Source organism: Pseudomonas sp. TE31087, from assembly GCF_057284075.1.
Map to the genome: position 1 here is coordinate 2,653,210 of NZ_JBXVNN010000001.1, position 113,293 is coordinate 2,766,502.

Sequence of the window (113,293 nt, forward strand, 5' to 3'; positions counted from 1 at the left end):
GCCTTCACCGGCGTCGAACAGACGCTGGTTCTGCTGGAACTGCTGGCGGTAGGCCTGCTTGCTGGCCACGCTGATGGCAATCTGGTCCTGGGCGAACAACGCCTGGGTGTAGTTGGTCATCACCCGCACCAGCAACTGCTGGCTCTGGTCACGGAAGCTTTCGTCGGCGAACAACGCCTGGGCCACACCCTTGCGGTAGCTCGAATACGCCTCGTAGTCGAACAGCGGCTGCTGGAGGATGAAGGTCGAACCCATGCTGTTGTAGTTGCGGTCCTCCTTCTGCCGGCGCGAATCGCCGAGGTAGCGCACCTCGGAGTCGTTGCGCCCCTTGTTGTAGCTGTACGAGATGTTCGGCAGCAGGCCGGCGCGGCCGATGGCGCGGTATTCCTGGCCGGCCTCGCGGGCCTTGAACGCCGCGAGGTAGGTCGGGTCGCGGCGCAGGGCCTGCTCGTATACCTGGAACGGCCCCATGCCGGCCAGGGCGATGGTCGGCAGCCAGGCGCAAGCCAGCAGCAGCCCGGTCAGTGGGAACTTCTTCACTGGGCGGTCCTTATTGTTCGGTCAAGGCGGTGCCTGCACGGTCGAGCAGGGGTTTGAACAGGTAGTTGAGCAGCGAGCGCTCACCGGTACGCACGAACAGCTCGGCGGGCATGCCCGGACGGATTGCCAACCCCTCGAGACGCGCCAGCGCTTCTTCGCTGACGGTGCTGCGCAGCACGTAATACGGCTGGCCGCTGCGCTCGTCGATCAGCTGGTCGGCCGACACCAGCGCCACCTCCCCGGTCACCCGTGGCGTGCGGTTCTGGTTGAAGGCGGTGAACAGGATGTCCACCGGCAGTTGCGGCGCCACCTTGTCCACCAGGTTCACCGGCAGGCGCCCTTCCACTTCCAGCGCGGTGCCCTGGGGCACGATTTCCAGCAGGGTGTCGCCAGCTCGCACCACGGCGCCTTCGGTATGTACGCCGAGGTTGACCGCCACGCCGTCGGCTGGCGCCAGGATCTCGCTGTGCTGCAACTCGAAGTGCGCGGAGTTGAGCTGCTGTTCCAGGGTCGCGGCCTTGACCTGAGCGTCGGCCAGTTGCGTGCGCACCTCCTTCTGGTACTCCTCGCGGCGCTGTTGCAGGTTGAGCCGGGACTCGACGATCACCTGCTCCAGGCGTGCGCTCTCGCCGGCGTTCTGCGCCAGGTCGCGCTGCACCTGCGACAACTGGCGCTGGTACTCGAGCACGCGGTTGCGCGGGATGTAGCCGTCGCCGGCCAGCGGACGCAGGCTGTCGAGCTGCTCGCGCAGCGAATCGGCCTGGGCCTGCAGGTCGCTGCGCGCGCGGCGCATGCCGGTCAGCTGGGCCTGGGAGCCGTCGATGCTGGCGGCCAGGGCGCCCTGCTCGCGAGCCTGGGCCTGGCGGCGGCTGTCGAACAGCTGGCGCTGGCCTTCGACAATCAGTGCCAGGCGGGCGTCGGAATCTTCCAGCAGCTCTGCGGGAAACTGCACCTGCCCCAGGTTGTCGCGCTCGCTCTGCCAGCGCGCCAGGGCGGCGCGGGTCATGCGGTACTGGGCCTGCAGCGCATCGACATCGGCCTGCACCTGGGTACGGTCGAGGCGGAACAGCGGCTCGCCCTGGCGTACCTGCTGGCCTTCGCTGACCAGAATGCGGCTGACCACCCCGGCGGCCATCGACTGCACCGCCTTGCGCTTGCCCGATACCACCACGGTGCCCTGCACCGGCACGCCCTGGTCAAGTGGGGCGAGGCTGGCCCAGGCCATGAAACCACCAAAACCGACCAGGGTCAGCAACCAACCCAGGCGAACATGGAAACGTGCATCACGGGTGTGCTGGCTCATGCGCCACCTCCGGCTTGCAGCGGGCGTTGCGCCGGGGCCTGGCCCATGGCGTGGAGGATGTCGCGGGCCGGGCCGAAGCCCTGCATGCGCCCTTCGTTCATCACCAGCAGCTTGTCGGCCTGGGCCAGCGCCGCGCTGCGGTGGGTCACCAGCACCACGGTGCGGCCCTGGGCCTTGAGCTGGACGATGGCGTTGGCCAGCGCGGCCTCGCCGTGGCTGTCGAGGTTGGAGTTGGGTTCGTCGAGCACGATCAGCCGGGCATCGCCGTACAGGGCGCGGGCCAGGGCGATGCGCTGCTTCTGCCCGCCGGAGAGGTCGACGCCCTCCTCGCCCAGGCGCGTGTCGTAGCCCTGGGGCAGGCGCAGGATCAAATCATGCACGCCGGCCAGGCGGGCCGCCTCGACCACCTTGATGCCGTCCAGCTCGCCGAAGCGGGCGATGTTCTCGGCGATACTGCCGCGCAGCAGTTCGATGTTCTGCGGCAGGTAGCCGATGTGCGGGCCCAGGCCATCGCGATCCCACTGACTGAGCTCGGCGCCGTCGAGGCGCACATGGCCGCTCATCGTCGGCCACACGCCGACCAGCACCTTGGCCAAGGTCGACTTGCCCGAGCCCGAAGCGCCCAGCACGCCGAGCAGTTCACCCGGTGCCAGGGCGAAGTTCACCTGCTGCAGGGTGGCCAGGTTGCGCCCGGGCGGGCCGGCGCTGACCTGCTCCACCGCCAGTTGTCCGGTAGGCACCGGCAGCGGCATCGGCGTCGGCGGCTCAGGGTGCTCGCGCAGCAGGACGTCCAGGCGCTGGTAGGCCAGCTGCGCGCCGCTCCACTGCTTCCACACCGCGATCAGCTGGTCGATCGGGGCGAGTACCCGGCCCATCAGGATGGAGCCGGCGATCATCATGCCCGGGGTCATCTGCCCCTCGATCACCAGCAGCGCGCCCAGCCCCAGCACCAGCGATTGCAGGCACAGGCGCAGGCCCTTGCTGGTGGCGGTGATCACCGCCGACGTATCGCTGGCCTTGTTCTGCAGGTCGAGGAAGCGCCCGTGCAAGGTGTACCAGCGCTGGCGCAGGGCGCCGAGCATGCCCATGGCCTGGATGCTCTCGGCGCTTTGCAGCTGGCTGCCGGCCAACTGCGTCGATTGCAACTGGAAGCCACTGGCCTCGGCCAGGGTGGCGTGGGTGAGGCGTTCGTTGAGGATCGCCAGGGCGATCAGCAGCAGCGCGCCGACCGTGGCCATCACCCCCAGCCAGACGTTGAAGGCGAAGATCACCGCCAGGTAGATGGGGAACCAGGGCGCATCGAAGAAGGCGAACAGCGCGGGGCCGGTGATGAACTGGCGCAGCTGGGTCAGATCGCCCAGGGCCTGCCCGGCGGCGCCGTCGCGCTGGCGCAAGTTGCGCTCGAAGGCGGCGCGGTAGACCTTCAAGTTGAAACTTTTCTCCAACTGGTTGCCCACGCGGATGACAATGAAACTGCGGACTGCTTCAAGCCCGCCTATATAAACGAAGAAGCCGACCACCATCAGGGTAAGCACCCACAAAGTTGTGGTGCTCTGCGAACTCAGTACACGGTCGTACACTTGAAGCATATAAATCGACGGCACCAGCATGAGCAAGTTGATCAATGCCGTGAAACAGCCCACGCTGATCAAGGTTGACTTATGTTCGCCGAGTGCCGCCCACAAAGGCGCCCCGGGCTTTTGGCTCGGTAGTTTCATGTTTCGCCCTGGCTCGCCTGGAACTTTTTAGTTCCAGGTGGGAATTATTTGTCGAGGCGCTCGAGCACCAGTTGCTTGCCGTCCGGGGTGGTCCAGGCGTAGCGCTGGGCACCTTCGCGGCTGAAATGCACCACGCTGCTGCCGTCACCGCCCACCAGGCCTATGGTGTCGGGGGTCACCAGCCAGCTGCCGGGGCGCAGGCCTATCAGCCCCTTGGCGCATTCCAGGTCACCTTCGATTTCGCCTTCCGTGGCGCCAAGACGCAGGTCGCAGGCCTGCGTCTGCTGCTGTTCGGGGTAAAGCTGCCAACGGCCGGCCAGTTGCGCGGCGTTGGGGAGTAACAGGCTGCTCGCCATGACTACCTCGGTCATCGACACCATGGGGATCGCGGCCAGCGCGATCGTTTTCAGGTTTGCTTTCATTGGTTCGCCTCACCGGCAAAAGGGGCGACGCGCAAGCGCCGCCCCCTGTTGCATCAGACCACGATGTCGGTGACAGCGGCCTGGCCAACGGTGGTCACCAGGAAGTCAGCCGAGCTGTTTCCGGTGAAGTCGATGGACAGGCTGCCCAGGTTGGTGGCCTGGTCGTAGGTCAGCAGCGCCTCGCCGGCATGACCGGTAAAGGCGTTGACGAACTGCAGCGGCAGCTTGTTCACGGCGAACGCGGAGATGGCCGACAGGTCGATCTTGTCCACGCCCGAGGTGAAGTCCATGATGCGATCCGGCGCCGCCTTGGTCGAGTCGCTGACAGCCGCGAACACGAAGGTGTCCGAGCCGCTGCCGCCCCACAGTTGGTCGGCACCGCCGCCGCCGTAGATGATGTCGTTGCCGGCACCACCCTTGAGCACGTTGGCCAGCGCGTTGCCGATCAGCAGGTCGTTGCCCGAGCCACCGAAGGCGTTTTCAATGGTCACGCCCTTGGCGATGGAGACGTTGCCGACCATGCCGCCGACGTCGGAGAACGACGCTTCGTTGAGGTTGATCTTCTGGTTCTGGGTGAACCCGGAGAAGTCGAAGGTGTCGTTGCCGCCACCGTCCCACACCGAGAACACCAGCTTCGACGAGGCCGAGGTGGCCGAGTAGAAGTCGCGATCAGCGGTGGAGTTGAAGCCGTAGGTGGTGTCATTGGCACGGGTGGCGTAGTTGGCGCCGTAGAGCTTCTGGATCGCCAGGATGTCGTCCATCAGCGGGGCCGAGGCGTAGTACTGACCGCCACCCTTGATGAAGTTCTGGCCGTTGTTGCTCTCGCTCCAGTAGCTCATGATGCTGTAGCCACGGGTGTCCTGGGCGTAGTCGGCATCACGGTAGGTCGGGTTGCCCTCGCCGGCGTTGTAGTCGCCAGGGTGGGACAGGCCCAGTACGTGACCGATCTCGTGGGTCAGGGTCTGACGACCGTAGTTGCCGGTGCCAGGGTTGATGTTGACCTGGTAGCCGCTGTTGATCAGGTACCAGGATTCACCCTTGTGCGAGCCCGGGCCGTCGAACGGCAGGTAGGCGAATGCCGCGCCGCCGTTGCTGGCGCTGAAGTTGCCGTAGGTCATGTGGCCATCGCCACCCGATGCCGCCTCGGTGAAGGTGACCTTGGCCACGTCCGCCCAGGACTGCATGGACAGCTTGGCTTGTTGCTTCTGCAGGTCGCTGAACTGGCTGAAGGTGCCCAGTCCGCGGCTGTAGAAGTCCGCCGGTGCCTTGGTCAGGAAGGTGTAGGTGAGGCTGATCGTGCCGTCCTTGTTCAGGTCTTTCCAGGAAGCGCCGTCACGCAGGATGTGATCGGCGGCCTGGTCGGCCGTGAAGGACTTCTTGCCATTGATGTTCGCGCCGCCGCGGTCGTACTGGTGGGCAAAGCTGTCGATCAGGCCGAAGGAAGAACTTGGGCCCTTCGGTTGCAGTGCGGAAACGGCGGAAACAATGGCGTTTTCTTTGACTTTCGACATGCAGATTACTTCCTTGTGTACAAAAAAGCAGTTGATGTCCGACAGGGTTCTCCCACCGGGCGAGAACTTCCTGTCACTCGCCTTTATGAGGCGCAAAAAAACTGACACACATTGAAACTTGATGTCCAGCGTTTTTTGACGTCATTTTTTCGTTTTCGAAAATTAAACTGCGCCGTACTAATTTGCGCAAACTGCGATGGATCAACGGCGCCAGCGATAAGCATTAGTTACAGTCATGCCCCATGACAGTTATAGACAACGGTTCGAAGTTTACTTTCGAAAATGCGACTTTCACTTGTTGAGCGCCACCGCTCGCTCGTCTATGCGCTTTACTGCGCGACAACCCGCCACACGACCCTCCGTCGCCTGCTCGTTGACTTGCCGGCGTGGCAAGCGCTCAGTAGGCGTTGGTCAACGACCCCTTCCTGACAGGACGACGCAATGACAAGACTCACGGTGCAATCCGGCGATTTCTTGCAAGGTGAAGGCGAGTATCGCAATGGAGCGCTCACTCTCAAGACCCCGCGCAGCCCCTCGCCCGGCGAGCGCATTTCGCTGGCGCGGATCAAGGACCTGAAGCTGGCCAACCTCGAATCGACCCGCAGCCTCGGTGGCGCCCTGGGCTGGGGCGTGGCCGGTGCCCTGGTGGCCGGCCCGGTCGGCCTGCTGGCTGGCCTGCTGCTGGGCGGCAAGGAGGAGGAAGTCACCTTCCTCGCCACCTTCAAGGATGGCCGCAAGCTGCTGGCCATCACCGACGGCAAGACCTGGTCGAAGATCGACGACAACTGGCGCCGGCACCAGCGGCCGGCGGCGGCCTGAATCAACGGCCGCTTCGTTCGTTCTGACATTACAAGCCCGATTACCGGCAAGCCGGCTCCAACAGGGGCAGATGCATCTGTAGGAGATCACACAGCCTTCCGGGCTGCGCTGTCGCGCAGGGAACAAGGTTCCAGCGTGGGAGCGGCGGTGCGCCGATGCGACTTGCCCCGCGATCACCGGCGAAGCCGGTGCCAAACGCCGCATCGCGGGGCAAGCCCGCTCCCACGCTGCCCCAGTCAAATCAAAGAATTATGTTTTGTTCCATGAGAGCGGGCTTGCATCAGCCATACGAACGTTTCCCCTGAAACCTCGAATCCCTCCCCTGGCAGCCTGCTACCATGGCGCCCTTTTGCCTGCCCGACAGCTGCCGAGCGATAACGGCGCGTCCACTTTTCAAGGAGCCTTGCATGACCCCGCTTCGCCCCCGCCTGCCCCTTGGCCTGCTCGGCCTGGGCCTTGCCCTGCATACTGGCCAGGGCCTGGCCGAGGACAGCGTGACCCTGGCCCCGGTGCGCATCTCCGAGGTTCAGGACAACAGCGGCTACCAGGCACGCGAAGCCCAGGTCGGCGGCCTGCACAGCGCGCCGCTGCTCGACACCCCGGCCTCGGTCAGCGTGTTCAGCCGCCAGCTGCTGGACGACCGCCAGGTGCGCAAGCTGAGCGAGGTGCTGCAAAGCGATGCCTCGGTGGGCGAAAGCTACGCGCCGATCGGCTACTACGAGAACTTCAACGTGCGCGGCTTCGAGCTCAACGCCGCCAGCAGCTACCGGATCAACGGCCAGACCATCGCCGGCGAGCAGAACGTGGCGCTGGAGAACAAGCAGCAGGTGGAGCTGCTCAAGGGGCTGTCGGGGCTGCAGAGCGGCGTGTCGGAGCCCGGCGGGCTGGTCAACTATGTGACCAAGCGTGCCGAGGACGTACGCTCGGTCACGGTTTCGAGCAACGAGCAGGGCGAACGCTACCTGGCCACCGACCTGGGCGGCTGGTTCGGCGCCGAGCGCCAGTTCGGTCTGCGGGTCAACCTGGCCCACGAGGACATCCGCTCCTATGTCGACCACGCCGACGGCAAGCGGGATTTCGCCTCCCTGGCGCTCGACTGGCAGATCAACCCGAATGCCGTGCTGGAGCTGGACGCTGAATACCAGCACCGTGAGCAATATTCGGTACCAGGTTACCAACTGCTCGGCGGCAAGCAGTTGCCCCACAACGTCGACCCCAAGGATCACCTGGCCTGGCAGTCCTGGGCCAAGCCGGTGCAGAACGACTCGCTGAACCTGGGCGGGCGCTTCAAGTATCAGTTCAACGACAACTGGAACGGCACCTTGAGCGCTTCGCGCAGCAAGGTGGTGATCGACGACTACAGTGCCTTTGCCTGGGGTTCGAGCGAAGGTGCCTTCTTCGGCAGCAACGGCGACTACGACATCTACGATTTCCGCAGTCCCGACGACACCCGGCGGATCGACGAGGCACAGGCCACACTCGATGGACGCTTCGACGCCCTGGGCGTGAGCCATGAGCTGACCGTGGGTACCAGCGCGCAACGCCGCACGCTCGATCAGCGCCCGTACTACAACGAATGGATCGGCAGCGGCAATATCAACACCAATGCGCCAGCCTACGCACCTTCCGGCAAACCGATCGGCGCCAGCGAGCGCCGCCTCGACAGCCGCCAGTACGGCCTGTTCTTCAGCGACCGCATCACCTTCAACGAACACTGGCAGACGGTGATCGGTGCCCGGGAGGTCCGGCTGGACGAGAAGACCTGGAACGAGAATGGTGTCGCCGGACGGCATACCCAGCAGTACCAGTTGCTGCCCAATGCGGCACTGATCTACAAGCCGCAGTCCGATACCACGCTCTACGCCAGTTACTCGAAAGGCCTTTCCGCCGGCGGCACTGCGCCCTGGTTCGCCAGCAACGCCGCCGAAATCCTCGCCCCCACCCTGTCGCGCCAGCTCGAAGTCGGCATCAAGCGCGACTGGCAGGGCATGAGCTTCAGCGCGGCGCTGTTCCAGATCCGCCAGGCCTATCAATATGCCCGCCCCGACGGAACCCCAGCGCCGACCTACGTGCAGTCGGGCCAGCAGAAGAACACCGGCCTCGAACTCGGCGCCAGCGGCTGGGTGACCTCCAACCTGCAGATCCAGGCCAGCGCCGCAGCGATCCGCGCCCGCGTGCAGAACAGCGACACCGACGCCTACGAAGGTCACCAGGCAATCAACGTCCCGCGCCTGCGCGCGGCGCTGCAGGCCGACTACGCCCTGCCCGTGCCCGGCCTGGCCCTGCTCGGCGGCGCCCGCTACAGCGCCAGCAAGTACGCCAGCCACACGGGCGACGCCGAAGTTGGCGGCTATACCGTGTTCGATGTCGGCAGCCGCTACCGCACGACCATCGGCGGCTACGACACTGTGCTGCGCCTGACCGTGGACAACGTCTTCGACAAGCGCTACTGGCGCGACGTGGGCGACTACCTGGGCGACAACTACCTGTTCCAGGGGGCGCCGCGCACGGCACGCCTGTCGGCTTCCGTCAGTTTCTGACAGCGCCATCGCGGGGCAAGCCCGCTCTCATGGAAAAAACCGTAACTCATTGATTTAGCTAGGTCCTGTAGGAGCGGCTTTAGCCGCGAAGAATCCAACACGGTGCCTGGCACCGGCTCTGCCGGTGTTCGCGGCGGTGCGGCGGTCCGATAAACCCGCTCCCACAGGGAGCGCGGGCTACCCGCGAACTCCGCTCCCTGCGCGACAGCGCAGCCCCAAAGGGCTGGGCAATCTCTCATGGAACAAAACATAATTCTTTGATTTGACTGGGGCAGCGTGGGAGCGGGCTTGCCCCGTGATCAGGGCTTCAACAAAAACGCGAGACAAACAAAAAGCCCCCGAACCTTTCGATTCGGGGGCTTCTCGTAGAATGTGGCGGTGAAGAAGGGATTTGAACCCTTGATACGATTTCTCGTATACACACTTTCCAGGCGTGCTCCTTCGACCACTCGGACACTTCACCGTTTTCTCTTCAAGCTATTCAGCCTGTCGAGGCGCGCTAATTTAGTAGAAGCCTTTCCCTTTGGCAAGCATTTTTTTCAGAATTTTCATGCGCTTAAGCCAATCGACCGAAATACCGGGGCAATCAGGGCAATGCTGCCATTGTGCCCAGCGCTTTTCCCGCCCCTCGCGCCGCTGCCCCGATGGCACAAGGCACAAGCTCCCGCCGCTGACTGACCAGTCAGTCTTGGCGCTTTACCTGGCCGGTGCCGCTGGGTAACGTCACCGCCACGCCCTCCAAAGGACTCTGCCATGAGCGAGCTGATTACCTACCACGCCGAAGACGGCATCGCCACCCTGACCCTGAACAACGGCAAGGTCAACGCCATCTCCCCGGATGTCATCAAAGCCTTCAATGCCGCGCTCGACCGCGCCGTCGAGGACCGTGCGGTGGTGATCATCACCGGCCAGCCGGGCATCCTCTCCGGTGGCTACGACCTCAAGGTGATGACCGCTGGCCCCAAGGAGGCCGTCGGCCTGGTCACCGCCGGCTCCACCCTGGCCCGCCGCCTGCTGTCGCACCCGTTCCCGGTGATCGTCGCCTGCCCCGGCAATGCCGTGGCCAAGGGCGCCTTCCTGCTGCTGTCGGGTGACTACCGCATCGGGGTCGAAGGGCCCTTCAAGATTTGCCTGAACGAAGTGCAGATCGGCATGACCATGCACCATGCCGGTATCGAACTGGCCCGCGACCGCCTGGGCCGTGCGGCCTTCCAGCGCTCGGTGAACAATGCCGAGGTATTCGATCCGCAGGGCGCCCGTGAAGCCGGCTTCCTCGACAAGGTGGTGCCTGCCGAGCAGTTGCTGGAAACCGCCCTGGCCGCGGCCCGCGAAATGAAGAAACTGAACATGCTGGCGCACAAGAACACCAAGCTGAAGGTGCGCAAGGCGCTGCTGGAGGCGCTGGACGAGGCGATCCTGGCGGATCAGAACCACCTGGGCTGATTGCCGAGTCTACTTCTCTGTAGGAGCGGGCTTGTCCCGCGAACACCGGCGAAGCCGGTGGCACGCACCGCGTCGCTTGTGTTCGCGGGACAAGCCCGCTCCTACAAGGGCCTGCCTGACGCTTGTCGAGCATTTGCCCCTGACAGTGCACACCCGTACACTGCGCCGCGACTGTCCGGTGTGAGTCGTACCATGCTTTATATGCTTCGCATGCTCCTGTTGGCGCTGCACTTCCTGCTCGTGGGTGTCGTCGGTCTGGTGATCGGCCTGCTGCGTCCGTTCAACCCCGATAACAGCCGCCTGTTCGCCCGCCTGTACAGCGTGCCGGCCGCCTGGCTCATGCGCATCAAGGTCAAGGCCGAGGTCGGCCCGCTGTGGGACCAGCCCCCCGGCTGCGTGATCATCGCCAACCACCAATCCAACTACGACCTGTTCATCATCGGCCAGGTGGTGCCCCGCCGCACCGTGGCCATCGGCAAGAAGAGCCTGGGCTGGGTCCCGCTGTTCGGCCAGCTGTTCTGGCTGGGCGGCAATGTGCTGATCGACCGCAAGAACGCCTACCAGGCGCGCAAGGCCATGCAGACCACCACCCGGACCCTGCGCGACGACACCTCGATCTGGATCTTCCCCGAAGGCACGCGCAACCCCGGCGAGCAGTTGCTGGCGTTCAAGAAGGGCGCTTTCCACATGGCCATCGAGGCCGGCGTACCCATCGTGCCGGTGTGCGTCAGCCGCTACACCCAGCGCCTGGGCCTGAACAGCTGGCGCCAGCGCACCGTGGTCATTCGCTCGCTGGCCCCCATCGCCACCGCAGGCCTGACCCAGCAGGACCTGCCCGCGCTGATCGAGCAATGCCGCAGCCAGATGCAGCATTGCATCGACCATATGGAAAGCGAGCTCACCGCGCCCTGATCGGCGTGCGGACTTGCCCCGTGCCGCGACACAGCCCAAGCTGTGTAGCGTGTTCAATCGGATAAGCGGACAACCATGGGTCGAGTCGTCGCATCGGCGGTGTACAGCGCCGGCAGGAAGGTCACCAACATCAGCCTCGACGAGGGCGCCGAATGGGCGCGCAAGCCCGGGCACTTTGTCTGGATCGGCCTGGAAGAGCCCAACGCCGAGGAACTGGCCAACCTGCAGCGCCAGTTCGGCCTGCACGAGCTGGCCATCGAGGACGCCCTGGAGAAACACAGCCGGCCCAAGCTTGAGACCTTCGGCGACGCGCTGTTCATCGTCACCTACTCGCCGGTGCGCCACGAGGGAAAGCTCGAGTTCATCGAGACCCATATCTTCGCCGGCAACGGCTACATCATCACCTGCCGCAACGGTCACTCGAAGTCCTATGCCCTGGTGCGCCAGCGCTGCGAGGCGCGTCCGCTGCTGCTCGAGCACGGCGAGGACTTCGTGCTCTACGCCCTGCTGGATTTCGTCACCGAGAACTACCAGCCGGTGAGCGAGGCGATCCACGGCGAGATCGAGGAGCTGGAACAGAGCGTGCTGAGCAATTCGCTCAAGGAAGAGGACATCCAGCGCCTGCACAGCCTGCGCCGCGACATCCTGCGCCTGCGCCGCTACGTGGCGCCGATGGTGGAGATCAGCGAGGAACTGCAGCGCCTGAGCTTCCCGTTCATCGACAAGAACATGCGCCCGTACTTTCGCGACGTGCAAATCCATGTCACGCGGCAGATGGAAGACCTGGCCGGGATCCGCGACATCGCCAGCCAGACCATCGAGATCGGCATGCTGCTGGAGTCGTCACGGCAAAGCATCACCCAGCGCAAGTTCGCCGCCTGGGCGGCGATCCTGGCGTTTCCCACGGCGGTCGCCGGAATCTACGGGATGAACTTCGAGAACATGCCGGAGCTGGCATGGCGCTACGGTTACTTCGGCGTGCTGGGGGTGATCGCCCTGGGCTGTTCGGGGCTGTATTACAGCTTCAAGCGTTCGGGCTGGCTGTAACGCCAATCGCGGGCGAACCCGCGATTGAGGTCGATGCGGATCTCAGATCGCGCGGCTGCCGGACTGCTGGACGAAACGCAGCATCCACTCGCCCACCAGATCCCCCTGGTGCTCGGTGGCCAGGCTGGCCACCGCCTTCTCATAGACTTCATTACCCAGCGACGCCTGTCGCGCGTCGAGCAATGCCCGGGAGTAGTCATGGACGAACTCCGGGTGCCCCTGGAAGCACAGCACCTGGTCACGGATGTGGTAGGCGGCGTTCGGGCAGAAGTCACTGGAGGCGATCACCGTGGCCCCTTCGGGCAGCTCGGTGACCTGGTCCTGGTGGCTGATCAACAAGGTCAGCTCGGACACCTGCGGGTCCATCCACGGCGCATGGGCCGCCAGGCTGTAGCGGTGAACGCCCACGCCCCAGCCTTTGTCGGCGCGCTCGGCCTTGCCACCGAGGGTCAGTGCCAGTAGCTGGTGACCGAAACACACGCCCAACAGCTTCTCGCCACGTTCGTAGAGCTTGAGCAGGTAGGCCTTGAGCGTCTGGATCCACGGATCGTCGCCGAACGAGTCGGCCTTGCTGCCGGTCACCAGGTACGCATCGAAGCGTTCGCCGTCCGGGGGATAGTCGCCGTTCATCACGTTGTACACATCGAATTCGGCCGCGATCGGCTGACGCGAGAACAGCTGCTCGAACATCCTGCCGTAGCCCTGGTACTGCGCGATCAACTCCGCTCGCAGGACATCGGTCTCAAGGATGCAGATGCGTAACGACATAGGGGTAGTCCTGAACGACATGTGGGTGGGATTTGCTGTAGAGACTGACGCGAAAGGGCCGTACAAGCAAGTAGGATGTCCGGACGAACGGTAGGCCCTGTAACCCTTGGTAACCCCTGCCGCGCACTCGTCTAGCCTGAGCGTGCCAGCGGGGTGGCCAGTGGCCTTAATGCCATGAGGAATCGACATGAAAATTGTTAGAACAAAGGGTTCTGAAACAGGGATGACGCGGGCCCTACTGTTGGTTGTATATCCAGATATACGCGGCAAGCAGGAACGGCGTGCCATCACGCCGCTGCGATCGACCCGACGCTAGACAAGGAAGCCAAGGGTTATTCAGGAATAACAACAAGAAGGCGGTCCGCCATGTTCAGACAATCCAAGGTACGCCAAGCCGGCCTCATACTCTTCGCCACGACGCTGTTGCTGATCCTGCCGAACCTCACCCGGCTGTTCGGCTGAACGCGGCGGTGGCCTTTTCCGAGCACGCGTGGGTAATCTGCCGACCTTGATGGTTGGAGATCGTCCATGCGCCTGTGTCTTGCCCTGCTCTGCCTACTGCTCGCCCCGACATTGTCGGCGGCGCAGTTGAACCTCGAACTGGGCGGCGACAGCCGGCGCTGGAGCAGTGAACAGCTACTTGCCCATCCGCAGGCGCGAAACATCACCATCGAACAGGACGTGGCCTACAAGCGCACCTTGCATTACCGCGCCGTGCCCCTGGCGGTGCTGCTGCAGGGCGTGAACCCGAGCGATCACCTGCAGGCCGTGGCCCTCGATGGCTTCGCCGCCGAGATGCCCGCCGGGCCGCTGTTGCAGGCGGGCCCCGCGCAGGCCTGGCTGGCCATCGAAGACCCCAGCCACCCTTGGCCCGCGCTGAGCAAGGGCAAGCCAGGCGCCGGGCCGTTCTACCTGGTATGGACCCAACCCCAGGCCAGCGGTATTCGCCCGGAACAATGGCCGTATCAGATCGCCAGCATCCGCCGCCTGCCCCCGGTCGAGACGCGCTTCCCCGCCCTGCTGCCCGACCCGGCCGTGGCCGAGAACGACCCGGTGCGCCAGGGTTTTGCCCTGTTCCAGCAGAACTGCCTGGCCTGTCATCGCCTCAATGGCGCCGGCGACGCGCACCTGGGCCCGGACCTGAACCTGCCGCACAACCCCACCGAGTACTTTCAACCGGCCTACCTGCGCCAGTACATTCGCGACCCGCAGAGCCTGCGGCAGTGGCCGCAGGCGAAGATGCCCGGGTTTTCCACCCAGGTGCTGGATGAGCCGGCGCTCGATGCCGTGCTGGCGTACCTGAAGCATATGGCGGGGCGCAAAGCGCACTGATGCCCTTGCGGGCCTAGGCGATCGGCCTTTCCTGCTTGACGCCCCAACCCTCGACTTCGCCGCCGCAGGGCGAGACGACCTGTTCAAAGGCCTGTTCGAAGGCGCCGATACCGCCATGGGTGGCGTACATCACCTTGCTCAACTCCAGGTGCCAGGCGCCGTCGTCGCGCTCGCTCACCTGGGCGTTGAGCGATTCGCCACGAAACTGCCCCGCCGCCCGGCGGGCACCTGCCTCGCTGGGAAACACGGCGTAGAACTCGATGGGATGGATGCGGGTGAAATCGAAACCGCCAGCTTTCATCTGGCGCAGGACACTGCTGCTGATGTCGTCGTTCTGGCTGCTCATGAAACGTCCTCCTGCAAAGCAATGGATAGACTTTCCGTGCACAACGCACCTGCCTGGCACACAAGGAATGCCTGACAATACGAGCGGGATTGCAAGACGCGATGAAAACGGCGGCGGCCCGCAGAGAAGGCCGGCGCCTGACTTGAGCGTAGCGCCTGAGACAGCGCTACGCCAGAGACACCCGGTTCAGGGCGCTTCGCGAATGGTGGTGATGGTCACGCCGCTCTGTTCCTTGAGCCAGCGCGCCGTGGGGGAAAAGCTGCGGTCCTGGAAGTCGTTGAGGTCCAGTTCGTCCATGAGCGGGAACAGGCGCGAACGGATGGCGCGTGCGGCATCTTCCTCGCTGGGGCGCTGCTCGGCATTGAGCAACAGCGTTTGCGGCTCGCCTTTCTGGTCTGCAAAGCTGACTTCCCATGCTTTCATCGATCAGCCCTCGCTGGCGCAACGGTGAATGGAACGGCGTACTCACTTGACCATGGTGCAGGGATGAATGTTCAGCCGCATACATGAAACCGCATGAAAAAAGCCCGCCGGTTCAGGGCGGGCTTCATGGGGCAGGCGGCGGCCTTACTTCGGCGTGCCGTGGACGACACCAGCGGTGTTGTCCAGCAGGCTCTTGGTCGCGGTCTGGATATAGGCCTCGAGTTTCTTGAGCATTTCTGGTTGATCCGGGCTTTCGATCAGTTCGGCCTTGAACTCGCGGCCCAGCTGGTAGCGGTACATCCGCGGGGTCATGTCCTTGGACTCGATGAGAATGCGGTCGCCCTGCACCAGGCCGACGATCTGCTCGCTGCCCGACGGTTTGATCATGCCCACGCCCTGGTCGCCCTCAGGCAGGTTGAGCAAGTCGCGGCCCCAGCACTGGTGACGGGCCTGGCCCCCCAGGCGGCCCATGATGGTCGGCACGATGTCGACCTGGGTACCCACGGTGTGGTTGACCGCGCCGAACTTCTCCTGGATGCCCGGGGCGATCAGCAGCAGCGGCACGTTGAAGCGGCCCAGGTCGAGCTCGGTGACCTGCTGGTGGTTGCCGAAGCCATGGTCGCCGACGATGACGAACAGGGTGTCCTTGAAGTAAGGCTCCTTGCGGGCCTTCTCGAAGAACTGGCCCAGCGCCCAGTCGGAATAGCGCATGGCAGTCAGGTGCTCGTCCAGGCGGCCTTGCCCGGTGACCTTCTCCACCGGCAGGTCCTTGGGCAAGGCGTACGGCGTGTGGTTGGAGAGGGTCTGCAGCAGCGCGTAGATCGGCTTCTTGCCATCGTGCTTGGCCAGCTCTTCGTTGCCCCGGTTGAACATGTCCTGGTCGGACACGCCCCAGGTCGGGTCGGAGAACACCGGGTCGACGAAGTCGTTGCGGCCGATGAAGGTGGTCATGCCCTGGTTGCCGAAGAACCCGGACTGGTTGTCCCAGGCGAAGTCACCGTTGTAGACGTAGACATCGTCATAGTCGCGGGCACTGAGCAGCGCCGGCAGGCCGGACAGCTTGTGGCCGCCTTCCGGGGTCTGCATCAGGTACTCGAAGCCTGGCAGGTTGGGGAAGCAGGCCATGGTGGCGAACATGCCCTGGTGGGTATGGGTGCCGTTGGAGAAGAAGCGGTCGAACAGCAGACCCTCCTTGGCCAGCTTGTCGAAGTACGGGGTGATGTTGTTCGGGCTGCCCAGAGCGCCCACCGAGTGGCCGGCGAAGCTTTCCATGAGGATGACCACGACGTTCTTGACCGGCAGCGTGTTCGCCACCGGCGGCACGAAGTCGCGACGGATCGCGGCCTCGTCGGCATCGACCAGGGTGTCGTTGGCGGTCAGCAGCTGCTCGCGCACGGTCTGGGTGGCCAGCGGCTGCTCGAGTACCGGCTTCCAGATGTTGGCGCGGTCCTCGCCGAAGCGGCTCTTGGCGGCGTCGATCAGGGTCAGCGTGCCGTTCAGGCCCAGCTGGTTGACGAAGTTCGAGTCGGTGGTGAAGGCATCGCCCCAGCGCATCGGCGGGCCCTGGCGCAGGGTGCCGCGGGCGGCGACCACGGCCACCAGCAGTACGACCATGAACACTGCCAGGCGGCCATACCATGGCGCGAGCTTGCGGCTGCTGGCGGGCTGGACGCTTTGCTCGCCACGGGTCAGGCGATCGATGCCCTTGAACAGCAGGCTCAGCAGCCAGGTGCCGACCAACCAGGCCAGCAGGTAGCGAACCACCGGGAAGCCGTACCAGAGCATGCTCATGACGGTCTTGGGGTCTTCCTTGATGTACTGGAACACCAGGCCGTTCAGGCGCTGGTGGAACTCGCGGTAGAAGTCCATCTCCATCAGGCCGAGGAACATCACCACGCTCGAGGCGATGGTCAGCCAGAAGCGGAAGAAGCCACGGCGGGCCATCAGCCAGGGGCTGAGCAACGCCAGCAGCAACGGGATGCTGATGTACACCACCACCCGCAGGTCGAAGCGCAGGCCGTTGAGGAAGCCTTCGGCGACGGTCGAGTTCGGCGTGTCGCCGATCATGTCGCTGTTGTAGACCAGCAGCGCCAGGCGCACCAGGCTGAGCATCAGCATGATCACCAGGCCACTGAGCAATGTGTAGGCCAGGTGGGATTTCAGGGTCGGCGAGAACGAGCCTCGCACGCCCTGTTGCTTCAAGGCGTCCGTGTTAGCCATGAATGGAGAGGTCCTAGGATTGCGGTTTGCGGGAAGGCGAAGTCGCCGACAGCCTGGTGGTCGGGCCCTCGAAGGCGAGGTGAGACCAAGGCCGCATTGTGCGGCGCGGATTTTCAAAAATCGAGTGTGAAAATTTTGTCGAGAGCAACTATCGCTTACATAACCTGTAGGAGATTACACAGCCCTTACGGGCTGCGCTGTCGCGCAGGAAACAGAGTTCCAGCGTGGGAGCGGGCTTGCCCCGCGAACACCGGCGAAGCCGGTGCCATACACCGCATCGCGGGGCAAGCCCGCTCCCACGCTACCCAGTGAAATCAAAGAATTATGTTTTGTTCCATGAGAGCGGGCTTGCCCCGCGATCACCGGCGATGCCGGTGCCATAAACCGCATCGCGGGGCAAGCCCGCTCCCACGCCGTTCCGGTTGACTCAACTGAATCAACAAGCAAAGCCGGTGCCATGTCCCCATAGTCAGATCCGCACATTGCCCCGCGGCCCGGCGATTGCCCAGATGATCAGCCCCAGCACCGGCAGCAGCAGGATCAGCAGGATCCACAGCACCTTGCTGCCGACCTCGGCGCCGCTCTTGAGCACATTGAGAATGGCCCAGATATCCAGGGCCAGGATGATCAGACCGACCAGGCTGTTGAAGGTGGACCCCATGGCGCCGCTCCCGCACGGTAAATGTGTTCAAGAGCATAGCTGGCTATGGCCCCGATAGAAGGGAATCCTTGGCCGGGCGTACGGGTCAGTGGATAGACTGCTGTCATTCACTGCCCCGAGGTTCGCATGCCCCCTGCCCACACCCAAAGTGCCGTCCCCGACTCAATGCTCAGCGCCTGGCGGCAACAGGCCCTGGCCACGCCCTGGCTCAGCGCCGGCCTGGCCCTGAGCCTGCTGGCCGTCGCCGCGCTGTTGCTGGCGAGCCTGTGGAACGCGGTCAACGGTGACCACGCCGACAACCTGCACCTGGCCCTGCTCGGTGGGCTGTCGGGCTTCGGCGCCACCGCCCTGGGCGCGGTGCTGGCGGTGATCCTGCGCGACGTCAACGCCCGCACCCAGGATGTGATGCTGGGCTTTGCCGCCGGCATGATGCTCGCCGCCAGTTCGTTCTCGCTGATCCTGCCGGGCCTGGACGCCGCCCGCGAAATCACCGGCAACGGCCCGGCGGCGGCCTTCACCGTGGTCCTGGGCATGGGCCTCGGGGTGCTACTGATGCTCGGCCTGGACCGCTTCACCCCGCACGAGCATGAAAGCACCGGCCCTTGTGGCCCGCAGGCCGAGCGGGTCAGCCGGGTGTGGCTGTTCGTGCTGGCCATCACCCTGCACAACCTGCCCGAGGGCATGGCCATCGGTGTGAGCTTCGCCAACGGCGACATGAACATCGGCCTGCCGCTGACCAGCGCCATCGCCATCCAAGACATCCCCGAAGGCCTGGCCGTGGCCCTGGCCCTGCGCGCCACGGGGCTGTCGAACTTCAAGGCGATGATGGTGGCGATCGGTTCGGGCCTGATGGAGCCGCTGGGCGCGGTGATCGGCCTGGGCATTTCCACCGGCTTCGCCCTGGCCTACCCGATCAGCATGGGCCTGGCGGCGGGAGCGATGATCTTCGTGGTATCCCACGAGGTAATTCCGGAGACCCATCGCAATGGGCACCAGACCGCGGCGACGCTGGGGCTGATGGGCGGGTTCGCGGTGATGATGTTTCTCGATACCGCGCTGGGTTGAGGCACAAATCCTCAGGCCATCCGCAATCCCTGTGGGAGCGGCCTTGCGTCGCGATAGGGCTGCGCAGCAGCCCCCAGCAATTTTGATGGTGGCTCGGAATCTGGGGCCGCTTTGCGGCCCTTTCGCGACACAAGGCCGCTCCCACAGGGGATAATTCCCTGCGCGACAGCGTAGCCCGAAGGGCTGGGCGATCTCTTAAAGTGGAATCGTTGCTTAGACGTGCACCGCCACCTTCAGCGCCTCCAGCGCCGGCTCCACCTTGATGCCTACGGCCTCGCCCAACGCCAGCACACGGGCCAGGTCGTTCTGCCCCACCATCACCATCTGCAGCTCGTCATCGAGCAGTTGGCTGAAGTTCAACAGCACGTAACCCCCGGCCTCCTTGTTCAGCGCGCCCATCTGCACCTGGATGCGGTTGAGCGCGGTCAGCGCCTCGGTGCGCGCCAGCTGCTTGGACTTGAGGGTGAACGGCACGCTCTTGTCGAACGAGTCGCTGATCTGCTGGAACAGGTCCTGGTAGCTGTCGGCCTGGAACAGCACGGTATCGGGCAGGCTGCCGACCACCACCCATTCGCCCAGCGGGAACGGGAAGCTGTCGTCGTAGTTGATGTCCGGGTTGGCGGCGAGGAAGGCGGCGGGGTCGGCGTAGGCCTGGGCGGCCTCGGCGGCGATGCGCTCGATCTCCTCATCGCGCATGCAGCCGGCGCCGATGAGGCGGATGAGTTCGAGCAACTGGTCTTTCATGGGGGGCCCTGCGGGTTGACGTGAAAGGCGCCAAGGATAGCCGCAAACGCCCCCGAAGGGTTAGCCGGCCTTCGCCTCCAGGCGTGCGGCGGCATCCACCGCGCCCATGGTCCGCGCGGCCGCCAGCGCGGTGGCGCCGGCCGCGTCACGCCGTGCCGGATCGGCCCCCTGGGCCAGCAGGTAGTCGATGATCTCCAGGCGGTTGAACATCGCCGCCAGCATCAGCGCGGTGCGGCCGTCCGCGGCGGCGGCATCCACCGGCACGCCGTGCTCGAGCAGCAGGCGGATCATCGCCAGGTCGCCCTTGAAGGCAGCGCCGGCCATGGGCAACTGACCGTTGTCATTGGCGATCAGCGGATCGGCGCCATGGGCCAGCAGCACCCGCACGGCGTCGTGGTGGCCGTGGTAACTGGCCAGCATCAGCAAGGTGTCGCCCTTGTGGTTGCGCAGGTCGGCGGGCAGGCCACCATCGAGCAGTCGACCGAGCATGGTCGCGTCGCCGCGGCGGGCGCGCTCGAAGACCTCCTCGGCGAAGGCCGCGGTTTCTTCGGCGGTCATGGTGGCGGGCTGGTGATCGGACATCGGGAACCTCCTGGCATCTGGCAATGGGCCAAGTGTCCATCAGGCAGCGGCGAGCGGTCCAAGGTTCAGATTCTATCGGCGGCAGAGAGCCAGGCTATGACCGTGCAAAATGCACTGTGCAAAATGCACGGGCGTGCAGATTGCAATGCGAGACCTTATAAAATCAAATTCAAATAATTGAATTTAAAGGATTTTTTTAAAAGTAAAGGCTGGCACGGTCGCTGCAATCTTCAACTCAAGTCTGCCAGTACAACAGTCAGGAGTTGATATGGACCTCATCCAGGAAAAATTCGCCTCGGTCTTCGCCGCCTACCAGGTCACCACCCAGCCGCGTCCGGACGGTGGTGTCCTGCTGACCCTGCGCGCCAGCGACGGCGTGGTTACCCGCCGCGTGCTGACCTACGCGCAGCTGCACAGCGCCGAGCAACTGTCCTGGGCAATCAGCGCCATCCGCCGCGACCTGGCCGGGCAACCGAGCGAGCTGCCGGTGATCTCGATGCTGCAGAGCCAGCAACGCTTCGCCCTGCCGACCTACCGCTGATTGCGCAACCCTCTTCGCGGGGCACGCCTGCGCTCACCCACGGACGACGTGAGCAGAGGCGGCCCCGCGAGCCAATTCCCTTAGTATTCGTCGAGTCCGGCAAATTGCCGGGCCGTGGCATCGCCGGTGAACCGCGGCTGCACCGCCGAGTCACTGGCGAACAGACGCAGGGCCAGGCAGAACGGCGTGTCGCCCAGGTCCAGCCAGCGGCGCATGCCGGCCGGCACCACCAGCACATCGTCCTTCTCGCACAGCACGGCGTACACCGCATCCCCCAGGCGCAGGCTGACCTGGCCGCGCCCGCTGATCAGCGCGAACACTTCCTCGCCGTCATGCACGTGCTCGTCGCGCAGGTCAGCTTGGCTCGGGTCGACGCCATCGCGGCTGAGCACGCCGAACACCCGGCTGCCATGGGCGGTCATGAGTTGGTCGAGCGGCCCACGGCACGCAGCGACCACCTCATCCTGGCTGCTGCCCGGGCGCAGGCGCGCGCCGGACTGCCAGCGGCCGAAGCGCACGCCCTGCTCGGCCAGGGTCGCGGCGATGTCGTCGTGGTGGGTCAGCACCTTGTGCGGCAGTTCCGGGCTGGACGGGTCGAATACGCTGAGGATGCTCATCAGGGGTGGTTCCTGCTGTCTTTGAGTCGGAAGGCAATGATAACGGCTGCCGCGAGTGCCGCGACGCTGGCCATACCAAAGGTGAAGTGCGGGCCCAGCAGTTTCCAGCTGTAGCCCGAGTACAAGGCGCCCAGCGCGCCACCGGTGCCCGAGAGCGCCGCGTACAGCGCCTGGCCCTGGCCCTGCTGGCGGGCGCCGAAACTGGCCTGGACGAAGGCGATGGCTGCGGCGTGGAAACAGCCGAACGTGGCCGCGTGCAGCACCTGGGCGAACACCAGTACCGCCGGGATATCGGCCAGGTTGCCCAGCAACAGCCAGCGCACGGCGGCCAGCAGGAAGCTCGCCAGCAACACCTTGCGCACCGAGAACCGGGCGAAGATCCGGCTCATGGCCATGAACACCAGTACCTCGGCCACCACCCCGAGCGCCCACAGCAGGCCGATGGCGCCGCGGCTGTAGCCCAGGTGCTCCAGGTGCAGGGTGAGGAAGGTGTAGTACGGCCCGTGGCTGAGCTGCATGAGGGCCACGCACACGTAGAAGGCCAGCACGCCGGGCGCCCGTACCTGCGCGAGGAAGCCCCCTGCCCCGCGCCGTTCGGTCTGCTCCACGGGTTGCGCGTTGGGCACCCAGAGGCTGGCGGCGACGATCCCGCCCATGATCACCACCAGCGCCACCGGGTAGATATCCAGGCTCAGCCATTCGAACAGGCGCCCAAGGCCAACCACGGTGAGGATGAAACCGATCGAGCCCCACAGCCGCACCTGGCTGTAGCGCGCGGTCTGCCCGTGCAGGTGAGCCAGGGTGATCACCTCGAACTGCGGCAGCACCGCGTGCCAGAAGAACGCGTGCAGGGCCATGACCATCGCCAGCCAGGCATAGCTCTTGCCGAAGAAGATCAGCGAAAAGGTCGCCAGGGTCGACAGCGCGCCCAGGCGCACGATCAGCAGGCGCTGGCCGCTGCGGTCGCCCAGCCAGCCCCACAGGTTGGGAGCGACGCAGCGCATCAGCATGGGGATGGCCACCAGCTCGCCGATGCGCGCCGGGGAGAAGCCCAGGTGATCGAAGTACAGGGCCAGGAACGGCGCGGTGGAGCCGAGCAGGGCGAAGTAGAAGAGGTAGAAGCTGGAGAGGCGCCAGTAGGGGATCGGGGGCATGCGTCAACCCCGTGGGGGCGCTGCGCGCCCCTTTCGCGACACAAGGCCGCTCCCACAGGAATCGCATGTCCCCTGTGGGAGCGGCCTTGTGTCGCGATGGGCCGCAACGCGGCCCCAGGATGAGTCGATCAACGCAAGACCGGCGTATCTACCCGAACATCGGCATTCTGCGCGCGGTGGCGCAGCAGGTGATCCATCAAGGCGATGGCCATCATCGCCTCGGCGATCGGCGTGGCGCGGATGCCGACGCACGGGTCGTGACGGCCCTTGGTGATCACCTCGACCGGGTTGCCGTCGACGTCGATCGAACGGCCCGGGGTGGTGATGCTCGAGGTCGGCTTGAGCGCCAGGTGAGCGACGATCGGCTGGCCCGAAGAGATACCGCCGAGGATGCCGCCGGCATTGTTGCTGAGGAAGCCCTCGGGGGTCAGTTCGTCACGGTGCTCGGTGCCACGCTGGGCGACGCTGGCAAAGCCGGCGCCGATTTCCACGCCCTTGACCGCGTTGATGCTCATCAGCGCATGGGCAAGCTCGGCGTCGAGGCGGTCGAAGATCGGCTCGCCCAGGCCCGGCATCACGCCTTCGGCGACCACGGTGATCTTCGCCCCCACCGAGTCCTGGTCGCGGCGCAGCTGGTCCATGTAGGCCTCGAGCTCCGGCACCTTGTCCGGGTCGGGGCTGAAGAAGGCGTTGTGCTCGACCGAGTCCCAGGTCTTGAACGGGATCTCGATCGGGCCGAGCTGGCTCATGTAGCCGCGCACGCGGATGCCCTGGGTGGCCAGGTACTTCTTGGCGATGGCGCCGGCCGCCACGCGCATGGCGGTCTCGCGCGCCGAGCTGCGGCCACCGCCGCGGTAGTCGCGGATGCCGTACTTGTGGTGGTAGGTGTAGTCGGCGTGGGCCGGGCGGAACAGGTCCTTGATCGCCGAATAGTCCTTGGACTTCTGGTCGGTGTTGCGGATCAAGAGGCCGATCGAGCAGCCGGTGGTACGCCCTTCGAACACGCCGGAGAGGATCTCCACTTCATCCGGCTCCTGGCGCTGGGTGGTGTGCCGGCTGGTGCCGGGCTTGCGCCGATCGAGGTCGTGCTGCAGGTCGGCGAGGGAGATTTCCAGGCCTGGCGGGCAGCCGTCGACAATGGCGACCAACGCCGGGCCATGGCTCTCGCCAGCGGTGGTGACAGTGAACAGCTTGCCGTAGGTATTGCCGGACATGGACGCTCCGCGAATCTGCCTGAAGTGGTCGAAAGCGGCAGTATACGGAAAACAACAGGGATTTGGGGGCCGTGCGGGCCTTATCGCGGGGCAAGCCCGCTCCCACGAAACGGTTTTGCCGGGACCATGAGTTCGGCGAACCTTCGCGGTGACGTAAGGTCGAACGCTCAACTTCCCATGTAGTACCCCGTCCATGAAGTCGCGCCTCGCCGCCCTGCTCCTGCTGTTCTGCGCCAGCCTCGCCCAGGCCGCGCCCACCGTACTGCAACGCCCCATCGACCTGGACACCGGCCAGGGCGTGCTGCACGGCAGCCTGCTGCTGCCCCAGCAAACCACCCCGCCACCGGTGGTGCTGATCATCGCCGGCTCCGGCCCTACCGACCGCGATGGCAACAACCCTGCCTCCGGACGCATCGACAACCTCAAGCGCCTGGCCCTGCTGCTGGCCGGCGAGCACATCGCCAGCGTGCGCTTCGACAAGCGCGGCGTGGCCGCCAGCCAGCCGGCCACCCCCGACGAACGCGACCTCAGCGTCGAACGCTATGTCGCCGACGTGGTGGCCTGGGGGCGCGCGTTGCGCCAGGACCCGCGCTTCGGTCCGCTGATCCTGGTCGGCCACAGCGAAGGCGCGCTGATCGCCAGCCTGGCCGCCGAGCAGGCCGGCGCCAGCGCGGTGATCACCCTGGCCGGCAGCGGCCGGCCGGTGGCCGACGTGCTGCGTGAACAACTGGCCCAGCGCCTGCCTCCGGCGCAACTGGCCGGTGGCGTGGCACTGATCGACCGGTTGCAGGCCGGGCAGACCAGCCTCGACGTGCCCGCCCCGCTGCGCCAGGTATTTCGCCCCAGCGTGCAGCCGTATCTGATCACCCTGCTACACCAGGACCCGGCGGCCGCATTCGCCCGGCTCACGGTGCCCGCGCTGATCGTCCAGGGCCGCAACGACATCCAGGTGGAGGTGGCCGACGCCGAGCGCCTCAAGGCCGCCAAGCCCGACGCCCAGCTGGCGCTGATCGACGGCATGAACCACATGCTGCGCATCAGCCCCCGGGAGATGGGCCAGCAGCGTGACAGCTACCGCAATCCCGAACTACCGCTGGCCCGTGAGTTGGGGGAGCGCATCGTCCTGTTCATCCACGGGCTGCCGCAGGCCTGAAAGCGCCCTCAGGTATTGGCCCGGCCTGCCGATAACGCGGCTAAGAAGGCAGTGATCCGGGGGCATGCGCGCCCCGATCGCGGGCAAGCCCACATCTGCGATGTCCTTGCAGGTACCGGCACCCGGCCGCCGTGCACCTGAGGATTCCCTGATGACCGATGCCCCCGCCGCCGAGGCGACCGAAGAACAAGCCCCGGAAAGCGCCCCGCTGCCCTGGGCGGACCTTGCCGCCGAGCACTTCCAGTTGCTGCGCCTGGCGCCGCTGCCGACCGACCGCAACAGCGGCGCCCGCCCGCTGCGTTTCGTCCAGTTCGGCTACGCCGAGCGCCACGACAAGGCCCACAGCCTGCTGCGCATGGAAATCCGCCTGCCGGGGCAGAAGGTGCGCAAGGAACAGAACCAGCTGGACATCCGCGTCGACCACGAAGCGCGCACGGTACGTATCGGCGACGCGGCCGGCCTGCAGCTGGAGCCGCTGAACCGTGGCCTTGGCCGTTACCTGCTGGCGCAGGCGGTGCAGTGGCTGCAGCAGCGTTGCTCGCACTACCGGGTCGAGGGCATGAGCCTGCCGAACAAGGACGCCCTGAACGAAGACACCCGCCTGCGCCGCGACCATGTGCTGAGCAGCGTCGGCCTGGCGGTGGAGTACACCGACGGCCAGTTGCTCAAGGGGCGCGTGGTGGAAACCCCGGTGGGCCAGCTCAAGGGCGGCTGGAACACCGAGAAGGTGCAGCGCGTGGACAACCTCGAGGCCGCCGGCATGCTGCAGCAGGCCGAGCAGAACCTGATGGAGAAGGAAGCCCAGCTGCGCGAGCGTGACGAGCGGGTGGCCAAGTACCGCCGCGAGGACAGCGGCCTGCGCTTCACCATCACCTGCCTGGTGGCGTTCGCGGTGTTCCAGGCCGGGTTGCTGATCTGGATCGCCACCCGCTGACCTGCCCTACGCGATCCGTGTAGGAGCGGCCTCGTGCCGCGAAAGGGCCGCAAAGCGGCCCCGGCGATCTTTGCATCAACACTGATATCCTGGGGCCGCTACGCAGCCCTTTCCGGCCGGTCCGACGCCTCGGCAAGGCCGCTCCTACAGCAGGGGGCGGTGTGAATCCTTCAGACCCGCGCCTTGAACAGCTCCTGATGCTGCCGGCACTGCTCGGCGGTCAGCATGAACACCCCGTGGCCACCGCGCTCGAACTCCAGCCAGGCGAAGTCCACCTCGGGATAGAGCGACTCGACATGCACCTGGCTGTTGCCCACCTCGACGATCATCAGGCCCTTGTCGGTCAAGTGGTCGGCCGCCTCGGCCAGCATGCGCCGCACCAGGTCCAGGCCATCGTTGCCGCAGGCCAGGCCCAGCTCGGGCTCGTGATGGTACTCGGCCGGCATGTCGCCGAAATCCTCGGCGTCGACATACGGCGGGTTGGACAGGATCAGGTCGAAGCGCTGCCCCGGCAGGCCAGCGAAACCATCGCCCTGCACGGTGTACACCCGCTCATCGAGGCCATGGCGCTCGATGTTCTGGTTGGCCACCTCCAGCGCGTCGAAGGACAGGTCGGCCAGCACTACCTCGGCATCCTGGAACACCTCGGCGGCGACAATGCCGATGCAGCCTGAGCCGGTGCACAGGTCGAGGATGCGCGCAGGCTCGCCGGCCAGCCACGGCTCGAAGCGTTTCTCGATCAACTCGCCGATGGGCGAGCGCGGTACCAGCACCCGCTCGTCGACGATGAACGACATGCCGCAGAACCAGGCCTCGCCCAGCAGGTAGGCGGTGGGCACGCGCTCTTCGATACGGCGCTTGAGCAGGTGCTGCAGGCGTACCGTTTCGTCATCCTCGAGCGCGCAGTCCAGGTAGCTGTCGGCCACCTCCCAGGGCAGGTGCACCGCGCCGAGCACCAGCAGGCGAGCTTCGTCCCAGGCGTTGTCGGCACCGTGGCCGAAGAACAGTTCATGCTCATGGAAGCGGCTGACCGCCCAGCGGATATGGTCGCGCAGGGTGCGCAGGCGGGATGTGATCACGGGGTACTCCTTTTCAGACAGGACAAAAGTCTAACAGCCCACACCGCACATTTGTTTCCTCTGATAGCCAAACCGATAGCCACAAGCCAGCAACCACGCTGTCTGCGCTGTCAACCATTCACATTGGCGTCAAGGCAAGGGACAATAGGCGTACAAAAGCCCTACCCAAGGAGCCCTTGATGTCCGTTCCAACCACGATGTTCCGCCTCACTGGCCGCGACTACCCGCCGGCCAAGCTGGGCCAAGCCAGCCTGATCGTCATCGACGCGCAGAAGGAATACCTGAGCGGTCCGCTGGCGCTGTCGGGCATGGACGAGGCCGTGGCGAACATTGCCAGGTTGCTCGATGCCGCCCGCAAGGCCGGTCGCCCGATCATCCACGTGCGCCACCTCGGCACCGTCGGCGGTCGCTTCGACCCCCAGGGGCCGGCCGGCGAGTTCATCCCGGGCCTGGAGCCACTGGCCGGTGAAACCATCATCGACAAGCGCATGCCCAACGCCTTCAAGAACACCAAGCTGCACGAGACGCTGCAGGCCTTCGGCCCGCTGGACCTGATCGTCTGCGGTTTCATGAGCCACTCCAGCGTCAGCACCACCGTACGCCGCGCCAAGGACTATGGTTATCGCTGCACCCTGGTGGAAGACGCCTCGGCGACCCGCGATCTGGCCCTGAAGGACACCGTGATCCCCGCCGCGCAGATCCACCAGTGCGAGATGGCCGTGATGGCCGACAACTTCGCCTGCGTCGCCCCCACCGCCAGCCTGGTCTGAGCCACGACCGCCCGGCGGACGGGCGGAACCCCGAGGTGACCCGCAGGTCGAAATCCGGATCAGCTCTACCAGATCCTGAGGAATTCGAATGAAGCTCAAAGGCAGTTTCGATGCCAAGCGCCTGCGCCAGCGCGAGCCAAGCAACTGGGGCGCGCGGGTTTCCGCCGCTTTCTCGGTGCTGCTGGCCACCCTGGGCATTTTGCTCGCCATGGCCGGTTTCGCCGGCCTGCTGGGCAATTACGCCGCGCTCGCCGAGCTCAATGCCAACCGCCCGCTGTCGGCGATTCTCGTCGTGGTCGGGTTGTTGCTGTTGTGGATCGGCGTGCGCGTCTGGCGACGCAGCCGCATCCGCCTGCGCCGTGGCCGCGAGCTGAACCTGTCGCCGCACCTGATGAAGAAGCACGACTGACAGATTTATACCGCCCCCCTGTAGGAGCGGCCTTGCCGAGGCGTCGGACCGGCCGGAAAGGGCTGCAAAGCAGCCCCAGGATTTCCGCTTCGATGCATGGATCGCCGGGGCCGCTTTGCGGCCCTTTCGCGGCACGAGGCCGCTCCTACACAAACCGCGCGCAGCTCAGGGCTTCACGCCGACGCGCAGTCGCGTAAACTACGCCGCCCACGTGGAGGCACCATGCAAGACGACGACTTTTCCCTCTTCCGCAGCCAAGTGCAGGGCGTCAAGCCAATCAAGCACGACCGCGCCGAAGTCGGCAAACCAAAGGCCGACCGCAAGCAGCTGGCCGGCCTGCGCCAGGCGGCGACCATCCGCAGCGACCAGGCGTTGGTGATCGACGGCCTGTCCGACCAGTTCGTCATCGACGTCGGCGCCGAGGACGAACTGATGTGGCGCCGCGACGGCGTCCAGGAAACCCAGATCCGCAAGCTCAAGCTCGGCCAGATTGCCTTCGAGGGCAGCCTCGACCTGCACGGCATGAGCGTCGAGAAGGCCCGCGAGACGCTGTGGGCCTTCATCGCCGAGGCGACCAAGCTCGAAGTGCGCTGCGTGCGCGTCACCCACGGCAAGGCCGCGCGCCTGGACGGCAAGCGCCCGATGATCAAGAGCCACGTCAACACCTGGCTGCGCCAGCACCCGCAAGTGCTCGGTTTTGCCTCGTGCCAGGCCCGCCACGGCGGCACCGGCGCGGTGTACGTGATGCTCAAGCGAACCATGCTCGAAGGGCGCGACGAGTGACATCGCGCTTGCAGCGCCGCCGTCGCCGCCGTACCCTTCGTCTTTGCGAAAAATCCCACAGGTAGATCCATGTCCCTGGAACAGAACTACACCGCGATTCTCAGCCAGATCGGCGAGGACGTCTCCCGCGAGGGCCTGCTCGACACGCCCAAGCGGGCCGCAAAGGCCATGAAGTACCTTTGCCGCGGTTATGAGCAAACCCTGGAAGAAGTCACCAACGGCGCGCTGTTCACCTCCGACAACAGCGAAATGGTGCTAGTCCGGGATATCGAGCTGTACTCGATGTGCGAACACCACATGCTGCCGTTCATCGGCAAGGCCCACGTGGCTTACCTGCCCAAGGGCAAGGTGCTGGGCCTGTCCAAGGTGGCGCGGATCGTCGACATGTACGCCCGTCGCCTGCAGATCCAGGAAAACCTCAGCCGCCAGATCGCCGAGGCCGTGCAGCAGGTCACCGGCGCCGCGGGCGTGGCGGTGGTCATCGAAGCCAAGCACATGTGCATGATGATGCGCGGTGTCGAAAAGCAGAACTCGACCATGCTCACCTCGGTGATGCTCGGCGAGTTCCGCGACAACGCCTCCACCCGCAGCGAGTTCCTCAGCCTGATCAAGTGATCGGCCTGTATCCCGAGCCGACCCCATGGGTCGGCTTTTTCATTTCAGGAGTTGCCCATGATCGTCAAAGCCCTGCGGGTCGGCCTCGGCCAGCTAATCGTGTTCGGCGACTGGATCAGCCGCCCGGCGAAAAAGCAGCGCGATGCCGCGGCCCAGGCCCAGGTCGAGCAGCAGACCAAGGGTCTGGCGCTGTACCAGTTCCATGCCTGCCCGTTCTGCGTGAAGACCCGCCGCACCCTGCACCGCCTGAACGTGCCGGTGGCACTGCGCGATGCCAAGAACGACGCCCAGCACCGCCAGGCGCTGCTCGAAGGCGGCGGCCGGGTGAAAGTGCCGTGCCTGCGGATCGAGGAGGACGGCAAGGTGACCTGGATGTATGAATCCAAGGACATCATTGCCTATCTGGACAAACGCTTCGCGGCGGTCTGACCCGCACGCACGCCCCACACTGTAGGAGCGGCCTTGTGCCGCGAAAGGGCTGCGCAGCAGCCCCCGGTCTCAGCGTCGACGCCTCAATCGCCGGGGCCGCATTGCGGCCCTTTCCGGCCGGTCCGACGCCTCGGCAAGGCCGCTCCTACAAAGGCGGGGCGACAGCGAGTCAATCCACCATCGGCACATGCCGTGGATGGCTGGCCACCCGCGCCAGCCAGGCCTGCACGGCCGGGTAACCCGCCAGGTCGAAACCGCCCTGGTGCGCCACATGGGTATAGGCGTACAACGCCACATCGGCGATCGAATACTGCTCGCCAACCAGGTAGGGCGTCATTTCCAGCTGCTTGTTCATCACCTTGAGCGCCTTGTAGCCGCCCTTGTGCAGCCCCTTGTATTCCTCCAGCCGGTCCTGCGGCAGCCCCAGGTAGAACTGGATGAAACGCGCCACGGCAATGTACGGCTCGTGGCTGTACTGCTCGAAGAACTGCCACTGCAGCACCTGGGTACGCAGGCGTGGTTCGCTGGGCAGGAACTCGCTGCCATCGGCCAGGTAGTTGAGAATCGCGTTGGACTCCCACAGGCAGGTGCCGTCCTCGAGCTTGAGCACCGGCACCTTGCCGTTGGGGTTCATGGCCAGGAACTCGGGCGTTTCGGTTTCGCCCTTGAGAATATCCACCGGGTGCCACTCATACGGGCGGTCGAGCAGGCTCAGCATCAGCTTGACCTTGTAGCAGTTGCCCGACTGGTAATCCCCATACACCTTGTACATCGCCCCTCCCCTTTCACGCAGTTGCGCAGTAATACCCCATAGTTGGCGACTGTACGGCTAAATGCAATGCCTGCTGTATGGCAAGGATCACGCCATTGCACGGTAGCCTGAAAAAACTGCTTACACCTGCACAAGGAATTCCCCATGACCGATGCCACCTCCGCGCGCCTGCGGCCGCTGGCGGACAGCTCCCCGTCGGCGGTCGTCGCCGGCTTCATCGCCATGCTCACCGGCTATACCAGCTCGCTGGTGCTGATGTTCCAGGCCGGCCAGGCCGCCGGCCTGACCAGCGCGCAGATCTCGTCGTGGATCTGGGCCCTGTCGATCGGCATGGCGGTGTGCAGCATCGGCCTGTCGCTGCGCTACCGTACCCCGGTCACCGTGGCCTGGTCGACACCCGGCGCGGCGCTGCTGATCACCAGCCTCGGTGGCGTCAGCTACGGCGAGGCCATCGGTGCCTATATCACCTGCGCCGTGCTGGTGCTGGTGTGCGGCCTGACCGGCAGCTTCGAGCGCCTGGTGCGGCGCATCCCCGCTTCGCTCGCCTCGGCCCTGCTGGCCGGGATCCTGTTCAAGATCGGCAGCGAGATCTTCGTCGCCGCCCAGCACCGCACGGTGTTGGTGCTGGGGATGTTCTTCAGCTACCTGCTGGTCAAGCGCCTGTCACCGCGCTACTGCGTGCTGGCCGCGTTGCTGGTCGGCACGGCATTGTCCGGCGCCCTGGGGCTGCTGGACTTCAGCGGCTTCCAGCTGGAGATCGCCACCCCGGTGTGGACCACGCCGAGCTTCTCGCTGGCGGCGACCATCAGCATCGGCATCCCGCTGTTCGTGGTGGCCATGACTTCGCAGAACATGCCCGGCGTCGCCGTGCTGCGCGCCGACGGCTACCAGGTGCCGGCCTCGCCGCTGATCTCGGCCACCGGGTTCGCCTCGCTGCTGCTGGCGCCGTTCGGCTCCCACGGGATCAACCTGGCGGCGATCAGCGCGGCGATCTGCACCGGGCCGCATGCCCATGAAGACCCGGCCAAGCGCTACACGGCAGCGGTCTGGTGCGGGATCTTCTACGGTATCGCCGGCACCTTCGGCGCGACCCTGGCGGCGCTGTTCGGCGCCCTGCCCAAGGAGCTGGTGCTGTCGATCGCCGCCCTGGCGCTGTTCGGTTCGATCATGAACGGCCTGAGCGTGGCCATGGGCGAGGCACGCGAGCGCGAGGCGGCGCTGATCACCTTCATGGTCACGGCGTCGGGCTTCACCCTGTTCTCGATCGGCTCGGCGTTCTGGGGAATCGTGGCGGGGGTGCTGACCTTGCTGATTCTCAGTCCGCGCAGGGGCTGACAACGCTATCGCGGGGCAAGCCCGCTCCCACGCCCAGACCCCGTGAGCGGGCATGCGTGGGAGCGGGCTTGCCCCGCGATAGGGCCGCCACAGCCAATCACAGCCTGAAGTGCCCCACCATCCCCTTCAGGTCATTGCCCAGCTGCGCCAACTCGACGCTTGAGCGGGCATTGTCCTCCATCGCCAGCGCCGCCTGGTCGGCACTGCCACGGATCTGCGTGACGCTGCGGCTGATCTCCTCGGCGACCGAGCTCTGCTGCTCGGCCGCCGCGGCGATCTGCTGGTTCATCTGCTGGATCAACGACACCGCCGCGGCGATGCTGCCCAGGGCGCTCTCGGTCTTCAGCGTGTCGGCCACCGCCAGGCGCACCAGCTCGGTGCTGCCACGGATCTGCGTCACCGACTGCTGGGCGTTGCCGCGCAGGCTGGCGACCAGCCGTTCGATCTCCTCGGTGGACTGCCGGGTGCGCCGGGCCAGGGCGCGCACCTCGTCGGCCACCACGGCGAAGCCACGCCCCTGCTCGCCGGCCCGGGCCGCCTCGATCGCCGCGTTGAGCGCCAGCAGGTTGGTCTGTTCGGCCACGCTCTTGATCACCTCGAGCACGTCACCGATGGTATGGATCTCGGCGCTGAGGCTGTCGATACCGCTGCTGGCGGTCTCGGCTGCCACCGCCAGCTGCTCGATGCGCTGCATGCTCTGGCGCACCACCTGCTGCCCCGACTCGACCTTGTCGTCGGCATCCTGTGCCGCCTGGGCCGCCTGCTCGGCGTTGCGCGCCACGTCATGGACGGTGGCGGTCATCTGCTGCATGGCAGTGGCCACCTGCTCGGTCTCATCCTTCTGGCTACCGACTTCGCGGTTGGTCTGCTCGGTGACCGCCGACAAGGCCTGGGCGCTGCCGGCCAGCTGATCGATGCCCTGCTGCAGGCCACTGACGATGCCGGACAGCCCCTCGGCCATCTGCTGCATGGCCTGCAGCAGCTGACCGACCTCGTCGGCACGCGGCGGCTCGGCCTCGATCCCCAGCTCGCCCGCGGCTATGCGCCGGGCACGGCTGATCACCCGCTTGAGCGGCGCGACCACGGCCCGGGTGATCAACCAGGCCGCCAGCACGCCCACCAGCAGTGCCAGGGCCGTGGCCGCGGCGATGGCCACGGTGTTGCGCGCAAGCTCCGCCTGCATGGCCTGCTCCTGGGCGAGGTAGGCCTGGTCGACCCGCGTGGTGACCTGCTCGGCCCGGGCCTGCAACTGATCCTTGATACCCCGCTCCTGGCCCAGCAGGTCGGTGTACTCGTTGAGCTTCTCGGAGAAACTGGCGATATGCCCGGCCACTTCGCCCAGCACGCTCTGGTAGCCGGCATCGGTCACCGCCGACTTGAGCTGGTCCACCAGGCCGGCGGCCTCCACCGTCTGGGCGATGCGCCCCTCGGCAACAGCTTCGCCGCCCTTGCGGCTCTGCTCCAGGCGCACCCGGGCCTCGTCCATGGCCTGCAGCATCAGCCGCGACACCTGCGCCACCTGTCCGGCCTGCTCAAGGAACTCGCCGCCTTGCTGGCCCTGGGACTGCTTGAGGGTGTAGGTGCCATCGTCGGCCAGGCCGGCCTGCAGCACATCGAGGTTGTTGGCCACGCTCGATACCGACCAGCTGGCCATGTCCAGCGCCAGCTCCTTGGCCTGCACCGCCTGGACGAACTGGTCGAAGGCCTGCCCGTAGGCACTGAGGTCGGCCTCGGCGGAAGTCAGCGCAGGCGCGGCGCGGGCCCGCTCCACCAGCCCTTGAAGGCCCATGCGCAGGGCATCGGCCTCCTTGATATCCGAACGCAGGGCGAAGGCCTGCTCATGTTGGCGCAGCTTCAACAGGTCGGTGTTGAACTGGGCCATCTGCCGCAGCCCCTCGAAGCGCTGGCCGACGTTGGCCAGGGCGTATACGCCGATGGCGGCCACCACCAGAGTGAGCAGCAACACCAGGGCAAAACCCAGGCCCAGCTTGCGCGCCATGCCCAGGTTGGCCAATACACCGTGCTTGGTCGCCGTCATCACCGCCCTCCTCGCTTTTTGGCCCTCCGCCGGCGACAAGAGTGACAATTGGCGCCGACCTGGTCACAAGGGCCGCGTGCGCGAATGGTGTCATTTAGCTATGAGCGTGTCGCTTTCAGACCGCCAAAGGTCGCCCTGCATGCCGGAAGAACGCCTGGGCCCGGGAATCCTGCCCATAGGCGACATTGATCCGTAGCCAGTCACTGGCCCGCCCCTGCGGATCGAAAGCGCTGCCCGGGGTGAGCAACACCGCATGCTCCAGCGCCAATCGCTCCAGCTCGGCAAAGTCGCGTCCGGGCACCCGGGCCCAGACGAACATGCCGCCGACCGGCTCACAGAACACCTCCCAGCCACAGGCCTCCAGTTGCCCCAGCGTCCTGGCCCGGTGCTGCCCCAGGCGCAGCCGCAAGCGCTGCACGCTCTTGCGGTAGCCGCCATTGGCGAGCATCTGCCCGACCACCTGCTCGGCGAAGCGCGAAGTGCCAATGCCGGCCACCATCTTCAGTTCGGCCAGGCGGGCGATCAACGGTGGGTCGGCCACCAGATAGCCGACCCGCAACGAACTGCTGAGGGTCTTGGAGAAACTGCCCAGATAGATTACCCGCTGCTCGCTGTCGAGGGTCGCCAGGCGCGTGGCCGGGCCGTCCTGGAAGTCCGCGTACAGGTCATCCTCGACGATCCGCAGGTCATGCTCGCGGGCCAGCTCCAGCAGGCGGTAGGCGACCTTGGGCGTCAGGCAGGTACCGGTCGGGTTCTGGTACAGGCTGTTGATGAACAGGCAACGGGGCTGGTGCGCGGCCAGCAACTGCTCGAGCACCACCAGGTCCGGGCCAATGGCGGTGCGCGGCACCTCGAGCATGTGTACACCGTGCACGCGCAACAAGTTGTACAGGTTGTAGTAGCCGGGGCGCTCCACCAGCACCGTGTCGCCCGGTTTCAGCAAGGTCCGCACCAGCAGGTCGAGGGCATGGCTGGCGCCCTGGGTGGTGAGGATCCGCTCCGGCTCGGCGGCAATATCCAGCCGCGCCAGCCCCTTGTGCAGTTGCAGGCGCAGGCTGGCCAGGCCCTGGGGCGGGCAGTAGTCGAACAGCGCCTCGGGCGCGCCGCGGCTGACCTGGCGGATGGCCTGGGCCAGCTCGGCTTCGGCGCGCCAGGCCACCGGTAGCCAGCCGCAGCCGAGCTTGAGCAATTGTTCATGCCCTTCGCGAAACTGCCGCCAACTGCCGTCGATTGCCTCGCCCCAGGGCTCGTCGGGGTCGGGCCGCAAGCCCGGCTTGCGCTCGGCGACGAAGAAGCCCGCGCCATGTCGCGCCTCCAGCCAGCCGTTGGCCGCCAGGCGGTCGTAGGCCTCGATCACGCACGAGGCGCTTACCGACTGCGCCTTGGCCAGCGCGCGGATCGACGGCAGGCGCGCGCCGGGGCGCAGGCGCTGCTGTTCGATCCAGGCCTGCAGGTGCTCAGTCAGCTGCTGGACCAAGGGGGTGGGAAGGTCACGATCAAGATGAAAATGCATGGCAAGTGTTCGCTGTTTTCAGGCAAACAGTTAAGCATAAATGCCCCGCGAGTGTGCCTTGGCGAGCACCTGTGCAAAGGCCGATGCTGCCAACCACAGCCACTGCCTTGCGGATCCGCCCCGATGCCCACTTGTCACGCCCCAGCCCTGCTGGCTTTCGCCCTGTGCCTGATCACCCTGGCGGTGAACCTGCAGGCCCCGCTGTACATCACCTACGCCGACCAGTCCGGGCAAGGCGCGGCGGCAACCGCCGTGGCCTTTTCCGGCTATGTGCTCGGCGTGCTGCCGGTGCTGCTGGCCCTTGGCGGCTTGGCCGACCGGGTGGGTCGTCGCCCGATGATCCTGGTCGCGCTGGCCCTGTCGATGGTCGCGACGCTGCTCATGCTGCTGGCGCCGAGCCTGCAGATGCTGGGCCTGGCGCGCCTGTTCCTGGGGCTGGGCACAGGCCTCGCCTCGGCCACCGCCACCGCCTACATGAGCGAGCTGATGGCCCCGGACGCCAGTGGCCGCGCCGCCACCTGGGTCACCGCCAGCACGTCGCTCGGCTTCGGCCTGGGCGCGGCGCTGACCAGCCTGTTCCTGCTGCGCGGGCCGACCCTCACCCCCGGCAGCTTCCACCTGCAACTGGCATTGGCCGCCGTCGCCCTGCTGCTGGTCTGGCGCCTGCCCGACCCTCGCCCGGCGCAGCGCAGCGCCATGCTGCGCCTGCCCTGCTACCCCGCCGGCAGCCTGGCTTATGGCCTGGCGATCCTGCTGGCCTGGGCCTGTGTCGGGCTGGTGATTGCCCTGCTCCCGGGGATCCTGCGTCAGCACGGGCTGAGCGCCTGGTCGGGGTTCTCGACCTTCTGTGTGATCAGTTGCGGCTTGCTGTTCCAGCCGCTGGCCCGGCGCCTGGCCAGTGCCCAGGCGACCTTGCTGGGGCTGCTGATCCTGCCATGCAGCTACGCGCTGCTGGCCTGGGGGGCCGACAGTGGCAATCTGGTGGGTGTGCTACTGGGCGCCGTGGCTGCGAGCAGCGCCTGCTATGGCTTTATCTACCTGGGCGGATTGGCGGCGGTGAACGAGCTGGCCGGGAGCGAGAAGACCCGGGCCAGTGCCGGGTTCTTCCTGCTCGCCTACCTGGGGTTCAGCCTGCCGGTGATCTTTACCGGATTGCTCAGTGACCGGCTCGGCTCGCGCATGGCGCTGGGAGTGTTCGGCGGCGTCCTGCTGGTGGGCTGTGCCGCCGTGGCATTGGTTTTGAGGACGTCTTCGCGGGCCTCTTCGCGGGTGAACCCGCTCCCACATGGGTCGAATTAGTCGGTCAGATCGCCAAGGCGCCGCCATCGACGGTAAGGCTGTGCCCCGTCGTGAACGCCGCGCCATCGCTGCACAGGTACAGCACCGCGCTAGCGATCTCCTCGACCTTGCCGATGCGCCCGACCGGATGCATCGCCGCGGCAAACTCGGCCTTGCGCGGATCGGCCTCGTAGGCGCGGCGGAACATGTCGGTATCGATCACCGCCGGGCACACCGCGTTGACCCGAATGCCCTTCTTCGCATACTCGATGGCCGCCGACTTGGTCAGGCCGATCACCGCATGCTTGGATGCCGCATAGATGCTCATCTTCGGTGCCGCCGACAGGCCGGCCACCGAGGCCGTGTTGACGATGGCGCCGCCGCCCTGGGCCAGCAGCAAGGGCAGTTGGTACTTCATGCACAGCCACACACCCTTGACGTTGACCCCCATGATCGCATCGAACTCCGCCTCGCTGCCCTCCGCCAGCCGCCCCTTCTCGATCTCGATACCGGCGTTGTTGAAGGCGTAGTCGAGGCGGCCATAGGCCTTGATGACCTGCTCGTGCAGCTGGCGCACGTCACTGTCACGGGTGACGTCGCAGGCGACGAACAGCGCCTCGCCGCCAGCCTGGCGAATCAGCGCCACGGTGGCTTCGCCCCCGCTCGCGTCACGGTCGGCCACCACCACCTTGAGCCCCTCGGCGGCGAATGCCTGGGCCGTTGCCCGGCCGATACCCGCCGCGCCACCGGTGACCAGGGCAACCTGGCCGGAGAAAGTCATGCTCATCACTGGCTCCTGCAAAAGGATGGGAAGTCGTGGCTGAGTCTAGTCAGGGCACCGCCGGGCTGGGCAGCATCATCAAGGGCACGGTTGGACTACTATCGTTCGCGGTGATCTTGCGTGACGCGGCCCATTCAACCCGCCGATCATCAGCCCCTCACACTCGTTCAGGAGAACTCGCCATGCCCCACACCAACCGCCGCTTCCTGCTGACCCGCCGCCCGGTCGGCGCCGTGCGCCGTGACGACTTCACCTACGAGCAGGTGCCCGCCAGCGAGCCGGGGGAAGGCCAGGTGCTGGTGAAGAACCTCTACCTGTCGCTGGATCCGGCCATGCGCGGCTGGATGAACGAAGGCAAGTCGTATATCCCACCCGTGGGCCTGGGCCAGGTCATGCGCGCCCTCGGCGTCGGCGAGGTGGTCAGCTCCAATCACCCGGACTACAAGCCCGGCGACCATGTCAGCGGTGCCCTTGGCGTGCAGGATTATTTCACCGGCGAACCCCAGGGCCTGCACCGGATCGATCCACGCCTGGCGCCCCTGCCCCGCTACCTGTCCGCCCTGGGCATGACCGGCATGACCGCCTACTTCGCCCTGCTCGATGTCGGCCAACCCAAGGCCGGCGAAACCGTGGTGATCTCGGGCGCCGCCGGCGCGGTCGGCAGCATTGCCGGGCAGATCGCCAAGCTCAAGGGCTGCCGCGTGGTGGGTATCGCCGGTGGCGCGCAGAAGTGCCAGTACCTGCTGGACGAACTGGGCTTCGACGGGGTCATCGACTACAAGGCCGAGGACGTGCTGGCCGGCCTCAAGCGTGAATGCCCCAATGGCGTGGATGTGTACTTCGACAACGTCGGCGGCGATATCCTCGATGCCGTGCTGTCGCGCCTGAACTTCAAGGCCCGGGTGGTGATCTGCGGCGCCATCAGCCAGTACAACAATAAGGAAGCGGTCAAGGGCCCGGCCAACTACCTGTCGCTGCTGGTCAACCGTGCGCGCATGGAAGGCTTCGTGGTGATGGACTACGTCAAGGAATACGGCAAGGCCGCGCAGGAAATGGCCGGCTGGCTGGCCAGCGGCAAGGTGAAGAGCAAGGAGGATGTGGTGGAGGGGCTGGAGACCTTCCCCGAGACGCTGCTCAAGCTGTTCAGCGGGGAGAATTTCGGCAAGCTGGTGTTGAAGGTCTGAGATCAGCAGCCAGGCGCTTTGTGGGAGCGGGCTTGCCCCGCGATGGCGATTGCCTGGGCTGGCGCCATCGCGGGGCAAGCCCGCTCCCACGATCCCTGATTCAACCGCGGATTTCAGCCACCACGGCAGCCAGTGCCTTGGCCGGATCGGCCGCCTGGCTGATCGGACGCCCGATCACCAGGTAATCGGAACCGGCGTCCAGTGCCTGACGCGGGGTCAGAATCCGGCGCTGGTCATCCTGGGCGCTGCCCGCCGGGCGAATACCTGGGGTCACCAACTGCAGCGACGGGTGCGCCGCCTTCAGTGCCGGCGCTTCCAGTGCCGAGCACACCAGGCCGTCCATGCCGGCTTTTTGCGCCAGCGCCGCCAGGCGCAGCACCTGCTCCTGCGGGTCGACATCCAGGCCGATGCCGGCCAGGTCCTCGCGCTCCATGCTGGTCAGCACGGTCACGCCGATCAGCAGCGGCTGCGGGCCGCTGCGCTTGTCCAGCTCCTCACGGCAGGCCGACATCATGCGCAGGCCACCGGAGCAGTGCACGTTGACCATCCACACACCCATCTCGGCCGCGGCCTTGACCGCCATGGCGGTGGTGTTGGGGATATCGTGGAACTTGAGGTCGAGGAACACTTCGAAGCCCTTGCCGCACAGGGTTTCGACTATCCCTGAGGCGCTGCTGGTAAACAGTTCCTTGCCCACCTTGACCCGGCACAGGGCGGGGTCGAGCTGGTCGGCCAGCTTCAGGGCGGCGTCACGGGTGGGGAAATCCAGGGCGACGATCAGGGGCGTCTGGCAGGCGGACATGGGCAGGGTCTCTTGGCAAGTCGTAAACGGCGCGCATTGTAAACGAAGTGGCGCGGGGTTTGGGGGCCGCGGGTCATGAGATTTGGCCCGGGCGGGGGCGGCTCCTATAATTGAACCAACGGCTGCGGCAATGGCTCGAATGCCATGTAAGCGGTGCCCTATACGCTTTCAGGAGAATCTCGATGCCTTGGTATGCCTGGTTGATACTGCTTGTTGCTCTCGGGTCGATTGTCGGCGGGTTGATGCTGCTGCGGGATACGGCGAAGAAGTTGCCGCTGACCGAGGAGCAGTTGAAAAAGGTGCATGAGCGCAACGCCGAGGCGGATGCGAAGGATGCGGCAGACCGCTGACAGGCGGTAGAAAGCCGACCGATGCATGATCGGCCGGCTAGCCGAGGTTAATCCACCCTCAGCTTTTCACGGTTGCGTTCCAGCAGCGCATTGCCGATACCCTTGATCTCCAATAGCTCGTCGACCGATTGGAAAGGGCCGTGCGCCTCGCGATAGGCCACGATAGCCTCGGCCTTTGCCTTGCCGATGCCATTGAGCTCGCTCTGCAGGGTCGATGCATCGGCCTGGTTGAGATCAACCTTTTCCGCTGCTACCGATGACGCGGCAGCTCGCGGTTCGACCTGTTCGACAGCGGGCGCCGGCGCCGCTGCTGGCGCAGCGGAAAGAGTGAATGACAGGCAAGTGAAGAGTGGTAGCAACAGATAGGTCAGTACATTGTTTCGCATGATCAAAGACTCCTTGGTCCAGGATTTCAGAGGCAGCGTTCCTTGGCTGCCTCTAAACCCTAGTCGCTCTGGATGTCCGATCAAGATGCCGGTGCCGGGGAGATTATTTCCAGATCATTCCAGCAGTGCGTCGCCCCTGGGTGTCAGGGATCCATGCGTCGCTGCAGATGGATCCAGTCCACGATCTCGCTGTCCGGGGAATAACCGCTGACCATTTCGCGCAACAGTTGACGAACCGCAACGTAATCATCCGCCTGGACGGCGCCTTGCAGTCGAATCAACTGTTCCTTGAGCACGGACCAATCCAGGAAGTCCTCGTCGGCACTCATGATCATCGGATGCCGGGTGGAAACCACATTGTCCCCGATCAGTAATTCTTCATAGAGTTTCTCGCCGGGCCGCAATCCAGTGAACTCGACGGCGATGTCGCCATTGGGATTTCGCTCCGAGCGAACACTGAGGCCAGAAAGGTGAATCATCTTCTCCGCCAGCTCGACGATCTTCACCGGCTTGCCCATGTCCAGCACGAACACATCCCCTCCCAGCCCCATGGACCCCGCCTGGATAACCAGCTGCGCGGCCTCGGGAATGGTCATGAAATAACGGGTGATCTTCGGATGGGTTACGGTCAGCGGACCACCCGACTTGATCTGCTTGTGGAAAAGTGGAATCACCGAACCCGAGGAACCCAGTACGTTGCCGAATCGGACCATGGTGAATCTTGTCCGATTGACATGGGATAGATTGCTGCTGCGACCAAACAGGACAGGAGCAGACTCACGGCTCAAGGCCTGCAGGATCATTTCCGCCAGACGCTTGGTACTGCCCATGACATTGGTTGGACGCACTGCCTTGTCGGTGGAGATCAATACGAAGTTCGAAACGCCTGCCTGCAACGCAGCCTGTGCCGTGTTGAGCGTTCCGAATACGTTGTTCAACACACCTTCGGCGATATTGTGCTCGACCATGGGTACATGCTTGTAGGCAGCGGCATGGTAGACCGTATCGATATGCCAGGTACGCATGACATCAAGCAACTGGTCAGGATTGCGAATGGAGCCCAGGATCGGCAGCACCCTGACAGGCAGCGACTCACGGGCAACCCGTTGCTCCAGCTCGCTGAGGATGCTGTAGAGATTGAACTCGCTGTGTTCGAACAGCAGCAGATTCTTCGGGCGAAGACTCAGTATCTGACGGCAGAGCTCGGACCCGATCGACCCGCCGGCTCCGGTTACCAGAACGGACTGGCCGACAACACAGCGCTCCAGCAGCTCGTCCTGGGCTGGCACCGGGTCACGTCCAAGCAGATCGGCAATGTCGACCTCCTGGATATCATCGACCTTGACCTGACCACGGGCCAGGTCCATGAAGCCAGGCACACTACGCACATGCAAAGGGAAACCTTCGAGGAAGCCAAGTATCTCACGGCGACGCGCACGGGTCGCCGAAGGAATGGCCAGCAGGATTTCCTCGGCGCCGGTCAGGTCCAGCATTCTCTGGATATGCTTGGGTTTGTAGACTTGCAGCCCGGCGATCACCCGGTCACTGATACTTACATCATCGTCAATGAAAGCCACCGGCCGCATCAACCGGCCCATGCGCAATGCCGCAACCAACTGGTTGCCGGCAGCGCCTGCCCCGTAAACCGCAACCTTCGGCAAACCGTCATCACGATTGGTGAAGGGCACGTGCTTGGCCGCTGCGAACCAGTCGCCGAGGAAATATTGGCGCATCACAAGGCGCAGACCGCCCAGGAACACCAGGCTCAACCACCAGTAGTTGAAGATGATCGAACGCGGCACCACCGCTTGATGGTTGCTGTACCAGTAGACCACCAGGGCAAGGATCAACGACGAAAGGCTGACGGCCTTGGCAATGGCGATCAGCGCATCGTTACCGAAATATCGCATGACCGCACGGTACATGCCGAAGCGGATGAACAACGGAATCGCCACAATCGGGGCGGCGATAAAGAGCCACAGGTGCTCCTTGATCGGATTGGACAGCTCTTCGACCCCCAGGCGAACGAGAAATGCCAGCCACAAGCTCCCCCAGACCAGCACGACGTCAGTTGCCACCTGCAACAGCCTTTTGTATCGCCGAGGCAACCCTAGCAATGCGGACCGAAAACTATCCATAACCCCTTTCAAAATCATTCTCCTCTTACCTGAACCTTAGCCGCACTCGCAACTGTAGTGGCTGGCATGATCAATGCCGCCGGGGCCCTTTGGACACTCATGCTGGCGACTTGTCGACGATTTCCCTTTGCCCCGCCTTGAACTTGACCGCAAGCGCGAGGAGCGGTGCATAAGCCAAGATCACGCCAACCAATGCATCCACATGCCCCAATGCCACGACGGCCGCCCAAGGCAGCAGCCAGAGCAGATTGATGGCCGTCACGGCCAGCGTGACGGGACGGTGCTTGCCAAATTGTCGCGAAGCATACTGGTAGGCATGGCTTCGGTGTGCTTCATAGACCTTGTCGCCACGCAACAGCCGACGAGCCAGGGTAAAGGTGGCATCGACAATGAAAACACCCATCAGGATGATCCACGACCAGAGCAGCACGGGGTCGCCGTTCGCGGCATGCAACGACAGCAGCGCCAACTGGATTCCCAGGAAACCACTGCCTGCGTCGCCCATGAAAATACGCGCCGGCGGGAAATTCCAGAACAGAAAACCAGCCACGGCCAATGCAAGCAAGGCTGGTGCCCACACCATTGATGAAGCGCCGCAAGCGACATAGATGACGCATGCACCCAAACAGACCGTTATCGCCTGAAGGCTAGCCAAGCCATCGATACCGTCCATGAAATTATAGAGATTAAGCATCCACACAATGTAGAAAGCCGCCAGCACGTAGGTAACCAGGCTGATGTCCAGTGTCGCGCCCAGGACCACCAGCTTTGGAGCATTACCTAGCCAGAACAACACCCAGCAGGCTGCGGAAAAATGTCCCAGCAATCGCCACCGGGCTGCAATATGGCCATGGTCGTCGAGAAATCCGATTACCGCCACCAGGCCGCAGCCACCCAGAGAACCGATCAGCAGCCCCGTCGAGATGAGATCGAGGCCGTAGGCAACCGGCAATGCCGCGAGGAACGCCAGCACGATTGCCACACCACCACCGCGTGGCGTGGGAACGGAGTGAGAACTGCGGGCATTGGGAACATCGATGATGCTTCGGGCAATTGCATAACGACGCAACGCCCCTGTCAGCAAGTAAGAAACCAGCAGAACAGCAATGGGAAGGATCCAGTAACTCATCGAATGGGGTTTTCCAGGAAATGTTTTGCAGTGATGCCGAGCGCTTCCTCCAGTGACACCGGCGGCTCCCAACCGAGCATCTGGCGTGTCTTGGAGATATCGACCTGAAGCGAGCCGCAGAGACGTTGTGACAGCGCCCGCTTACCCAGCAGATTGGCCCCGAGGGTCAGTAGCGAGCTCGGAACCGGTATCAACCTGGCCGGTTTGCCCAGGGCGACCGACATCTTCTGCAGCAGCTCCGTGGTGGAAACGTCATGGCCGTCACTCACCAGAAACACTTGGTTGGCTGCCGCCGGGTGCGAGCAACACAACACGATCAGGTCGACGAGGTTGTCCAGGGCCACGAGGCTGCGCTTGTTATGTATGGCACCGAAAGGCAACGGAATCTGTTTGTCGAGCCAACGCATCATGTTGTGGAAGTTGGCCTTCACCCCAGGTCCGTAAACCAGCACAGGCCTGATGACGACGATCTCCATGCCCAGGTCACGTCCCAGCTTCATCAACTGCTCTTCCGCTTCCTGCTTGGACACCCCGTAAGGGTCCGAGGGCGAGGCATCATCATCTGCATGGTAGGGCCGCCCCAAAGGCGTTCCCTCGCCATTGACCTTGATCGAGCTGATAAAGACAAAGCGCTTTACCCCAGCCTGGGCGGCGCGCCGGGCAAAGGCGAGCGTTGCCTCGACATTGACCTTGCGAAATTCCGCCAGCGGGTCGGCGGCGACCTCGTTCATCACATGCACCCTGGAGGCACAATGAATCACTACATCAAATGGCCGCTCAGCCTGAGGCCAGGCAGATTCGCTTGCCAGGTCATCGAACAGGTGTGGCTCAACCCCGGCGGGCAATGGTGTTGATTGCTGGCGCACTGCCGCAACCACCTCTACCGGCATCGTCGCCAATCGCTTCAACACACCTTGACCAACAAATCCGGAACCGCCTGTTAACACTATGCGCATCGTACCATCGCCCCTTGTCCTTTCTACTTGCGGCGTCATTGGCGGTCCATGATCGCCTTGATGAACACCTGCATTTCCCCAACCACCAGATCCTGCGAGAAGTCCCGGCGAGCCCTCTGCAGACCAGAGAGCGCGAGCCTATCACGAAGTACCGAGTCGCCATGAAGCCGGGTGAGAACCTCGCGGATCTGCGCAATGTCGCCTGCTTCATGGAACAGCCCGGTGACGTCTTCCTCGACGGCATCGGTCAATCCGTAGATTCGCGAGACCATGCTGGGCACCCCCACCGCTGCTGCCTCGATCACCGCCAGGCCGAAACCTTCCCGGTAGCTGGGCATGCAAAACACGTCGGCCATTGCCATGTAGTGCTCAGGTGTACGCGTGAAGCCCACACGGTGAAAACGGTCCTGGCAAGGTTGCAGGATGGCCGCCAGCGACTCATCGATCCCCTCATCGTCAGGTCCGACAACCAGCAGGTGGGCATCGGCATACTCTTCGCCAAGCGATGCAAAGGCCCGGGCGAGATCCAGAATCCCCTTGGCCGTATTGACCCGACCAAGAAACAGGAAAACCTTGGCGTTTTCGGCGATGTTCATCTCGCTACGCATTTGCGCGGCACGCTGCGGATCCGGCTTGAAGCGCTCGATATCCACGCCACTGATGGAGCCTTTGCCAAGCACCCTGATCTTGTCTCTGCCGACGATCTTCGACTCGATCAGGAAATCTCTTTGCGAATGACTGTCCGTCAGCAGGTGCGTTGCGGCGCCAGCCAGGAGACGGTCAAGGAACATCAGGAAGCGACGCCCCAGCCCACGCCGGGTGAACCAGACCTGCCCGGTAAAGATGTGCACGCGGCACCGTGTCGCCGACAGCCACCCCGCCAACATGGCGACAAGCCCTGACTTGGGCATCAGGGAAAGCACGCAGTCATAACGACGCTGCATCAGGATTCGCCAAAGCCGGTACAGCGAGATCACGTCACGCTTGAGGGAGATCTTGCGTTCGATGGCATAGGGAATGAAGTCGACATGCTCTCCCAGCAGCGCCTCGACGTCATGGCGCGTACCGGGCACCACCAGTGTCACATCGTAGTTCGCGGAAAGACGCTTGATATGCTCGCGCATGAAGACATGCAAAACGACAGGGACAGTGGCAACCAAACAGATTTTCTTACGCGGCCGCATTTGTGTTTCCAAACGACTCACTACCCTTCAGATTGAATGATAATTACAGACAAGGTCTCGCTGGTCAGTTCACAACTTCTGACAACGACCACAGCAGCCCTCGACGTCATGCAACCGCTCCCTGCATGCGATTCAGCCTGGCTTGGCGACTGGCGTCACGCTCCTGCTGCCCGGCGAACAGATAGAGGGAAACGGCAAAGATCGGCATGACTTGCAGCCCCTTGAAATTAATGATCACGAAGATCAAGAACAGGGCCAACGCAAAAACCTTGATATCACGACTTTTCTCATAGCGCCCGCCGAACAGGACGGGCACGAGATAAAAGCAATTCAGCAACATAAAAACGACGATAGAACCCAAACCGGAAAAATACAAAAGTCGCAGATAGCCGACATCTGTCCCTTTGTAGAAGCCCAACTCAGAAGTGTCTTCAGAAAAATAGCGCCCATCGCCATACAGGTAGGTGGATAGCTGATCGGGGAATATGTACATCTCCGACAACGACTGGACGCTGTCACTGTGCAACTCACCCTTGGTTACGATATTCCTGAAGATTTCAGTGGCTTGGTACAAGGGCCCAGACGTTACATAGAAGCTCAGCACCACCATCGTGACGACCGACAGCAATAGTAGAACCTTCAGTCCCAAGCCACGACGGCTAAGTCCCAGGATGGCGAAAGGAATAATTGCACTACGAGCAATTGCCATCGCGATGGGGAAGATCATGATGACGAGCAAACTCTTCAGGAAGCTTTTCTGTGAAATGAGCAGGTAGTAAAACACCGTGATGACCAACGTAAGCGCGCCATCCACATGAAACAAGCCAAAGCCCAGGGCACGCAACCCGTAAATATGCTGGAAGACCTCCGCCGAGCGTGGCGATATAAAGCCCAGCAGCGTGGTGTACACGTCCCTGTCTAGGATCGATATGATCGCCAACGCGCACTGCAGGAAAATCCAGGCCAGCAACGCAGACGGCCGCTTGGTCAAGACACGGTGAATGACATAGCCGAAAAATATATTCAGAAAGATCTTGCTGGATACCACAAAGTGAAAGAACAGATCACCCGGCGCTCCTGCGGTTGCCACCAGCGCCCCACCAAGCAGCCAGCCACCAAAAAGCAACAGGAAGGCAATTGCGAACCCACCGTTACTCATCAGCAATCTGAGGAAGCCCAACATATAGAACGGCATGAGCAATACCGCCATCGGCACCTCGGTGCCATAGACACGCGGAAATCCAATGGTCACCGTCAGTACTAACAGAGCAAGTAGAAAAGAACCTTTCCTCTCCTGTTGCCCAGCGCTGCTCATGTCTACAGCTGTTGTCATTGGATTGCTCATCCAGCTACCACACTCACTTTGATCTTCCCCACTATCCTTTGAACGGCTTGCCGCAGCCTTCTGCCCTGCACATCACTGCCGCCCGAAGACCATACCTTTGCAATCCGGAAAATCGTCACGGGCCACGTTCATGGCATGCGCCATGATCCTCGCTAATGGAAGATGCTCGGAAAGGCGCCACCGGCGCCGTTCCTGACTTGGTAAAAACGACCTGGCAGATAGCATGAACGAACTCCGCTGCGGCCAACCTAGATATCAATATGCCTGTACCTCTACGGGCACTTCACCAGAGGAGCAGGTGATCCTCCATACTACCGCATATCTGTCTTTGCCAGAGTCGCCAGAGGACAACCACCCGCAACCTGTCTTTACACCAGCAAGCGCCGGCCTGCCCCCTTAGCGCGGGTCGACCTCGATGAGATCATCGCGGTGGCGAGCAACAGCCTGCGGGATCAACGGCTCAGTGCCAGCACTTCTCGCCTGCATACGAGCGATCAGCAGGTGACGAGCCAGCGCAATGCCTGCGCCTACTATCAGACCGACAAGCACCCCACCGATCCCGAGCAACCACTTGCTGGGTGAAACAGGTGCAATAGGACTGACGGCACGCTGGTCGACATTGACCAACTTCAGGTCCTTGGCCTGCAGGCTCACTTGCTCCAAGGCGAACCGCTCGGCCTTGATGCTTGCAATATCCTGCAGGTACAGGTCTGCCTGTTTTCGCTGCTCCAACGCCTCAACCTCTCGATTGCGGTCAAGCAACTGCAGCTCCTTGGCAATCTGCGGAATTCGTGTGTCGGCAAAGTCGTCGGAGCGGCGCTGGAGCAATGCCGCGCGCTCAGCCTCAAGGGCATCGGAGCCCAGGAAGTACAGGGGGTCGCGACTGGTTACGTCGGCAACCACGACATTCGTTGCGTTGACTCCAGCACTGCCGGCTATCGAAGCCGGGGTCGACGGACGCTTGATGCCAAGCCGCCGAGCGATGAGCAACGCCTCATCCAGCTGCGCGATACGATTGGCGCGCAGGGTTTTCAGCTCGGTTCGGCGTGCGCGCAACTCATCAAGCAGTTGGGCACGTTTTACCGCATCCCGCTCACTCAGCGAGGCGATTTGAACCTCCTTGAGCATCTCGTAGGAAACTCTCGACTTCTCGAGCCTGGTATCCAGTTCCTTGAGCCGGTTGGCCACGACGGTAATGACGTCCCTATCGATTCGCTCACGCTCGACCAGTGTGGCCTGCTCTATCAAGCCGTCGATGATGGCAACCCCGTCGTCGCCGGCACGGTAGGTGAGGTCGAGGGTGAGCGCCTCGGGGCTTCCCTCGCCATTCGACGCACTGCTGCGGCGTACCTGAAAGGCATTGCGACCGAAGAGCTCGAAGCGTTGCTCCACGCTCAAGCCTGGAACCTGGAAAGAACTGAACTGTTCTGGATGGGCCTGGAAGTAGGCGAAGCGGGTGTCGTAGGACTCAAGTGCAGCACCGACCCGCTGCAGCGCCTGTTCAGGCTGAAGCTTGTAGACACCGGAGCGATTCAGGGCATCCAGCTCGAACTGTGCGACTGGACGCAGGACACTGGTGACCCGATAGCTGGGGGTCGCCATGTATCCATAGGCCAATGCAGCCAACGTAGTCACCGCCATCGTGCCGAGGATCAGACGCTTGCCCCGCCACAATGCGACCCCTGCGCTGAAGAGATCCAAACCTGAGGCGCCCACCACTGGAAAACGATTGATAACAGTCACGATCGACCTGCCTTAGAGCTGAAGAAATACTGCGGCAGGACCCATCCCATGGCTTGGCGTAAGGCATATCCGTGCCACTTTGTGGAAATGCAGGCCGTGCCCGCATGCAAGGAAAGGCTCGCATTATGGCAGCGAACGCCATTTATACAAGCGGCAGGCAGCGCCCTTGGCTACCACACAGAGTTGACAGTACAGTGTCACCCTCCCGCGTACCAGGCTCGAAAACCTGGCACCTCGAAGACAGGAAATTTCCTACGCAAACCAAAGAAAAATCAAATCATCCCACCGCGCTCCGCAAGTTCACCTGAAGGCACTGACTGGAGGCTTGACTAGACGCCCAGACCGAAAACGCTGAACCTCCCCCCCCTCAGCCTGCACATGGCCTACGGCCTGACTGAAGCATCACCGCCCTAGCGGGCGGCGCTTGTACATCAGGAGCACGCATGAAACACGAGCAGCTTGCGCTCAGCGAACCTTCTCCTCGGGCCCGACCAAGCGGCGAACCTGAACTGCCTGAATAAACTTCCGCGGTCGAAAATAGAAGATATTCTTCAGACCGAACGCCAGGTTCTCTGGCAGTACCTTGCGTGTGGAACGTGCCATCGCCAAGAAAGTCACAAGGAAGTTCGCGTACAAATCCGTGCGCAATTCCGGGTGACTGTCAAAGTAATCCGCAACGTCTCTAAAGTAAATCCTGTAGGCCTTGGTACGCCCCGCCAAGGTGGACAGATAAGAACCATTACCCGGATTGCAGCGATACATGACCAATGGCTTGTTGATGAACACACCGCGCCCGGAAGGAATCATGGTGTCCATCGCAAAGTACCACTCCATCGACTCCTGGGCAGCGGTCACCTTGCGAGCGGAACGGCGGTAGGCATAAGCACTGTGGACGCAAGTCGAACCCCAGCGGGCCAGCTCCGGCAGCGAAAAGAAGGTGTGATAAGGCGCCTCCTCTCCGGGATAGGGCGGTATTGACTGATAACTGCGATCATCAGAAAAGTACACAGCCTTGTGGAAAACGATGTTGACATCAGGGTACTGGACAAAAAGATCGTACTGTTCCTGGAGCTTCCCACTCATCATGATGTCATCGCCATCAAAGTGAAAAACCACATCCCCTGTCGCCAAGGCATGAACGGCATAATAATTATTTGACACACCCACATTTTGCTCACGCAAAACCAACTTCAAGCGTCCCGGATGCTTTTCAGCACATTCCCTAATAATACGCTGGGTACTATCGGTCGAGCAGTCATCAGAAACAATCACCTCAAGGTCAAAATTGACTTCCTGACCCAGGATACTTTCGAGACACTCTGCAATATAGCGCTCCTGATTGTAGCAGGAGACAACCACGGTTGCGCTCAACATCAAACCACCCTTTTCGTATAAATATAAAAACCAATGACAGAGCAGGCGAAATAAATAATATTCATTGCCAGGTGCGCAATGAATACGCCCTGCAGCCCCCACCCCTGCTTCAATGTCAGGGTACTGAACAGACAGAACAGGACCCCTTGACTTATCTCACCCAGCACATAGATCCGGGTCGCAGCCTTGGCGATCACCACAAAACCTATGACGTAGGAAGTCACCCTGAACAGGTCTCCCAGCAACTGATACTGGATAAAATCACCCAGCTCGGCAAAATCGGCTGACAACAATAGCGGAATGAAGAAGCTGCGCAGTCCGTAGAAGCCAATCGCACCCACACCAAACAGGCATATCGCCAGCACCATGAACTTGCGAACCACCGCCGCTACCTTGAGCCGATCCTGCAAGCCCGAAACGATCGGAATGAAGTACGCCGCGAGAAAGACCACGAAGAACCCCATGTAGGCACTGGACAGCTTGAGCGATGCCTGCCAGAGCCCGGCCGCTTGCAGCCCCGTATTCTCCAGCAACAGATTACGCACAACAATTTCTACAAGCGGTACGCTCACCGCGCCGACAGCAGCCATCAGCGTGAAACCCGAGAGCTTTGCAAATTGCGGCCGGTAGGCGATACGCCAGCGCACATGCCTACGCAGCCTTGAGCGGGCAAAGAAATACAACGCCGGCAGGCTGTATGACAAATAAAATACGATAATCGACAGCGCCGCCCCGACCAGGCCGAACTGACGGATCAGCAACCACGCCAGGGGTAGCGTGAGCAGATTACCCACGATCTGTATGGTCGCGTAAACGCGGGTTTCATGCAGGCCATTGGCAGTGCCATTGACGATATTGGTAAATGCGAAACCGAACTGCGCAACCCCCAGCACCACCATCAGCCAGGCGTATTCTCCCCCCAGCAAATAATGAGACAGCGGGCCGCTGAAGACTATCGTCCCCAGCAGAATCAGCGTGCACAGTCCCAGCGAATAGAGTCGCGCCCCTGCAAGAAACCGAAGCATCTGCTTCGGTTTGTGCCGATACTCGGCGACGTACTTGATGACACCGTTCTGGATCCCGCCGCCGGCCAGCAACGACAGGAACAGAACAGCGCTCATCAAGTTACCGAGCGCACCCAGCCCTTCCACCCCCAGGTAGACCGCGACCAGCTTCAGGAACAGAAAACCCACCAGAATTTTCGACAGATGGGACGCTGTCGTGAATAGCGCGCCGGCGAGCACCCCTATACGCTTGCGAACCGACTCGACTTCATCGCGAGAGGCGCTATTCGACATCGATCGATTTCACAACAGCATCGATGACCTGCTGAACTTCTTCATCAGACATGGCAATCCACAGCGGCAGGCGGAGCAGGCGCTCGCTTTCCCGGGTGGTGTGGTTGTCCACGCCATGGAAGCGCCCCAGGGACTTGCCGGCTGGCGCCGAATGCAGCGGAATATAATGGAACACCGCGCCGATACCCAGCTCGCGCAACCGGCTCAGGACGCTGGTTCGATGCTGAAGATCCCGCACCTTCAGGAAGAACATATGGGCATTGAAACGGCACCCCTCAGGCACAACACCTAGCTCGACAAGCCCTTTGCCCACCAGCGGCTGGAACGCGTCCCAGTAACGCTGCCAAATGGAAAGGCGCGTCTGGTTGATTTCATCGGCCTTCTCGAGCTGGCCGTAGAGATAGGCAGCCTGCAGCTCGCTTGGCAGATAACTGCTACCGACGTCTACCCAGGTGTACTTGTCGATCATCCCGCGGAAGAACTGGCTGCGATTGGTCCCTTTCTCGCGGATGACCTCCGCACGCCCGATGAACTGAGGATCATTGATAAGCAACAACCCACCTTCACCGCCACTGGTGTAGTTTTTTGTCTCATGGAAGCTGAACGCAGCCATGTGCCCGATGGTCCCCAGGGCTTTACCATGGTAAGTCGACATCATTGCCTGGGCTGCATCCTCGACCACATAGAGGTTGTGGCGCTTGGCGATATCCATGATGACGTCCATCTCACAAGCCACACCGGCATAGTGCACAGGAACAATCGCCCGAGTACGCGGTGTGACAGCCGCCTCGATCAAGGTCTCGTCAATGTTCATCGTATCGGGACGCACATCGACGAACACGATGGTCGCACCGCGCAAAACGAAGGCATTCGCCGTACTGACGAACGTATAGCTGGGCATGATGACTTCATCACCCGGCTTGATATCCAGCAGCAGCGCCGCCATTTCCAGCGCTTGCGTGCAGGAAGGTGTCAGCAAGGTCTTGTGACAGGAAAACCGCTCTTCAAACCACTGTTGGCATTTATGGCCATAAGCACCATCCCCGGACATCTTGTCGCTGCGCATGGCGGCCAGTACATGAGTGTCCTCGTTCCCGATATGAGGTGGCTTGTTAAATGGAATCATCTTCTAGTCCTTCAAGAGCGGCTTTTTCAGCGACAATACGTAAGTGCCGCACAACTAAACCAAGCTGACAACAACCTGCTTAAACACCGCGAAGATAATTGATCGCGACATCGCCAATGTACTTGCAACAAAACACCCTTCAAGGGCGCCTTCACGACTCATGCACAATGAGCCTTCCGCTCCGCGCAGCATTGTATGCTTGATGCCTCATCGCGTTACAGAACATCTCATTAAGCCTACGGACCGACTCCGACCTCCTGCCCGGAAAATTCGCTCCCCCAGCATCATCTCCTTTCGTCTGGCTCGCCGTCAGTTGACCTCACATTCGAAACCTGTCACTCCCGGCAGATTCATGGCAAAGGCTGGCTGAGCCGATTGAACGGAACATTACTTCAACGCCGCATAGGCGGTCACGTCGGATTGTTCAGATTTTTCCCATGCGAAAGAGCTTTTAACCTCGGTGATTCTGCCAATTTCCTGCAATAATTCAAGAGCCAATCACCGATGCACCTCGCCAACAGGAGCTCAAGAAACGCCCTCCGAGCACCCCGCCATTCCCTGTAAATACTGCTCCAGACAGCGACCCCACCCCGACGCCGGCGGCCAGCATTCGCCCTTCAGCCGCCCCAACAATGGACGCCGCAGGGCTTGCGGGCGCCGAGAAATCAAAGCTACCCTTCCCAGGCAGGTATCGCGCCCGGCACCGAGTCCGTCACATGAGCACAGCGACGCAGCCGCACAGGCGAGCAATCTCAGGGCACCCAACACCCCATCCGCACCGAGAATCACAATGCTTACAATTTTTGCAATGACCGAGAAGGGCCTTGCCTTTACCGAACAGGCCACCTCGAAATTCAAGGATATAATATCGCTAGTTGTCATCGGCCAAGACAGCGCCGTGGCAAATGACTACTCGGAACAGATTGCAGAAACATGCAAAGCCGCCGGCGTCGAGTTCATCTTCAAGAAAGACCACAGCCAGGTAACAAGCGAATATGTCATCGCCATCTCATGGCGCTGGCTGATCAAGCACCCCACCGACAAGCTGATTGTCTTCCATGATTCGCTGCTACCACGCTATCGTGGATTTGCCCCCTTGGTTAATGCGCTGATCAACGGAGAGAAAGAAGTCGGCGTGACCGCACTCTTCGGCGCCAGCGAGTATGACCGTGGCGATATCATCCAACAGGCGTCGACTACACTCCAATACCCCATCACCATAGCAGAGGCAATTACCGCCATTAACGCCTGTTATCTGGAATGCGGAATGGCCGTGCTCTCGACACTTGCCAGCGGTAACAAGCCGACGGCAAGTGCACAAGACCACAGCCTGGCCACCTACAGCCTCTGGCGCGACGATGACGACTATCAGATCGATTGGTCACTGCCCGCCGCAACCATTCGCCGCACGATTGATGCACTCAGCACCCCGTACCGCGGCGCTTTCTGCCGAGTCAACGGTACTCCCGCGCGCATTCTGGCGGCAGAAGAAGTAGAAGACGTCACGATCGAAAACCGCGACATCGGAAAAGTCATTTTCATCGAGGATGGGCTGCCGGTGATCGTCTGCGGTACAGGCCTGCTGAAAGTACTGAAGTGCTGCGACGACGACACGTCCGAGGACCTGCTCCCCCTCGCCCGATTCCGCTCACGCTTCAGCTGAAACACCGCACCAGACGCCTCCGGAAAAGAGCAGTCCAGATCCATGGCGCTCTTTTCGCCCCCACACACCGGCACTTAGAAAGGTGCTACGAAGCAACCAGCTCCACCTGGCACTCTTCGTAGCACAACATGCGTACCGCCCGAGCATTCGGACCACGAAAGACGCTCGTTAATTGTGCAAGGCTCGCCTGCGAATGAACAGGACACGCAGCACCGCCACACCAATCCCGAGCACGCCACCCGCGACCAAGCCGAGAATACCAATGATCTTCCTGTTGGGTCTTACCGGCTCATCCGGCAATTCAACAGCTCCGTCCTGTCGGTAGACTTTCACAACCTCCCCATCAACCTGCAAGGACTGGTAGAACGCCAGAGACTCCTGACGCTCGCGAAGATTGCGCACGAACGGATCATCAGAGGTACGATTGCGCAAATTGTCGATCTCAGCCTCCAACGCCTTGCTACCGCGCATGTAGATGAGCGACCCCTCCATACCTGCGGAGACTTCGCCAGAGAGGTTGTTCGCGATAATTGGCGGCCTTTCCAAGCCGATCGTTCGAGCCACTCTGAGCGCCTCGGCAAGCTGGACAAGCTGATCCTCGCGCAGCTTTCTCGCACCTTCCCGCGCGATGTTTATCTCCTGCTCGAGATTCTTCGCCTTGACCTTGGCGTCGGTCATTACATTTTCGACAATTTCATCTTCCCCCAGCCGCCCGGCCATTTCGACGTAGCGAGCCGCCCAATCGACAGCCCGCTTCGGATCCGAGGCCTCGACCTTGATGAAATGCCTGTCCGCCCCCTTCCCTGGATACCTGCCCCAAGGAGACCGCCGACAGATAGCGATCATATTGCTCATCCTGGGAGCCGCGGCGACGAGCCTCAGGCAAGGCTGGCAAGTAGGTTTCACGGAAGAACTTGCGTCGCAATGACTCCGACTGCAAGTTGCGCAGGTAAACATCAAAAACATCCTTGACGGTCAACATGACCAGGCCAGAACCCCCACCCCGCCCATAGTTCAACTGGGCGATATCATTCGAGGTGGGTGGCCGCACAAAAACCTTGACTTCGTATACAGGTTCCGCCAAGTAGGCATATAGCAAGGCGCCTGCTGCTACAAGTCCGGTCACAAGACCAATCAACAGCTTTTGCCCCCACAATGCCTCAGTCAGCTCAAACAGATCAATCTCATCACCACTCAGGCGCTCACGTTCATTGCGCATTTATTCTATTTTTCCTTGGGTCCGTCTGCATTGCATGAGTCACTGCACAGTAGAAATCCAGATTCACCTGGCTGGTGTTTGGCAATCTGGATTATCGATACACTTCCACAACCAGCAGCCTTCTATAGAGAAAGCAAGCCGCAATTAGTTCCGACCACCCGACCAACGCCCCGCAGCCCATCAACATCATAGGACGCGGGCGTGACACTTTGAACGCAATGAACAGCCTAACCTTGGCACCCACCTGGACACGGGCGTAGCTGGAAATGCCCTTCACGCACTCGTCAGGCAACACCGTCCATGGACGATAAACAGCCCAAAGCCTTGCCCTTGCCAATAGTGGTCAGACTGGTAACTCATTGTAAAGAGTAGACCATCAGGAACAGATGGCAGGTAGCATCGCAATATGGCCGAGCGCGCCATGAGAACCCCAAAGGCACTGCTGGCAGGCCTTGAGCAGGGCAATGAGGAGGGATCACCAAGACATCCATTCTTCCGAATCCTTCAACAGGCAAATTGACAAGCGAGGAATTACCTCACTTCTCAAGCTGCATTCAAATACGGAAAACTCTTAGTAACTTGTAGGAAATATCTTCAAGCTTCAGTACGCACGCCTTTCCGGCCACGTTCGCGAAGCTGGCGCCGCCCTCGCGCCACACCATAGGCACCCAGCATCGGCCCCACGGCCAAACCAATAACCAATGCCACCAACACCAACACTGCCACCGGCACGGACGGCGCCGACCAGCCAAAAAGCACCAAGGATACGGACTGCTGGTTCTCCAGCACAAAGAACAATACGACAGCCGCCAATAGCAGCACGAACAGCACCACCAGGGCGCGCTTTAGATTACGCATCAGGCCGCTCCTCCATTCAAGGGTGCTCATGCTCATCTTCATTGACCCGATCACGCAGCTCCTTGCCGGGCTTGAAGTGCGGCACATACTTGCCTTCGAGGCTGACCGACTGGCCGGTCTTGGGATTGCGCCCTACCCGCGGCGCGCGGTAGTGCAGGGAAAAGCTGCCAAAGCCACGGATCTCGATACGATCCCCGGTCGCCAGGCACTGCGACATCTGCTCGAGCATGGTCTTGATGGCCAGCTCGACGTCCTTGGACGAGAGCAGCCCCTGATGGGTGACAATACGTTCGATCAGCTCCGACTTCGTCATATTTTTCCCTTCGTTATCAAGCAGCTAGATCATTGCTTAATCAGTTTGTAGCACGCCCCGGCGGATTTGAACAGGGTGGTTCTTGACTAAACAAAAAAATTCAAGATAAGCCGCAGCACAGGCGATCCCCACCCTACACGAACGCGAGCGCACTGCGGCGCGACTTTGCCGGCGAGCGGTAAAGCCTACTGCTCGTACACCGCTCACGAGCCCAGAAACATCTACAAACCCTGTAGGAACAATCTGCTTCTGCTCGACTAGGCAAATCGCAGGCACAAAAAAGGGCGACCCGAGGGTCGCCCTTTTTACCGATCAAACAGAACTCAGTTCTGCTTGGCCATTGCTTCGCGCAGCAGCGCAGCCATGGTGGTGTCGGCAGCCGCTTCCGGAGCGTTTTTCAGGCTCTGGATGGCTTCGCGCTCTTCAGCGTCGTCCTTCGATTTGATGGACAGGCTGATAACGCGGGACTTGCGGTCGACGCTGATGATCTTGGCTTCGATCTCTTCGCCTTCCTTCAGCACGTTACGGGCGTCTTCAACGCGGTCACGGCTGATTTCGGAAGCTTTCAGAGTAGCTTCGATGTCGTCGGCCAGGGTCACGATAGCGCCCTTGGCGTCAACTTCCTTGACGATACCCTTGACGATAGCGCCCTTGTCGTTGACAGCAACGAAGTTGGAGAACGGATCGTCTTCCAGCTGCTTGATGCCCAGGGAGATGCGCTCGCGCTCTGGGTCAACCGACAGGATGACGGTTTCCAGCTCGTCGCCCTTCTTGAAGCGACGCACGGCTTCTTCGCCGGCTTCGTTCCAGGAGATGTCGGACAGGTGAACCAGACCGTCGATGCCGCCGTCCAGGCCGATGAAGATACCGAAGTCGGTGATCGACTTGATGGTACCGGTGATCTTGTCACCCTTGTTGAACTGGCCGGAGAAGTCTTCCCATGGGTTCGATTTGCACTGTTTGATACCCAGGGAGATACGACGACGCTCTTCGTCGATGTCCAGAACCATGACTTCCACTTCGTCGCCAACCTGAACGACTTTCGACGGGTGGATGTTCTTGTTGGTCCAGTCCATTTCGGAAACGTGCACCAGACCTTCAACGCCTTCTTCCAGCTCAGCGAAGCAGCCGTAGTCGGTCAGGTTGGTGACGCGAGCAGTCACGCGGGTGCTCTCTGGGTAACGGGCTTTGATAGCAACCCATGGGTCTTCGCCCAGTTGCTTCAGACCCAGCGAAACGCGGTTGCGCTCGCGATCGTACTTCAGGACCTTGACGTCGATCTCGTCACCAACGTTGACGATCTCCGACGGGTGCTTGATACGCTTCCAGGCCATGTCGGTGATGTGCAGCAGACCATCGACGCCGCCCAGGTCAACGAACGCACCGTAGTCGGTGAGGTTCTTGACGATACCTTTGACCTGCTGGCCTTCCTGCAGCGATTCCAGCAGAGCTTCGCGCTCGGCGCTGTTTTCGGCTTCCAGGACGCTGCGACGGGAAACGACAACGTTGTTGCGCTTCTGGTCCAGCTTGATGACCTTGAATTCCAGCTCTTTGCCTTCGAGGTGGGTGGTGTCGCGCACTGGGCGGACATCAACCAGGGAGCCCGGCAGGAACGCACGGATGCCGTTAACGTCGACAGTGAAGCCGCCTTTAACCTTACCGTTGATAACGCCCTTGACCACTTCTTCAGCAGCGAAAGCAGCTTCCAGAACAATCCAGCACTCGGCGCGCTTGGCTTTCTCACGGGACAGCTTGGTTTCGCCGAAGCCGTCTTCGACCGCGTCCAGCGCAACGTGAACTTCGTCACCGACCTTGATGGTCAGTTCGCCAGTTTCGTTGTAGAACTGCTCGAGCGGGATGACACCCTCGGACTTCAGGCCAGCGTGTACGGTAACCCAGTCGCCGTCGATGTCGACAACGATACCGGTGATGATTGCACCCGGCTGAAGATTGAGGGTTTTCAGGCTTTCTTCAAAGAGTTCTGCAAAGCTTTCGCTCATTTTAATTCCTGTAGATTCGGGCGAAAAAGACGCCCATAGCCACATTCCAGACAATGTGGGTTTCGTTAAGTTAAGAAGCGCTGACAGGACGTTGACTGGTGCCCCTGCCCGCTCTCCTCTCCATCAGGCCAGGTCGCGCAGGGCGAGCTCGCTTCTGATGCGTTGCAGCACCTGCTCGATGGACAACTCCGTGGAATCCAGCTGAATGGCATCGGCCGCCGGCTTGAGCGGGGCCACTGCGCGCTGGGTGTCACGCTCATCGCGCGCACGGATCTCATCTAGCAGACTTGACAGACTAACATCTTCACCCTTGCCCTTCAACTGCAGGTAGCGGCGACGGGCACGCTCCTCGGCACTGGCGGTGAGGAACACCTTGAGCGGCGCGTCGGGGAACACCACGGTACCCATGTCGCGACCGTCGGCGATCAACCCCGGGGCCTCGCGGAAGGCGCGCTGGCGCTGCAGCAGCGCTTCGCGCACGGCCGGCAGCGAGGCGACCATCGAGGCGCCGGCGCCGACGGTCTCGGTACGGATGACGTGGCTGACATCCTCGCCCTCGAGAATGATCTGCTGCAGCTTGCCCGGCTCGGCGGCGATGAACTGCACATCCAGATGGGCGGCCAGGGCCTTGAGCAGCTCTTCGTTGGTCAGGTCGACACCATGGTTGCTGGCGTTGAACGCCAGCAGGCGGTAAAGCGCGCCGGAGTCCAGCAGCTTCCAACCCAGCTCGCGGGCCAGCAGGCCCGCCACGGTACCCTTGCCCGAGCCGCTCGGCCCGTCGATGGTGATGACCGGTGCTTGGGAATTCACGACTTGCCCTCTTCGGCGACGCGGATGCCGACTTCCTTGCACAGCGCCAGGAAGTTGGGGAACGACGTGGCGACGTTGGCGCAGTCATGAATCACGATCGGCGCGCTGGCGCGCAGCGAGGCGATGCTGAAGGCCATGGCGATGCGGTGATCGCCGTGACCGTGCACTTCGCCGCCGCCGATCTGGCCGCCGTCGATGATGATGCCGTCCGGGGTCGGCTCGCACTTCACGCCCAGGGCGATCAGGCCGTCGGCCATCACCTGGATGCGGTCCGACTCCTTGACCCGCAGCTCTTCGGCGCCACGCAGCACGGTGCGCCCTTCGGCGCAGGCGGCGGCGACGAACAGCACCGGGAATTCGTCGATGGCCAGTGGCACCAGGTGCTCGGGAATATCAATGCCCTTGAGCTTGGCGCCGCGCACGCGCAGGTCGGCTACCGGCTCGCCGCCGACTTCACGCTGGTTCTCCAGGGTGATGTCGCCGCCCATCAGGCGCAGGATGTCGATCACGCCGGTGCGGGTCGGGTTGATGCCGACGTGCTCCAGAACCAGCTCGGAACCTTCGGCGATGGACGCCGCCACCAGGAAGAACGCTGAGGAGGAAATGTCCGCCGGCACTTCGATGCGGGTGGCGGTGAGCTTGCCGCCGGACTGCAGGGAGGCCACGGCACCGTTCGACTCGACCGCGTAGCCGAAGCCGCGCAGCATGCGCTCGGTGTGATCACGGGTCGGCGCCGGCTCGGTGACGGTGGTGGTGCCTTCGGCGTACAGGCCAGCCAGCAGCAGGCAGGACTTGACCTGGGCACTGGCCATCGGCAGAGCGTAGTTCAGCGCCTTGAGCTTGTGCCCGCCACGAATGGTCAGCGGCGGACGCCCTTCAGGGCCCGTCTCGACCACCGCGCCCATTTCGCGCAGCGGATTGGCCACGCGGTTCATCGGGCGCTTGGACAGCGAGGCGTCGCCGGTCATGGTGGTGTCGAACGACTGCGCCGCCAGCAGGCCGGACAGCAGGCGCATCGAGGTGCCGGAGTTGCCGACGTACAGCGGCCCGGGTGGCGGCTTGAGGCCGTGCAGGCCAACGCCATGGATGGTCACGCGGCCGTGGTGCGGGCCTTCGATGACCACACCCATGTCACGGAAGGCCTGCAAGGTGGCCAGGGCGTCCTCGCCCTCGAGGAAACCTTCCACCTCGGTGGTGCCTTCGGCCAGCGAGCCGAGCATGATCGAGCGGTGGGAAATCGACTTGTCGCCAGGTACGCGGATCCGTCCGGACACGCGGCCACCCGGTTGGGCCAGGAAAATCAGATCGTTGGCGTTCATAGCGTCCACATAGGCCCGGCGGGCCAGGATTTTACTGAAATGCTCGCGGGCAACCCGGGCGCGGGTGAACACGCCCAGCAATTGGTGCCCGTCCCCAGCATCGACCGCGTCGCGCAAGGCGTCGAGGTCGCTGCGAAATGTATCGAGAGTGCGCAGGACCGCCTCGCGGTTGGCGAGGAAGATGTCGTGCCACATGATCGGGTCGCTGCCGGCGATTCTCGTGAAATCGCGAAAGCCCCCCGCAGCGTACCGGAAGATCTCCAGGTTTTCATTGCGCTTGGCCAGCGAATCGACCAGGCCGAAGGCCAGCAGGTGCGGCAGGTGACTGGTGGCGGCCAGGACTTCGTCATGGCGCTCCACCGGCATGTGCTCGACATCGGCGTCCAGCGCGCGCCAGAGGCAATCGACCAGGTGCAGCGCTTGCGGATCGGTTTCCGCCAGCGGCGTCAGGATCACCTTGTGGCGACGGAACAACGCGGCATTGGAAGCCTCCACGCCACTTTGCTCGGAACCGGCGATCGGGTGTCCGGGCACGAAGCGCGGCAGGCGCTCGGCGAACGCTTCGCGAGCGGCGCGCACGACATTGCCCTTGGCACTGCCCACGTCAGTGATCACCGCGTCACCCAGGTCGAGCTGGGCGAGGCGGGCCAGGACTTTCTCCATGGCCAGGATCGGCACCGCCAGCTGGATGACGTCGGCGCCGACACAGGCGGCGGCCAGGTCGGCCTCGCAACGATCGACCACGCCCAGCACCACGGCCTGCTTGCGCGACTCGGCATCCAGATCGACGCCGACCACTTCGCGGCACAGGCCGCTTTCACGCAGCCCCTTGGCGAAGGAGCCGCCGATCAGGCCGAGACCGACCACGACCAGGCGACCGACAATCGGTGCGGATTTGTTTGTTACAGCATCAACCACGAGTGCGAACCCTGTTCAGAAATCAAGACAGCCTGTAAGCCCATCGCGGGACAAGCACGCTCCCACGAGGCCCGCGATGAACCTTGAAACATACGTCAGAGCACCGCCTTCGGATACGACCCCAGCACCTTCAGCGCCACAGCCTCCTGGCTGATCTGCTCCAGCACCGCCTTGATCAGCGGATCGCGGTGATGGCCGACGAAGTCGATGAAGAACACGTAGGTCCACTTGCCGCTGCGCGACGGACGGGTCTCGATGCGCGTCAGGTCGATGCCGTTCTCGTGGAACGGTACCAGCAGTTCATGCAGCGCGCCCGGCTTGTTGCTCATGGAAACGATGATCGAGGTCTTGTCGTCACCGGTCGGCGGCACTTCCTGGCTGCCGATCATGAGGAAGCGCGTGGAGTTGTCCGGGCGGTCCTCGATCTTCTCGGCCAGACGGGTCAGCCCGTACAGGTTGGCCGCCATGTCACCGGCGATCGCCGCCGAATTCCACTCGCCCTTGACCCGCTTGGCCGCCTCGGCGTTGCTGGAGACAGCCACGCGCTCGACGTTCGGGTAATGGGCATCCAGCCACTTGCGGCACTGGGCCAGCGACTGGGCATGGGAGTAGATGCGGGTGATGCTGTCGGTCTTGGTGTTCTCGCCCACCAGCAGGTGGTGGTGGATACGCAGCTCCACCTCGCCGCAGATGACCATGTCGTGCTCGAGGAAGCTGTCCAGCGTATGGCTGACCGCGCCCTCGGTGGAGTTTTCCACCGGCACCACGCCGAAGTTGACGGCACCGGCCGCCACTTCGCGGAACACCTCGTCGATGGCCGCCATCGGACGGCTGACCACGGCGTGACCGAAGTGCTTCATGGCCGCCGCCTGGGTGAAGGTGCCTTCCGGGCCGAGATAGGCGACTTTCAGCGGCTCTTCCAGGGCCAGGCACGAGGACATGATCTCGCGGAACAACCGCGCCATCTCTTCGTTGTCCAACGGCCCCTTGTTGCGCTCCATGACGCGCTTGAGCACCGCGGCTTCACGCTCGGGGCGATAGAACACCGGCGCCTCGCCTTCGGCCAGCGACGCGGTCTTGACCTTGGCCACTTCCTGGGCGCAACGGGCGCGCTCGCTGATCAGCTCGAGGATCTTCTCGTCGAGGCTGTCGATGCGCACGCGCAGGGCCTTGAGTTCCTGGTCGGACATCAGCCGTGCTCCTTCTCGAATTCAGCCATGTACTGCACCAGCGCCTCGACGGCCTCCAGGCCCAGGGCGTTGTAGATCGACGCGCGCATGCCGCCGACCGAACGGTGCCCCTTGAGATTGAGCAGGCCACGGGCGTCGGCGCCGGCCAGGAAGGCCTTGTCCAGGCGCTCGTCGGCCAGGCGGAACGGCACGTTCATCCACGAACGGGCGTTGTGGCTGATCGGGTTGGTGTAGAACTCGCTGGCGTCGATGAAGCCGTACAGTCGGTCCTTCTTGGCGCGGTTGCGCTGCTCCATGGCCTCGACGCCACCCTGCTCCTTGAGCCATTCGAACACCAGGCCCGAAAGGTACCAGGAATAGGTGGCCGGGGTGTTGTACATCGAACCGTTGTCGGCCGCGATCTTGTAGTCGAGCATGGTCGGGCAGCTGCTGCGGGCGTGGCCCAGCAGGTCTTCACGGACGATCACCACCACCAGGCCGCTAGGGCCGATGTTCTTCTGCGCGCCGGCGTAGATCATGCCGAACTGCGACACGTCGGTCGGACGCGAGAGGATGTCGGAGGACATGTCGACCACCAGCGGCACGTCGCCGGTCTCGGGCACCCAGTCGAACTGCAGGCCGCCGATGGTCTCGTTGGACGCATAGTGGACGTAGGCCGCGTTCTTGTTCAGCTGCCACTCGTTCTGGCCCGGGATGGCCAGGTAGTCGTAGGGCTTGGCGCTGGCGGCGACGTTGACGTTGCCGAAGCGACGCGCTTCCTCGATGGCCTTCTTCGACCAGATGCCGGTCTCGATGTAGTCGGCGGTGCCGTTCTCCGGCAGCAGGTTCAGCGGAATCTCGGCAAACTGCTGGCTGGCGCCGCCCTGCAGGAACAGCACCTTGTAGTTGGAGGGGACGGACAGCAGGTCGCGCAGGTCCTGCTCGGCCTTTTCGGCGATGGCCACGTAGTCGTCGCTGCGATGGCTCATTTCCATCACCGACAGACCCTTGCCGCGCCAGTCCAGCATTTCGGCCTGGGCACGCTGCAGGACAGCATCGGGAAGCGCGGCGGGGCCGGCGCAGAAGTTAAAGGCTCGTTTGCTCACATCCACTCTCGCTCTGCCAAATAGAACAAATCGTAAATCTTCGATGCCAGCGGAAACCCTGTGGGAGCGGGTTTACCCGCGAACAAGGGCGAAGCCCTTGCCATGCACCGCGGTGTCTTCTTCGCGGGTAAACCCGCTCCCACAGGTTATGCGACCAACCTGCGGATCGGGCCAGGCCCTTATCAGTCAAACGGGGCGACCTTGGTCGCCCCGTTCGGGTTGTTGCTTCGGTTATTCCTGAGGCGCCTCTTCGGCACCGGCGTTGTCCTCGCCCGCCGCATCGAGCGGGGCGCCCTCCTCGTCCGTCTCGACCAGGTCGTCGAGCTCTTCCTCGGATGGCTCCTGGACACGCTCCAGGCCTACCAGCGTTTCGTCGGTGGCCAGCTTGATCAGCGTCACACCCTGGGTGTTACGGCTCAGGCTGGACACCTCGCCGACCCGGGTACGCACCAGGGTGCCTTGGTCGGAAATCAGCATGATCTCCTCGCCTTCCTGCACCTGGATGGCGCCGATCAGCAAGCCGTTGCGCCCCTTGGTGCCCATGGCGATCACGCCCTGGCCGCCACGGCCGCGACGCGGGAACTTGGACAGCGGGGTGCGCTTGCCGAAGCCGCGCTCGGAGGCGGTGAGGATCTGCGCGCCGGACTCGGGAATCAGCATGGAGATGATCTGCTGACCCTTGCCCAGTTTCATGCCGCGCACGCCACGGGCGGTACGGCCCATTTCGCGGACCACGCTCTCGGCGAAGCGGATCACCTTGCCGGCGTCGGAGAACATCATGACTTCCTTGGCGCCGTCAGTGATGGCCGCGGCGATCAGGGTGTCACCTTCCTTGAGCTTGAGGGCGATCAGGCCATTGGAGCGCGGACGGGCGAACTGCACCAGCGGGGTCTTCTTCACGGTGCCGGAGGCGGTGGCCATGAAGATGTAGGCGCCGGTCGGTTCAGCGGCCCACTCAGGGGTGTCGCCGTCTTCCTCGTCGATCTCTTCGACTTCCACCAGCTCGCCTTCGATCACGCTGTCGTCGCTGTCTTCCAGCTCCTCGTCGGGATCTGCGTGCTGTTGCAGCGCTTCCAGGTCGACCTGCAGCATGGCGGTGATGCGCTCACCTTCCTCCAGCGGCAGCAGGTTGACCAGCGGACGACCGCGGGCGGCGCGGGAGGCCTCGGGGATTTCGTAGGTTTTCTTCCAGTACACCTTGCCCTTGCTGGAGAACAGCAGCAGGGTGGCGTGGCTGTTGGCGACCAGCAGGTGCTCGATGTAGTCCTCGTCCTTGACGCCGGTAGCCGACTTGCCCTTGCCGCCGCGGCGCTGGGCCTGGTAGGCGGACAATGGCTGGGTCTTGGCGTAACCACCGTGGGAGATGGTCACCACGCGCTCTTCTTCCGGGATCATGTCGCCGTAGTTGAGGTCGTGGCTGGCGTTGAGGATCTCGGTGCGGCGGGCATCGCCGTACTCGGCACGGATCGCTTCGAGTTCTTCGCGGATCACTTCCATCAGGCGCTCGGCGCTGCTGAGGATGCGGATCAGCTCACCGATCTGCTCGAGGATCTCCTGGTACTCGGCCAGCAGCTTCTCGTGCTCCAGGCCGGTCAGGCGGTGCAGGCGCAGCTCGAGGATGGCCTGGGCCTGCTCCGGCGACAGGTAGTACTTGCCTTCACGCAGGCCGTACTGCTCCGGCAGGTCTTCCGGACGGCAGGACTCGGCGCCGGCGCGCTCGACCATGACCTGCACCGCGCTGGACTCCCAGGCGGTGCTGATCAGCGCTTCCTTGGCCTCGGACGGGGTCGGCGAAGCCTTGATCAGGGCGATGACCGGGTCGATGTTGGACAGCGCGACCGCCTGGCCTTCAAGGATGTGGCCACGCTCGCGGGCCTTGCGCAGCTCGAACACGGTGCGGCGGGTAACCACTTCGCGACGGTGGCGAACGAACGCCTCGAGCAGGTCCTTGAGGTTCAGCAGGCGCGGGCGACCGTCGATCAGGGCGACGATGTTGATGCCGAACACGCTCTGCAGCTGGGTCTGCTGGTAGAGGTTGTTGAGCACCACCTCCGGCACCTCGCCGCGACGCAGCTCGATGACGATGCGCATGCCGTCCTTGTCGGACTCGTCGCGCAGCTCGGTGATGCCTTCGATCTTCTTCTCTTTGACCAGCTCGGCGATCTTCTCGATCAGCCGCGCCTTGTTCAGCTGGTACGGCAGCTCGGTGACGACGATCTGCTGGCGGCCACCGACCTTGTCGATGTCCTCGATCTCGGAACGGGCACGCATATAGATGCGGCCACGGCCGGTGCGATAGGCCTCGATGATGCCCTGGCGACCGTTGATCAGGCCGGCGGTAGGGAAGTCCGGCCCCGGGATGAACTGCATCAGTTCATCGACCGTGATGTCGGAGTTGTCGATCAGCGCCAGGCAGCCATCGATCACTTCGCCGAGGTTGTGCGGCGGGATGTTGGTGGCCATGCCCACGGCGATCCCGCTGGAACCGTTGACCAGCAGGTTGGGGATCTTGGTCGGCATGACCGCCGGGATCTGCTCGGTGCCGTCGTAGTTGGGCACCCAGTCGACGGTTTCCTTGTGCAGGTCGGCCAGCAGCTCGTGGGCCAGCTTGGCCATGCGCACTTCGGTGTATCGCATGGCCGCGGCGTTGTCGCCGTCCACCGAACCGAAGTTGCCCTGGCCATCGACCAGCAGGTAGCGCAGCGAGAAAGGCTGGGCCATGCGCACAATGGTGTCGTACACGGCGGTGTCGCCGTGCGGGTGGTACTTACCGATCACGTCACCGACCACACGGGCGGATTTCTTGTACGGCTTGTTCCAGTCGTTGCCCAGTTCGCTCATCGCATACAGAACGCGACGATGCACGGGCTTCAAGCCGTCACGCGCATCGGGCAGCGCTCGCCCGACAATAACGCTCATCGCGTAGTCGAGGTAAGACTGTCTCAGTTCGTCTTCGATATTGACCGGGAGGATTTCTTTGGCCAGTTCGCCCATGAGAAGCCTGATTCCTTTTTCTGGTGAAACTTCGCCTGATCCCTCGAAGGACGAACGAAGCTCGCCGCCGCAGCGCATATAGGGTGCGACGACTTACGACAAATCAATGAGTTGTGCCATGGATCTGCGCAATGAAGGCCACCGCAAAGAGCAGCCTTGGAAACTGCCGGATGGTATCACAAACACGGGACGCATGGGAGATGTGGCAGGTTGCCTTGCAGCGCCATCCAAACGGGTGAAAAAACGCCTCAATGGAGGCGTTTGCGGCACATCAACTGGGCGATTTTCGCCGTATCCGGGCGTTCGACCACACCCTTCTCGGTGACGATCACGTCGATCAGGTCCGCCGGGGTGACATCGACCACCGGGTTGTAGGCCTCGACGTCGGCCGTCACCTGGATGCCCGCCACTTCCAGCAGCTCTTCCTCGCCGCGGGTTTCCAGCGGAATGTCCTCGCCGGTGGCCAGGTTCAGGTCGATGCTGGTGCTCGGCGCCACCACCATGAAGCGCAGGCCGTGATGCATGGCGGTCACCGCCATCTGATAGGTGCCGATCTTCGCCGCCACGTCGCCATTGGCGGCGATACAGTCGGCGCCGACCACCACCCAGGTAATGCCCTTGGTCTTCATCAGGTGACCCATGGCCGCGTCGGCGACCACGGTCACCGGCACGCCGTCGGCGGCCAGCTCCCAGGCGGTCAGGCGCGAGCCCTGCAGCCAGGGCCGCGACTCGCAGGCGTAGACCTGCTCGACCATGCCTTCCAGGGTGGCGGCGCGGATCACCCCCAGAGCGGTGCCGAAGCCGCCGGTGGCCAGGGCGCCGGCGTTGCCGTGGGTAAGCAGGGCCTGCTCGCTGCCCTGGTGGCGGCGGATCTGCTCGACGCCGAACTGGGCCATGGTCAGGTTGGCCTCGCGGTCGCTTTCGTGGATCGCCACCGCCTCGGCCTCCATCACCGCCAGCACGTCCTCGCCGGGACGCAGGCGCTGCAGGCGTTCGCGCATGCGGTTGAGCGCCCAGAACAGGTTGGCCGGGGTCGGACGCGCCTCGCCCAGCAGCATGAAGTCCTCTTCGAGAGACTCCTCCCAACCGTCGCCCTCGGCCAGCCGCCGGCCCAACGCCAGCACCAGGCCGTAGGCGGCGCAAATGCCGATCGCCGGGGCGCCGCGCACGGCCATGTCACTGATCGCCTCGGCCACCTCGGCCGCCTCGGTGCAAGCCAGCCAGCACTGCTCCAGCGGCAGCAGGCGCTGGTCGAGCAGATACAGCACGCCGTCGCGCCATTCGATGCCCGTCACCGTCTCCGCCGCCATCAGTTGCTCGCGCATCGCCTCTCCCCGTCGCCCTGGCATCAAAAGCCGGCGATTATAGCGACCCTCAGCCGCGGACGCTCGGGTATACTGCGCGTTTAGCCGAAACGATCCAGGTATATGCCGCGCATGCCCATCGCCACTCCCCTCCTCGACCTGCTGCTTGTGCCGGACTGGCTGGTCCCCGTGGAGCCGGCCGGCGTGGTGCTAGAGGGCCATGCACTGGGCGTGGTGGACGGCCGGATCGCCTGGCTCGGCCCCCGCGAGCGGGCACCCCAAGCCAGGGAAGTGCGCGAACTGCCCGATTGCGTGCTGACGCCCGGGTTGGTCAACGCCCATGGTCACGCCGCCATGGCCCTGTTCCGCGGCCTGGCCGACGACCTGCCGCTGATGACCTGGCTGCAGGAACACATCTGGCCGGCCGAGGGCCGCTGGGTGGATGAAGCCTTCGTGCGCGACGGCACCGACCTTGCCATTGCCGAGCAGCTCAAGGGCGGCATCACCTGCTTTGCCGACATGTACTTCTTCCCCCGCGAGGCCTGCGACCGCGTGCACCAGAGCGGCATCCGCGCGCAGATCGCCGTGCCGTTGCTGGACTTCCCGATCCCCGGCGCGCGCACCCCGGACGAGGGCCTGCACCTGGCCATCGAGCTGTTCGGCGACCTGCGGCACCACCCGCGCATCACCGTCGCCCTCGGCCCGCACGCGCCGTACACGGTCAGCGATGCGAACCTGGAGAAGATCCGGGTGATCGCCGACCAGCTCGACGCACCGCTGCACATGCATATCCACGAAACCGCCGGAGAAGTCGAGCAGGCGCTCAAGGACAACGGCGAGCGCCCGCTGGCCCGCCTCGCCCGCCTGGGCCTGCTGGGGCCAAACCTGCAGGCGGTGCACATGACCCAGGTCAGCGACGAGGATCTGGCCCTGCTGGTAGAAAGCAACACCAGCGTGGTCCACTGCCCCGAATCCAACCTCAAGCTGGCCAGCGGCTTCTGTCCGGTGGAGCGCCTGTGGCAGGCCGGGGTGAACGTGGCGGTGGGCACCGACGGCGCCGCCAGCAACAACGACCTCGACCTGCTCGGCGAAACCCGTACCGCCGCGCTGCTGGCCAAGGCCGTCGCCGGCTCGGCCACCGCCCTGGACGCCCACCGGGCGCTGCGCATGGCCACGCTCAACGGCGCCCGGGCGCTGGGTCTGGAGGCGACGACCGGCTCGCTGGAAGTGGGCAAGGCCGCCGACCTGGTGGCCTTCGACCTGTCGGGGCTGGCGCAGCAGCCGGTGCACGACCCGGTCTCGCAACTGATCTACGCCACCGGCCGCGATTGCGTGAAGGACGTCTGGGTCGCCGGCCACGCCCTGGTGCTGGACCGCCGCCTGACGCGGATGGACGAGCAGGCCCTGGCCGCCAATGCCCGCGCCTGGGGAGCCCGCATCGGCGGGCGCAACGAATAACCGGGCGCCAGCCACGGCTGGCGCCCCGTGACACTTTCATAGAAGCTTCAGAGGACTGTTCAGATGAGCAACGTCGACCACGCCGAAATCGCCAAGTTCGAAGCCCTGGCCCACCGCTGGTGGGACCGCGAGAGCGAGTTCAAGCCACTGCACGACATCAACCCGCTGCGGGTCAACTGGATCGACGAGCGCGTCGCCCTCGCCGGCAAGAAGGTGCTGGACGTCGGCTGCGGCGGCGGCATCCTCAGCGAGGCGATGGCCCAGCGCGGCGCCACCGTGACCGGCATCGACATGGGCGAGGCGCCACTGGCGGTGGCCCAGCTGCACCAGCTGGAGTCCGGCGTGGCGGTGGAATACCGGCAGATCACCGCCGAGGCCCTGGCCGAGGAGATGCCTGAACAGTTCGACGTGGTCACTTGCCTGGAGATGCTCGAGCATGTGCCCGATCCTTCGTCGGTGATCCGCGCCTGCTACCGCATGGTCAAGCCGGGCGGCCAGGTGTTCTTCTCGACCATCAACCGCAACCCCAAGGCCTACCTACTGGCGATCATCGGCGCCGAGTACATCCTCAAGATGCTGCCGCGCGGCACCCATGACTTCAAGAAGTTCATCCGCCCCTCCGAGCTGGGCGCCTGGAGCCGCGCCGCGGGCCTCGAGGTCAAGGACATCATCGGCCTGACCTACAACCCGCTGACCAAGCACTACAAGCTGAACAACGACGTCGACGTCAACTACATGATCCAGACCCTGCGCGAGGAATGAGCATGCGCCTGCGAGCAGTACTCTTCGACATGGACGGCACCCTGCTGGACACAGCGCCCGACTTCATCGCCATCTGCCAGGCGATGCTCGCCGACCGCGGCCTGCCGGCCATCGACGACGCGCGCATCCGCGAGGTGATCTCCGGCGGCGCCCGCGCCATGGTCGCCGCGACCTTCGCCATGGACCCCGAGGCCGACGGCTTCGAGGCCCTGCGCCTGGAATTCCTCGAGCGCTACCAGCGCGACTGCGCGGTGCACAGCAAGCTGTTCGACGGCATGCCGGAGCTGCTGGCCGACATCGAGAAAGGCAACCTGTTGTGGGGCGTGGTCACCAACAAGCCGGTGCGCTTCGCCGAGCCGATCATGCAGCGCCTGGGCCTGGCCGAGCGCTCGGCCCTGCTGATCTGCCCGGACCACGTGAAGAACAGCAAGCCCGATCCCGAGCCGCTGATCCTGGCGTGCAAGACCCTGGACCTGGACCCGGCCAGCGTGCTGTTCGTCGGCGACGACCTGCGCGACATCGAGTCCGGCCGCGACGCCGGCACCCGCACTGCGGCGGTGCGCTACGGCTATATTCATCCAGAGGACAACCCCAACAACTGGGGCGCCGACGTGGTGGTGGACCACCCGCTGGAACTGCGCAAGGTGATCGACAGCGCGCTGTGCGGCTGCTGAAGAACCAACAGTCATAGACGCCCGTGGGAGCGGGCTTGCCTCGCGAGGCTGCCCGCCCAGGCAATGATGGTGTCCGCCCTGACGCCATCGCGGGGCAAGCCCGCTCCCACGGAGCTATGCCATCAACAGGGAACCCGTTATGTTCGACTACACCGCCCGCCCCGACCTGCTCAAGGGCCGGATCATCCTGGTCACCGGCGCCGGCCGCGGCATCGGCGCCGCCGCCGCCAAGGCCTACGCCGGCCTGGGCGCCACCGTGCTGCTGCTGGGCAAGACCGAGGCCAACCTCAACGAGGTCTACGACCAGATCGAGGCCGCCGGCCACCCGCAGCCGGTGGTGATCCCGTTCAACCTGGAAACCGCCCTGCCCCACCAGTACGACGAACTGGCGGTGATGATCGAGGAGCAGTTCGGTCGCCTCGACGGCCTGCTCAACAACGCCTCGATCATCGGCCCGCGCACGCCGCTGGAGCAGCTGTCGGGCGACAACTTCATGCGCGTGATGCACATCAACGTCGACGCCACCTTCATGCTGACCAGCACCCTGCTGCCGCTGCTCAAACTGTCGGAGGACGCCTCGGTGGTGTTCACTTCCAGCAGCGTCGGGCGCAAGGGCCGGGCCTACTGGGGCGCCTACGGCGTGTCGAAGTTCGCCACCGAGGGGCTGATGCAGACCCTGGCCGACGAGCTGGAAGGCGTGGCGCCGGTGCGCTCGAACAGCATCAACCCGGGCGCCACGCGCACGGCGATGCGCGCCCAGGCCTATCCGAGCGAGAATCCGCAGAACAACCCGCTGCCCGAGGACATCATGCCGGTGTACCTGTACCTGATGGGGCCGGACAGCAAGGATGTGAACGGGCAGGCGCTGAACGCGCAGTAATACCGAAAACACCGATCGCGGAGCAAGCCTGCTCCCACGCCTCGTGCCGCGTGGGAGCAACTGGCTTGCTGAGATTTTTCAACCGGCGCGATCTCTGTAGGAGCGGCCTTGCGTCGCGAAAGGGCCGCAAAGCGGCCCCGGCGATCTTTGCAACAATGCTGAAATCCCGGGGCTGCTGCGCAGCCCTTTCGCGACACAAGGCCGCTCCTACAGGTTGGCGTAGTACCTGTGGGAGCGGCGGTGCGCCGATGCGACTTGCCCCGCGATGGTTTCAGCCCGCCGCCAATGCCGGGCGCAGACGCCCCTGCTGACGCCCTTCGAGCTGCATGCAACGCTCCAGGAACAGGAACATGCAGTCGTAGCTCTTGCAGATCGCCCGACGCAGCTCGGTACGCAGCCCCAGCGTCGGGCTCTCGCCTGCCAGGGTGCAGATGATCTCCAGCGCCTCCCACGGGTGCGCGTCATCGTACTGCGCATGCATCTTCAGCCACTTCATCGCGCGCTTGCGGGTGTCCTCGGGGAAACCCTGGGCGTAGGTGTCCTCGGCGCAGACCACCGCCGACCACTCGCCGGTGGCACCTTCGATGGCGTAATTGGTGGCCGCCATGGCGATGGCCAGCGACTCCGTGGCGCACACCCGCCAGCACCAGTCGTTGAGGCCATTGAGCTCTGGCGGCACCTCCTGGGACTGCAGCTCATGCAGATGGACGCCGTGCGCCTGGCACCAGTGCACCCAGTAGTCGGCATGGTTGAGCTCGACCCGGATGTTGCGCATCAGCCAGCGACGCGCCATGTCTTCGCCGGGGTGTCGGGCGTAGCGGGTCTTGGTCAGGTTGTGGGCCATGTAGAGGGAGAACTGCTCGACCACCGGCCAGCCGCCGATCAGGTACTGGCGGATGGTCGACTGCTTGAGCTGGCCATCGCGCAGTCGCTGGTAGAACTCATGCTCCACCACCCGGCGCTTGCTTTCGCGGCAATCCTCTATCAGTTGTTGGGCCCACTGCGGATAACTGGCCGGATCCATCAATGGTCCGATCCTTACGAACGCGTCGATCACTGTCAGCTCCTTGATTCCCTGTGATTTCCGGGCGTTGTTCAGCGAAAGGTCCCCGGCGCCCGGTGCAGAAGGGGCCTCGCGGCAATCCGTTGGCGCTGCAGGCTGTCGCAGGTGAAGACCTGCGGGCGTTCGATGAGGTATCCCTGGGCGTAGTCCACGCCGATCTCCTGCAAAGCCTGCTCGATCAGCGGCGTCTCGACGAACTCGGCAATGGTCCGCTTGCCCATGACGTGACCGATGTGATTGATCACTTCGACCATCGCCCGGTTGATCGGGTCATCGAGCATGTCTTTGACGAAACTTCCGTCGATCTTCAGGAAGTCTACAGGCAAATGCTTCAAATAGGCGAATGACGACATTCCGGCGCAGAAGTCGTCGAGGGAGAATCTGCAGCCCAGTCCTTTCAATTCATTGATGAATCGGATCGCGCTGCCCAGATTGGCGATGGCGCTGGTTTCGGTAATTTCAAAACAGATAAGCCGCGGCGGGATGTCGAACTCGCTGAACAGCCGTTGCAGGTACTCGAGGAACTTGTCGTCGCCGATGCTCGAGCCCGATAAATTGATGGCGCACATCGCCAAGGGCCCCTCCCGGCCTTCGTCCAGGCACTGGCGGATTACTTGGAACACGCTGCGCACCACCCAACGGTCGAGCGCGGTCATCAGGCCATAGCGCTCCGCTGCGGGGATGAAACTGTCGGGCAGGATGGTGCGCCCGCTTTCGTCGTGCAGGCGCAGGAGAATCTCGATATGCCCGGGGCTCTCGTGGGGGTGCAGGGGGGCGATCTCCTGGGCGTAGAGGCAGAAGCGGTTTTCCTCCAGCGCCACGTGCAATCGCTGGATCCAGGCCATCTCGCCAAAGCGCATGGACAATTCGCTGTCGTCGGCGTGATACACCTGGACCCGGTTGCGGCCCTTTTCCTTGGCCATGTAGCAGGCCATGTCCGCCGCACGCAACGACGCCTCCAGGGTGCTGGGCACCTGGGCGATGTGCACCAGGCCGAGGCTGACCGTGGTCACGAAGGGGCGCCCCTTCCACACGAAATGCAGGCTCTGCACGGCCTGGCGTAACTGCTCGGCAATCCGCTCGGCCTGCTCCGGCGGGCAGTTCTCCAGGAGCACGCCGAACTCGTCGCCGCCCAGGCGCGCCAGGGTGTCGCCCTCGCGCAGGCCCGACTGCAGTACCGCGCAGATATGCCGCAGCAGCTCGTCGCCGGCGGCATGGCCGCAGGTATCGTTGACCAGCTTGAACTGGTCGAGGTCGAGGAACATCAGCGAATGGCGCCCGGCCTGGCGGGCCAGGCCGTTGAGCGCCTGCTCCAGGCGGTATTCGAACTCGCGGCGGTTGGCCAGCCCGGTCAGGGCGTCGTGAGTGGCCTGCCAGGACAGGTTGGCGATGTACTGGCGCTCCTGGGTCATGTCGTGCAGCACCACCACGATGCCACTGACCTGCCCCTCGGTAAGAATGGGCGAGCCCACCAGGTTGACCGACACCGTACTGCCGTCCAGGCGCTGGATCAGCCGGGCATGCTCGGCGCCGCCCTTGAGGCTGCCGCTGAGCACCTGCTCGACCAGCGTCAGGCTGTCGCCCTCGGCATTCTCGTCCAACAGACTGAACAGCGCCGCCAGCGGCAGGCCCTGGGCCTGGACCGCCTGCCAGTGGGTCAACTGCTCGGCGGCCGGGTTCATGTAGCTGATGCAACCATCGACATCGGCGGTGATCACCGCATCGCCGATCGACTCCAGAGTGATCTGCGCCCGCTCCTTCTCCTCCTGCAGCGCGCTGGCGAACGCCTGGCGCTGGGCCAGCAGCTTGCTTGAACGCCGCCAGGCCATGGCGATCAGGAACAGCGCGGTGGCCAGGTTGGTCAGCATCAGCACCTTGAGCAGCATCCGCGAGCCTTCGCCCAGGGCATCGCTGAAGGCCTTGGCGGCGGGGGTCACGCCGTCATTGATGGCGACGATGCGCGCCTTCCAGTTGGCCACCTGGTGCGGGTCGATCACGCCGCCGGCGAAGCCTTCGCGCATCTGCTGGGCCAGCACGTCGAGCTGACGCAGGTAATCGTCACCGATGTCCCAGTAATCGATGGCGGTTTCCATATAGCTGATATGCCGGAAATTGCGATAGAACCAGATGATCCGGGCGACGTCCTCGGGATGGTTGCCACCCTGCAGCACACCCTGGCGCGCTGCCTCCAGGTCCGGTTCAGGTCGGTCCAGGGCCAGGCGCAGGTTGTGATCGCCCTGGGGTACCAGGATCGCCCGGCGGTAGCGGGCATAGGTCAGCGGATCGCGGTCGTCGGCGTAGAGGTTGAGGTAATAGATGGCGTCCTTCTGTGCCTTGGACCACAGGCTCTCGCCCGCCACGTAGGCGCGCACGGCGGACAATGCATAAAGGCTCAGACTGCCCAGCAGTACCTGGAAAACCACAACGGCGACGAAGGGCCAGATGATACCCAGCAGCCTTGGCGCTTCGAGAGTCCGATTTCCCTTCATGTAATCCCTGTCATGGCGGCAGATAAGGCACGAATCGACCTAGACAAGCACAGCGTAGGCCATTTGCCATGCCTGTGGCGTGGTTTTTGATGACGGGGAAAGGGGCGCAGCACCTGTAGGAGCGGCCTTGTGCCGCGAAAGGGCTGCGCAGCAGCCCCACAAGATCGCCGGGGGCCGCTCTGCGGCCCTTTCGCGGCACGAGGCCGCTCCTACATGGACGTAGGTGGCTCAGGTCTGCTGCAGGTGACCGTAAAGCTTGGCGTACAGGCCGCCCTCGGCGATCAATTGCTGGTGGCCGCCGTCCTCGGCCACATGGCCGCCGTCGAACACCAGCACGCGGTCGGCCTGCTTCACCGCCGACAGGCGGTGGGCGATGATCAGCGTGGTGCGGCCGCTGAGGAAGCGCGCCAGGGCCAGGTGCAGGTTGTACTCGGTGGCGGCGTCCAGCGCCGAGGTGGCCTCGTCGAGGATGACCACCTTGGGCTCGGCCAACACCATGCGGGCGATCGCCAGGCGCTGGCGCTGGCCGCCGGACAGGCGCACGCCGGAGCGCCCGACGATGCTGTCCAGGCCCTGGGGCAGCGCGGCGATGGTGCCGTCCAACTGGGCGATGCGCAGCGCCTGCCAGCAGGCATCGTCGCTGCAATCGCGGCCCATGGTCAGGTTGGCGCGCACGCTGTCGTTGAACAGCGACGGATGCTGCAGCACCACCGCGACGTTCTCGCGCAGGGTCTCCAGGCCGATCTCCTGCAGGCTGGAGACGCCGAAGCGGATGGTCCCGGCCTGGGCGCTGTACAAACCCAGCAGCAGTTGCACCAGGGTGCTCTTGCCACCGCCGCTGGCGCCGACGATGGCAACCTTCTCGCCCGGGGCGATGGACAGGTTCAGCTGATCCAGCACCGGCTCGTCGGCGTAGGCGAAGCGCAGGTCGCGCACCTCGATGCCGACCGTCTCGCGCCCGGCGAACGGGTCGCTGCCCGCGGGGTACTGCGGCTCGTCGGCCCGCGCCAGCAGCTCGTTCAAGCGGCTCAGCGCGCCTCCGGCGGCGTAGTAGGCATATTGCAGGTTCAGCAACTGCTCCACCGGGCCGATCATGAACCACAGGTAGCTGAACACCGCCAGCATCTGGCCGATCGACAAGTCGGAGAACAACACGGTGAGCATCGCCGCGGCACGGAAGATGTCGATGCCGAACTGGAACAACAGGCCACTGGCCCGGCCACTGGCATCGCTCTTCCACTGCGAGGCCACCGCGTAGTCGCGCACCTCGCGGGCACGCAGGCCAAGGCGACCGAGGAAATAGCCTTGGCGGTTGCCGGCACGGATTTCCTGGATCGCATCGAGGGTCTCGGTCAGCGCCTGGGTGAAGCGCGCGGTGCTGTCGTTCTCGAGTTTCTTCAGGTGCTTGACGCGCTTGCCCAGCTGCACGGTGAAAAAGATCACCAGCGGGTTGAACAGCAGGATCAGCAGCGCCAGCTGCCAGTGCATCCAGATCAGGATGGCGGCGGTGCCGGTCAGCGTGAGCACGGCCACCAGGAAGCGGCTGAGGGTTTCGCCGACGAACTTGTCGAGGGTGTCCAGGTCGGTGACCAGATGGGTGGTCACCGTACCGCTGCCCAGGCTTTCGTATTCCTTGAGCGAAATGCGCTTGAGCCGCTCGATCAGGCGGATACGCAGGCGGTAGACGATGTCCTTGGCCAGGCCGGCGAACAGCTTGGCCTGGACCACGTTGAACGCCAGCGCCGCCAGACGCAGGCCCAGGGTGGCGCAGAGCATCAGGCCGATATAGCCCGCGGCCACCTGCCAGCCTGTGGGCAGGAAGTTGTTCATCCACTTCAGCGCGGCGTCGCCATGGCCCAGCAGCACTTCGTCCACCAGCAGCGGCAGCAGCAAGGGGATGGGCACGCTGCACAGGGCGGCGAGCACGGCCACCAGGTTGGCGGTCCACAAAGCCTTCTTGTGGTGCAGGGCCAGGCGGCGGATTTCCGCCCAGCTCAGGCGATCAGGCACAGCGGGAGACTTCCCTGGCACAGGGTCTGGCGACCCTGGCAGGTCAAGCACAGGCGGCCTGCTGCAGCCAGCGGCCGAGCAGCGGCTGCAGGCTGTCCAGCGACTGGTAGCCGTTGGTCAGCAGGGCCAGCTGGCCATTGCGCTCGGCCAGCAGCGTGGGGAAACCGGCGATGCCCAGGTCCTGTACCCAGCCGAAGTCGGCGCTGGTGGCGGCGCGGGTATCGGCATTGGTGAAGCACTGCGAGAACAACTCGCGGTCGAAACCGGCCTGTTCGGCCAGCTCCACCAGCTGCGGGGCGCGGGTGACATCGAGCCCCTGCTCGTAGAACGAGCGCTGGATCAGCTTGAGCAGCGTCCAGGCCCGCTTGTCGTCCAGCTCACGCGCCGCGACCAATGCGCGGCACGCAGGCTCGGTGTCGTAAACAAAGCCGTCGGGCATCGCGCCGTCGAAGCGGAACGGCTGCCCGGTGGCGTCATGCACCGCCTGCCAGTGCTCGAGGATGTACTTGCGGGTCGAGGCATCCAGGGCGCTGCCGCCGCTGCGCAGGCCACCGGGCACCAGGCGGGTGACGACACCCGCCTCACGCGCCTGGGCGATCAGCGCCTCGGCCACCGGGGCGAAACCCCAGCACCAGGAACACATCGGGTCCATCACATAGAGCAGGCGTGCGGACATGCATCAGGCCTCGGCTTTGTAGTTGTAGCCGATCGGGTGTGGCTGGTTGCGCGCCTTGGCCAGTTCGATCTGCTTCTGGCGGTCGATGGCGCTGCGCCGGGTCTTCTCGCTCAGGCTGTCCCAGCAATGCGGGCAGCTCACGCCTGGCGAATAGTGTTCCGACTCCCGGTCCTTCACGTCGATCGGGTGGCGGCAGGCATGGCACTGGTCGTACTCGCCCTCGCTCAGGTCGTGACGCACGGTGACCCGGTTGTCGAAGACGAAGCAGTCGCCGTCCCAGAGGCTTTCTTCCTGGGCTACTTCCTCGAAGTATTTCAGGATGCCGCCCTTAAGATGATAGACGGCTTCATAGCCCTCACCGAGCATGTAGCTGGAGGCCTTCTCGCAGCGGATGCCACCGGTGCAGAACATGGCGACCTTCTTGTGCTTGCTCGGGTCGAAGTTGGCCTTGATGTAGTCGGGGAACTCGCGGAAGGTCTCGGTCTTCGGGTCGATGGCGCCCTTGAAGGTGCCGATGGCCACTTCGTAGTCGTTGCGGGTGTCAATCAGCAGCACTTCCGGGTCGCTGATCAATGCGTTCCAGTCTTTCGGATCGACGTAGGTGCCGACCGCCTTGTTCGGGTCCACGCCCGGCACGCCGAGGGTGACGATCTCTTTCTTGAGCTTGACCTTGGTACGGTAGAACGGCTGCTCGTCGCAATACGACTCTTTGTGGTCGACATCCACCAGGCGTGGGTCGCTGCGCAGCCAGGCCAGCAGCGCGTCGATGCCTTCACGGGTGGCCGAGACCGTGCCGTTGATGCCTTCGTTAGCCAGCAGCAGGGTACCTTTGACGCCGTTGTCGGCCATTGCCTTGAGCAGCGGCTCGCGCAGTTCGACGTAGTCTTCCAGGGTGACGAACTTGTACAGCGCCGCCACGACGATCGGTTGGGTCATGAATCTGAAACTCCTGGTGGTTGCCCTCGTAAGGGGCGGACCGGGTTTGACATAAAAAGCATGGGGGCGCTTTGCGCCCCTTTCGCGGCACAAGGCCGCTCCTACAGGGAACTGCATACTCCTGTAGGAGCGGCCTTGTGCCGCGAAAGGGCTGCAAAGCAGCCCCCGGATTTTGCGAGATTGTACCAGAACGACGGAAAGGATTCAGTGCCCGCCGCCGGCGCACACCGGCGAGGCTGGCGCCGCGCCGACTGCCGCCCATTCCTCGGGCGTGTAGGTGTGGATCGCCAGGGCGTGGATCTCGCCCATCAGCTCACCCATGGTGGCGTAGACCTTCTGGTGGCGCTTGACGCTGTTCAGCCCGGCGAACTGCTCGCTGACCAGCACCGCCTTGTAGTGCGTTTCCTGGCCACGGCTGTGCATGTGGCTTTCGTTGCGCACTTCGAGGTGGTCGGTGCCCAGCGGCGCCAGCTGCTGTTCGATGCGTTGCTGCATGTTCATCGCGTCAGGCTCACTTCTTCGCCGGAGCGGCTGCCTTGCCGGCGCTCGGGTCGAGTTCCTTGGTCATGTCGTCGAGCAGCTTGTTGACCACCGGCACTGCCGGTTCCAGGCTCTGCTGGGTCAGCTGGGCCGACTGCTGGGTGACCTTGGGCATCTCGCGCAGGACTTTCTTGCCCAGCGGCGACTCGTAGAACTTGACCAGGTCGTTCAGCTCGGCCTCGGTGAAGGTCGCGGTGTACAGGTCGACCATCTTCGGCTTGAGCTTCTTCCAGCCGATGGCGTTGTCCAGGGCGGCGTTGGCCTTGGCCTGGTAGCTGTCGAGCACGGTTTTCTTGGCAGCCGGCGCCTTGGTCTGTTCGAAACGCTGGGCGAACATCTGCTGGACCTGCATGTACACCGGGGTGCCCAGCTTGTCGGCATTGGCCAGGGTCAGGAATTTCTCGGCGGCGGCATTGTGGCTCGCGGTGGCGGCGAGTACCTGGCCGCTGGCGCAGGCCAGGGCAACGGCGGCAAAGAGGACACGAAGACGGGTCATTGCATTTCCTTCAAGAAAGGGAGGCGAGTACCTCAGGGTAGAGCATTCTGCGCCGTGATGGCGAAGTGCTCAAGTGGCACGACGAGCGACTGAACCGCTGTGTCGAATCAGGGCCTAAACTGCGATTTCTGACTACAAAGGAGTGAGCGCAGCATGAGCCGTATCGAGACAGACAGCCTGGGCCCGGTCGAAGTTCCAGAGGACGCCTACTGGGGTGCGCAGACCCAGCGTTCGCTGATCAACTTCGCCATCGGCAAGGAGCGCATGCCGCTGGCGGTGCTGCACGCCCTGGCGCTGGTCAAGAAAGCCGCTGCCCGGGTCAACGACCGCAACGGCGACCTGCCCGCCGACATCGCCCGGCTGATCGAGCAGGCCGCCGACGAAGTGCTTGCCGGCGACCACGACGAGCAGTTCCCGCTGGTGGTGTGGCAGACCGGCAGCGGCACCCAGAGCAACATGAACGTCAACGAGGTGATCGCCGGACGCGCCAACGAACTGGCCGGCAAGGGTCGCGGCGGCAAGCTGCCGGTGCACCCCAACGATCACGTCAACCGCTCACAGAGCTCCAACGACTGCTTCCCCACCGCCATGCACATCGCCGCCGTCCAGGCCGTGCATGAACGACTGCTGCCGGCGATCACCGAGCTGTCGGGGGGGCTGGCCGAACTGTCGGCGCGCCACACGCACCTGGTCAAGACCGGGCGCACGCACATGATGGACGCGACGCCGATCACCTTCGGCCAGGAGGTCTCGGCCTTCGTCGCCCAGCTCGACTACGCCCAGCGCGCCATCCGCGCGACGCTGCCGGCGGTCTGCGAGCTGGCCCAGGGCGGCACCGCCGTGGGTACCGGCCTCAACGCCCCGCACGGTTTCGCCGAAGCCATCGCCGCGGAGCTGGCGGCGCTGTCCGGCCTGCCGTTCGTCACCGCGCCGAACAAGTTCGCCGCCCTCGCCGGACACGAGCCGCTGACCAGCCTGGCCGGCGCGCTGAAGACCCTGGCCGTGGCCCTGATGAAGATCGCCAACGACCTGCGCCTGCTGGGCTCCGGCCCGCGCGCGGGGCTTGCCGAGGTGCGCCTGCCGGCCAACGAGCCGGGCAGCTCGATCATGCCCGGCAAGGTCAACCCGACCCAGTGCGAGGCACTGTCGATGCTGGCCTGCCAGGTGCTGGGCAACGACGCGGCGATCGGCTTTGCCGCAAGCCAGGGCCATCTGCAGCTGAACGTGTTCAAGCCGGTGATCATCCACAACCTGCTGCAGTCGATCGAGCTGCTGGCCGATGGCTGTCGCAACTTCCAGCAGCACTGTGTGGCCGGTATCGAGCCGGATGCCGGGCAGATGGCCGCGCACCTGGAGCGCGGGCTGATGCTGGTGACGGCGCTGAATCCGCATATCGGTTACGACAAGGCGGCGGAAATCGCCAAGAAGGCCTACAGCGAGGGCAAGACCCTGCGCGAGGCGGCGCTGGAGCTGAAGTACCTGACCAATGAGCAGTTCGACCAGTGGGTAAGGCCGGAGAATATGCTGGCGCCTGGCGGGAAAGGCTGACTCATCACCTGTAGGAGCGGCCTTGTGCCGCGAAAGGGCTGCGCAGCAGCCCCAGGATTCGGCATTTAATACAAAGATCGCCGGGGCTGCTGCGCAGCCCTTTCGCGGCACAAGGCCGCTCCTACAGGTACCGCGAGGGTTATTGAGCCTGGCTCTTCGCTCTCCACCCCGCGATCAGCGACGGCCCCAACGCCACCAATGCCGACCCCAGCACCACCGTCACCGCCCCGACATAGCCCAGGCCATTGATCTGCTCGGCATGCACGTAATCCGGCCACAGCCAGGCCGCCAGCGCCACCGCGACGAACGTCACCAGCGGCGTCAGTGCCAGGGTCGCGCTGACCCGCGAGGCCTCCCAATGTGCCAGCGCCTCGGCGAACGCGCCATAGGCCACCAGCGTGTTCAGGCAGCAGGCCAGCAGCAACCAGCCCTGCAACGGGCTGAGCTGCAACACCTCCAGCGGATGCACCCAGGGCGTGAGCAGCAGTGCGCAGCACAGGTAGATCACCATCATCACCTGCTGCGAGTTCCACACCGTCAGCAGTTGCTTCTGGCTCAAGGCATAGAACACCCAGATGCTGGTCGCCAGGATAATGGTCAGCACGCCGGTGGTGTAGGTGCCAAGTGATGTGAGCAGCTCTTCCAGGCGCTGGTTGAAGAACAGCCCGAATCCCGCCAGCAGCACCAGCAGGCCCAGGCCCTGCCCCAGGCTGAAACGCTCCTTGAACACGAACACGCTGGCCACCAGCAACAGCACCGGCCCCAGCTGCACGACCAGTTGCGCGGTGCCGGGGCTGAGCAGGTTGAGGCCGACCAGGTACAGCACATAGTTGCCGACCAGGCCGGCCACCGCGACGGCCACCAGGCCCTTGCCCTTCATTCCAAGACGACTGAACGACGGCAGCCGCCGATTGGCCGCCAGCCAGGCGAACAACAGGCCGCCGGAAACGCTCAGGCGGTACCAGGTGACGGTTACCGGGTCCATCACCTGCAGCACCTGCTTGAGCTTGATCGGCAGGATGCCCCAGAGCAACGCGGTCAACAGCGCCAGCAGAAGGCCCTGGACCCAGCGTCCGGAAGAAATGTGCATGGTGTCCTCGAGTCGAGCCTTGGTGGGGGAAGGTGCAGTCTACGGGCTTGGCGGGGAACGTGTGGCGGGAAAAGATTTCATCAGGTCATTCCCTGGATGCATGTCTGATTACCCCAGCAGGGCTGACACCGTCACTGTAGGAGCGGCCTTGTGCCGCGAATGGGGCGCGTAGCGGCCCCGGCAATCCATGGGTAAACGCCGATCCTGGGGCCGCCTTGCGGCCCTTTCCGGCCGGTCCGACGCCTCGGCAAGGCCGCTCCTACCTCTTGGCGAACGCCGCCTCCAGCGCCTGGTTGATCGTGCGCAGTACCTTCACCCGCGCCCAGCGCTTGTCGTTGGCCTCCACCAGGGTCCACGGCGCGATCTCGGTGCTGGTGCGGTCGACCATGTCGCCCACCGCCTCGGAATAGACGTCCCACTTGTCGCGGTTGCGCCAGTCCTCCTCGGTGATCTTGTAGCGCTTGAACGGGATCTGCTCACGCTCCTCGAAGCGCTCCAGCTGGGTCTGCTGGTCGATGGCCAGCCAGAACTTGACCACCACCACCCCGGCGTTGCTCAACTGCTCCTCGAAGTCATTGATCTCGCCATAGGCGCGCATCCAGTCCGCCGGGCTGCAGAAGCCCTCGACCCGCTCCACCAGCACCCGGCCATACCAGGAGCGGTCGAAGATGGTGAACTTGCCCCGCGCCGGAATGTGTCGCCAGAACCGCCACAGGTATGGCTGGGCACGCTCTTCCTCGGTGGGCGCGGCGATTGGCACAATGCGGTACTGGCGCGGATCCAGCGCCGCCGCCACGCGGCGGATCGCCCCGCCCTTGCCGGCCGCGTCGTTGCCTTCGAACACCGCCACCAGGGCGTGGCGGCGCATGCGCTTGTCGCGCAGCAGACCGGCCAGGCGCGCCTGTTCGGTGACCAGCTGTTCCTGGTAGTCGTGCTTGTCCAGGCGCAGGGTCATGTCCAGGGCGCCGAGCAGGCTCTTCTGGTCGATGCTGCGCCCCAGCGGCGTGACGTTACCCTGATGCTTGCCCTTGGGGTTGTTGGCCAGGGCGGCCTGCAGGCCCTCCAGCAGGATGCGCCCGACTGCCAGGCTGCGGTAGTGCGGGTCGACGCCCTCGATCACATGCCAGGGCGCGTAGTCGCGGCTGGTGCGGCGCAGCACACGCTCGCCGAAACGCACGAAACGGTCGTAGGTTTCCGACTGCTGCCAGTCCAGCGGGCTGATGCGCCAGTTGTGCAGCGGGTCTTCCTTGAGCGCCTTGAGCCGCGCCTTCATCTGTTTCTTGGACAGGTGGAACCAGAACTTGATGATCAGCGCGCCTTCGTCGCAGAGCATCTGCTCCAGGCGCTCGGCGCCGGCGATGGCCTGGTCGAGCACGGCGTCCTTGAACTGGCCGTGCACGCGGCCTTCGAGCATCTGGCTGTACCAGTTGCCGAAAAACACGCCCATCCGCCCTTTCGGCGGCAACGCCCGCCAGTAGCGCCAGGCCGGTGGCCGGGCCAGTTCCTCGTCGGTCTGCTGGTCGAAGGTGCGCACTTCGATCAGTCGCGGGTCCATCCACTCGTTGAGCAGCTTGACCGTCTCGCCCTTGCCGGCGCCCTCGATGCCGTTGATCAGCACGATCACCGGGAAGCGCGCCTGCTGCTTGAGTTCGTACTGGGCTTCGAGCAGCGCCTCGCGCAGGGCGGGGACTTCTGCTTCGTAGGTATCCTTGTCGATGCTGTGACCGATTTCGGCGGATTCGAACATGGAGGGCTCCTTCAATGGATCTGCTACAAGCTACAAGCTTCAAGCTGCAAGAAATAGCAGGTCGTGCCACTATTCGCTTTTTTCTTGCAGCTCAAAGCTTGCAACTTGCGGCTTGAATATGACCATGTCCGACACCACCCTCCCCCTGCACGCCCAGATCGACTGGGACGACCAGGGCCGCCCCCACTCCCGGCAATACGACGATGTCTATTTCGCCGTCAACGAAGGCATCGACGAGACCCTGCACGTGTTCATCGAGCAGAACCACCTGCGCCAGCGCTTCGCCGAGCTGGCGCCGCGGGACTGCCTGGTGATCGGGGAAACGGGCTTCGGCACCGGCATGAATTTCTTCTGCGCCTGGCAGCTGTTCGCCGAGCTGGCCCACGCCGAGGCGCGCCTGCATTTCGTCAGCGTGGAAAAGTACCCCCTGAGCCGCGACGACCTGGAGCGCGCCATGCAACTGTGGCCGGCGCTGGCGGCCTTCACCCGGCCCCTGCTCGATCAGTACGTGGCGATCCATCCGGGTTTCCAGCAACTGAGCCTCGATGACGGCCGCGTCACCCTCACGCTGATGATCGGCGATGCGCTGGCGCAACTGCCGCAACTGGACGCGCGCATCGACGCCTGGTTTCTCGACGGCTTCGCCCCGGCGAAGAACCCCGACATGTGGACGCCGGAGCTGTTCGCCCAGTTGGCGCGGCTGTCGCACCCCGGCACCACCCTCGGCACCTTCACCACCACCGGCTGGGTCCGCCGCTCGCTGATCGAAGCCGGCTTCACCATGAAGAAGGTGCCCGGTATCGGCAAGAAGTGGGAGGTGATGCATGGCGTCTACAGCGGCGCGCCAGCCGCCCCCGCGGCGCCCTGGTACGCACGCCCGGCGCCCTTGCCGGGGCCACGCGAGGCGCTGGTGATCGGTGCCGGCCTGGCGGGCAGCGCCACGGCGCGCAGCCTGGCGGCCCGGGGTTGGCAGGTCAGCGTGCTGGAGCGTCACGACGGGCCGGCCCAGGAGGCCTCGGGCAATCCCCAGGGCGTGCTGTATCTCAAACTGTCCGCCCATGGCACCGCCCTGTCGCAGATGATCCTTTCCGGCTTCGGTTACACCCGTCGCTGGCTCGAGCACCTGCAACGTGGCCAGGACTGGGATGCCTGCGGTGTGCTGCAACTGGCCTTCGACAACAAGGAAGGCGAACGCCAGGCCAAGCTGGCGACCGCCTTCGACAACAGCCTGCTGCGCCAGCTCGACCGCGAACAGGCCGAAGCCGTGGCAGGCGTGGCGCTGGCCAGCGGCGGCCTGTTCTACCCCGAGGGTGGCTGGGTGCACCCGCCGGCGCTGTGCCAGGCGCAGCTGGACCATCCGCGCATCCGCCTGCTCGGCCATGCCAACGTCATCGCGCTGCGCAAGGCCGACGGTCTGTGGCAGGCCTGGGACGGCGAGCGCCTGCTGGCCAGTGCGCCGCTGGTGGTGCTGGCCGGGGCTGCCGATGTCCGTGACTTCCCGGCTTGCGCCGGGTTGCCGCTCAAGCGCATTCGCGGGCAGATCACCCGCCTGCCGGCCACCGTGGCCAGCCAGGAACTACGCACGGTGGTCTGCGCCGACGGCTACGTCGCGCCACCTCGCGGCGATGAGCACACCCTGGGCGCCAGCTTCGACTTCCACAGCGAGGACCTGGCGCCGACCGTGGCCGAGCACCAGGGCAACCTGGCGCTACTGGATGATATTTCCGCAGACCTGGCCACCCGCCTGCGCACCGCCGAGCTGGATCCGGCGCAACTACAGGGTCGGGCAGCGTTCCGTTGCACCAGCCCGGACTACCTGCCCATCGTCGGGCCGCTGGCCGATGTCGAAGCGTTCAACCAGGCCTACGCCATGTTGGCCAAGGATGCGCGACAGGTGCCCGATGTGGCCTGTCAGTGGCTGGAGGGGCTGTATGTGAACAGTGGGCATGGGTCGCGGGGATTGATTACTGCACCGCTGTCCGGGGAGCTGATTGCGGCGTGGGTCAGTGGTGAACCATTGCCGGTGCCCCGAGCCGTGGCCGAGGCCTGCCACCCGAACAGGTTCGCGTTGCGCCGGTTGATTCGCGGTAAATAGCGGGATTGCCGGGGGCGCTGTGCGCCCCTTTCCGGCCGGTCCGACGCCTCGGCAAGGCCGCTCCTACACAGGCGACCGCGATCTCCTGTAGGAGCGGCCTCGTGCCGCGAAAGGACCGCACAGCGGTCCCAGTCCCCGACAACCACATATAACAGATTGATCTAAAACTCTCACAAGCTACCCCGGTCCCTACCTAAGTGCCCACCTTCGCGGCACACCTCCCCAACGGCAAAACCGGTAAGGACTTATGTGCGGATTAGCAGGAGAGTTACGTTTCACCCCCATCGACCAAGCCCCACGCCCGGCGGACCTCGCCGCGGTGGAGCGCATCACCCACCACCTGGCGCCCCGCGGCCCCGACGCCTGGGGCTTCCATAGCCAGGGCGCGATTGCCCTCGGCCATCGGCGCCTGAAGATCATGGACCTGTCCGACGGCTCGGCCCAGCCCATGGTCGACAGCACCCTGGGCCTGGCCCTGGCCTTCAACGGCGCCATCTACAACTTCCCCGAACTGCGCGAGGAACTGCAGGCCCTGGGCTACAGCTTCTGGTCCGACGGCGACACCGAAGTGCTGCTCAAGGGCTACCACGCCTGGGGCGCGGCGCTGCTGCCCAAGCTCAACGGCATGTTCGCCCTGGCCATCTGGGAGCGCGACAACCAGCGCCTGTTCCTGGCCCGCGACCGTCTGGGCGTCAAGCCTCTGTACCTGTCGCGCAACGGCGAGCGCCTGCGCTTCGCCTCGACCCTGCCGGCACTGCTCAAGGGCGGCGATATCGACCCGGTGATCGACCCGGTGGCACTGAACCACTACCTGAACTTCCACGCCGTGGTACCGGCGCCACGCACCCTGCTGGCCAATGTGCAGAAGCTCGAGCCCGGCACCTGGATGCGCATCGACCGCCATGGCGAGGTCGAACGCCAGACCTGGTGGCAACTGCACTACGGCCCGAACCCGGACGAGCGCGAGCTCGACCTGGAGGGCTGGACCAGCCGCGTGCTCGACGCCACCCGCGACGCCGTGGCGATCCGCCAGCGCGCCGCGGTGGACGTCGGCGTGCTGCTCTCCGGCGGCGTCGACTCCAGCCTGCTGGTCGGCCTGCTGCGCGAGGCCGGGGTGGACGACCTGTCGACCTTCTCCATCGGTTTCGAGGACGCCGGCGGCGAGCGCGGCGACGAGTTCCAGTACTCCGACCTGATCGCCAGGCACTACCACACCCGCCACCACAAGCTGCGCATTGCCGAGCACGAGATCATCGAGCAGTTGCCGGCGGCCTTCCGTGCCATGAGCGAGCCGATGGTCAGCCACGACTGCATCGCCTTCTACCTGCTCTCGCGGGAGGTGGCCAAGCACTGCAAGGGCGTGCAGAGCGGCCAGGGCGCCGACGAGCTGTTCGCCGGCTACCACTGGTACCCGCAGGTGGACGGTGCCAAGGATGCCTTTGGCGCCTATCGCGAGGCGTTCTTCGATCGCAGCCACGCCGAATACCGCGCCACCGTGCAGGCGCCGTGGCGCCTGGACAACGACGCGGCCGGCGACTTCGTCCGCGAACACTTCGCCCGCCCCGGCGCGCCGGACGCGGTGGACAAGGCCCTGCGCCTGGACAGCACGGTGATGTTGGTGGACGACCCGGTCAAGCGGGTGGACAACATGACCATGGCCTGGGGCCTGGAGGCGCGCACGCCGTTCCTCGACTACCGCCTGGTGGAGCTGTCGGCGCGCATTCCGGCACGCTTCAAGCTGCCCGACGGCGGCAAGCAGGTGCTCAAGCAGGCGGCGCGTCGGGTCATTCCCCACGAAGTGATCGACCGCAAAAAGGGCTATTTCCCGGTTCCCGGCCTCAAACACTTGCAAGGCGCCACCCTGGACTGGGTGCGCGAGCTGCTGACCGACCCCAGCCAGGATCGCGGGCTGTTCGACCCGGCCATGCTCGACCGCCTGCTGAGCAACCCCCACGGCCAGCTCACCCCGCTGCGCGGCTCCAAGCTGTGGCAGTTGGCGGCCCTGAACCTGTGGCTCAGCGAACAAGGAATCTGACCGATGAAAGCCCACGAGATCGCCTATGGCCAGCGCCTGCTGCGCGGCCAGGCGCCGTCCTACGAGCGCTTGCAGGCACGCCTGGCCGGCGACGGCAGCGACCCCCACGACCAGCCGCGAGCCGTGCATTGCGGCTGGGGGCGGCTGCTGATCGGGCATACCTACCCCGATCCGCTCAGCCTGGCCGAAGCGCTGCTGCAAGAGCAGGCCGGCGAGCGCGACATCGCCCTGTACGTCGCCGCCCCGCAACAGGTACTGGCCCAGGCGCCGCAACAGCTGTTCCTTGACCCGTCGGATACCCTGCGCCTGTGGTTCACCGACTACCGGCCGGCGCGGCGCGTGTTTCGCGGCTTTCGCATTCGGCGGGCGCAAGGACCGGCGGACTGGCAGGCGATCAATGCGCTGTACCAGGCCCGCGGCATGCTGCCGGTCGACCCCGAACTGCTCACCCCACGCCACCTCGGCGGGCCGGTGTACTGGCTGGCCGAGGACGAAGACAGCCACGCGGTGATCGGCAGCGTAATGGGCCTGGACCACAGCAAGGCGTTCGATGACCCCGAGCACGGTTGCAGCCTGTGGTGCCTGGCGGTGGACCCGCACTGCACCCGCCCGGGCGTCGGCGAAGTGCTGGTGCGTCACTTGATCGAACACTTCATGAGCCGTGGCCTGGCCTGCCTGGACCTGTCGGTGCTGCACGACAATCGCCAGGCCAAGCGGCTGTACAAGAAGCTTGGGTTCCGCACCCTGCCGACCTTCGCCATCAAGCGCAAGAACGGCATCAACCAGCCGTTGTTCCTCGGCCCCGGCCCCGAGGCAGGGCTCAACCCCTATGCGCGGATTATCGTCGACGAAGCGCTGCGCCGAGGCATCGAGGTCCAGGTGGATGACGCCGATGCCGGGCTGTTCACCCTGAGCCTGGGCGGACGACGGATCCGCTGTCGGGAATCGTTGAGCGACCTGACCAGCGCCGTGACCATGACCCTCTGCCAGGACAAGCGTCTGACCCGCCAAGCCCTGTACAACGCGGGTCTGCAGGTACCGGCGCAGCAACTGGCGGGCAATGCCGATGACAACCAGGCATTCCTCGACGAGCACGACACGGTGGTGGTCAAGCCGGTGGATGGCGAGCAGGGCCAGGGGGTGGCGGTCAATATCACCACGTTTGAAGCGCTGAGCCATGCCGTGGAACAGGCCCGCGTCTTCGACAGCCGCGTGCTGCTGGAGAGTTTCCATGCAGGCGTCGACCTGCGCATCGTGGTGATCGGCTACGAGGTGGTGGCGGCTGCAATCCGCCATCCGGCCCAGGTGATCGGCGACGGCAAGCACAGCCTCCGTGCGCTGATCGAAGCCCAGAGCCGGCGCCGCCAGGTGGCCACCGGCGGCGAGAGCCGCATTCCACTGGACGAAGAGACCGAGCGCACGCTCAAGGACGCGGGGCTGGGCTACGACGACATCCTGCCCGCCGGGCAACGCCTGGCCGTGCGCCGCACCGCCAACCTGCACACCGGCGGCACCCTGGAAGACGTTACCGGGCGCCTGCACCCGGTGCTGGCCGATGCCGCCGTACGCGCCGCCCGTGCCCTGGAAATCCCGGTGGTGGGCCTGGACTTCATGGTCCGTGATGCCGAGCACCCGGACTACGTGATCATCGAGGCCAACGAGCGCGCGGGGCTGGCCAATCATGAACCGCAGCCTACGGCTGAGCGCTTTGTCGACCTGCTGTTCCCGCATAGCCGGGCTTTGGCCTGAAATCTATCGCGGGGCAAGCCCGCTCCCACGCAACCCCGTGGGAGCGGGCTTGACCCGCGATGAGGCCCTCGAATCAAAGGAGTAATCCTGATGCCTGCAAAACACCCCGAACCCGATCTCGACTACCTCAAACGTGTACTGCTGGAGATGCTCGCCATCCCCAGCCCCACCGGCTTCACCGACACCATCGTGCGCTATGTCGCCGAGCGCCTGGACGAACTGGGCATCCCCTTCGAGCTGACTCGTCGCGGCACCATCCGCGCCACGCTGAAGGGCCGCCAGAACTCGCCCGATCGCGCCGTCTCGGCGCACCTGGACACCATCGGCGCCAGCGTGCGCCAGTTGCAGGACAACGGTCGCCTGGCCCTGGCACCGGTGGGTTGCTGGTCGAGCCGCTTCGCCGAGGGCAGCCGGGTCAGTGTGTTCACCGATACCGGCGTGTACCGCGGCAGCGTGTTGCCACTGATGGCCAGCGGGCACGCCTTCAACACCGCCATCGACCAGATGCCGATCAGCTGGGAACACGTTGAAGTGCGCCTGGACGCCTACTGCGCCACCCGCGCCGATTGCGAGGCGCTGGGGATCGCCATCGGTGACTGCGTTGCCTTCGATCCGCTGCCGGAGTTCACCGAAAGCGGCCATATCAGCGCCCGCCACCTGGACGACAAGGCCGGCGTGGCGGCCTTGCTGGCGGCGCTCAAGGCCGTGGTGCAAAGCGGCCGTCAGCCACTGATCGACTGCCACCCCTTGTTTACCATCACCGAGGAGACCGGCTCGGGCGCCGCGGCCGCCCTGCCCTGGGACGTCAGCGAATTCGTCGGCATCGACATCGCCCCGGTGGCGCCGGGGCAGGCGTCCAGCGAGCACGCGGTGAGCGTGGCCATGCAGGATTCGTCCGGGCCTTACGACTATCACCTGTCGCGCCACTTGCTGAAGCTGGCCGGCGATGCTGATTTGCCGGTACGCCGTGACCTGTTCCGCTACTACTTCAGCGACGCCCACTCGGCGGTGACCGCCGGGCACGATATCCGCACCGCCCTGGTGGCCTTCGGCTGTGATGCCACCCATGGCTACGAGCGCACCCATATCGACAGCCTGGCGGCGCTCAGCCGGCTGCTCGGCGCCTACCTGCTCAGCCCGCCGGTGTTCGCCAGCGACTCGCAGCCGGCCAATGCCTCACTGGAGCGCTTCAGCCACCAGCTGGAACACGACGCGCAGATGGAAAGCGATACCCGGGTGCCGGCGGTGGACAGCCTGGTGGGCAACAAAGGCTAAGCTCATACGCCTATCCCTGTAGGAGCGGCCTTGTGTCGCGAAAGGGCCGCAGAGCGGCCCCAGGATTTCAGCGTTCACGCAAAGATTCTGGGGCCGCTTTGCGGCCCTTTCGCGACACAAGGCCGCTCCTACAGGGGACTGGGCGCATCGCACCGCAAATTCACGTAGCATGCCCCCATTCCCACAACCACTGCCCAGACCATGCTGATCCCCTACGACCAACTCGAAGCCGAAACCCTGACCCGCCTGATCGAGGACTTCGTCACCCGCGACGGCACCGACAACGGCGACGACACCCCACTGGAAACCCGCGTGCTGCGGGTACGCCAGGCCCTGGCCAAGGGGCAGGCGTTCATCCTGTTCGACATGGACAGCCAGCAGTGCCAGTTGCTGGCCAAGCATGACGTGCCGCGGGAGCTCTTCGAGTAGCCGGCCTTCAGGCCTGCTGCTTCTCCAGCTCCAGTGCCTTGATGCGCTTGTACACCTCGACCCGGTGCACCTCCACTTCGCGCGGCGCGCAAATGCCGAAACGGACCTGGCCGTTCTCCACGGACATCACCTGGATCCTGATGTTGTCGGCAATGACGATGACCTCGCCCACTTCTCGTCCGATTACCAGCATGCTCCGATCCTCCCGCTCAATGGAAAATCGGAGACTGCCCCGCCAGCTTTGGCCTACTCAATCCTTCTTCGGATAAATAGACATGCCCTACCGGCGAGGGTAAAAAAACCTACAGAAACTTCCCTCAATGTGCGGCTTTGCGTGCCTTCGCCCGCATTTTCACCGCCATGTCCGCCATTTCATCGTACAGCCGCTGGGGCGACTGGCATTTGAGCTGCCAGGCCTGACGCCCGGCTTCATGGGGCAGGATCAGGAACTCGCCAGCCGCAACCCGCTGATGGATATACTCGGCGATATCGGCGGCATTGATCGGCGAGCCTTCCAGCAGTTTGCCCACCTGCGCCTTCATCGCCGGATCCGGCCCGCGGAACGAGTCGAGCAGGTTGGTCTGGAAGAACGACGGGCACACCACATGCACCGCCACCTCGACCTGGCGCAGCTCCACCAGCAGGCTCTCGGACAAGGCCAGCACCCCGGCCTTGGCCACGTTGTAGTTGCTCATGCCCGGCCCCTGCATCAGGGCGGCCATGGAGGCAATATTGATGATCCGCCCACGGCTGCGCTCGAGCAGCGGCAGGAACGCCTTGCAGCCCTTGACCACGCCCATCAGGTTGACCGCGATCTGCCAGTCCCAGTCCTCCAGGGACAAATCGGCGAAGAACCCGCCCGACGCCACCCCGGCATTGTTGACGATCACGTCGATGCCGCCGAGCTTCTCCTCGCAGGCCTGGGCCAGGGCGGTGAGCTGGCTGTAGTCGCGCACGTCGCAGCGCTGGATGAAGCCGTCACCACCGGCGCCACGCACCAGCTCCAAGGTCTCGCGCAGGCCCGCTTCATTGACATCGGCCAAGGCCAGGCGCCAGCCATCGCGGGCCCAGCGCAGGGCGATCTCGCGACCAAGGCCGGAGCCGGCGCCAGTGATCATCATTCGGTTGTGCATGGTCAGCTGCCTTGAACAGTGGGATTGGCCTGGAGTCTAGCCAGAACGCGGGCCACAGCGGTGCAGCATCAGAATGCTGAATGAGGATTCATCCACCCGGGGCCTGCACAACCGATGGAATCTTTGCCCACCGCCAACGGTCGGAACAGTAAGCGCCCAGCATTCCGAGGCCCTTGACCCTCAACCACGCAAGGACTCCATCATGACCACGATCCTCATCATCATCCTGATCCTGCTGCTGGTCGGTGGCTTACCGGTCTTCCCGCACTCGCGCAGTTGGGGCTACGGTCCTTCCGGCATCATCGGCGTGGTGCTGGTGGTGTTGTTGATCCTGTTGCTGCTCGGTCGGATCTGAGCCAGCCATTGCAGCTGGCTCCCTGTTGAACGAAAACGCCCCGGCAAGCCGGGGCGTTTTTGTTCAGGCAACAACCAGGATCAGTGGGAAACCGCCCCGCTGGCCCCAAGGCCGGTCTGCGAACGGACGAACTGCGGGAAGAACAGCGCGCGCTCGTTCTCGGCAGCCTTGGACTTGTCGGTGACCGAGAAGAACCAGATGCCGGCGAAGGCAATGATCATCGAGAACAAAGCCGGGTACTCGTACGGGTAGATGGCTTTCTCGTGACCGAGGATCTGCACCCAGATGGTCGGGCCCAGGACCATCAGGCCCACCGCGCTGACCAGGCCCATCCAGCCGCCGATCATGGCGCCGCGGGTGGTCAGTTTCTTCCAGTACATCGAGAGCAGCAGCACCGGGAAGTTGCAGCTGGCGGCGATGGAGAAGGCCAGGCCGACCATGAAGGCGATGTTCTGCTTCTCGAACAGGATACCCAGGCCGATCGCCAGCACGCCCAGGGCGATGGTGGTGATCTTCGACACGCGGATCTCGTCCTTGTCGTTGGCCTTGCCCTTGCGCCAGACGCTGGCATACAGGTCATGGGACACCGCCGAGGCACCGGCCAGGGTCAGGCCGGCGACCACCGCCAGGATGGTGGCGAAGGCAACCGCCGAGATGAAGCCGAGGAACACGCTGCCGCCCACGGCATCGGCCAGGTGCACCGCCGCCATGTTGTTGCCGCCGATCAGGGCGCCGGCGGCGTCCTTGAAGTCGGGGTTGGTGCTGACCAGCAGGATCGCGCCGAAGCCGATGATGAAGGTCAGGATGTAGAAGTAGCCGATGAAGCCGGTGGCGTACAGCACGCTCTTGCGCGCTTCCTTGGCATCGCTGACGGTGAAGAAGCGCATCAGGATGTGCGGCAGACCGGCGGTGCCGAACATCAGCGCCAGGCCCAGCGAGAACGCCGAGATCGGGTCCTTGACCAGGCCGCCCGGGCTCATGATCGCCTCGCCCTTGGCATGCACCTTGATCGCCTCGGAGAACAGGGTGTTGAAGTCAAAGCCCACGTGCTTCATCACCATCAGCGCCATGAAGCTGGCACCGGACAGCAGCAGCACCGCCTTGATGATCTGCACCCAGGTGGTGGCGAGCATGCCGCCGAACAGCACGTACAGGCACATCAGGATGCCCACCAGGATCACCGCCACGTGGTAGTCCAGGCCGAACAGCAGCTCGATGAGCTTGCCGGCACCGACCATCTGCGCGATCAGGTAGAACGCCACCACCACCAGCGAACCGGAGGCCGACAGGGTGCGGATCTCCTTCTGCCCGAGGCGGTACGAGGCCACGTCGGCGAAGGTGTACTTGCCCAGGTTGCGCAGGCGCTCGGCGATCAGGAACAGGATGATCGGCCAGCCGACCAGGAAGCCGATGGAGTAGATCAGGCCGTCGTAGCCCGAGGTGAACACCAGTGCGGAAATACCCAGGAACGAGGCCGCCGACATGTAGTCACCGGCAATCGCCAGGCCGTTCTGGAAGCCGGTGATCTTACCGCCGGCGGCGTAGTAGTCGGCCGCCGACTTGTTGCGTTTGGAGGCCCAGTAGGTAATGCCCAGGGTGAAGGCGACGAAGGCCACGAACATGGCAATCGCCGAGACGTTCAGCGGCTGTTTCTGCACCTCGCCGGTCAGGGCATCGGCGGCCCACACGGCGGGTGCGAAAGCGCCGCAGGCCAGGACGGCCAGGGTTTTGGCGTGACGGATCATTGCTTGGCCTCCTCGAGAATGGCCTTGTTCAGTTCATCGAACTCGCCGTTGGCGCGACGCACGTAGAGCGCGGTGAGCACGAAGGCCGAGAGGATCAGGCCGACGCCCAGGGGAATGCCCCAGGTGATCGACGACTCGGGGCTGAGCTTGGCGCCCAGCACGTGCGGGCCATAGGCGATGAGGAGGATGAAGGCGCAGTAAAGGCCGAGCATGATCGCCGAGAGAATCCAGGCGAAGCGCTCGCGCTTGGTGACCAGTTCCTTGAAGCGCGGACTGTTCTGTATCGATTGGTAAATGCTGTCGTTCATTGTTTTTGTCCTAGCAGCACAGAGTAGGGATAACCCGACTCCAACTTTATGCTGCCGCTGGACGCCAACCAGACGACCTTAGTCTTAGATGCAACGGTGTTTTACAGATTTCGCAACAACCAAAACCCGAGTAGGGGCATTCGCGGGTAAACCCGCTCCCACAGGTAAGCCACAATGTTCAAGTTTGTGGTGATCCTGTGGGAGCGGGTTTACCCGCGAAATGGTCGCACTGGCCTCTACGGCGAGGTTACTTGCCGGTCCACTCCTTGACCCGCTCCGGATGCTTGGCCACCCAGTCCTTGGCAGCGGCCTCGGGCTTGGCGCCTTCCTGGATCGCCAGCATCACCTCGCCGATCTCATCCTTGGACTGCCACTGGAACTTCTTCAGGAACTCGGCCACTTCCGGCGCCTTGCTCGCCAGTTCCTTGCTGCCGATGCTGTTGACGGTTTCGGCGGCGCCATACACGCCTTTCGGATCCTCGAGGAACTTGAGCTTCCACTTGGCGAACATCCAGTGCGGCACCCAGCCGGTCACGGCTATGGACTCGTTCTTCTTGTAGGAGCGGCCCAGCTCGGCGGTCATCGCCGCGCCGGAGCTGGCGGTCAGTTTGTAGCCGGTCAGGTCGTAGTCCTTGATGGCTTGCTCGGTCTTGAGCATGACCCCGGAGCCGGCATCAATGCCGACGATCTTGTTCTTGAAGCTGGTATCAGTCTTGAGGTCGGTGATGCTGTTGGCCTTGACGTACTCGGGAACGATCAGGCCGATCTTGGCGTCCTTGAAGTTCGGTCCGTAGTCGACGACGTTGTCCTTGTTCTTGGCCCAGTACTCGCCATGGGTCACCGGCAGCCAGGCCGAGAGCATGGCGTCGAGCTTGCCGGTGGCCACGCCCTGCCACATGATCCCGGTGGCCACGGCCTGCAGCTTCACGTCATAGCCGAGTTTCTGCCTGATCACCTCGGCGGCCACGTTGGTGGTGGCCACGCTGTCCGACCAGCCGTCCACGTAACCGATGCTCACTTCCTTGGCCATGGCCTGCGCAGTGCTCATGGTCAATACCAGGGCGGCGCCCACACTCAGGAAACGTCGTACTCTTGTAAAAGTCGCCATCAAAGCATCCCCTCGTCAGGTCTTGGAGAGAGCATCATCGACCTGCCCCCGCGCACGACCTGCTCTGTCAGCGACCTCCAGCGAACGATCAGCGACAGCACTGTGCCATTAACGCCATGCCAGCCGAGCGGCCTGCGCGATCCTTGCATGCCAAAGGCTTGGCGCCGGTCATTTGCGGCTATCATCTAGCCCTTTGTGCTTGCCGACGGACCGCCCGATGCCCAGTAACACCCGACTGCTCCTGCCTGCTTACCTGCTCGCCTGCCTGCTCGCCCTCATCGGGCTGTGGGCGCTCTGGTACGGCCTCGGCAAGCCGGTGCACCTGCCCGATGCGGCGAGCCCGACGCACAAATTGCAGTGCGCGTCCTACACCCCGTTCGACAAGGACCAGTCGCCGTTCGACCAGCCGTTTCGCCTGCGCCCGGCGCGCATGGACGCCGACCTGGCGTTGCTGAGCGAGCGATTCCAGTGCATCCGCACCTATTCGATGACCGGCCTGGAGGCGATCCCGGCGCTGGCCCGCAAGCATGGCCTGAAGGTGATGCTCGGTGCCTGGGTCAACTCAAGCCCCGTGGACACCGACAAGGAAATCGAATTGCTGATCGCCGCGGCCAACGCCAACCCCGACGTGGTCAGCGCGGTGATCGTCGGCAACGAGGCGCTGCTGCGCAAGGAAGTTACCGGCGAGCGCCTGGCCGGGCTGATCGAGAAAGTGAAAAGCCAGGTGAAGGTGCCGGTGACCTACGCCGACGTCTGGGAGTTCTGGCTGCAACACCCGCAGATCGCACCGGCGGTGGACTTCCTCACCATCCACCTGTTGCCGTACTGGGAAGACGACCCGCGTGGCATCGATGCGGCACTGACCCATGTGGCCGAGGTGCGCCAGGTGTTCGGCAACCGCTTCGCGCCCAAGGACATCCTGATCGGCGAAACCGGCTGGCCCAGTGAAGGACGCCAGCGCGAGACCGCAGAGCCGAGCCGGGTCAACGAGGCGCGTTTCATCCGCGGCTTCATCGCCCTGGCCGAGGCCAACGGCTGGCGCTACAACCTGATCGAGGCGTTCGACCAGCCCTGGAAGCGTGCCAGCGAAGGCGCCGTGGGCGGCTACTGGGGGCTGTACGATGCCGACCGCCAGGACAAGGGCGTGCTTGAAGGGCCGGTGAGCAACCTGGCGCTGTGGCCGCAGTGGTTGCTGGCCAGTGTGTTGCTGATGCTGGCGACCCTCGCTCTGGCCGGGCGCCCGGCAAGCCGCCGCGCCGCCCTGCTGCTGCCGTTGCTGGCGGCCTTGGGTGCCGGCAGCCTGGGGCTGTGGGGGGAGCTGATGCGCACCAATGCCCGCTTTGCCGGGGAATGGTTGTGGGCGGTGGCCCTGGCCAGTTTGAACCTGCTGGTGCTGGCCCATGGCGCGCTGGCCCTGGCCCGTCGAGACGGCTGGCGCCAGCGGTTGTTCGCCTGGCTGGAAAAGCATGCCGGCACATGGCTGCTGGCGGCCGGATTCGCCGCGGCGGTGAGCATGTTGGCGATGGTGTTCGACCCGCGCTATCGCAGCTTCCCCAGCGCGGCGTTGTTGCTGCCGGCAGTGGTCTACCTGTTGCGGCCGGTGTCGGCGCGGCGGGCGGAGGTGGCGTTGCTGGCCTTTATCGTGGGCGCTGGAGTGGCGCCGCAGTTGTTCCAGGAAGGGTTGGCGAATCGACAGGCCTGGGGTTGGGCGGTGGTCAGCGTGTTGATGGTTGGCGCGTTGTGGCGCAGCTTGCGCAAAGCCTGATGGCCCATCGCGGGGCAAGCCCGCTCCCACGTTGAGGTCAACGCCTTGTTTGAGCGTGGGAGCGGGCTTGCCCCGCGATACGACCTCAAGCCGTGCGCCGTACCAGCCGCAACCCCGCCAGCACCACGGCAAACACCGCGATGCTCGCGGTATACAGCACCAGCGCCGGAATCCCGAACAACAGCGCCAGCGCCGCCAGCCACCACCCACCTCGGCCAGGCACCAGTTGGCAGAGCAACGCCAACCCCAATGCCCCCCAGGCAATTATCTGGAAATGTATCCCCAGCCCCAGCAGCGAACGCACCTGGCATTGCCAGACCTCTCCCGGCACGCTGCACAGCCCGACCCACCGAGCATCCTCCATCAGCCCATAGCGCACGCCATAACTGGCCGCGAGCCACAGCGGCAGGAACAGCAACAGGGCAACGACCGGCCACCAACGCGCCATGCGGATCTCCAATAGCGGTAATCGAAACGTTGCATGATCGCCCAGGGGCCGCGACAAGGCAAAATCATGGCCCGGCAGCTATGTTGCACAAGACAAACGTTGTCCGGCGCGGCAACATCTTGTGCAACGAACGACAGGGCAACGGGCAACTTTGTCCGACATGCCGTGGTCTTAGTGTCCTGTCTCGGAAATAAGCTGTTCACTTTTGACGGCGTCTTGGGCGCCCGGCCGGCGTTGCCACTCCTCGCCATAGCCCTGCTATGACTCGTCGCGGCGCCTTGGCCGAACACCCAAGCCACTCGTCAAAAGAGAACGTATTTCCGAGACAGGACACTAGCCTGCGTACTGCACGACCTTGCGTTTTCCTTGGGGGACTACATGCTTCGATCTTTGCGCCTCGCCGCCCTGCTGGGTGGCCTGCTCATGGCTGCGGCCGCTTCGGCGCGGGATATCGACGCGGCGAGCTACGGCTATCCGTTGACCAACCCGTTCGAGGCGACCATCGCCACCACGCCGCCGGAACAGCGCCCGACGCTGCCCAGCGACGACGACATCGACCAGGCCGACTACAGCCTCACCCTGCGCCCGGAGCGCGAGTTCACCCTGCCCGATAACTTCTGGTCGGTGAAAAAACTGCGCTATCGCCTGGCCAGGCAGGACCACGAAGCGCCATTGATCTTCCTGATCGCCGGTACCGGCGCGCCCTATTCCAGCAGCATCAACGAGTACCTGAAGAAGCTGTTCTACCAGGCCGGCTACCACGTGGTGCAGCTGTCGTCGCCGACCAGCTGGGACTTCATGAGCGCCGCCTCGCGCTTCGCTACCCCCGGGGTGACCAGCGAGGATGCCAAGGACCTGTACCGGGTCATGCAGGCGGTGCGCGCCCAGCAGGCACACCTGCCGGTCAGCGAGTACTACCTCACCGGCTACAGCCTCGGGGCGCTGGACGCGGCGTTCGTCAGCAAGCTCGACGAGACCCGCCAGAGCTTCAACTTCAAGCGCGTACTGCTGCTCAACCCACCGGTCAACCTGTACACCTCGATCAGCAACCTGGACAAGCTGGTGCAGACCCGGGTCAAGGGCATCGACCGCAGCACCACGTTCTACGAGTTGATGCTGGAGAAACTCACCCGATATTTCCAGGACAAGGGCTACATCGACCTCAACGAAGCGCTGCTGTACGACTTCCAGAAGTCGCGCCAGCACCTGTCCAATGAACAGATGGCCATGCTCATCGGCACCTCGTTCCGCTTCTCGGCCGCCGACATCGCCTTCACCTCCGACCTGATCAACCGCCGCGGCCTGATCATCCCGCCGAAATTCCCGATCACCGAGGGCAGCAGCCTGGAGCCGTTCTTCAAACGGGCCCTGCAATGCGACTTCGACTGCTACCTGACCGAGCAGGTAATCCCCATGTGGCGAGCGCGCACCGACGGCAACAGCCTGCTGCAACTGGTCGACCAGGTGAGCCTGTACGCACTGGAGGACTACCTGCGCGCCAGCCCCAAGATCGCCGTGATGCACAATGCCGACGATGTGATCCTCGGCCCCGGCGACATCGGTTTCCTGCGCCGGGTGTTCGGCGAACGCCTTACGCTCTACCCCCATGGCGGCCATTGCGGCAACCTCAACTACCGCGTCAACAGCGACGCCATGCTGGAGTTCTTCCGTGGTTAACAGACTGCTGCTCGTCACCGCCCTGCTCGCCAGCGGCTGCGCCCTGGCCGAGGAAGTCGCGCCGCGTGCCAGCGTGGTCGAGGCCGACAAGACCGAAACCCTCACCGTGGAGGCCGACGGTTTCGTCGATCCGCTGCGCGAGCTCAAGTTCAACCCCGGCCTGGACCAGCGCGAGTTCGAACGCTCGACCCTCGCCGCGCTGAACATCTACGACCCGCTGGAATCGCTGAACCGGCGCATCTACCACTTCAACTACCGCTTCGACCAGTGGGTGTTCCTGCCGGTGGTCGATGGCTACCGCTATGTCACCCCAGGCTTCGTGCGCACCGGGGTGAGCAACTTCTTCAACAACCTGGGTGATGTGCCCAACCTGTTCAACAGCGTGCTGCAGCTCAAGCCCAAGCGCTCGGCGGAAATTACCGCGCGGCTGATGTTCAACACCATCATCGGTGTTGGCGGCCTGTGGGACCCGGCGACCAAGATGGGCCTGCCCCGCCAGAGCGAGGACTTCGGCCAGACCCTGGGCTTCTATGGGGTGCCGGACGGGCCGTACCTGATGCTGCCGATCCTCGGGCCGTCGAACCTGCGCGACACCACCGGGCTGGTGGTCGATTATGTGGGAGAGAAGGAGATCAACTACCTGAACGTGCCCGACACCGCCAGCGACCACCCGGAACTCACTGTGCTGCGGGCGGTGGACAAGCGCTACACCACCAACTTCCGCTACGGGCAGACCAACTCGCCGTTCGAGTACGAGAAGCTGCGTTACGTGTATACCCAGGCGCGCAAGTTGCAGATTGCTGAATAACGGCAACCCCGATCCCCTGTAGGAGCGGCCTTGCGCCGCGAAAGGGCCGCAAAGCGGCCCCGGCAATCTTGAGATGGGCACACATCCTGGGGCTGCTCTGCAGCCCTTTCGCGGCGCAAGGCCGCTCCTACAGGGTCAGGGGGGCAATCCCAGGAACTGACACAACTCCCGCTTCTTGGCCAATGCATCCTTGCGCCCCAGTTCGATCAGCTCGCTGCAATAGCTCGCCTCGAACAGCAGGTAGCTCAGCACCCCCGCGCCGCTGGTCTTGGTAGCGCCAGGCCCACGCAGGAACAGCCTCAGCGCCGCCGGCAGCTCGCGCCGATGACGGGCGGCGATCTCGTCCAGCGGCTGGCTGGGCGCTACCACCAGCACCTCGATCGGCGCCAGCCCCAGGCGCCGGGCGTCCAGGTGCGCCGGCATCAGGTGGCTCAGATGGTTGAGCCGCTGCAGCAGCTCGATATCGTCCTCGAGGCTGTCGATGAAGGTGCTGTTGAGCATGTGCCCGCCGATCTGCGCCAGGCTTGGCTGCTGGCCGCTGAACACGCGCTGGGTCGGCAAGGGCGGCGCCGGGCGCTGGGGGTTGCCACTGACGCCGACCACCAGCACGCGGCTGGCGCCCAGGTGCAGCGCCGGGCTGATCGGCGCCGACTGGCGCACCGCGCCGTCGCCGAAGAACTCATCGCCCAGGCGCACTGGCGCGAACAGCAGCGGGATCGCCGAGCTGGCCAGCAGGTGGTCGATGGTCAGCGGCGTGGGCATGCCGATGCGCCGGTGGCGCAGCCAGGGTTCGATGGTGTCGCGGCCCTGGTAGAAGGTCACCGCCTGGCCGGACTCGTAGCCGAACGCGGTCACGGCGATGGCGCGCAGCTGATTGGCCGCCAGGGAGTGGGCGATGCCATCCAGGTCCAGGTGCTCATGCAGCAGACGGCGCAGCGGGCGGCTGTCGAGCAGCGCCACCGGCACCTGGCCGCCGAGCCCCAGCAGGCTGTGGCCGACGAAACGGCTGGCCTGGCGGATCACCCCGGGCCAGTCGCTGCGCAGCACCAGGTGGCTGCGGAAGTTCTGCCAGAAGGCGGTCAGGTGCTGCACCGATTCGGCGAAGCGGGTGGCGCCGCTGGCCAGCTTGACGGCGTTGATGGCGCCGGCGGAGGTGCCGACGATCACCGGAAAGGGGTTCGCCGCCCCAGGGGGCAGCAGCTCGGCGATGCCGGCCAGCACGCCAACCTGGTAGGCGGCGCGGGCGCCGCCGCCGGAGAGGATCAGGCCGGTGGTTGGGGACATGCTTCCTTCCTGGATCATGGTTGACAGGTCTGGCCTCTTCGCGGGTAAACCCGCTCCCACAGGTACAGTGCCGGCCTTAGCATATACATACCCCCTGTGGGAGCGGGCTTGCCCGCGAAGAGGCCGGCCCTGCTATAGCAACAGCCAGCCCTTCTTCTTGTCATACCGCCGTTGCTCATCTCTCACAGGCACAGCATCAAGCTCAGCGCTTGCCCAGCCTCTGTGGGAGCGGGTTTACCCGCGAAGAGGCCGGGCCTGCTCTCACAACAGTCAGCGTTTCTTCTTGTCGTACAGCCGTGGCTCGCCCTCGGGCCGCGACTTGAAGCGCCGGTGCGCCCACAGGTACTGCTCGGGACACGCGCGCAGCACGCCCTCGACCCACTGGTTGATACGCAGGCAGTCGGCTTCCTCGGTTTCGCCGGGGAAGTCCTCGAGCGGCGGGTGCACCACCAGACGATAGCCGCTGCCGTCCTCAAGCCGTCGCTGGGTAAACGGAATCACCCGGGCCTTGCCCAGCCGGGCGAACTTGGTGGTGGCCGTGACGGTGGCTGCGGGGATACCGAACAGCGGCACGAAGATGCTCTGCTTGGCGCCATAGTCCTGGTCCGGCGCGTACCAGATCGCCCGGCCCTTGCGCAGCAGCTTGAGCATGCCGCGCACGTCATCACGCTCCACGGCCAGCGAATCGAGGTTGTGGCGCTCGCGGCCACGGCGCTGGATGAAGTCGAACACCGGGTTGCCATGCTCGCGGTACATGCCGTCGATGGTGTGGGCCTGGCCCAGCAGCGCGGCGCCGATCTCCAGGGTGGTGAAGTGCACGGCCATGAGGATGGCGCCCTCGCCTTCGCGCTGGGCGGCCTGCAGGTGCTCGATGCCCTCGATGTGGGCCAGGCGTGCAAGACGGGCCTTTGGCCACCACCAGCTCATGGCCATCTCGAAGAAGGCGATGCCGGTGGAGGCGAAGTTTTCCTTGAGCAGGCGTTGCCGTTCGTCGCCGGACAGTTCGGGGAAACACAGTTCGAGATTGCGCGCGGCAATGCGCCGGCGCTCGCCGGCCACCCGGTACATCACCGCGCCCAGGGCGCGACCCAGCCCCAGCAGGGCGCGGTACGGCAGCTGGGCGACCAGCCACAGCAGGCCCAGGCCCAGCCACAGGCCCCAGAATCGCGGGTGGAGGAAAGAGGATCGAAAACGCGGGCGTTCCATTGAAGCTTCCGGCAAGACATGAGCCCGGCATTCTACATCGGTTGCGGGCAATCGGTCTTATCGCTATAAGTCAGGGCACTTTTTTCGCAACAAGCCGTCTATGCAGACCATGAGCCCCAACCAGACACCCGACAACGCCCCCGTGTTCCAGCTCAAGGGCAGCATGCTTGCCATCACCGTGCTGGAACTTGCGCGCAACGACCTCGAATCCCTCGACCGCCAGCTGGCGGCGAAGGTGGCGCAGGCGCCGAATTTCTTCAGCAACACCCCGCTGGTGCTGGCCCTGGACAAGCTGCCCCATGACTCGGGCGCCATCGACCTGCCCGGGCTGATGCGCATCTGCCGTCATCATGGCCTGCGCACCCTGGCGATCCGTGCCAGCCGCATCGAGGACATCGCCGCGGCGATCGCCATCGACCTGCCGGTGCTGCCGCCGTCCGGGGCCCGCGAACGCCCGCTGGAACCCGAGCCGGAAGTGAAGACGCCCGAGCCTGCACCCGCTCCACCAGCGGCACCGGCCGAACCCGAGGTACGCCCGACGCGGATCATCACCTCGACCGTGCGCGGCGGCCAGCAGATCTACGCCCAGGGCGGCGACCTCGTGGTCACGGGCTCCGTCAGCCCCGGCGCGGAACTTCTCGCCGATGGCAACATCCATGTGTACGGCGCCATGCGCGGCCGTGCCTTGGCGGGTATCAAAGGCAATACCAAGGCGCGCATCTTCTGCCTGCAGATGACCGCGGAAATGGTCTCGATCGCCGGCCAGTACAAAGTCTGCGAAGACCTGCGCCGCGACCCGCTGTGGGGATCGGGCGTGCAGGTCAGCCTGTCCGGCGACGTGTTGAACATCACCCGTCTTTAACGGATACTTGCCGGCATTTTTAGCGCAACTTTTTTCCAGTTGCCGTTTTTTGTATTTGCAGGGACGCCTGTCCCGATTATTTAGGGGTGAAACACCTTGGCCAAGATTCTCGTGGTTACTTCCGGCAAGGGGGGTGTGGGCAAGACCACCACCAGCGCCGCTATCGGTACCGGCCTCGCGCTGCGCGGGCACAAGACTGTCATCGTCGACTTCGACGTCGGCCTGCGTAACCTCGACCTGATCATGGGCTGCGAACGCCGCGTGGTGTACGACTTCGTCAACGTGGTCAATGGCGAAGCCAACCTGCAACAGGCCCTGATCAAGGACAAGCGCCTCGAGAACCTGTTCGTCCTGGCCGCCAGCCAGACCCGCGACAAGGACGCCCTGACCAAGGAAGGCGTCGAAAAGGTCCTGATGGAGCTCAAGGAGCAGTTCGAGTTCGTGGTCTGCGACTCGCCGGCCGGTATCGAAAAAGGTGCTCACCTGGCGATGTACTTCGCCGACGAAGCCATTGTCGTGACCAACCCGGAAGTCTCGTCGGTGCGTGACTCCGACCGCATGATCGGCCTGCTGTCCAGCAAGTCGCGCCGTGCCGAGCAAGGTGACGACCCGATCAAGGAACACCTGCTGATCACCCGCTATCACCCGGAGCGCGTCGAGAAAGGCGAAATGCTTGGCGTCGAAGACGTCAAGGAAATCCTCTCGGTCGAATTGCTGGGTGTGATTCCCGAATCCCAAGCCGTACTCAAGGCCTCCAACCAGGGCATCCCGGTCATCCTTGACGACCAGAGCGATGCCGGCCAGGCCTACAGCGACACCGTCGACCGCCTGCTGGGCAAGCCAAAGCCGCTGCGGTTCATCGAAGTGCCGAAGCAAGGATTCTTCGCGCGCCTGTTTGGAGGCAAATAAACCATGAACCTTTTTGACTTCTTTCGTGGCAGACAGAAACAGAGCAGCGCGTCGGTAGCGAAAGAGCGTCTACAGATCATCGTGGCGCACGAGCGTGGCCAGCGCAGCACCCCGGACTACCTGCCAGCCTTGCAGAAGGAGCTGGTCGAGGTGATCCGCAAGTACGTCAATATCGGCAACGATGACGTGCAGATCGAGCTGGAAAATCAGGGCAGTTGCTCGATTCTGGAACTGAACATCACTTTGCCTGATCGCTGATTCAAGCACTTCCGGCTGATCCTGGGGCTGCCTTGCAGCCCTTTCGCGGCACAAGGCCGCTCCTACACAGGCCCTGCCCCCCCTGTAGGAGCGGCCTTGTGCCGCGAAAGGGCCGCAAAGCGGCCCCGATTGTCTATAGAGAACCTGCAATGCCGCTGTCGAACATCCAGATCCTTCACGAAGACGCCGCCATCCTGGTGATCAACAAGCCGACCCTGCTGTTGTCGGTGCCGGGCCGCGCCGAGGACAACAAGGACTGCCTGATCACCCGCCTGCAGGAAAACGGCTACCCGGATGCCCTGATCGTCCACCGCCTGGACTGGGAAACCTCGGGGATCATCCTGCTCGCCCGCGACGCCGACAGCCACCGCGAGCTGTCGCGCCAGTTCCACGACCGCGAGACGGAAAAGGCCTATACCGCGCTGTGCTGGGGCCAACCGACCCTGGACAGCGGCAGCATCGACCTGCCGCTGCGCTACGACCCGCCGACCAAGCCGCGTCATGTGGTCGACCATGAACAGGGCAAGCACGCCCTGACCTTCTGGCGCATCGTCGAGCGCTGTGGCGATCATTGCCGGGTCGAGCTGACACCGATCACCGGACGCTCGCACCAGTTGCGCGTGCACATGCTGTCGATCGGCCACCCGCTGCTGGGCGACCGGCTGTACGCCAACCCCGAGGCGCTGGCGGCCCATGAGCGGCTGTGCCTGCATGCGTCGATGCTGAGCTTTACCCATCCGGTGTCTGGCGAACGCCTGAAATTCGAGTGCCCGGCGCCGTTCTGATCCATCGATGCTGGATTCTTCGCGGGTAAACCCGTTCCCACAGGAGAGTGCCTAACTTGAAATCTGCGCGGTCCCTGTGGGAGCGGGCTTGCCCGCGAAGAGGCCGACACAAATTTTCGAGTATTTACGCTAAACTCGCGCCACTGCTGTCTGGAGTGACTTATGCGCGATGCCCTGAACGCCGGCCTGATCGAATTCCTCAAGGCCTCCCCGACGCCCTTCCATGCCACCGCCAGCCTCGCGCAGCGCCTCGAGGCCGCCGGTTACCAGCGCCTGGACGAACGCGACAGCTGGGCCACCGTGCCCGGTGGTCGCTACTACGTGACCCGCAACGATTCCTCGATCATCGCCATCAAGCTCGGCAAGCTCTCGCCGCTGCTGGGCGGCATCCGCATGGTCGGCGCCCACACCGACAGCCCGTGCCTGCGGGTCAAGCCGCAGCCCGAGCTGCAACGCCAGGGCTTCCTGCAACTGGGCGTGGAAGTGTACGGCGGCGCCCTGCTCGCGCCCTGGTTCGACCGCGACCTGTCGCTGGCCGGGCGGGTCACCTTCCGCCGTGACGGCAAGGTCGAGAGCCAGCTGATCGACTTCAAGCTGCCGATCGCGGTGATCCCGAACCTGGCGATCCACCTCAACCGCACCGCCAACGAAGGCTGGCAGATCAACCCGCAGACCGAGCTGCCGCCGATCCTGGCCCAGGTGGCCGGCGACGAGCGCATCGACTTCCGCGCCCTGCTCACCGAGCAGCTGGCCCGCGAGCACGACCTCAATGCCGACGTGGTGCTGGACTACGAGCTGAGCTTCTACGACACCCAGGACGCCGCGCTGATCGGCCTGAACGGCGATTTCATCGCCGCCGCCCGCCTGGACAACCTGCTGTCATGCTATGCCGGCCTGCAGGCATTGCTGGGTGCCGACAGCGACGAGACCTGCGTGCTGGTGTGCAACGACCACGAGGAAGTCGGCTCGTGCTCGGCCTGCGGCGCCGACGGCCCGATGCTCGAGCAGACCCTGCAGCGCCTGCTGCCCGAGGGCGACGAATACGTGCGCACCATCCAGCGCTCGCTGATGGTCTCGGCCGACAACGCCCACGGCGTGCACCCCAACTACGCCGACAAGCACGACGGCAACCACGGCCCCAAGCTCAACGCCGGCCCCGTGATCAAGGTCAACAACAACCAGCGCTACGCCACCAACAGCGAAACCGCCGGTTTCTTCCGCCACCTGTGCATGGCCGAGGAAGTACCGGTGCAGAGCTTCGTGGTGCGCAGCGACATGGGCTGCGGCTCGACCATAGGCCCGATCACCGCCAGCCACCTGGGCGTGCGCACGGTCGACATCGGCCTGCCGACCTTCGCCATGCACTCGATCCGCGAGCTGTGCGGCAGCCATGACCTGGCACACCTGGTGAAGGTGCTCAGCGCGTTCTACCGCAGTCGCGAACTGCCCTGAGACCGAGTCGCCTTCTTCGCGGGTAAATCGCATCGGCGCACCGCCACTCCCACAGGGATATCACTGTTATTGAGCCCAGTGATATTCCTGTGGGAGTGGCGGCGCGCCGATGCGATTCACCCGCGAAGAGGCCGGCACAGGCGACGCAACTGTCCCGGATCAACGCCCTCCGCGCGCAACCCGCTATGCTTAAGACATGCCCCACAGCAAAAGGATTGCCGTCCATGTCATCCCCCTTCCTCTCCCTCTTCGTGCCGGTGTTCCTGTTCCTGATGCTGCTGACCATCGGCTTCAGCCTGCGCGAGCGCAATGTCGGCGTGCTGATGATGTGGATCGGCACCCTCGGCATCTTCGGCCTCACCTGCTGGAAGATCCTCGAGAAACTGCCGTCGTAAACCACTACACTCGGGCAAACGTTTGACCTGAGGTAGAGTTTCCGGTGCCAGCCCTCCTGCGTTGCATCACGCTGCTGTTCCTGCTGTTCGTCACCCCGGCGCACGCCGCCGGCCTGCCCGGCCTGCTCGGCTCCAGCACACCCGCCCAGCCCGAAGCCAGCGAACCGCTGGGCAAGTCGCTGGACGAGGTGATCAAGAACCTGGAGAACGACCAGCAACGGACCAAGCTGCTGGCCGACCTGAAGAAGCTGCGCGACGCCACCAAACAATCGCAACCCACCGTCGAGCAGGGCGTGCTCGGGCTGATCGGCGGCGCCCTGCACGATTTCGAGCAGCAGTTCAGCGGCGATGCCAGCCCGTTCAAGCGCTGGTCGCTGGAAATCGACCAGGCGCAGGACGAGCTGGCCGCGCTGGTGGTGCCGGTGCACCAGTGGCCGGCGATCCTGTTCGGCTTTGCCGGGGTGATCCTGGTCTGGAGCCTGTTGGCCTACACCTTCAACTGGATCGGCCACCGCGTGCGCCTGCGCTTCGGCCTGACCGAAGAATTGCCCCAGCACCCGCGCACCTGGGACCTGGTGCGCTTCGCCCTGCGCAAGCTGGGGCCGTGGCTGGTGGCGCTGGTGTTCACCGTGTACCTGAGCTTCGCCCTGCCCTCCTCGCTGGGCAAGTCGATGGCCATGGTGCTGGCCTACGCGCTGGTGGTCGGCACGCTGTTCTCGGCGATCTGCGTGATCGCCTTCTCGCTGCTCGACGGCCCACACCGTCACCGCGCCCTGCATATCCTGCGCCACCAGGCGTTTCGCCCGCTGTGGCTGATCGGCAGCTTCGCCGCGTTCGGCGAGGCGATGAGCGACCCGCGCCTGACCACCGCGCTGGGCAGCCACCTGGCCCACGCCCTGGCCACCCTGGCCAATGTCGTCGCCGCGCTGTGCACCGGGCTGTTCATCCTGCGCTTTCGCCGCCCGATCGCCCACCTGATCCGCAACCAGCCCCTGTCCCGCCGCCTGACCCGGCGCACCCTGAGCGACACCATCGAGCTGCTCGGCAGTTTCTGGTACGTCCCGGCGCTGATCCTGGTGGCGATCTCGCTGTTCGCCACCTTCGTCTCCGCCGGCGACACCAGCACCGCCCTGCGCCAATCGCTGATGTGCACGGTGCTGGTGGTGGTGTGCATGGTGCTCAACGGCCTGGTCCGACGCCACGCCGCCAAGCCCAGGCGCGCCAACAAGCGCCAGGCGGTCTACACCGAACGCCTGCGCAACTTCGGCTACGTGTTGGTGCACCTGTTCAACTGGCTGGTGTTCATCGAACTGGGCCTGCGTGTGTGGGGTCGCTCGATGATCAGCTTCGCCGAAGGCGACGGCCATGAGGTCAGCCTGCGCCTGCTGGGCCTGGCCGGCACGCTGATCGTCGCCTGGCTGGTGTGGATCCTCGCCGACACCGCCGTGCACCATGCCCTGGTGCGCTCGCGCCGGGGCCTGGCCAACGCCCGGGCGCAGACCATGATGCCGCTGATCCGCAACGTGATGTTCGTGGTGATCTTCATCATCGCGGTGATCGTCGCCCTGGCCAACATGGGCATGAACGTCACCCCGCTGCTGGCCGGTGCCGGCGTCATCGGCCTGGCCATCGGTTTCGGCGCCCAGTCGCTGGTGGCCGACCTGATCACCGGGCTGTTCATCATCATCGAGGACTCGCTGGCGATCGACGACTACGTCGACGTCGGCGGCCACCTGGGCACGGTCGAGGGCCTGACCATCCGCACCGTGCGCCTGCGGGACATCGACGGCATCGTGCACACCATCCCGTTCAGCGAGATCAAGAGCATCAAGAACTACTCGCGGGAGTTCGGCTATGCGATCTTCCGCGTGGCCATTCCGCACAGCATGAACATCGACCAGGCCATCACGCTGATCCGCGAAGTGGGGCAGAAGTTGCGCAACGACCCGCTGATGCGCCGCAACATCTGGTCGCCGCTGGAGCTGCAGGGGGTGGAGAGTTTCGAGTCGGGTTCGGCGATCCTGCGGGCGCGGTTCAAGACTGCGCCGATCAAGCAGTGGGAGGTGTCGCGGGCGTTCAACCTGGCGTTGAAGCGCCAGCTGGACGAGGCGGGGCTGGACCTGGCGACGCCGCGGTTGTCGGTGCAGGTGGTGACGGCCGGAGGGGGCCAGATGGCGGAAACCGGGTCCTCCAGTTAGGGCCCTTTCGCGGGTAAACCCGCTCCCACAGGATTGCCACACATTCGAAAATTGTGGGGTCCCTGTGGGAGCGGGTTTACCCGCGAAGAATCCAACACCTTATCCCGCCTGGGCACGGATGCGGATCGCATCGTGGCGCCAATATTCCAGGTCACAGTCAATCAGATGCCCATGCTGGTCGCTGTTGACCCGGGTGATATGCAAGCCCGGACTGCCCGCCGAAACCTTCAACGCCCCCGCCGCCGCCACCGGCAACGCGGTCGGCAGGATCTCGAAGCACACCTGCCCATAGTGAATGGCGTACTCCCGCGCATAGATCTCGGTCAGCGACCGGGCCAGGTCCAGCTCAAGAATCTTCGGGAAGTAGCGCGGGTTGAGGTAGTGCTCGGCATACAGCACCGCCCTGCCGTCAATGCGCCGCAAACGGCAGATCCGCACCACGCTGGACAACGCCGGCAGGCGCAGGCGCGCGCAGATCGCCGCCGACGCCGGCTGCAGGCGCGCCGACAGCAACTCGGTGCTCGGCACCCGCCCCTGGTCGCGAACCATCGCATGGAAGTGGCTGCGCTCGATCAGGTCGTAGGTCAGCCGCTCGGGCGCGACGAACCAGCCACGGCGCTCCTCGCGGTAGATCAGCCCCTGGGCCTCCAGCTGCACCAGCGCCTCGCGCAGGGTGATGCGCGTGGTGTCGAACACTTCGCTGAGCCTGCGCTCGGCCGGCAGCTTGCCGCCGGGGGCCAGCAGGCCGTGTTCGATCTGCTCCTGCAGGGCATGGCAGATGGCTGTTACCGCGCGCGGTGGCGTCGCTTGCATCAAAGGTTACCTATCTGGACTAGTCCAGCCCCATAACAGGGCATGTGGCGATGGCTACAAGCCTAGGCATGGCTGATGAACATCCTGTGACAAAGCCTCGCCCAGGGACTTGCCAGATCCGAGCCAGGCCACGCGATTCAAGGCTTTCGATGTGGTCTACGCTGTATTCCCAGAGCCATCGGCCTGCCACCCGCGCCCTCTCCTTACATCAAACTGTCACGCAACAGGCCTACCTTGGCTCAAGGTTTGCTGACCTAGACCAAGGGTTCGCAAGCACCGCTTCTGTTCATAACAACGAATGCAAGGCACCCACCAAAGGAGCTTCGGATGAAAAAGTTGTTCATGGCGTCACTGCTCGGTTCGGCCATCGCTTTTTGCACCTCGGCCATGGCCCAGGACCTCAAGGCCCTTGAAGACGCCGCCCGCAAGGAAGGCACCGTCAACAGCGTGGGCATGCCCGATGCCTGGGCCAACTGGAAAGGCACCTGGGAAGACCTGGCCAAGAAGTACGGCCTCAAGCACAGCGACACCGACATGAGCTCGGCCCAGGAGATCGCCAAGTTCGACGCCGAGAAGGACAACGCCAGCGCCGATATCGGCGACGTCGGCGCCGCCTTCGGCCCGATCGCGGTCGCCAAGGGCGTCACCCAGGCCTACAAGCCGAGCACCTGGGACCAGGTGCCGGAGTGGGCCAAGGACCAGGACGGCCACTGGGCGCTGGCCTACACCGGCACCATCGCCTTCATCATCAACAAGGACCTGGTCAAGGAAGGCGAACGCCCCACCAGTTGGCACGACCTGGAAAAGGGCAAGTACAAGGTCGCCATCGGTGACGTCGGCACCGCCGCCCAGGCCGCCAACGGCGTGCTCGCCGCCGCCATCGCCTACAAGGGCGACGAAAGCAACATCGAGCCGGGCCTGCAGCTGTTCACCAAGCTGGCCCAACAGAAGCGCCTGTCGCTGGCCAACCCGACCATCCAGACCCTGGAGAAGGGCGAGGTGGAAGTGGGCGTGGTGTGGGACTTCAACGGCCTGAGCTACCGCGAGCAGATCGACCCCAAGCGCTTCGAAGTGCTGATCCCGTCCGATGGTTCGGTGATTTCCGGTTACACCACCATCATCAACAAGTATGCCAAGCACCCGAACGCAGCCAAGCTTGCGCGTGAGTACATCTTCAGCGACGCCGGGCAGACCAACCTGGCCATCGGCCACGCCCGGCCGATCCGTGCCGAGCACCTGAAGCTGCCAGCGGACGTGCAGGCCAAGCTGCTGCCCAACGAACAGTACAAGGCCGCCCAGCCGATCAAAGACGCCGCAGTCTGGGAAACGACCT

At 64.2% G+C, this 113,293-nt stretch carries 102 protein-coding genes, 1 tRNA gene and 1 pseudogene (2 of these 104 running past the window's edge); 42 read left to right on the plus strand and 62 right to left on the minus strand.

The features are described from left to right. The 5 genes in view from ACZ899_RS11895 to ACZ899_RS11915 are tightly spaced (at most 53 nt apart) and all read right to left on the minus strand, a layout consistent with a single transcriptional unit that may run on beyond the window. Positions 1–540 carry the beginning of a TolC family outer membrane protein gene (locus ACZ899_RS11895; RefSeq protein ID WP_442800042.1) on the minus strand. The gene continues 813 nt to the left of window position 1, outside the view, so 540 of the gene's 1,353 nt are visible here — the first part of the coding sequence; its start codon is at positions 538–540; its stop codon lies beyond the left edge, outside the window. 10 nt (positions 541–550) lie between these two features. Next, positions 551–1,843, minus strand: coding sequence for an HlyD family type I secretion periplasmic adaptor subunit (locus ACZ899_RS11900; protein WP_203647584.1), 1,293 nt, complete (start codon positions 1,841–1,843; stop codon positions 551–553). Continuing rightward, positions 1,840–3,561, minus strand: a complete 1,722-nt coding sequence (locus ACZ899_RS11905; protein ID WP_234562523.1) for a type I secretion system permease/ATPase — start codon at positions 3,559–3,561, stop codon at positions 1,840–1,842. The genes ACZ899_RS11900 and ACZ899_RS11905 overlap by 4 nt, the downstream gene beginning before the upstream one ends. 44 nt (positions 3,562–3,605) lie before the next feature. After that, complete coding sequence (locus tag ACZ899_RS11910; protein WP_234562522.1) at positions 3,606–3,983, minus strand: AprI/Inh family metalloprotease inhibitor; 378 nt, start codon at positions 3,981–3,983, stop codon at positions 3,606–3,608. A 53-nt stretch (positions 3,984–4,036) separates the two neighbouring features. Beyond that, entirely contained in the window at positions 4,037–5,494 is a 1,458-nt protein-coding gene (locus tag ACZ899_RS11915; protein ID WP_203647587.1) for a serralysin family metalloprotease, read from the minus strand. Between the two features lie 441 nt (positions 5,495–5,935). Between ACZ899_RS11915 and ACZ899_RS11920 the strand changes: the two genes are divergently transcribed. Both ACZ899_RS11920 and ACZ899_RS11925 read left to right on the plus strand, forming a co-directional pair. Further along, entirely contained in the window at positions 5,936–6,313 is a 378-nt protein-coding gene (locus ACZ899_RS11920) for a hypothetical protein (protein ID WP_186712839.1), read from the plus strand. A 407-nt stretch (positions 6,314–6,720) separates the two neighbouring features. Further along, positions 6,721–8,853: a TonB-dependent siderophore receptor gene (locus tag ACZ899_RS11925; RefSeq protein ID WP_203647588.1), complete on the plus strand. Its 2,133-nt coding sequence runs from the start codon at positions 6,721–6,723 to the stop codon at positions 8,851–8,853. 373 nt (positions 8,854–9,226) lie between these two features. On the opposite strand, the gene ACZ899_RS11930 is transcribed toward ACZ899_RS11925, so the two are convergent. Beyond that, positions 9,227–9,316: transfer RNA gene (locus tag ACZ899_RS11930), tRNA-Ser, on the minus strand. 290 nt (positions 9,317–9,606) lie between these two features. Here ACZ899_RS11930 and ACZ899_RS11935 point away from each other — a divergent pair. The 3 genes from ACZ899_RS11935 to ACZ899_RS11945 all read left to right on the plus strand — a co-directional run bounded on the left by ACZ899_RS11935 (position 9,607) and on the right by ACZ899_RS11945 (position 12,255). Next, the gene (locus ACZ899_RS11935) at positions 9,607–10,296 is read left to right on the plus strand and encodes a crotonase/enoyl-CoA hydratase family protein (RefSeq protein WP_234562521.1); all 690 of its coding nucleotides are present in this window, start codon (positions 9,607–9,609) and stop codon (positions 10,294–10,296) included. A gap of 192 nt (positions 10,297–10,488) precedes the next feature. Continuing rightward, complete coding sequence (locus ACZ899_RS11940) at positions 10,489–11,208, plus strand: lysophospholipid acyltransferase family protein (protein ID WP_203647590.1); 720 nt, start codon at positions 10,489–10,491, stop codon at positions 11,206–11,208. Positions 11,209–11,283: 75 nt separating this feature from the next. Beyond that, positions 11,284–12,255, plus strand: coding sequence for a magnesium and cobalt transport protein CorA (locus ACZ899_RS11945; RefSeq protein WP_050704649.1), 972 nt, complete (start codon positions 11,284–11,286; stop codon positions 12,253–12,255). Positions 12,256–12,297: 42 nt separating this feature from the next. Here ACZ899_RS11945 and ACZ899_RS11950 read toward each other — a convergent pair whose 3' ends face one another. Then, positions 12,298–13,023: an amidotransferase gene (locus tag ACZ899_RS11950; RefSeq protein WP_234562520.1), complete on the minus strand. Its 726-nt coding sequence runs from the start codon at positions 13,021–13,023 to the stop codon at positions 12,298–12,300. 528 nt (positions 13,024–13,551) lie between these two features. On the opposite strand from ACZ899_RS11950, the gene ACZ899_RS11955 reads away from it, so the two are divergent. Then, the gene (locus ACZ899_RS11955) at positions 13,552–14,355 is read left to right on the plus strand and encodes a c-type cytochrome (protein ID WP_203647591.1); all 804 of its coding nucleotides are present in this window, start codon (positions 13,552–13,554) and stop codon (positions 14,353–14,355) included. Between the two features lie 13 nt (positions 14,356–14,368). Here ACZ899_RS11955 and ACZ899_RS11960 read toward each other — a convergent pair whose 3' ends face one another. The 4 genes from ACZ899_RS11960 to ACZ899_RS11975 all read right to left on the minus strand — a co-directional run bounded on the left by ACZ899_RS11960 (position 14,369) and on the right by ACZ899_RS11975 (position 18,005). After that, positions 14,369–14,701 carry a ribonuclease E inhibitor RraB gene (locus ACZ899_RS11960; RefSeq protein WP_234562519.1) on the minus strand — a complete coding sequence of 111 codons (333 nt, stop codon included), beginning with the start codon at positions 14,699–14,701 and terminating at the stop codon, positions 14,369–14,371. Between the two features lie 186 nt (positions 14,702–14,887). Continuing rightward, a complete protein-coding gene (locus ACZ899_RS11965; RefSeq protein ID WP_110736624.1) occupies positions 14,888–15,124 on the minus strand; it encodes a hypothetical protein in 237 nt (78 codons plus the stop codon). A gap of 144 nt (positions 15,125–15,268) precedes the next feature. Next, entirely contained in the window at positions 15,269–17,344 is a 2,076-nt protein-coding gene (locus tag ACZ899_RS11970; RefSeq protein WP_234562518.1) for an LTA synthase family protein, read from the minus strand. A gap of 469 nt (positions 17,345–17,813) precedes the next feature. Then, positions 17,814–18,005 (minus strand): PLDc N-terminal domain-containing protein, encoded by a 192-nt coding sequence (locus tag ACZ899_RS11975; protein WP_203647593.1) that lies wholly within the window; start codon positions 18,003–18,005, stop codon positions 17,814–17,816. A gap of 126 nt (positions 18,006–18,131) precedes the next feature. Here ACZ899_RS11975 and ACZ899_RS11980 point away from each other — a divergent pair, with 126 nt between their 5' ends. Next, on the plus strand, positions 18,132–19,070 hold the full coding sequence (locus tag ACZ899_RS11980; protein ID WP_234562871.1) for a ZIP family metal transporter: 939 nt from the start codon (positions 18,132–18,134) through the stop codon (positions 19,068–19,070). Positions 19,071–19,283: 213 nt separating this feature from the next. Here the strand turns inward: ACZ899_RS11980 and ACZ899_RS11985 are convergent, their stop codons facing one another. Continuing rightward, positions 19,284–19,814 (minus strand): hypothetical protein, encoded by a 531-nt coding sequence (locus ACZ899_RS11985; protein ID WP_234562872.1) that lies wholly within the window; start codon positions 19,812–19,814, stop codon positions 19,284–19,286. A 60-nt stretch (positions 19,815–19,874) separates the two neighbouring features. Further along, positions 19,875–20,396 carry an ankyrin repeat domain-containing protein gene (locus ACZ899_RS11990; RefSeq protein WP_198742729.1) on the minus strand — a complete coding sequence of 174 codons (522 nt, stop codon included), beginning with the start codon at positions 20,394–20,396 and terminating at the stop codon, positions 19,875–19,877. Between the two features lie 268 nt (positions 20,397–20,664). Between ACZ899_RS11990 and ACZ899_RS11995 the strand changes: the two genes are divergently transcribed. Next, the gene (locus ACZ899_RS11995; protein WP_028691763.1) at positions 20,665–20,937 is read left to right on the plus strand and encodes a DUF3509 domain-containing protein; all 273 of its coding nucleotides are present in this window, start codon (positions 20,665–20,667) and stop codon (positions 20,935–20,937) included. 80 nt (positions 20,938–21,017) lie between these two features. Here ACZ899_RS11995 and ACZ899_RS12000 read toward each other — a convergent pair whose 3' ends face one another. The 3 genes from ACZ899_RS12000 to aroC all read right to left on the minus strand — a co-directional run bounded on the left by ACZ899_RS12000 (position 21,018) and on the right by aroC (position 23,922). Next, complete coding sequence (locus tag ACZ899_RS12000; protein WP_234562873.1) at positions 21,018–21,554, minus strand: oxidase; 537 nt, start codon at positions 21,552–21,554, stop codon at positions 21,018–21,020. Then, positions 21,554–22,708, minus strand: a complete 1,155-nt coding sequence (locus ACZ899_RS12005) for an MFS transporter (protein WP_234562874.1) — start codon at positions 22,706–22,708, stop codon at positions 21,554–21,556. The genes ACZ899_RS12000 and ACZ899_RS12005 overlap by 1 nt, the downstream gene beginning before the upstream one ends. Positions 22,709–22,836: 128 nt before the next feature. Continuing rightward, complete coding sequence (gene aroC, locus ACZ899_RS12010; RefSeq protein ID WP_234562875.1) at positions 22,837–23,922, minus strand: chorismate synthase; 1,086 nt, start codon at positions 23,920–23,922, stop codon at positions 22,837–22,839. 193 nt (positions 23,923–24,115) lie between these two features. Here aroC and ACZ899_RS12015 point away from each other — a divergent pair, with 193 nt between their 5' ends. Both ACZ899_RS12015 and ACZ899_RS12020 read left to right on the plus strand, forming a co-directional pair. Continuing rightward, positions 24,116–25,075 (plus strand): alpha/beta hydrolase, encoded by a 960-nt coding sequence (locus tag ACZ899_RS12015; protein WP_234562876.1) that lies wholly within the window; start codon positions 24,116–24,118, stop codon positions 25,073–25,075. Positions 25,076–25,226: 151 nt separating this feature from the next. Beyond that, complete coding sequence (locus ACZ899_RS12020; RefSeq protein ID WP_186712823.1) at positions 25,227–26,009, plus strand: hypothetical protein; 783 nt, start codon at positions 25,227–25,229, stop codon at positions 26,007–26,009. Positions 26,010–26,179: 170 nt separating this feature from the next. Here the strand turns inward: ACZ899_RS12020 and prmB are convergent, their stop codons facing one another. After that, complete coding sequence (gene prmB, locus ACZ899_RS12025; protein ID WP_198742723.1) at positions 26,180–27,088, minus strand: 50S ribosomal protein L3 N(5)-glutamine methyltransferase; 909 nt, start codon at positions 27,086–27,088, stop codon at positions 26,180–26,182. A 179-nt stretch (positions 27,089–27,267) separates the two neighbouring features. Here prmB and ACZ899_RS12030 point away from each other — a divergent pair, with 179 nt between their 5' ends. The 5 genes from ACZ899_RS12030 (at position 27,268) to ACZ899_RS12050 (ending at position 30,094) form a co-directional block, all read left to right on the plus strand. After that, on the plus strand, positions 27,268–27,858 hold the full coding sequence (locus tag ACZ899_RS12030) for a cysteine hydrolase family protein (RefSeq protein ID WP_050704637.1): 591 nt from the start codon (positions 27,268–27,270) through the stop codon (positions 27,856–27,858). Positions 27,859–27,946: 88 nt separating this feature from the next. Next, the gene (locus ACZ899_RS12035) at positions 27,947–28,267 is read left to right on the plus strand and encodes a hypothetical protein (protein ID WP_203647603.1); all 321 of its coding nucleotides are present in this window, start codon (positions 27,947–27,949) and stop codon (positions 28,265–28,267) included. 222 nt (positions 28,268–28,489) lie between these two features. Continuing rightward, positions 28,490–29,050, plus strand: coding sequence for a Smr/MutS family protein (locus ACZ899_RS12040; protein WP_232856412.1), 561 nt, complete (start codon positions 28,490–28,492; stop codon positions 29,048–29,050). Between the two features lie 69 nt (positions 29,051–29,119). Then, positions 29,120–29,665, plus strand: a complete 546-nt coding sequence (gene folE, locus ACZ899_RS12045; protein WP_110736603.1) for a GTP cyclohydrolase I FolE — start codon at positions 29,120–29,122, stop codon at positions 29,663–29,665. Positions 29,666–29,722: 57 nt separating this feature from the next. Beyond that, positions 29,723–30,094, plus strand: a complete 372-nt coding sequence (locus tag ACZ899_RS12050) for a glutathione S-transferase N-terminal domain-containing protein (RefSeq protein ID WP_232856413.1) — start codon at positions 29,723–29,725, stop codon at positions 30,092–30,094. Between the two features lie 169 nt (positions 30,095–30,263). Here the strand turns inward: ACZ899_RS12050 and ACZ899_RS12055 are convergent, their stop codons facing one another. Further along, positions 30,264–30,866: a glutathione S-transferase family protein gene (locus tag ACZ899_RS12055; protein WP_110736600.1), complete on the minus strand. Its 603-nt coding sequence runs from the start codon at positions 30,864–30,866 to the stop codon at positions 30,264–30,266. A 144-nt stretch (positions 30,867–31,010) separates the two neighbouring features. Here ACZ899_RS12055 and ACZ899_RS12060 point away from each other — a divergent pair, with 144 nt between their 5' ends. Next, positions 31,011–32,201 (plus strand): benzoate/H(+) symporter BenE family transporter, encoded by a 1,191-nt coding sequence (locus ACZ899_RS12060; RefSeq protein WP_234562877.1) that lies wholly within the window; start codon positions 31,011–31,013, stop codon positions 32,199–32,201. Between the two features lie 97 nt (positions 32,202–32,298). Here the strand turns inward: ACZ899_RS12060 and ACZ899_RS12065 are convergent, their stop codons facing one another. The 3 genes and pseudogenes from ACZ899_RS12065 to ACZ899_RS12075 form a co-directional block, all read right to left on the minus strand. After that, on the minus strand, positions 32,299–33,171 hold the full coding sequence (locus tag ACZ899_RS12065) for a methyl-accepting chemotaxis protein (protein ID WP_442800083.1): 873 nt from the start codon (positions 33,169–33,171) through the stop codon (positions 32,299–32,301). 33 nt (positions 33,172–33,204) lie between these two features. Then, a pseudogene (locus tag ACZ899_RS12070) lies at positions 33,205–34,239 on the minus strand (methyl-accepting chemotaxis protein); the annotation flags it as partial. Between the two features lie 115 nt (positions 34,240–34,354). After that, entirely contained in the window at positions 34,355–35,752 is a 1,398-nt protein-coding gene (locus tag ACZ899_RS12075) for an aminotransferase-like domain-containing protein (protein WP_234562879.1), read from the minus strand. A 123-nt stretch (positions 35,753–35,875) separates the two neighbouring features. On the opposite strand from ACZ899_RS12075, the gene ACZ899_RS12080 reads away from it, so the two are divergent. Further along, positions 35,876–37,051, plus strand: coding sequence for an MFS transporter (locus ACZ899_RS12080; protein ID WP_234562880.1), 1,176 nt, complete (start codon positions 35,876–35,878; stop codon positions 37,049–37,051). 4 nt (positions 37,052–37,055) lie between these two features. Here ACZ899_RS12080 and ACZ899_RS12085 read toward each other — a convergent pair whose 3' ends face one another. Next, on the minus strand, positions 37,056–37,817 hold the full coding sequence (locus ACZ899_RS12085; RefSeq protein ID WP_110736592.1) for an SDR family oxidoreductase: 762 nt from the start codon (positions 37,815–37,817) through the stop codon (positions 37,056–37,058). A 176-nt stretch (positions 37,818–37,993) separates the two neighbouring features. Here ACZ899_RS12085 and ACZ899_RS12090 point away from each other — a divergent pair, with 176 nt between their 5' ends. Next, positions 37,994–38,995 (plus strand): NADP-dependent oxidoreductase, encoded by a 1,002-nt coding sequence (locus tag ACZ899_RS12090; protein WP_050704626.1) that lies wholly within the window; start codon positions 37,994–37,996, stop codon positions 38,993–38,995. A gap of 100 nt (positions 38,996–39,095) precedes the next feature. Here the strand turns inward: ACZ899_RS12090 and pyrF are convergent, their stop codons facing one another. Continuing rightward, on the minus strand, positions 39,096–39,797 hold the full coding sequence (pyrF, locus tag ACZ899_RS12095) for an orotidine-5'-phosphate decarboxylase (RefSeq protein WP_232856420.1): 702 nt from the start codon (positions 39,795–39,797) through the stop codon (positions 39,096–39,098). A gap of 182 nt (positions 39,798–39,979) precedes the next feature. Here pyrF and ACZ899_RS12100 point away from each other — a divergent pair, with 182 nt between their 5' ends. Next, a complete protein-coding gene (locus ACZ899_RS12100; RefSeq protein ID WP_082337674.1) occupies positions 39,980–40,147 on the plus strand; it encodes a DUF2897 family protein in 168 nt (55 codons plus the stop codon). Positions 40,148–40,194: 47 nt separating this feature from the next. On the opposite strand, the gene ACZ899_RS12105 is transcribed toward ACZ899_RS12100, so the two are convergent. The 10 genes from ACZ899_RS12105 to rffA form a co-directional block, all read right to left on the minus strand. Beyond that, the gene (locus tag ACZ899_RS12105) at positions 40,195–40,533 is read right to left on the minus strand and encodes a ComEA family DNA-binding protein (protein WP_232856421.1); all 339 of its coding nucleotides are present in this window, start codon (positions 40,531–40,533) and stop codon (positions 40,195–40,197) included. Between the two features lie 143 nt (positions 40,534–40,676). Next, on the minus strand, positions 40,677–42,671 hold the full coding sequence (locus ACZ899_RS12110; protein ID WP_442800027.1) for a polysaccharide biosynthesis protein: 1,995 nt from the start codon (positions 42,669–42,671) through the stop codon (positions 40,677–40,679). Between the two features lie 97 nt (positions 42,672–42,768). Further along, positions 42,769–43,800 carry an MraY family glycosyltransferase gene (locus ACZ899_RS12115; protein ID WP_232856423.1) on the minus strand — a complete coding sequence of 344 codons (1,032 nt, stop codon included), beginning with the start codon at positions 43,798–43,800 and terminating at the stop codon, positions 42,769–42,771. Then, positions 43,797–44,795, minus strand: a complete 999-nt coding sequence (locus ACZ899_RS12120) for a UDP-glucose 4-epimerase family protein (protein ID WP_232856424.1) — start codon at positions 44,793–44,795, stop codon at positions 43,797–43,799. The genes ACZ899_RS12115 and ACZ899_RS12120 overlap by 4 nt, the downstream gene beginning before the upstream one ends. Then, positions 44,792–45,940 carry a glycosyltransferase gene (locus tag ACZ899_RS12125; RefSeq protein WP_234562423.1) on the minus strand — a complete coding sequence of 383 codons (1,149 nt, stop codon included), beginning with the start codon at positions 45,938–45,940 and terminating at the stop codon, positions 44,792–44,794. Before ACZ899_RS12125 ends, ACZ899_RS12120 begins: the two co-directional genes overlap by 4 nt. Positions 45,941–46,046: 106 nt before the next feature. Then, on the minus strand, positions 46,047–47,285 hold the full coding sequence (locus tag ACZ899_RS12130) for a hypothetical protein (RefSeq protein WP_234562422.1): 1,239 nt from the start codon (positions 47,283–47,285) through the stop codon (positions 46,047–46,049). 396 nt (positions 47,286–47,681) lie between these two features. Continuing rightward, positions 47,682–49,028, minus strand: a complete 1,347-nt coding sequence (locus ACZ899_RS12135) for a Wzz/FepE/Etk N-terminal domain-containing protein (RefSeq protein WP_234562421.1) — start codon at positions 49,026–49,028, stop codon at positions 47,682–47,684. A 465-nt stretch (positions 49,029–49,493) separates the two neighbouring features. Continuing rightward, complete coding sequence (locus ACZ899_RS12140; RefSeq protein WP_232856428.1) at positions 49,494–50,402, minus strand: glycosyltransferase; 909 nt, start codon at positions 50,400–50,402, stop codon at positions 49,494–49,496. Further along, entirely contained in the window at positions 50,402–51,700 is a 1,299-nt protein-coding gene (locus ACZ899_RS12145) for an O-antigen translocase (protein ID WP_234562420.1), read from the minus strand. Before ACZ899_RS12145 ends, ACZ899_RS12140 begins: the two co-directional genes overlap by 1 nt. Then, entirely contained in the window at positions 51,690–52,826 is a 1,137-nt protein-coding gene (gene rffA, locus ACZ899_RS12150; RefSeq protein ID WP_234562419.1) for a dTDP-4-amino-4,6-dideoxygalactose transaminase, read from the minus strand. Before rffA ends, ACZ899_RS12145 begins: the two co-directional genes overlap by 11 nt. Before the next feature lie 790 nt (positions 52,827–53,616). Here rffA and ACZ899_RS12155 point away from each other — a divergent pair. Beyond that, on the plus strand, positions 53,617–54,489 hold the full coding sequence (locus tag ACZ899_RS12155) for a methionyl-tRNA formyltransferase (protein ID WP_234562418.1): 873 nt from the start codon (positions 53,617–53,619) through the stop codon (positions 54,487–54,489). Positions 54,490–54,657: 168 nt separating this feature from the next. Here ACZ899_RS12155 and ACZ899_RS12160 read toward each other — a convergent pair whose 3' ends face one another. From ACZ899_RS12160 to mtnA, 11 genes are all read right to left on the minus strand, one after another. Further along, entirely contained in the window at positions 54,658–55,167 is a 510-nt protein-coding gene (locus ACZ899_RS12160) for a hypothetical protein (protein ID WP_485627597.1), read from the minus strand. A gap of 16 nt (positions 55,168–55,183) precedes the next feature. Further along, a complete protein-coding gene (locus tag ACZ899_RS12165; RefSeq protein ID WP_485627598.1) occupies positions 55,184–55,708 on the minus strand; it encodes a Wzz/FepE/Etk N-terminal domain-containing protein in 525 nt (174 codons plus the stop codon). Between the two features lie 594 nt (positions 55,709–56,302). Further along, positions 56,303–56,566 carry a lipopolysaccharide assembly protein LapA domain-containing protein gene (locus ACZ899_RS12170; RefSeq protein WP_232856450.1) on the minus strand — a complete coding sequence of 88 codons (264 nt, stop codon included), beginning with the start codon at positions 56,564–56,566 and terminating at the stop codon, positions 56,303–56,305. A 16-nt stretch (positions 56,567–56,582) separates the two neighbouring features. Next, the gene (gene ihfB / locus ACZ899_RS12175) at positions 56,583–56,879 is read right to left on the minus strand and encodes an integration host factor subunit beta (RefSeq protein WP_203647627.1); all 297 of its coding nucleotides are present in this window, start codon (positions 56,877–56,879) and stop codon (positions 56,583–56,585) included. Positions 56,880–57,202: 323 nt separating this feature from the next. Then, positions 57,203–58,879, minus strand: a complete 1,677-nt coding sequence (gene rpsA / locus ACZ899_RS12180) for a 30S ribosomal protein S1 (RefSeq protein ID WP_046856619.1) — start codon at positions 58,877–58,879, stop codon at positions 57,203–57,205. Between the two features lie 123 nt (positions 58,880–59,002). Then, entirely contained in the window at positions 59,003–59,689 is a 687-nt protein-coding gene (gene cmk, locus ACZ899_RS12185) for a (d)CMP kinase (RefSeq protein ID WP_203647628.1), read from the minus strand. After that, positions 59,686–61,893, minus strand: coding sequence for a bifunctional prephenate dehydrogenase/3-phosphoshikimate 1-carboxyvinyltransferase (locus tag ACZ899_RS12190; protein ID WP_234562425.1), 2,208 nt, complete (start codon positions 61,891–61,893; stop codon positions 59,686–59,688). The genes cmk and ACZ899_RS12190 overlap by 4 nt, the downstream gene beginning before the upstream one ends. 128 nt (positions 61,894–62,021) lie before the next feature. Continuing rightward, positions 62,022–63,116: a prephenate dehydratase gene (pheA, locus tag ACZ899_RS12195; RefSeq protein WP_028690825.1), complete on the minus strand. Its 1,095-nt coding sequence runs from the start codon at positions 63,114–63,116 to the stop codon at positions 62,022–62,024. Next, entirely contained in the window at positions 63,116–64,201 is a 1,086-nt protein-coding gene (serC, locus tag ACZ899_RS12200; protein ID WP_234562416.1) for a 3-phosphoserine/phosphohydroxythreonine transaminase, read from the minus strand. The genes pheA and serC overlap by 1 nt, the downstream gene beginning before the upstream one ends. A gap of 231 nt (positions 64,202–64,432) precedes the next feature. Beyond that, entirely contained in the window at positions 64,433–67,195 is a 2,763-nt protein-coding gene (gene gyrA / locus ACZ899_RS12205; protein ID WP_234562415.1) for a DNA gyrase subunit A, read from the minus strand. A gap of 248 nt (positions 67,196–67,443) precedes the next feature. Continuing rightward, positions 67,444–68,520 (minus strand): S-methyl-5-thioribose-1-phosphate isomerase, encoded by a 1,077-nt coding sequence (mtnA, locus tag ACZ899_RS12210; protein ID WP_234562414.1) that lies wholly within the window; start codon positions 68,518–68,520, stop codon positions 67,444–67,446. 111 nt (positions 68,521–68,631) lie between these two features. On the opposite strand from mtnA, the gene ACZ899_RS12215 reads away from it, so the two are divergent. The 4 genes from ACZ899_RS12215 (at position 68,632) to ACZ899_RS12230 (ending at position 72,273) form a co-directional block, all read left to right on the plus strand. Further along, positions 68,632–69,957 carry a TRZ/ATZ family hydrolase gene (locus ACZ899_RS12215; protein WP_234562413.1) on the plus strand — a complete coding sequence of 442 codons (1,326 nt, stop codon included), beginning with the start codon at positions 68,632–68,634 and terminating at the stop codon, positions 69,955–69,957. Positions 69,958–70,020: 63 nt separating this feature from the next. Next, positions 70,021–70,719: a bifunctional 2-polyprenyl-6-hydroxyphenol methylase/3-demethylubiquinol 3-O-methyltransferase UbiG gene (gene ubiG / locus ACZ899_RS12220; RefSeq protein WP_050704607.1), complete on the plus strand. Its 699-nt coding sequence runs from the start codon at positions 70,021–70,023 to the stop codon at positions 70,717–70,719. 2 nt (positions 70,720–70,721) lie between these two features. Further along, positions 70,722–71,393, plus strand: a complete 672-nt coding sequence (mupP, locus tag ACZ899_RS12225) for an N-acetylmuramic acid 6-phosphate phosphatase MupP (RefSeq protein ID WP_102684341.1) — start codon at positions 70,722–70,724, stop codon at positions 71,391–71,393. Positions 71,394–71,532: 139 nt separating this feature from the next. After that, complete coding sequence (locus ACZ899_RS12230) at positions 71,533–72,273, plus strand: YciK family oxidoreductase (RefSeq protein WP_203647634.1); 741 nt, start codon at positions 71,533–71,535, stop codon at positions 72,271–72,273. Between the two features lie 271 nt (positions 72,274–72,544). On the opposite strand, the gene ACZ899_RS12235 is transcribed toward ACZ899_RS12230, so the two are convergent. The 7 genes from ACZ899_RS12235 to ACZ899_RS12265 all read right to left on the minus strand — a co-directional run bounded on the left by ACZ899_RS12235 (position 72,545) and on the right by ACZ899_RS12265 (position 80,483). Then, positions 72,545–73,330: an iron-containing redox enzyme family protein gene (locus ACZ899_RS12235; protein WP_203647635.1), complete on the minus strand. Its 786-nt coding sequence runs from the start codon at positions 73,328–73,330 to the stop codon at positions 72,545–72,547. Between the two features lie 38 nt (positions 73,331–73,368). Then, a complete protein-coding gene (locus ACZ899_RS12240; RefSeq protein WP_203647636.1) occupies positions 73,369–75,825 on the minus strand; it encodes an EAL domain-containing protein in 2,457 nt (818 codons plus the stop codon). Positions 75,826–76,053: 228 nt separating this feature from the next. Next, positions 76,054–77,886 carry an ABC transporter ATP-binding protein gene (locus ACZ899_RS12245; RefSeq protein WP_234562412.1) on the minus strand — a complete coding sequence of 611 codons (1,833 nt, stop codon included), beginning with the start codon at positions 77,884–77,886 and terminating at the stop codon, positions 76,054–76,056. Next, positions 77,879–78,511, minus strand: a complete 633-nt coding sequence (locus tag ACZ899_RS12250) for a DsbA family protein (RefSeq protein WP_234562411.1) — start codon at positions 78,509–78,511, stop codon at positions 77,879–77,881. The genes ACZ899_RS12245 and ACZ899_RS12250 overlap by 8 nt, the downstream gene beginning before the upstream one ends. A 3-nt stretch (positions 78,512–78,514) precedes the next feature. Next, positions 78,515–79,447 (minus strand): oxygen-dependent tRNA uridine(34) hydroxylase TrhO, encoded by a 933-nt coding sequence (gene trhO, locus ACZ899_RS12255; protein ID WP_110736504.1) that lies wholly within the window; start codon positions 79,445–79,447, stop codon positions 78,515–78,517. Between the two features lie 204 nt (positions 79,448–79,651). Further along, a complete protein-coding gene (locus ACZ899_RS12260; RefSeq protein ID WP_203647638.1) occupies positions 79,652–79,948 on the minus strand; it encodes a BolA family protein in 297 nt (98 codons plus the stop codon). Positions 79,949–79,958: 10 nt separating this feature from the next. Further along, positions 79,959–80,483 (minus strand): DUF2059 domain-containing protein, encoded by a 525-nt coding sequence (locus ACZ899_RS12265; protein ID WP_050704598.1) that lies wholly within the window; start codon positions 80,481–80,483, stop codon positions 79,959–79,961. A 153-nt stretch (positions 80,484–80,636) separates the two neighbouring features. Here ACZ899_RS12265 and ACZ899_RS12270 point away from each other — a divergent pair, with 153 nt between their 5' ends. Then, the gene (locus tag ACZ899_RS12270; RefSeq protein WP_232856440.1) at positions 80,637–82,031 is read left to right on the plus strand and encodes a class II fumarate hydratase; all 1,395 of its coding nucleotides are present in this window, start codon (positions 80,637–80,639) and stop codon (positions 82,029–82,031) included. Positions 82,032–82,170: 139 nt separating this feature from the next. Here the strand turns inward: ACZ899_RS12270 and ACZ899_RS12275 are convergent, their stop codons facing one another. Both ACZ899_RS12275 and pap read right to left on the minus strand, forming a co-directional pair. Continuing rightward, positions 82,171–83,121, minus strand: a complete 951-nt coding sequence (locus tag ACZ899_RS12275; RefSeq protein WP_203647639.1) for a DMT family transporter — start codon at positions 83,119–83,121, stop codon at positions 82,171–82,173. A gap of 259 nt (positions 83,122–83,380) precedes the next feature. Continuing rightward, positions 83,381–84,868, minus strand: coding sequence for a polyphosphate:AMP phosphotransferase (gene pap / locus ACZ899_RS12280; protein ID WP_203647640.1), 1,488 nt, complete (start codon positions 84,866–84,868; stop codon positions 83,381–83,383). 124 nt (positions 84,869–84,992) lie between these two features. Here pap and mnmC point away from each other — a divergent pair, with 124 nt between their 5' ends. The 5 genes from mnmC (at position 84,993) to ACZ899_RS12305 (ending at position 92,451) form a co-directional block, all read left to right on the plus strand. Next, entirely contained in the window at positions 84,993–86,963 is a 1,971-nt protein-coding gene (mnmC, locus tag ACZ899_RS12285) for a bifunctional tRNA (5-methylaminomethyl-2-thiouridine)(34)-methyltransferase MnmC2/FAD-dependent 5-carboxymethylaminomethyl-2-thiouridine(34) oxidoreductase MnmC1 (RefSeq protein ID WP_203647641.1), read from the plus strand. A 247-nt stretch (positions 86,964–87,210) separates the two neighbouring features. Then, positions 87,211–88,998 (plus strand): N-acetylglutaminylglutamine amidotransferase, encoded by a 1,788-nt coding sequence (locus ACZ899_RS12290; RefSeq protein ID WP_234560814.1) that lies wholly within the window; start codon positions 87,211–87,213, stop codon positions 88,996–88,998. Between the two features lie 3 nt (positions 88,999–89,001). Next, positions 89,002–90,747, plus strand: a complete 1,746-nt coding sequence (gene ngg, locus ACZ899_RS12295) for an N-acetylglutaminylglutamine synthetase (protein ID WP_234560815.1) — start codon at positions 89,002–89,004, stop codon at positions 90,745–90,747. A gap of 90 nt (positions 90,748–90,837) precedes the next feature. Then, positions 90,838–92,022 (plus strand): osmoprotectant NAGGN system M42 family peptidase, encoded by a 1,185-nt coding sequence (locus ACZ899_RS12300; protein ID WP_234560816.1) that lies wholly within the window; start codon positions 90,838–90,840, stop codon positions 92,020–92,022. Between the two features lie 201 nt (positions 92,023–92,223). Beyond that, positions 92,224–92,451, plus strand: a complete 228-nt coding sequence (locus ACZ899_RS12305) for a YheU family protein (RefSeq protein ID WP_203647645.1) — start codon at positions 92,224–92,226, stop codon at positions 92,449–92,451. 7 nt (positions 92,452–92,458) lie between these two features. Here the strand turns inward: ACZ899_RS12305 and csrA are convergent, their stop codons facing one another. Together csrA and ACZ899_RS12315 are read right to left on the minus strand one after the other, a co-directional pair. Next, the gene (csrA, locus tag ACZ899_RS12310) at positions 92,459–92,644 is read right to left on the minus strand and encodes a carbon storage regulator CsrA (RefSeq protein ID WP_234560817.1); all 186 of its coding nucleotides are present in this window, start codon (positions 92,642–92,644) and stop codon (positions 92,459–92,461) included. A 124-nt stretch (positions 92,645–92,768) separates the two neighbouring features. Beyond that, entirely contained in the window at positions 92,769–93,584 is an 816-nt protein-coding gene (locus ACZ899_RS12315; protein WP_203647647.1) for an SDR family oxidoreductase, read from the minus strand. 202 nt (positions 93,585–93,786) lie between these two features. On the opposite strand from ACZ899_RS12315, the gene ACZ899_RS12320 reads away from it, so the two are divergent. Further along, on the plus strand, positions 93,787–93,939 hold the full coding sequence (locus ACZ899_RS12320) for a DUF3309 family protein (RefSeq protein ID WP_082337667.1): 153 nt from the start codon (positions 93,787–93,789) through the stop codon (positions 93,937–93,939). A gap of 80 nt (positions 93,940–94,019) precedes the next feature. Here the strand turns inward: ACZ899_RS12320 and ACZ899_RS12325 are convergent, their stop codons facing one another. The 3 genes from ACZ899_RS12325 to ACZ899_RS12335 form a co-directional block, all read right to left on the minus strand. Beyond that, complete coding sequence (locus ACZ899_RS12325) at positions 94,020–95,684, minus strand: cation acetate symporter (RefSeq protein ID WP_232856443.1); 1,665 nt, start codon at positions 95,682–95,684, stop codon at positions 94,020–94,022. Next, positions 95,681–95,992 carry a DUF485 domain-containing protein gene (locus ACZ899_RS12330; RefSeq protein ID WP_110736475.1) on the minus strand — a complete coding sequence of 104 codons (312 nt, stop codon included), beginning with the start codon at positions 95,990–95,992 and terminating at the stop codon, positions 95,681–95,683. The genes ACZ899_RS12325 and ACZ899_RS12330 overlap by 4 nt, the downstream gene beginning before the upstream one ends. Positions 95,993–96,239: 247 nt before the next feature. Further along, positions 96,240–97,100, minus strand: a complete 861-nt coding sequence (locus tag ACZ899_RS12335; RefSeq protein WP_232856444.1) for a glycine betaine ABC transporter substrate-binding protein — start codon at positions 97,098–97,100, stop codon at positions 96,240–96,242. A 217-nt stretch (positions 97,101–97,317) separates the two neighbouring features. Between ACZ899_RS12335 and ACZ899_RS12340 the strand changes: the two genes are divergently transcribed. Further along, on the plus strand, positions 97,318–98,865 hold the full coding sequence (locus ACZ899_RS12340) for a glycoside hydrolase family 17 protein (protein WP_234560818.1): 1,548 nt from the start codon (positions 97,318–97,320) through the stop codon (positions 98,863–98,865). Positions 98,866–98,950: 85 nt separating this feature from the next. Here ACZ899_RS12340 and ACZ899_RS12345 read toward each other — a convergent pair whose 3' ends face one another. Next, complete coding sequence (locus ACZ899_RS12345) at positions 98,951–99,313, minus strand: hypothetical protein (RefSeq protein WP_234560819.1); 363 nt, start codon at positions 99,311–99,313, stop codon at positions 98,951–98,953. A 378-nt stretch (positions 99,314–99,691) separates the two neighbouring features. Between ACZ899_RS12345 and ACZ899_RS12350 the strand changes: the two genes are divergently transcribed. Both ACZ899_RS12350 and ACZ899_RS12355 read left to right on the plus strand, forming a co-directional pair. After that, the gene (locus ACZ899_RS12350; RefSeq protein ID WP_203647652.1) at positions 99,692–100,990 is read left to right on the plus strand and encodes an alpha/beta fold hydrolase family protein; all 1,299 of its coding nucleotides are present in this window, start codon (positions 99,692–99,694) and stop codon (positions 100,988–100,990) included. Then, complete coding sequence (locus tag ACZ899_RS12355; RefSeq protein WP_050704582.1) at positions 100,983–101,798, plus strand: MlaA family lipoprotein; 816 nt, start codon at positions 100,983–100,985, stop codon at positions 101,796–101,798. The genes ACZ899_RS12350 and ACZ899_RS12355 overlap by 8 nt, the downstream gene beginning before the upstream one ends. Before the next feature lie 135 nt (positions 101,799–101,933). Here ACZ899_RS12355 and ACZ899_RS12360 read toward each other — a convergent pair whose 3' ends face one another. Beyond that, positions 101,934–103,082 (minus strand): patatin-like phospholipase family protein, encoded by a 1,149-nt coding sequence (locus ACZ899_RS12360; RefSeq protein ID WP_234560820.1) that lies wholly within the window; start codon positions 103,080–103,082, stop codon positions 101,934–101,936. A gap of 270 nt (positions 103,083–103,352) precedes the next feature. Beyond that, the gene (locus ACZ899_RS12365) at positions 103,353–104,288 is read right to left on the minus strand and encodes a lipid A biosynthesis lauroyl acyltransferase (protein ID WP_203647654.1); all 936 of its coding nucleotides are present in this window, start codon (positions 104,286–104,288) and stop codon (positions 103,353–103,355) included. 100 nt (positions 104,289–104,388) lie between these two features. Between ACZ899_RS12365 and minC the strand changes: the two genes are divergently transcribed. From minC to ACZ899_RS12400, 7 genes are all read left to right on the plus strand, one after another. Continuing rightward, complete coding sequence (gene minC, locus ACZ899_RS12370) at positions 104,389–105,150, plus strand: septum site-determining protein MinC (protein ID WP_203647655.1); 762 nt, start codon at positions 104,389–104,391, stop codon at positions 105,148–105,150. Positions 105,151–105,246: 96 nt separating this feature from the next. Next, positions 105,247–106,059, plus strand: a complete 813-nt coding sequence (gene minD, locus ACZ899_RS12375; RefSeq protein WP_203647656.1) for a septum site-determining protein MinD — start codon at positions 105,247–105,249, stop codon at positions 106,057–106,059. Positions 106,060–106,062: 3 nt separating this feature from the next. Next, a complete protein-coding gene (gene minE, locus ACZ899_RS12380) occupies positions 106,063–106,317 on the plus strand; it encodes a cell division topological specificity factor MinE (RefSeq protein ID WP_023631120.1) in 255 nt (84 codons plus the stop codon). A gap of 149 nt (positions 106,318–106,466) precedes the next feature. Beyond that, positions 106,467–107,102, plus strand: a complete 636-nt coding sequence (locus tag ACZ899_RS12385) for an RluA family pseudouridine synthase (RefSeq protein WP_084941741.1) — start codon at positions 106,467–106,469, stop codon at positions 107,100–107,102. Positions 107,103–107,264: 162 nt separating this feature from the next. Further along, positions 107,265–108,554, plus strand: a complete 1,290-nt coding sequence (locus tag ACZ899_RS12390; RefSeq protein ID WP_203647657.1) for a M18 family aminopeptidase — start codon at positions 107,265–107,267, stop codon at positions 108,552–108,554. A 224-nt stretch (positions 108,555–108,778) separates the two neighbouring features. Next, positions 108,779–108,949, plus strand: a complete 171-nt coding sequence (locus ACZ899_RS12395) for a hypothetical protein (RefSeq protein WP_167388396.1) — start codon at positions 108,779–108,781, stop codon at positions 108,947–108,949. Between the two features lie 44 nt (positions 108,950–108,993). Then, positions 108,994–111,147, plus strand: a complete 2,154-nt coding sequence (locus ACZ899_RS12400) for a mechanosensitive ion channel domain-containing protein (RefSeq protein WP_234560821.1) — start codon at positions 108,994–108,996, stop codon at positions 111,145–111,147. 99 nt (positions 111,148–111,246) lie between these two features. On the opposite strand, the gene ACZ899_RS12405 is transcribed toward ACZ899_RS12400, so the two are convergent. Further along, a complete protein-coding gene (locus ACZ899_RS12405; RefSeq protein ID WP_234560822.1) occupies positions 111,247–111,960 on the minus strand; it encodes a UTRA domain-containing protein in 714 nt (237 codons plus the stop codon). Between the two features lie 327 nt (positions 111,961–112,287). On the opposite strand from ACZ899_RS12405, the gene ACZ899_RS12410 reads away from it, so the two are divergent. After that, positions 112,288–113,293, plus strand: partial view of an ABC transporter substrate-binding protein gene (locus ACZ899_RS12410; RefSeq protein WP_234560823.1) — the 5' portion only. 53 nt of this gene lie beyond the right edge of the window; 1,006 of the gene's 1,059 nt are visible here — the first part of the coding sequence; the start codon lies at positions 112,288–112,290; the stop codon falls past the right edge of the window.

Bases quoted from the DNA above. Each gene is read 5' to 3' on its own strand.
- ACZ899_RS11900 (WP_203647584.1), bottom strand. From the start codon at position 1,843: ATGAGCCAGCACACCCGTGATGCACGTTTCCATGTTCGCCTGGGTTGG.
- ACZ899_RS11905 (WP_234562523.1), bottom strand. From the start codon at position 3,561: ATGAAACTACCGAGCCAAAAGCCCGGGGCGCCTTTGTGGGCGGCACTC.
- ACZ899_RS11910 (WP_234562522.1), bottom strand. From the start codon at position 3,983: ATGAAAGCAAACCTGAAAACGATCGCGCTGGCCGCGATCCCCATGGTG.
- ACZ899_RS11915 (WP_203647587.1), bottom strand. From the start codon at position 5,494: ATGTCGAAAGTCAAAGAAAACGCCATTGTTTCCGCCGTTTCCGCACTG.
- ACZ899_RS11920 (WP_186712839.1), top strand. From the start codon at position 5,936: ATGACAAGACTCACGGTGCAATCCGGCGATTTCTTGCAAGGTGAAGGC.
- ACZ899_RS11925 (WP_203647588.1), top strand. From the start codon at position 6,721: ATGACCCCGCTTCGCCCCCGCCTGCCCCTTGGCCTGCTCGGCCTGGGC.
- ACZ899_RS11935 (WP_234562521.1), top strand. From the start codon at position 9,607: ATGAGCGAGCTGATTACCTACCACGCCGAAGACGGCATCGCCACCCTG.
- ACZ899_RS11940 (WP_203647590.1), top strand. From the start codon at position 10,489: ATGCTTTATATGCTTCGCATGCTCCTGTTGGCGCTGCACTTCCTGCTC.
- ACZ899_RS11945 (WP_050704649.1), top strand. From the start codon at position 11,284: ATGGGTCGAGTCGTCGCATCGGCGGTGTACAGCGCCGGCAGGAAGGTC.
- ACZ899_RS11950 (WP_234562520.1), bottom strand. From the start codon at position 13,023: ATGTCGTTACGCATCTGCATCCTTGAGACCGATGTCCTGCGAGCGGAG.
- ACZ899_RS11955 (WP_203647591.1), top strand. From the start codon at position 13,552: ATGCGCCTGTGTCTTGCCCTGCTCTGCCTACTGCTCGCCCCGACATTG.
- ACZ899_RS11960 (WP_234562519.1), bottom strand. From the start codon at position 14,701: ATGAGCAGCCAGAACGACGACATCAGCAGCAGTGTCCTGCGCCAGATG.
- ACZ899_RS11965 (WP_110736624.1), bottom strand. From the start codon at position 15,124: ATGAAAGCATGGGAAGTCAGCTTTGCAGACCAGAAAGGCGAGCCGCAA.
- ACZ899_RS11970 (WP_234562518.1), bottom strand. From the start codon at position 17,344: ATGGCTAACACGGACGCCTTGAAGCAACAGGGCGTGCGAGGCTCGTTC.
- ACZ899_RS11975 (WP_203647593.1), bottom strand. From the start codon at position 18,005: ATGGGGTCCACCTTCAACAGCCTGGTCGGTCTGATCATCCTGGCCCTG.
- ACZ899_RS11980 (WP_234562871.1), top strand. From the start codon at position 18,132: ATGCCCCCTGCCCACACCCAAAGTGCCGTCCCCGACTCAATGCTCAGC.
- ACZ899_RS11985 (WP_234562872.1), bottom strand. From the start codon at position 19,814: ATGAAAGACCAGTTGCTCGAACTCATCCGCCTCATCGGCGCCGGCTGC.
- ACZ899_RS11990 (WP_198742729.1), bottom strand. From the start codon at position 20,396: ATGTCCGATCACCAGCCCGCCACCATGACCGCCGAAGAAACCGCGGCC.
- ACZ899_RS11995 (WP_028691763.1), top strand. From the start codon at position 20,665: ATGGACCTCATCCAGGAAAAATTCGCCTCGGTCTTCGCCGCCTACCAG.
- ACZ899_RS12000 (WP_234562873.1), bottom strand. From the start codon at position 21,554: ATGAGCATCCTCAGCGTATTCGACCCGTCCAGCCCGGAACTGCCGCAC.
- ACZ899_RS12005 (WP_234562874.1), bottom strand. From the start codon at position 22,708: ATGCCCCCGATCCCCTACTGGCGCCTCTCCAGCTTCTACCTCTTCTAC.
- aroC (WP_234562875.1), bottom strand. From the start codon at position 23,922: ATGTCCGGCAATACCTACGGCAAGCTGTTCACTGTCACCACCGCTGGC.
- ACZ899_RS12015 (WP_234562876.1), top strand. From the start codon at position 24,116: ATGAAGTCGCGCCTCGCCGCCCTGCTCCTGCTGTTCTGCGCCAGCCTC.
- ACZ899_RS12020 (WP_186712823.1), top strand. From the start codon at position 25,227: ATGACCGATGCCCCCGCCGCCGAGGCGACCGAAGAACAAGCCCCGGAA.
- ACZ899_RS12030 (WP_050704637.1), top strand. From the start codon at position 27,268: ATGTCCGTTCCAACCACGATGTTCCGCCTCACTGGCCGCGACTACCCG.
- ACZ899_RS12035 (WP_203647603.1), top strand. From the start codon at position 27,947: ATGAAGCTCAAAGGCAGTTTCGATGCCAAGCGCCTGCGCCAGCGCGAG.
- ACZ899_RS12040 (WP_232856412.1), top strand. From the start codon at position 28,490: ATGCAAGACGACGACTTTTCCCTCTTCCGCAGCCAAGTGCAGGGCGTC.
- folE (WP_110736603.1), top strand. From the start codon at position 29,120: ATGTCCCTGGAACAGAACTACACCGCGATTCTCAGCCAGATCGGCGAG.
- ACZ899_RS12050 (WP_232856413.1), top strand. From the start codon at position 29,723: ATGATCGTCAAAGCCCTGCGGGTCGGCCTCGGCCAGCTAATCGTGTTC.
- ACZ899_RS12055 (WP_110736600.1), bottom strand. From the start codon at position 30,866: ATGTACAAGGTGTATGGGGATTACCAGTCGGGCAACTGCTACAAGGTC.
- ACZ899_RS12060 (WP_234562877.1), top strand. From the start codon at position 31,011: ATGACCGATGCCACCTCCGCGCGCCTGCGGCCGCTGGCGGACAGCTCC.
- ACZ899_RS12065 (WP_442800083.1), bottom strand. From the start codon at position 33,171: ATGCAGCAGATGGCCGAGGGGCTGTCCGGCATCGTCAGTGGCCTGCAG.
- ACZ899_RS12075 (WP_234562879.1), bottom strand. From the start codon at position 35,752: ATGCATTTTCATCTTGATCGTGACCTTCCCACCCCCTTGGTCCAGCAG.
- ACZ899_RS12080 (WP_234562880.1), top strand. From the start codon at position 35,876: ATGCCCACTTGTCACGCCCCAGCCCTGCTGGCTTTCGCCCTGTGCCTG.
- ACZ899_RS12085 (WP_110736592.1), bottom strand. From the start codon at position 37,817: ATGAGCATGACTTTCTCCGGCCAGGTTGCCCTGGTCACCGGTGGCGCG.
- ACZ899_RS12090 (WP_050704626.1), top strand. From the start codon at position 37,994: ATGCCCCACACCAACCGCCGCTTCCTGCTGACCCGCCGCCCGGTCGGC.
- pyrF (WP_232856420.1), bottom strand. From the start codon at position 39,797: ATGTCCGCCTGCCAGACGCCCCTGATCGTCGCCCTGGATTTCCCCACC.
- ACZ899_RS12100 (WP_082337674.1), top strand. From the start codon at position 39,980: ATGCCTTGGTATGCCTGGTTGATACTGCTTGTTGCTCTCGGGTCGATT.
- ACZ899_RS12105 (WP_232856421.1), bottom strand. From the start codon at position 40,533: ATGCGAAACAATGTACTGACCTATCTGTTGCTACCACTCTTCACTTGC.
- ACZ899_RS12110 (WP_442800027.1), bottom strand. From the start codon at position 42,671: ATGGATAGTTTTCGGTCCGCATTGCTAGGGTTGCCTCGGCGATACAAA.
- ACZ899_RS12115 (WP_232856423.1), bottom strand. From the start codon at position 43,800: ATGAGTTACTGGATCCTTCCCATTGCTGTTCTGCTGGTTTCTTACTTG.
- ACZ899_RS12120 (WP_232856424.1), bottom strand. From the start codon at position 44,795: ATGACGCCGCAAGTAGAAAGGACAAGGGGCGATGGTACGATGCGCATA.
- ACZ899_RS12125 (WP_234562423.1), bottom strand. From the start codon at position 45,940: ATGCGGCCGCGTAAGAAAATCTGTTTGGTTGCCACTGTCCCTGTCGTT.
- ACZ899_RS12130 (WP_234562422.1), bottom strand. From the start codon at position 47,285: ATGAGCAATCCAATGACAACAGCTGTAGACATGAGCAGCGCTGGGCAA.
- ACZ899_RS12140 (WP_232856428.1), bottom strand. From the start codon at position 50,402: ATGTTGAGCGCAACCGTGGTTGTCTCCTGCTACAATCAGGAGCGCTAT.
- ACZ899_RS12145 (WP_234562420.1), bottom strand. From the start codon at position 51,700: ATGTCGAATAGCGCCTCTCGCGATGAAGTCGAGTCGGTTCGCAAGCGT.
- rffA (WP_234562419.1), bottom strand. From the start codon at position 52,826: ATGATTCCATTTAACAAGCCACCTCATATCGGGAACGAGGACACTCAT.
- ACZ899_RS12155 (WP_234562418.1), top strand. From the start codon at position 53,617: ATGCTTACAATTTTTGCAATGACCGAGAAGGGCCTTGCCTTTACCGAA.
- ACZ899_RS12160 (WP_485627597.1), bottom strand. From the start codon at position 55,167: ATGACCGACGCCAAGGTCAAGGCGAAGAATCTCGAGCAGGAGATAAAC.
- ACZ899_RS12165 (WP_485627598.1), bottom strand. From the start codon at position 55,708: ATGCGCAATGAACGTGAGCGCCTGAGTGGTGATGAGATTGATCTGTTT.
- ACZ899_RS12170 (WP_232856450.1), bottom strand. From the start codon at position 56,566: ATGCGTAATCTAAAGCGCGCCCTGGTGGTGCTGTTCGTGCTGCTATTG.
- ihfB (WP_203647627.1), bottom strand. From the start codon at position 56,879: ATGACGAAGTCGGAGCTGATCGAACGTATTGTCACCCATCAGGGGCTG.
- rpsA (WP_046856619.1), bottom strand. From the start codon at position 58,879: ATGAGCGAAAGCTTTGCAGAACTCTTTGAAGAAAGCCTGAAAACCCTC.
- pheA (WP_028690825.1), bottom strand. From the start codon at position 63,116: ATGTCCGACCAGGAACTCAAGGCCCTGCGCGTGCGCATCGACAGCCTC.
- gyrA (WP_234562415.1), bottom strand. From the start codon at position 67,195: ATGGGCGAACTGGCCAAAGAAATCCTCCCGGTCAATATCGAAGACGAA.
- mtnA (WP_234562414.1), bottom strand. From the start codon at position 68,520: ATGCGCGAGCAACTGATGGCGGCGGAGACGGTGACGGGCATCGAATGG.
- ACZ899_RS12215 (WP_234562413.1), top strand. From the start codon at position 68,632: ATGCCCATCGCCACTCCCCTCCTCGACCTGCTGCTTGTGCCGGACTGG.
- ubiG (WP_050704607.1), top strand. From the start codon at position 70,021: ATGAGCAACGTCGACCACGCCGAAATCGCCAAGTTCGAAGCCCTGGCC.
- mupP (WP_102684341.1), top strand. From the start codon at position 70,722: ATGCGCCTGCGAGCAGTACTCTTCGACATGGACGGCACCCTGCTGGAC.
- ACZ899_RS12230 (WP_203647634.1), top strand. From the start codon at position 71,533: ATGTTCGACTACACCGCCCGCCCCGACCTGCTCAAGGGCCGGATCATC.
- ACZ899_RS12240 (WP_203647636.1), bottom strand. From the start codon at position 75,825: ATGAAGGGAAATCGGACTCTCGAAGCGCCAAGGCTGCTGGGTATCATC.
- ACZ899_RS12250 (WP_234562411.1), bottom strand. From the start codon at position 78,511: ATGTCCGCACGCCTGCTCTATGTGATGGACCCGATGTGTTCCTGGTGC.
- trhO (WP_110736504.1), bottom strand. From the start codon at position 79,447: ATGACCCAACCGATCGTCGTGGCGGCGCTGTACAAGTTCGTCACCCTG.
- ACZ899_RS12260 (WP_203647638.1), bottom strand. From the start codon at position 79,948: ATGAACATGCAGCAACGCATCGAACAGCAGCTGGCGCCGCTGGGCACC.
- ACZ899_RS12265 (WP_050704598.1), bottom strand. From the start codon at position 80,483: ATGACCCGTCTTCGTGTCCTCTTTGCCGCCGTTGCCCTGGCCTGCGCC.
- ACZ899_RS12270 (WP_232856440.1), top strand. From the start codon at position 80,637: ATGAGCCGTATCGAGACAGACAGCCTGGGCCCGGTCGAAGTTCCAGAG.
- ACZ899_RS12275 (WP_203647639.1), bottom strand. From the start codon at position 83,121: ATGCACATTTCTTCCGGACGCTGGGTCCAGGGCCTTCTGCTGGCGCTG.
- pap (WP_203647640.1), bottom strand. From the start codon at position 84,868: ATGTTCGAATCCGCCGAAATCGGTCACAGCATCGACAAGGATACCTAC.
- mnmC (WP_203647641.1), top strand. From the start codon at position 84,993: ATGTCCGACACCACCCTCCCCCTGCACGCCCAGATCGACTGGGACGAC.
- ACZ899_RS12290 (WP_234560814.1), top strand. From the start codon at position 87,211: ATGTGCGGATTAGCAGGAGAGTTACGTTTCACCCCCATCGACCAAGCC.
- ngg (WP_234560815.1), top strand. From the start codon at position 89,002: ATGAAAGCCCACGAGATCGCCTATGGCCAGCGCCTGCTGCGCGGCCAG.
- ACZ899_RS12300 (WP_234560816.1), top strand. From the start codon at position 90,838: ATGCCTGCAAAACACCCCGAACCCGATCTCGACTACCTCAAACGTGTA.
- ACZ899_RS12305 (WP_203647645.1), top strand. From the start codon at position 92,224: ATGCTGATCCCCTACGACCAACTCGAAGCCGAAACCCTGACCCGCCTG.
- csrA (WP_234560817.1), bottom strand. From the start codon at position 92,644: ATGCTGGTAATCGGACGAGAAGTGGGCGAGGTCATCGTCATTGCCGAC.
- ACZ899_RS12315 (WP_203647647.1), bottom strand. From the start codon at position 93,584: ATGCACAACCGAATGATGATCACTGGCGCCGGCTCCGGCCTTGGTCGC.
- ACZ899_RS12320 (WP_082337667.1), top strand. From the start codon at position 93,787: ATGACCACGATCCTCATCATCATCCTGATCCTGCTGCTGGTCGGTGGC.
- ACZ899_RS12325 (WP_232856443.1), bottom strand. From the start codon at position 95,684: ATGATCCGTCACGCCAAAACCCTGGCCGTCCTGGCCTGCGGCGCTTTC.
- ACZ899_RS12330 (WP_110736475.1), bottom strand. From the start codon at position 95,992: ATGAACGACAGCATTTACCAATCGATACAGAACAGTCCGCGCTTCAAG.
- ACZ899_RS12335 (WP_232856444.1), bottom strand. From the start codon at position 97,100: ATGGCGACTTTTACAAGAGTACGACGTTTCCTGAGTGTGGGCGCCGCC.
- ACZ899_RS12340 (WP_234560818.1), top strand. From the start codon at position 97,318: ATGCCCAGTAACACCCGACTGCTCCTGCCTGCTTACCTGCTCGCCTGC.
- ACZ899_RS12345 (WP_234560819.1), bottom strand. From the start codon at position 99,313: ATGGCGCGTTGGTGGCCGGTCGTTGCCCTGTTGCTGTTCCTGCCGCTG.
- ACZ899_RS12350 (WP_203647652.1), top strand. From the start codon at position 99,692: ATGCTTCGATCTTTGCGCCTCGCCGCCCTGCTGGGTGGCCTGCTCATG.
- ACZ899_RS12360 (WP_234560820.1), bottom strand. From the start codon at position 103,082: ATGTCCCCAACCACCGGCCTGATCCTCTCCGGCGGCGGCGCCCGCGCC.
- ACZ899_RS12365 (WP_203647654.1), bottom strand. From the start codon at position 104,288: ATGGAACGCCCGCGTTTTCGATCCTCTTTCCTCCACCCGCGATTCTGG.
- minC (WP_203647655.1), top strand. From the start codon at position 104,389: ATGCAGACCATGAGCCCCAACCAGACACCCGACAACGCCCCCGTGTTC.
- minE (WP_023631120.1), top strand. From the start codon at position 106,063: ATGAACCTTTTTGACTTCTTTCGTGGCAGACAGAAACAGAGCAGCGCG.
- ACZ899_RS12385 (WP_084941741.1), top strand. From the start codon at position 106,467: ATGCCGCTGTCGAACATCCAGATCCTTCACGAAGACGCCGCCATCCTG.
- ACZ899_RS12390 (WP_203647657.1), top strand. From the start codon at position 107,265: ATGCGCGATGCCCTGAACGCCGGCCTGATCGAATTCCTCAAGGCCTCC.
- ACZ899_RS12395 (WP_167388396.1), top strand. From the start codon at position 108,779: ATGTCATCCCCCTTCCTCTCCCTCTTCGTGCCGGTGTTCCTGTTCCTG.
- ACZ899_RS12405 (WP_234560822.1), bottom strand. From the start codon at position 111,960: ATGCAAGCGACGCCACCGCGCGCGGTAACAGCCATCTGCCATGCCCTG.